The following is a 115,343-nucleotide window of genomic DNA, read 5'->3' as shown; positions in this document are numbered from 1 at the left end:
GCGCTCATCCACTCGACCAGACCGGCTTCGAACAGACCGCCCAGGCCCATCAGCATCAGGCTGACGGTGCAGTTGCCGCCGATGTAGTTCTTGGTGCCCGCGTCGAGCTGCTGGTCGATGACCTTGCGGTTGACCGGATCCAGAATGATGACCGCGTCATCGTTCATGCGCAGGCTCGAGGCCGCGTCGATCCAGTAACCCTGCCAGCCGGCTTCGCGCAGCTTCGGGAACACTTCGCTGGTGTAGTCGCCACCCTGGCAGGTCAGAATCACGTCGAGGGTCTTCAGCTCGTCAATGCTGTAAGCATCCTTGAGCGGAGCAATGTCCTTGCCCACGGACGGGCCTTGGCCACCGACGTTGGACGTGGTGAAAAACACCGGCTCGATTAGATCGAAATCCTGCTCTTCCAGCATCCGCTGCATGAGCACGGAACCGACCATCCCGCGCCAACCGATCAGACCTACACGTTTCATCGCAACTACACCTTCTTGAAAAGTGGGCCGCTGCTTTGTATTGAATTTCGCAGCGGGCCCGAGAGATTACAGATTCCGCAGCGCGGCGACTACTGCGTCGCCCATTTCCTGCGTACCGACTTTGCTACAACCGGCCGAATAGATGTCGCCGGTGCGCAGCCCTTGATCGAGCACAACGCTCACGGCTTTTTCGATGGCATCAGCCGCGTCATGCAGATTGAAGCTGTAACGCAGCATCATCGACACCGACAAAATGGTCGCCAACGGGTTGGCGATGCCTTTGCCGGCGATGTCCGGAGCGGAACCGTGGCAAGGCTCGTACATGCCCTTGTTGTTGGAATCCAGCGAGGCCGACGGCAACATGCCGATGGAACCGGTGAGCATCGACGCTTCGTCGGACAGGATGTCGCCGAACATATTGTCGGTGACGATCACGTCGAACTGCTTCGGCGCGCGCACCAGTTGCATAGCGGCGTTGTCGACGTACATGTGGCTCAGTTCGACTTCTGGATAGTCTTTGGCCACTTGCTCGACCACTTCACGCCACAGTTGGCTGGATGCCAGCACGTTGGCCTTGTCCACCGAGCAGAGCTTCTTGCCACGGACCATGGCCATGTCGAAACCGACGCGGGCGATGCGGCGGATTTCGCTTTCGCTGTACGGCAGCGTGTCGTAGGACTGACGCTCGCCGTTTTCCAGAGTACGGGTGCCGCGTGGCGCGCCGAAGTAGATGCCGCCGGTCAGCTCACGGACGATCAGGATGTCCAGGCCAGCAACGATTTCCGGCTTCAGGCTCGAAGCGTCGGCCAGTTGCGGGTACAGGATCGCCGGACGCAGATTGCCGAACAGGCCCAGTTGCGCACGGATTTTCAGCAGACCACGCTCAGGGCGGATATCACGCTCGATGGTGTCCCATTTCGGGCCGCCGACTGCGCCCAACAGTACAGCATCGGCAGCGCGAGCGCGGTCGAGGGTTTCATCGGCCAGCGGCACGCCGTGCTTGTCGATGGCGGCGCCACCGATCACGTCATGGCTCAGCTCGAAGCCCAGGCTGTACTTGTCGTTGGCCAGCTCCAGCACCTTGACCGCTTCGGCCATGATTTCCGGACCAATACCATCACCTGGGAGAATCAGAATCTGCTTGCTCATGCTTTCCTCGTGTCTTCAATCGGTGCGCCTTTGCCGGCACGCCCGGAAAAATTCTTATCGCTCGGCCATCAGTACGATCACATCGGTACTGAACGAGCCGTCGGCATCAATCTCAAAATAGTCGCGCACTTCGTTGCCCATCGACTGCTGCAACTGGCGGATCGCTGCGCGCAGCACTTCAGGCGTGCGCATGCGTTCAACCCAACTGGTGTACTCCAGACGCAGGCGCTGACGCGTGGTACTGCGCACATGCAAACCGGCCTCGCTGACCTGCCGCAACCATTCGGCGGCGGAATAATCGCGCACATGGCTGGTGTCGCGCAGCACTTCGACGCTTTGCAGGTAAGTGTCGAACAACGGACTGCCCGGTGACAACACATCAACGAACGCCGCCACACCACCCGGTTTCAGCACCCGGCGCACTTCGCGCAGGGCCACACCCAGATCGCTCCAATGGTGCGCCGAATAACGGCTGAACACGAAGTCGAACTCGCCATCGGCAAACGGCAAGCGCTCGGCGGCGCCGTTAACCGTAACAATGTTGCTCATCCCGCGATCAACGGCAGCGGCGGCGACCACGTCGAGCATCTGCTGCGACAGGTCATAGGCGACCACTTCCCTGACCAACGGTGCGACGTGGAAACTGACGTGACCGGCGCCGCAACCCAAATCCAGCACCCGGGCGTCGCCCTGCCCGCCCAGCTCAGCTTGTAGCAGAGCGAATTCGGTGCCTTGAGCGTGAACGGAGCTGCTCAGGTAGGCGGCGGCCTGCTCACCGAATTGCTTTTGTACGACCTGAGTGTGTTGGGCGGTGCTGGTCATGGGGACTTCCCTTTGGGTTGGAGTCTTGTGTTGCCTTTGCTGGCCTCATCGCGAGCAGGCTCACTCCTACATTTGGAATGCGTTCCCCTGTAGGAGTGAGTCTGCTCGCGATGGCGCCATTCGCCATACGCAAATTATGCGTCGCGGAACAACCACGGCTGGCTCACACGATGTTTGGCCTCAAACGTCGCAATTGCATCGCCGTCCTGCAAGGTCAAACCGATATCGTCCAGACCGTTCAACAGGCAGTGCTTGCGAAACGCATCGATCTCAAAGCTGTACACCTTGCCATCCGGACGGGTCACGGTCTGCGCCTGCAGATCGACCTGCAATTGATAGCCCGGCTCGGCCTCGACCTGCTTGAACAACTCATCGACTTCAGCGTCGCTCAGGATGATCGGCAGCAAGCCGTTCTTGAAGCTGTTGTTGAAGAAGATGTCGGCGTAGCTCGGCGCAATGATGCTGCGAAAACCGTATTCTTCCAGCGCCCATGGCGCGTGTTCACGGCTGGAGCCGCAACCGAAGTTCTCACGGGCCAGCAAGACGCTGGCGCCTTGATAACGCTCGGCGTTGAGGACGAAGTCCTTGTTCAGCGGACGCTTGGAGTTGTCCTGATACGGCTGGCCGACATCCAGGTAACGCCACTCATCGAACAGGTTCGGACCAAAACCGGTGCGTTTGATCGACTTCAAGAACTGCTTCGGAATGATCTGATCGGTGTCGACGTTGGCACGATCCAGAGGCGCGACAAGACCAGTGTGCTGGGTAAAAGCTTTCATGCTGCGCTCCTTTAGATCAATTCACGAACGTCGATGAAACGACCGTTCACCGCTGCCGCAGCAGCCATGGCCGGGCTGACGAGGTGGGTACGGCCACCGGCGCCCTGACGGCCTTCGAAGTTACGGTTGGAGGTCGAGGCGCAATGCTCGCCAGACTCCAAACGATCCGGGTTCATCGCCAGGCACATCGAGCAGCCCGGCTCACGCCATTCAAAACCGGCTTCGAGGAAGATCTTGTCGAGACCTTCGGCCTCCGCCTGTGCTTTGACCAGACCCGAGCCCGGCACCACGATCGCTTGCTTGATGGTCGAGGCAACCTTGCGGCCCTTGGCGATCACGGCTGCAGCGCGCAAATCTTCGATCCGCGAGTTGGTGCAGGAACCGATGAACACGCGATCCAGTTGAATGTCGGTGATCGCCTGATTGGCAGTCAAACCCATGTATTTCAAGGCGCGGACGATCGAGTCGCGCTTGACCAGATCCATCTCTTTCGCTGGATCCGGCACGTTTTGGTCAACGGCCAAAACCATTTCCGGGGAAGTGCCCCAGCTGACTTGCGGCTTGATCTGCGCAGCGTCGAGTTCAACCACGGTGTCGAACTTGGCATCAGCGTCGGAGACCAAATCTTTCCAGGCTTCGACAGCCATGTCCCACTGCTCACCTTTTGGAGCAAATGGACGGCCCTTCACGTAATCGACAGTCTTCTGATCCGCTGCCACCAGACCCACGCGGGCGCCGGCCTCGATGGACATGTTGCAGATGGTCATGCGGCCTTCGACGGACAAGTCGCGGATGGCGCTGCCGGCGAACTCGATGGCATGGCCGTTACCGCCGGCCGTGCCGATCTTGCCGATCACCGCGAGGACGATGTCCTTGGCAGTCACGCCGAACGGCAATTGCCCTTCGACGCGCACCAGCATGTTCTTCATTTTCTTCGCGACCAGGCACTGAGTGGCGAGCACATGCTCGACCTCGGAAGTGCCGATACCGTGAGCCAGTGCACCGAAGGCGCCGTGGGTCGAGGTGTGCGAGTCGCCGCAGACCACGGTCATGCCTGGCAAGGTCGCGCCCTGCTCCGGGCTGATGACGTGGACGATGCCTTGGCGGACGTCGTTCATCTTGAACTCGACGATGCCGTATTCATCACAGTTGTCATCGAGGGTCTGAACCTGCAAACGCGAGACCTGATCGGCAATAGCTGCGATGCCGCCCTTGCGCTCTGGGGTGGTCGGTACGTTGTGGTCCGGGGTCGCGATGTTGGCATCGATGCGCCAAGGCTTGCGTCCGGCCAGACGCAGGCCTTCAAAGGCTTGCGGCGAAGTCACTTCGTGGATGATGTGACGATCGATATAGATCAGCGCCGAACCATCGTCGCGCTGTTTGACCAAATGCGAATCCCAGAGCTTGTCGTAGAGCGTTTTGCCGGCCATCAGACGGTTCCTCATCAGCTTGTTTCTATGCCCTGGGCTTATCAATAACCCTTTGGCTTGTGAGGCCGATCCTATGGGGTTAGATTAAATAACTCAAATTCATATTTTTTATGCTTTGGATAACCAACTGGAATACGAACATGGATCTGGCCAACCTCAACGCTTTTATCGCGATTGCCGAGACCGGCAGCTTCTCCGGCGCCGGCGAACGCTTGCACCTGACGCAGCCGGCGATCAGCAAACGCATCGCCGGGCTGGAGCAGCAATTAAAGGTGCGCCTGTTCGATCGGCTGGGCCGTGAAGTCGGCCTGACCGAGGCCGGCCGCGCCCTGTTGCCACGGGCTTATCAGATTCTCAATGTGCTGGACGACACCCGTCGCGCCCTGACCAATCTGACCGGCGAAGTCAGCGGGCGTTTGACCCTGGCCACCAGTCACCACATCGGCTTGCACCGTTTGCCGCCGCTGTTAAGGGAATTCACCCGCCGCTACCCACAGGTGGCGCTGGATATTCAGTTCCTCGATTCGGAAGTGGCCTACGAAGAAATTCTCCACGGCCGCGCCGAACTGGCGGTCATCACCCTGGCGCCGGAGCCTCACGCACTGGTCAAAGCCACGCCGGTCTGGGACGACCCGCTGGATTTCGTGGTTGCCCCGGAGCATTCGCTGATCAGCCATGGCCCCGTCAATCTGGCGGACATTGCCGGTCATCCGGCGGTTTTCCCCGGCGGCAACACCTTCACTCATCACATTGTCCAACGCTTGTTCGAAGCCCAGGGACTGACGCCGAACATCGCCATGAGCACCAACTACCTGGAAACCATCAAGATGATGGTCTCGATCGGCCTGGCCTGGAGCGTTTTGCCGCGCACCATGCTCGATGAGCAGGTGGCGAGCATCGCATTGCCGGGCATACAGCTCAGTCGCCAGCTAGGCTATATCCTGCACACTGAACGGACGCTCTCGAATGCGGCACGGGCCTTTATGGCCTTACTGGATGCACAAATCGATCTGCCAGGGACTTGAGGCCAACTTGTGCTACTCCTATAGAGCCGCCGCCCCTGTGCCTAACGCCACCATCAGCTCAAGGCTTGTCCACGATGCCGAAATCTGTTGACCGAATTCCGCCGATGCCGCGTATTCAGGCGATTGACCCGCGACATTCCGAGCAGAGCTGGGAGAGCGCGCCGCAATTGCTGGCCGCGCTTAACGGCGCGCGGCTCGGCGCCTGGTACTGGGACATCGAGCGCGGGCAGATCAGTTGGTCACGTGGCACCCAGGCCTTGTTCGGTTTCGATCCACGCCAGCCGCTGCCGGCGGACCTTGAATACCTCGACTTACTCCCCCCGGAAGACCGCGCGAAAACCGTCCGCGCCTTTCACGCGGTGATTGCCGGCGCGCCGCTGGAACAAGCGATGCACCATCGCATCCGCTGGCCCGACGGCAGCCTGCACTGGCTGGAGATCAGCGGCAGCCTGCTGCCGGACAAGAACGGCCGCCCCCGAATGATCGGGGTGATTCGTGAAATCACCCACCAGCGCCAGCGCGAGCAGGCCCTGAGCAGCTCGGAGAAACGTTTCGCGACACTTTTTCACCTGTGCCCGAACATGGTCCTGCTGACCCGTCAGGAAGACGGCCTGATCAGCGAGGCCAACCAGTACTTTGAAAGCCTGTTCGGCTGGCCGGTGCAGAGTGCCATCGGCCGCACCACCCTGGAGCTGGGTTTATGGGTGCATCCAGAACAACGCGGCGAACTGGTGAAGAAGACCAAGGCCAAGGGCGAATTGATCAGCATGGAAGTGCAGTTTCGCGCCAGCAACGGACAGATTCACGACGGCATTCTCAGCGCACAGAAAGTCGAACTCGAAGGCCAGCCGTATCTGCTCAGCACGTTCCTCGACACCACTGAACGCAAGGCTGCCGAACACGCCTTGAAGGACAGCCAGGAGCGCCTCGATCTGGCGCTGGACTCGGCGCAGCTCGGCACCTGGGACTGGCACATCCCCAGCGGCATGCTCTATGGCTCGGCGCGCGCCGCGCAGTTGCACGGTCTGGAACCGAAACCGTTCCATGAATCGTTCGAAGAGTTTTTCGAGGGCGTGCCCGGTGAGGAACGCGACAGCATGCGCGATGCCTACCGCAGCCTGCGCGAAGGCCCGGCGGGCAACTATCAACTGACCTATCGCGTGCAATTGCCGGACGGCAGTTCGCGTTATCTGGAAAGCCGTGCCCGCCTCTACCGTGACGACAACGGCGCCCCGCTGCGCATGGCCGGCACCTTGCTCGACATCACCGACCAGGTCGAGCGCGAGCAACGGCTGGTGGCTTCGGAGGAGAAATTCGCCACGCTGTTCCAGGTCAGCCCGGACCCGATTTGCGTCACCCGCCAGGACAGTGGCGAGTTCATCGAAATCAATAACAGCTTTACCCAAACCTTCGGCTGGAGCGCCGCCGACGTCATCGGCCACACCGCCGAAGAGATCGGCCTGTGGGACGCGTCGGCGAAAAGCCTGCAACGCATTGAACGGGTGATTCGCGAACAAGGCCTGAGCAATGTCGCGATCATCGTCCAGCACAAGGACGGCCAGTCGCTGACTTGCGTGATTTCCAGCCGGCAGATCAGCGTCGGCGATCAACCCTGCATCGTCACCACGTTGCGCGATATCACCCAGCAGCAGCGCTCGGAAGCGGCGTTGAAAGCCAGTGAAGAGAAATTCGCCAAGGCGTTTCACTCCAGCCCCGACGCGATCACCATCACCGAGCGCGACACCGGGCGTTATCTGGAGGTCAACGACGGGTTCTGCCGCCTCACTGGCTATCGCGCCGAAGAGGTCGTGGGCAAAACCGTGTATCAGGTGGGCATCTGGGCCGAGGAAAAACAGCGCTCGGCGTTACTCGCTGAACTGCAGATCAAGGGCCGCGTGCACCATCAGGAAATGCTCGGGCGCAACAAGCGCGGCGAGTTGTTGACCGTGGAAGTCTCGGTCGAACCGATCACCCTCAATGAAACCGCGTGCCTGTTGCTGACCGCGCGGGACGTCAGCCTGCTGAAAAACGCCGAAGCGCAGATTCGCCATCTGGCCTATCACGACCCGCTGACCAACCTGCCCAATCGTGCCTTGCTGATGGATCGCCTGAGCCAGCAGATCGCCCTGCTCAAGCGCCACAACCTGCGCGGTGCGTTGCTGTTTCTCGATCTCGATCACTTCAAGCACATCAATGATTCCCTCGGCCACCCGGTCGGCGACACCGTGCTGAAGATCATCACCGCGCGGCTCGAAGCGAGTGTGCGCATGGAAGACACGGTCGCGCGCCTCGGTGGCGATGAGTTTGTCGTGCTGCTCAGCGGCCTCGAAGGCTCGCGCAATGAAGTCAGCGCGCAAGTGCGCAATCTCGCCGACACCTTGCGTGAATTGCTCTCGGAACCGATGTTCCTCGACGGCCAGCGCCTGCAAGTGACCCCGAGTATCGGCGTGGCGCTGATCCCCGATCACGGCTCGACGCCGACCGACCTGCTCAAACGCGCCGACATTGCCCTGTACCGGGCCAAGGATTCCGGGCGCAATACCACGCAGATGTACCACAACACCATGCAGAAAGCCGCCAGCGAACGGCTGCGCATGGAGACCGACCTGCGTCTGGCGCTGTCGCGTGGTGAATTCACCATGCACTTTCAGCCGCAGGTCGACGCCCGCGATAACCGCATCATCGGCGCCGAAGCCCTGGTACGCTGGAATCACCCGGAACTGGGCGCGCAATCCCCCACCGAATTCATCAAAGTGCTGGAGGACAGCGGCCTGATTCTCGAAGTCGGTACGTGGATTCTTGATGAGGCCTGCAATGCGTTCAAACAACTGATCACGCTGAAACTGGTCGACCCACTGAATTTCAGCCTGTGCGTGAACATCAGCCCGCGACAGTTCCGCCAGAACGATTTCGTCGAGCGCATCGAACACAGCATGAGCAGCCATGGCCTGCCCTGCTCACTGCTGAAACTGGAAATTACCGAAGGCATCGTCATCCAGAATCTGGAAGACACCATCAGCAAAATGCGCCGCCTGAAAAAGCTCGGCGTGAGCTTTGCCATGGATGATTTCGGCACCGGTTATTCGTCGCTGACTTACCTCAAGCGTCTGCCGGTGGACACGCTGAAAATCGATCAGTCGTTTATCCGCGATGCGACGACCGACCCGAACGATGCCGAGATCATCCGCGCGATCGTCGCCATGGCGCGCAGTCTGGAACTGGAGGTGATTGCCGAGGGGGTGGAGACCCCGGAGCAACTGGCGTTCCTGCAAGGGCTGGGCTGCCATTTGTATCAGGGCTATCTGCACAGTCGACCGGTTGCGCTGGAGGATCTGAAAAAGCTCCTGCCATAACCGGTGCACGTTGCAACAGAAGCGCAATTGCCACGATTTGCGCCAACCTGTAGGGTCGCGTTTTTTGCGCCGTTTCGAGATCTGTCATGCAGGATGCAACCCTCCCCCGCCCGGCTCTGCTGGGCATCGACCTTGGCACCACCAACAGCCTGATCGCCGTCTGGCAGGACGGTCAGGCCCGCTTGATTCCCAACGCTCTGGGCGATGTGCTGACGCCCTCGGTGGTCAGCCTCGATGAAGACGACACGATTCTGGTCGGCAAAGCCGCCCGCGCTCGCCTGACTACCCACCCGGATCGCACCGCCGCAGCATTCAAGCGCTTCATGGGCAGCGATAAACAGGCCCAGCTCGGTGCTCGTCAGTTCAGTCCGGAAGAGTTGTCGGCGCTGGTGCTCGGTTCACTCAAGCAGGACGCCGAAGCCTTTCTCGGTCACGCCGTTTCGGAAGCGGTGATTTCCGTCCCGGCATACTTCAGCGACGAGCAACGCAAGCGCACGCTGTTTGCCGCCGAACTGGCCGGGCTCTCGGTGACGCGCCTGATCAACGAACCGACCGCCGCAGCCATGGCTTACGGGCTGCACGAGCAGAAATTCGAACGCACGCTGATCTTCGATCTGGGCGGCGGCACGTTTGATGTCACGGTGCTGGAATACGCTTTGCCACTGATCGAAGTGCACGCCTCCACCGGTGACAACTTTCTCGGCGGCGAAGACTTCACGGCCGCGTTGTTGCAGGCCTGCCTGAAACACTGGCAGCTGACCCCGGCCATGGTCGATGCGCAAAGCATGGCCAGCCTCGGCGACGCCCTGGAGCAACTGAAATGCAAACTCGCTGAAGGTGTGCAGCCACTGAGCTGGCGCCATGGCGACAAGACGTTCGAATGGTCGCTGGACGAGGCCGCTGCGGTAAAAATCTGGGAGCCGCTACTGGCCCGTTTGCGCGCGCCGATCGAGCAAGCCCTGCGCGATGCCCGCCTCAAGCCGCGCGACCTCGACAGCCTGGTGCTGGTCGGCGGCGCCACGCGCATGCCGGCGGTGCAGCAAATGGTCGCGACGCTGTTCGGGCGCCTGCCTTACCGGCATCTTGATCCGGATACCATTGTTGCGCTGGGGGCGGCGACACAAGCGGCGTGCAAGGCGCGTGACGGGGCGGTGGAAGAGTTGATCCTGACGGATGTCTGTCCGTATACGCTGGGGATTGCGACCATGCGTGGCGAAGACATCAAAGGCGCTTTCTCACCGATCATCGAACGTAACACCATCATTCCGACGTCACGGGTGGAACGTTATTACACGACCCATCCTCAGCAAGCCCTGCTGCGCATTGCTGTCTATCAGGGCGAGCGGCCGTGGGTGTGCGACAACATTCTCATTGACGCTTTCGATGTCACCTTGACGCCCACTGCGCACACTCAGGCGCTGGATGTGCGCTTCAGTTATGACATCAACGGTTTGCTCGAGGTTGACGTCACCCTGCTCGAAACCGGCGACCGCCACAGTCACAGCATCGACCGCAGCCCCACTGGCCTGGATGAGCAAGCACGCCGAGACAGCCATAACCGGCTGTCGACGCTGAAAGTCCATCCACGCGATGCACTGCCCAACCGCACGCTGCTGGCCCGACTGGAGCGGGCATGGATGCAAAGCCTCGGCACGCAACGCGAGCAGATTGCCGAATGGTTGCACAGCTTCACCCTCGTGCTCGGCGGCCAGCAACCCTCGGCGATCGCCAGCCATCGCGCAGAGCTGAACAAGGCGCTGGATCAAATGCGCCTCTAGCCGTTGAGCCGCCGCAAAGCAGCCTGCAGGCCGCCGGACAGCATCTCGGATTCACCGCTGTCCGGCGGCACGCCATAGCGGTTGGGCAGCTTGTCACCGGGGAAACCGAATAGCAGCAACGGCAGGAATGGCAACATCGGCGTCAGCGCCATGAATATCAACAATGTCGGGATGCCCCGGCCCATGTCGTGCAGGCGACGTAAAATCGCGCCGAGCAGCAGCAAAACACCAAGCAACAGGATAAGAATGCCAGCACCCGTGGTACCGCTGATCAGCCCGGCCACCGGCGCAATCACCACGCAGGCCAAGACCTGAGCGATAAAAGCCTTGCGCCCCAACCGCGATCCCAGACGCCAGATCGCTCTCGCCGGTACTGGCTGAACATCGCTTTTCGCCAGCAGTAATCGTTCCGACCAGGACAATATCGCGCAAAGGGCCAGGCGCAACCCGACGCTGTTCTGCACATCGTCCTTGCCCTGTTGCAGTTGGCGCAGGACGCGCGTTTTCGGCACCCCGGCAGCGCCATAGCGAATCAAGCCCTTGAGTGCATCCAGCGCTTCATACGCCAGCAGTTTGTCGACACCAAAATCCGTCAGCACTTTACGCGGCGGCCACACCGGTTCGCCCTTGATCAAGCCGTCGCGAAAGCCTTCGAACCAATCGTCTTCACAACTGATCGCCGCGATCGACTGCAGCAATGCACGATGCTGCTCGGCACTCAGGCTCGGGTCGTGATAAAGCACGCCCCAGAACATCATCAACCCCAGCAAATCGTCGCCGCACGCAGCACGATCGCTTTCGAGACAAGTGTAAAGCAGGGTATTGGCAGGTAATCGCGCGCTGTCGAGTGCCTGCTGAACGCTGAACAATTGCTGCACCAACAAACCGTGCACCGGATCATGGCCTTGCAGCCATCCCAGCAAACCGTCGCAATGCCCTTGTTCACGCTGCAAGCGCCGCAACAGAGGCTGCAGGCGACTCAAAGGATGGGCCGGATTGAATGCCAGACGCTCCAGGCACTGCGCATCAATCATGTGCAACCAGCGTTCGGGTTGTTCCAGCAATGCCAGTAAAAACAAGGTCTGCGCGTGCCACTCCCACGTCGCCTCGCCCAGCCCGACCGGAGGCAACTGAATCCCGCGACGGCTCAACTGGAGCATCAAGTCGAGTTCGGACAAGTCACAGTCGTCTTTGACCGCCCCCAGCTTGAAGACTTCGGCGATTCGCTCCAGCGCAGCTTCGTTGTAGGGCCGCAAGCGGCGCAACCATAGCCGACAGACTTTGTGCGGCTCGCCTCTCGTCAGCACCTGCGGCAATGGCCGCGAGCTTGAATCTGCGTCACTGAAAACGCGCATGGCCAGTGCAATCGGTGCCCCGCTCAACCAACGCAAGTGTTGCTCAGCCTGATATTTGAATCCGCTCATCACCAGGTTTTCGAGGGCATCGATCGGCAGCGGTGCATCCAGAATCTGCTGCAGCAAAGCCGAATCACCCCGGTGCAGTGCCCAGGCGTGCCGGTACAGATGCAGCAATCGGCTGTCGGCATTTTCGCCCAGCAATTGCGCGATCAATGGCAGTTCATCACCGCTCATGCGCCAATCGACAAAACTTTGCGCGAGGCTATCAAGCGCTAATCTTCCGACACCCAGCCAACGGTTCAGCGTCTCGGGATGTTGTGACGGGCTGCCATACACCTGGCCGTCATCGCCGAGATCCTCCGACCAGTCAGAGCAGTCCTCCAGGCGATCGAATGCCTGAATCAGCAGAGGCAGAAAAGTCGGCTGTCGCTTGGCACACATTTCCAGCAGGCGACTTTCCGCCATTGGATGACGATGTTCGTTCCACAGCCGGATCCAGCAAGGCAATGCCTGATCATCCTGGCCCAGCAGACTGCTCTGACACGCCAACAGGTAAAGCCAGTCCACATCATCCGGTGCTGCAAGCTGCTGCTCGACGCAGCACTGCAAAAATATCGGCACGCCGATGCCTGCCTGAGTGAACTGCACCAACAGCCGCTTGAGGAACGCGGCATCATCCGGCAACGGCAAGCACGTGTGTCGACCGGCAAAGTCGGCGAACTCATGAAGCGGACGCTGCGCGAAGATGAAATCGAGACTACGGGCGTACCACAGCGATTCGGTCTGTGCAGCCTCTGACCATGTGCTCATCAGATCCGTATCGAACGGGTCAGCCGTTTCGATTCGCTGGAGAAAGAATTCCACCTGACGGGCGTCGTCGTACTCCAGATCCAGCAGCTGTTGATCCCACGCCATGCGTTTTGCCAACAGATTCGCACAGCGGTACGACAACGGACCGGCGTCAGCGAGCCGGTGGTACAGCCCCCAGCTGAGGTCATCGAGCACCTCCAGCGGCAGCTCATCCAGGCCCCGGACAAATGCCCGCCACGCGGCAAAATTGAAGCGGCGAGCGGGATCATCCAGCAACTCGCAGAAATCCACGAACGCCTGAGGGACTTCAACGACCTTGTGTTCTGAGGCTTCGAGCGTTTGTTCGGGCTCTTCTTCCTCTTCCTCACGCGCCAGACGCAGGGCGTTTTCGTAGGCCATGCGCAACGCCTGGAAGCCTTGCGGGTCGGTCTCCGGGTGATGCGCCGGCAAGCGTGCGCGGTAGGCATTGCGAATCAGGTTTTCGTCGGTGGTAGGCTCGATGCCCAAGCGGATCCAGCAACTCATGACCAGTCGAACTCCTTGAGCGATTCCGGACGTGGCGGCGGATCAATTTCCAGGTGCCATGGCAAATCAGCCAGAAACCGAGGAATATTCTCGGCAAGCCCGCGGGCAATCCGCACGTTGAGGGCACTGGCCCCTTGCCGATCCAGCTCGCGCGCCAGCTCATGGTCACTTGCGCTCAGGCACGACCAAAAGGTTCTGCCCACGACAAAGCCATCGAAGTAAGCCATCCAGCTACCGTAGTGAAACTGCGCTCTGAGGGCCAAACGACTGTGGAGCCAGTTGCTCTCATCCAGGTCAATCCACTGATTGCGCACCGCGCAACGCAAGAGAAAGCCCATGCGGCCGTAGTCCCAGGACAATATCCCGCCCGGCCCGCAACTGCCGAAGGTGCGGCTGGCAAACTCATGCAGGATGCGCTCACGGGCCGGCAGATTTTCCAGCAAGGCTTGCCATTCACTCGGCAGACAACGCTGCCAGGTCAGATAGGCCGCGCTGAGGTGTTTGGCATGGCCGTCGTCAGTCATCCGTTCGAGCATGTCGAACAACTGCCCACGGTCATCGATACCCCAGCTGTCTTGCAGATCGATGTAGTGATCGTCGCAGAACGCGGGATCGTCGTAGCTGGCCCCGGTATTGATCGCCGCCATTGGCGCAGACAAGGCACACAGCCAGCGCTGTTGAATATCGTCCATGAAAAAAGGCTCCAGGCCGACCGGTGAGGAATGGGGTCGGCAAAACTGCGGCGGATTGTAGAGAAACCGCCGCCAGCGGCAAAGTCGAACAGCGTTTTTCTTGCAGGCACAAAAAAGGCCCCGACGTATCGGGGCCTTCATTCAGCGGCTCATCATCCGTTCAGACGATTGTGTTGCGGCACATGACTCAGTGCTGCAACGCCGGCTTCTGCGTCCCGTTGATCGGGATGCGTTTGGCTTTCGCCTCTTCCGGGATCACGCGCAGCAGGTCGATGCTCAGCAGACCGTTGCTCAGATCCGCCGCCTTGATCTCGATGTGATCGGCCAGGCGGAAGGACAGCTTGAAAGCACGCTGGGCAATGCCCTGATGCAGGAAGGTCACGCCTTCGTTGGCATCACGCTTGCCACCACTGATGGTCAGCACACCTTTCTCGACTTGCAGTTCCAGGTCTTCTTCCTGGAAACCGGCTGCCGCTACGACGATGCGGTATTGGTCATCACCGTGTTTTTCCACGTTGTAAGGTGGATAGGTGCTGCCTGGCTCGTTGCGCAGGGCGGTTTCGAACAGGTCGTTGAAACGGTCGAAACCCACCGAGGAACGGAACAGTGGTGCGAGGGAAAATGCAGTACTCATGGTTCAAATCTCCTGAAAACAAATCAGCAAGTTTTTTTGTCTCCGCGACCCGAATTCGGCATCGCGTAACCCTTAGATAGGGACCGCTGAAATGATTTCAAGCGCTTATTTGCAGATTTTTTTCAGGCTGCTTCGGCGACCGGCAGACCGAGCAAACGCGAGACTTGATCCGGCTCCGTCTCACGGCGCAGCACGGTAAACAGCTCGGTGGCCTCGGGATAATTGCGCGTCAGCATGGCCAGCCATTGCTTCAAACGGCCCGGCGACTGACGTGCAGTCATCTGCGCTTTGGCTTGCAGCCAGAAGTCCTGAATCAGCGGCATCAGCTCGGCCCAGGTCATCTCGACCACTTCTTCACCAGCGCGGGCGGCAGCGATTTGTTTGGCCAGATCCGGGCGCGAGACCAGGCCGCGACCGAGCATGATGTCTTCTACGCCACTGATTTCGCGGCAACGGCGCCAGTCTTCGACGCTCCAGATATCGCCGTTGGCGAACACCGGGACCTTGACCACGTCCTGAACGCGCGGAATCCACTCCCAATGCGCCGGCGGTTTGTAGCCGTCCATTTTGGTTCGGGCGTGAACCACGATGTGCTCGGCGCCACCTTCGGCCAACGCCGTGGCGCAGACCAGCGAACCGTCCGGACTGTCGAAGCCCAGGCGCATTTTCGCGGTCACGGGAATATGTGCAGGCACAGCGCGCCGGACATGCTCGACGATCTGGTTGAGCAGTTCCGGCTCCTTGAGCAGGACCGCACCGCCACGGGATTTGTTGACGGTCTTGGCCGGGCAGCCGAAGTTGAGGTCGATCACCTCAGAACCGAGCTCGCAGGCCAACGCAGCGTTTTCCGCCAGGCACACAGGGTCAGAACCGAGCAATTGCACGCGCAATGGCACACCGGAGGCCGTGCGGGCACCGTTGAGCAGCTCCGGGCCGAACTTGTGGAAATAGGCCGGCGTGAGTAACTGGTCGTTGACCCGAATGAATTCGGTCACGCACCAGTCAATGCCGCCAACGCGGGTCAGCACGTCGCGGAGGATGTCGTCGACCAACCCCTCCATGGGCGCCAGAGCAATTTGCATGGGAAAACACTACTTGAAGAAAAACGTGCGGCAGTTTACTGGATATCGCAAGAAATCGCAGAAACCTTGTGGGAGCGAGCCTGCTCGCGAAAGCGGTGTGTCAGGTATGCATATATCAACTGACAGACGGCTTTCGCGAGCAGGCTCGCTCCCACATTTTAGATTTGAGCGGTGTCGGGGATTTGGATCGCCGGTCCGTAGCCCTCAATGAATTCCGCCGGCATGCGCTTCGGCTTACCGGTCGACAACTCAATGCAGACAAACGTGGTTTGCGCGCGCAACAGCGTGGCGTTGTCGCTCGGGCGCTTAAGCTGGAAATGCCGGGTCATTTTCAGGCGCTGATCCCAGTCGACGATCCAGGTCGCCAACTGCAGTTCGTCGCCTTCGTAGGCGGCGGCCAGATAATCGATCTCATGACGCACAACCGCCATCGCCCGATCCAGTCGCCGATACTCGACCAGATCCAGCCCCAGACGCTGCGAGTGACGCCAGGCGCAGCGCTCGAGCCAGGTCACGTACACCGCGTTGTTCGCGTGGCCCAGCCCGTCGATGTCCTCGGCACCTACTTGCAGATCAATGGTAAACGGCGTTGCCCGATCCCAACCCATGCCCCACTCCCGGTCAATGATTCAACCCGGGCAGTGTAACGGAGCTCAGGCCGATTGGCGCGCCTGAAGGCTACGACCAGCCAGCAGTGATAGCACGCCATCAATCACCCGAGGGTCGGCCAGCACACGCTGATGACCACCGCCTTCGAGGCGCAACAGACGACTGTCGAACCAGGCTTCGTGGATCAATTGCGACTCTTTGACCGAGACGAAGCTGTCGTCCTCGGCATGCACGATCAGGCCGGGCATATCCAGTTGATAGTGGGCAACGTCGAGCGTGGCAGCGCGCATACCGACATCTTGCTCGACCTGACGGATGAAAGCGGAACGGGCCCGGGGCGGCATGCCGACGTAGCGGGCGAAACCGCGCAGCACGCCAAGAATACGCGCGGGCGCGGCGATACTGACGAGGGTTTCGGTACGCAAGCCCAGTTGCACGGCGAGCATGGCGCTGGCGCCGCCCATGGAGTGGCCGATGACCGCTTGCAGTGGCGGCAGCTCGGCAGCGGCTTCGAGCATCGCCCGAGCGAACAACACGACGTTGGCTTCACGCCCCGGCGAACGACCGTGGGCCGGACCATCGAGCGCGACGACGGTATAACCGGCATCGACCAGTGCAGTGATCAGCGCGGCGAACTGGGTTGGCCGCCCTTCCCACCCGTGCATCAGCAGCACCGTCGGGCCTTGACCCCAGCGCAGCGCCGAGAGGCCAAAGCGCAAAGTGATGCGTTCGGAGCTGGCCAGCAGTGGCAACTCCCAATCCCGAAGAGGCAGTGAACGTGGCGTCATGAATGCCAGACGCATTTTGCTCGCCACCCGTTTCGGTGCAATCCAGCCCAAGGTGCCATTAACGCCACGAACCCACTTCAACGTGTTCATCGCTCTCTCCTCAGGCATGCGCCTTCAGGTCAACGCACCGCCGACTTGGCAGCGCGCAGCAATCGATCGGATAAATCTCCCGGACCCAGTGCCCTTGCGAGCGCCAGGCCACCCACCATCAAGGCCACGTCGGCCAAGGCTTTGTCGGTGTCCTCAGGGCTGGACGCCAACTGCGCGATCATCAATTCCACATGTTCGTTCAGCGCAACGCGGAACGACTCCGGCAAACGACCCAGTTCGCCGATCGAAGCTGGAATCGGGCATGCCGTATCGCTGGAATCACGATGTTTGCGCGACAGATAAAACGCTGCGACCAAGGCGCGACGCTCCTCGCCGGTCAGCTCGGCATCCATGTCGGCAATCAGATCGCGGCGACGGCCGAGCAGTTGCTTGAACGCCTCGAGCATCATCGCGTCCTTGCTTTCGAAGTGCGCATAGAAACCGCCGACGGTCAGGCCGGCTGCGCCCATCACTTCGCCCACGCTAGGATCGGCCGGGCCACGCTGGATCAGCGCGGCACTGGCAGCCTTGAGGATGCGTTCGCGGGTTTGAGCTTTTTTATCGTTCATCGTTGCCTCCGAATATTACGAATAGAATATTATTCTCATAATAATATTCTGCAAGTCAAGGATATGACCGCTGGTCTGAAGCACAGTGTAAGGAAAAAGGAGAATTGGCCAAACGCCAGACAAACAAAAGGGCCATTCAATAATTGAATGACCCTTATAAATCCCGCAGAGCGGGTAATCGTGGCGTCCCCTAGGGGACTCGAACCCCTGTTACCGCCGTGAAAGGGCGGTGTCCTAGGCCACTAGACGAAGGGGACACAAACCTTCTATACAACTGATCAGTGCTGAGTGCTGATCGATTCAAGGCCGGTGTGGCCAGACCTTGAACTGTAAAATTGGTGGAGCTAAGCGGGATCGAACCGCTGACCTCCTGCATGCCATGCAGGCGCTCTCCCAGCTGAGCTATAGCCCCGGATTTTTCGCCTCTCGGCGGAGTGACATTCTGCAACATCACTTCTGTAAAACTGGCGTCCCCTAGGGGACTCGAACCCCTGTTACCGCCGTGAAAGGGCGGTGTCCTAGGCCACTAGACGAAGGGGACGCAAACCCTTCTATACAACTGATCAACGCTGAGTGTTGATCGCTTCGGAGCCGGTGTGGCCAGGCTTCGAAGTGTAAATTGGTGGAGCTAGACGGGATCGAACCGTCGACCTCTTGCATGCCATGCAAGCGCTCTCCCAGCTGAGCTATAGCCCCTCATCGTTGATGTCATCGCTGAGGACGGGGCGAATCTTAAGGGCGTATCGAAAGCCTGTCAAACTTATTTTTGAAAAATTTCAAAATTTTTCGTCGGCATAACAATCACTTACCGCCCTCCCCCCGTAAATTCGGGAGAAGCGCCGAAGGCGGGATCAAAAGATCGCGACCTTCGGCTGCTCCTACGCAAAGCCGCAAGCGCTTAGGCGATAGCGCCCAGCAGCTTTTCCCACTCTTTGTTTTCTTTCTTCGACACGCCGCCCAGCAGGTCAATTGCCTGACGCAGACGATAGCGGGTCAGATCCGGGCCGAGGATTTCCATCGCATCAAGCACCGACACCGAACTCGCCTGCCCGGTGATCGCAGCAAACATCAGCGGCATCGCATCGCGCAGCTTCAACTCCAGCGATTCGACCACGGTTTGAATCGTCGCGGTGATGTTGTCCTTCTCCCACTGACGCAGGCTTTCCAGTTTCCACAGGATCAACTGCATCAACTGGCGAACCTGATCGCCCGAGAGTTTCTTCGACTCGAACAGCTTGGCATCCGGATTGACGCCGCCGGCGAAGAAGAAGCCGCCCAGCGGGGCAACCTGGCTGAAGGTTTCAACGCGGCCCTGAACGTGCGGCGCGATCTTCATCATGTATTCGGAGTTGAACGCCCACCTCTGCACGCGCGCGGCGAACTCTTCCACCGGCAGATCACGCAGCCACTGGCCGTTTAGCCACGACAGCTTCTCGATGTCGAAGATTGGCCCGCCGAGGGACACACGCTTGAGATCGAAATTGTCGACCATTTCCTGCAGCGAGAATTTCTCGCGCTCGTCCGGCATCGACCAGCCCATGCGGCCGAGGTAGTTGAGCATCGCTTCCGGCATGAAGCCCATGCGCTCATAGAACGTGACCGAAGTCGGGTTCTTGCGCTTGGACAGCTTGCTCTTGTCCGGGTTACGCAGCAGCGGCATGTAGCACAGCTCTGGCTGTTCCCAGCCGAAGTATTCATAAAGCAGGATCAGTTTTGGTGCCGATGGCAGCCATTCTTCGCCACGCAGGACGTGGGTGATGCCCATCAGGTGGTCATCGACCACGTTGGCGAGGAAGTACGTCGGCAGGCCGTCGGTCTTCATCAGCACTTGCATGTCCATGCGATCCCACGGGATCTCGACATCGCCACGGAGCATGTCCGGCACCACGCAAACGCCTTCGCTCGGCACTTTCATGCGGATCACGTGCGGTTCGCCGGCGGCCAGACGGGCCGCGACTTCTTCCTTCGACAGCAGCAGCGCGCGGCCGTCGTAACGCGGGGTTTCGCCGCGAGCCGTCTGCTCGGCACGCATCTGGTCCAGCTCTTCAGCGGTGCAGAAGCACGGGAACGCATGACCCATGTCGACCAGTTGCTGGCAATACTTTTGGTAGATATCGCCACGCTCACTCTGCCGGTAAGGGCCGTGCGGGCCACCGACGTCCGGGCCTTCGCTCCAGTCGATACCCAGCCAGCGCAAGGCGTCGAAGATCTGCTGTTCGGACTCGCGGGTCGAACGCAGCTGGTCGGTGTCTTCGATGCGCAGGATGAACTCACCGCCATGCTGCTTGGCAAAGCAGTAGTTGAACAATGCGATGTAAGCGGTACCTACGTGGGGGTCCCCGGTAGGCGATGGCGCGATGCGAGTGCGGACGGTGGTCATGGCATGTCTCGAAAAGAATGAAAAGCAAAACAATCAAGCGGCGAATGGTAACAGGCGACACCCGCCCCGCTCCAGCGGGCAGGGCATTTAAGCCAAGTTTGCCTCTGGAACGCCCGTAAGCCGCAGTGAATGGGCAAATATCAGCGGATAGCATTTACCGTTTATCGGCTGTATGCCAGATTCGCCTGCTGATAACTTTCCTTACAATTCCTCGACTACAGTTTGCCCATGCCTGCCCAACTCAAGCGTCGCCTGTTGATTTTCCTGCTGCTCGTCCTGCTGATCGCCGGGGGCTTTTTCGCCCATTGGTTTTTCAAGGGACGCTTTTATGAAAGCACCGACAACGCTTATGTCCAGGGCGAAATCACCCGTGTCTCGAGCCAACTGAGCGCGCGCATCGATGAAGTCCTGGTGCAGGACAATCAGCACGTGGAAAAAGGCCAGCTACTGATACGCCTTGAACCGAATGATTTCCGCCTGGCCGTAGACCGTGCCAACGCCGCCCTCGCCACCCGCGAGGCAGAACGCCTGCAAGCGCAAAGCAAATTGACTCAGCAAGCCAGTCTGATTGCTTCCAGCGATGCGCAAGTGGCGACCACCCAAGCCACCCTCGGCCGCTCGCAGATGGATTTGTCGCGCGCCGAAACCCTGCGCAAACCCGGTTACGTTTCCGAAGAACGCGTGACCACCCTCTCCGCTGACGCTCATATCGCCCGTTCGCAAGTGGCCAAGGCGCAGGCCGATGCGCAAGGTCAGCGTCAGCAGGTCAACGCCCTGAACGCAGAAATCAAACGCCTCGACGCACAGATTGCCAACGCCCGCGCCGATCTGGCGCAAGCCGAACTGAATCTGACCCGCAGCGAAATCCACGCGCCAATCAGCGGCCTGGTCGGCCAGCGCGCCGCCCGTAACGGCCAAGTGGTGCAGGCCGGCGCTTACCTGCTGTCGATCGTTCCGGACGAAGACATCTGGGTGCAGGCCAACTTCAAGGAAACCCAGATCGGCCGCATGCAGCCCGGGCAGAAAGCCGAGCTGACCTTCGATGCCTACAGCGACACGCCGATCGAAGCCCGGGTCGACAGCCTGTTCGCCGCGTCCGGCGCGCAATTCAGCCTGCTGCCGCCGGACAACGCCACCGGCAACTTCACCAAAGTCGTGCAACGGATTCCGGTAAAACTGACCTTCAAGGCCGACAACCCGCTGCACGGCAAGATCCGCCCGGGCATGTCCGTTACCGCCACCGTCAACATCAAAGACGCCCCGGACGATGGCCGGTGATGCGCTGATCCGCCCGGTCGGCGAACCGACCCGGCGCGATTGGATTGCAGTGATGAGCGTGATGCTCGGCGCCTTTATGGCCGTGCTCGACATTCAGATCACCAACTCGTCGCTGAAAGATATTCAAGGTGCACTGTCGGCGACGCTGGAAGAAGGCTCGTGGATTTCCACCTCGTATCTGGTCGCGGAGATCATCATGATTCCGCTGACCGCGTGGCTGGTGCAGTTGCTGTCGGCGCGACGCCTGGCGGTATGGGTGTCACTGGGTTTTCTGGTGTCTTCGCTGCTGTGCTCGATGGCCTGGAGCCTGGAAAGCATGATCGTGTTTCGCGCCATGCAGGGTTTCACCGGTGGCGCGCTGATCCCGCTGGCATTCACCCTGACCCTGATCAAACTGCCCGAACACCACCGCGCCAAAGGCATGGCGATGTTCGCCATGACCGCGACATTCGCGCCGTCAATCGGCCCGACGCTGGGCGGCTGGCTCACGGAAAACTGGGGCTGGGAGTACATTTTCTACATCAACATTCCGCCGGGCCTGATCATGATTGCCGGCCTGATGTACGGGCTGGAGAAGAAAGAAGCGCACTGGGAACTGCTGAAAAGCACCGACTACACCGGCATCCTCACGCTCGGGATCGGCCTCGGGTGCTTGCAGGTGTTTCTTGAAGAAGGCCATCGCAAGGACTGGCTGGAATCGAGCCTGATCGTGACCTTGGGCAGCATTGCACTGGTAAGTTTGATCACCTTTGTAATCGTGCAGATTTCCAAACCGAATCCACTGATCAACCTCGGCATCCTGCGTAATCGCAACTTTGGCTTGTCGAGCATTTCCAGCCTCGGCATGGGTGTCGGGTTGTACGGCTCGATCTATCTATTGCCGCTGTACCTGGCGCAGATTCAGAACTACAACGCCCAGCAGATCGGCAAAGTGATCATGTGGATGGGCGTGCCGCAGCTGTTCCTGATTCCGCTGGTGCCGAAGCTGATGAAGTTTGTTTCGCCGAAATGGCTGTGCACGATCGGCTTTGGATTGTTCGGGCTGGCGAGTTTTTCTTCGGGGGTGCTCAATCCGGACTTCGCCGGGCCGCAGTTCAATCAGATCCAGATCATTCGTGCGCTGGGACAGCCGTTGATCATGGTGACCATTTCGTTGATCGCCACGGCGTACATCCTGCCGCAGGACGCGGGGTCGGCGTCGAGTCTGTTCAACATCCTGCGCAACCTTGGCGGTGCGATCGGCATTGCCCTGCTGGCGACGCTGCTGGATGCGCGCACCAAGACTTACTTCGACTATTTGCGCGAGGCGGTGGTGCCGACCAATCCACAGGTGGCCGAGCGGCTGGCGTCGATGACGGATCGGTTTGGCAGTGATACGGCGGCGTTGGGTAAGTTGAGTGAGATCGTCCATCAGCAGGCGGCGATCATGGCGTACAACGATGCGTTTCACTTTGTCGGGATTGCGCTGGGGATCAGTATGTTGGCGATTTTGTTGACCAAGAAATTGCCAGAGGGGCTGAAGGCTGGGGAGTCTCATTAAGACCGAGTCGCCCCATTCGCGAGCAGGCTCGCTCCCACAGGGGTTTTGTGAACGACACAGATCCAAAGTGGGAGCGAGCCTGCTCGCGAAGAGGCCCGCTCAGGCAATGAAGATCAAACCGCCAAAAGCCGTTCGCGCAGTTTGGCAATCTCGTCGCGCATCTGCGCCGCCGCTTCAAACTCCAGATCCCGCGCCAACTGATACATCTTCTCTTCCAGCGCACGAATACGCTTGGTGATCTCGCTCGGCGAACGCAATTCGGCTTCGTACTTGGCGTTCTCTTCGGCCGCTTTGGCCATGCCTTTGCGCTTCTTGCTGCGCGAGCCGGGCACGGTGGCGCCTTCCATGATGTCGGCGACGTCCTTGATCACCCCGCGTGGCGTGATGCCATTTTCCAGGTTGAACGCTATCTGTTTGTCACGACGACGCTCGGTCTCGCCAATCGCGCGCTCCATCGAACCGGTCATGCGGTCAGCGTAGAGAATCGCCCGACCATTTAGGTTACGCGCGGCGCGGCCGATGGTCTGGATCAGCGAACGCTCGGAGCGCAGGAAGCCTTCCTTGTCCGCATCAAGAATCGCCACCAGCGACACTTCCGGCATGTCCAGACCTTCACGCAGCAAGTTGATCCCCACTAGCACATCGAATGTACCGAGGCGCAGGTCGCGGATGATCTCGACCCGCTCAACGGTGTCGATGTCCGAGTGCAGATAACGCACGCGCACGCCGTGGTCGGCGAGGTAATCAGTCAAATCTTCGGCCATGCGCTTGGTCAGCGTAGTCACCAGGACCCGCTCCTCGACTGCCACGCGTTTGCTGATTTCCGAGAGCAGGTCGTCGACCTGAGTCAGCGCTGGACGCACTTCAACCTGCGGATCGACCAGACCGGTCGGCCGCACCACTTGCTCGACCACCCGCCCAGCATGCTCGGCTTCGTAGTTGCCCGGTGTCGCCGAGACAAAAATGGTCTGCGGGCTGACCCCTTCCCACTCGTCAAAACGCATCGGCCGGTTGTCCAGCGCCGACGGCAGGCGGAAGCCGTATTCAACCAGGGTTTCCTTACGTGAACGGTCGCCCTTATACATCGCGCCGACCTGCGGCACGCTGACGTGTGATTCGTCGATCACCAGCAAGGCATCGGCCGGCAGGTAATCGTAGAGCGTTGGCGGCGCGGCACCGGCCGGACGCCCGGACAGGTAACGCGAGTAGTTTTCGATGCCGTTGCAGTAACCCAACTCAAGGATCATCTCCAGGTCGAATCGGGTGCGCTGCTCCAGTCGCTGGGCTTCCACCAGTTTGTTGTTGCTGCGCAGGTATTCCAGGCGCTCCTGCAATTCGACCTTGATGTGTTCGATGGCGTCGAGCAGGGTTTCTCGTGGCGTTACATAGTGGCTCTTCGGGTAGAAGGTGAAGCGCGGCATCTTGCGGATGACTTCGCCGGTCAGCGGGTCGAACGCGGAAATGCTCTCGACCTCGTCATCGAACAGCTCGATGCGGATCGCTTCCAGATCGGATTCCGCCGGGTAGATGTCGATCACATCACCACGCACACGGAAGGTCGCGCGGGCAAAGTCCATGTCGTTGCGGGTGTATTGCAAGTCGGCCAGACGCCGCAGCAGCGCACGCTGATCGAGCTTGTCGCCGCGATCGACGTGCAACACCATCTTCAAATAGGTTTCCGGGCTACCGAGGCCATAGATGCACGACACCGTGGTGACGATGATCGCGTCCTTGCGCTCCAGCAGCGCTTTGGTTGCGGACAGGCGCATCTGCTCGATGTGATCGTTGATCGACGCATCCTTCTCGATGAAGGTGTCGGACGACGGCACATAGGCTTCGGGCTGGTAGTAGTCGTAGTAGGAAACGAAGTATTCGACGGCGTTATTCGGAAAGAACGCCTTGAACTCGCCGTACAACTGCGCGGCGAGGGTCTTGTTCGGCGCCAGCACCAGGGTCGGGCGTTGTATCTGCGAGATGACATTGGCGATGCTGAAGGTCTTGCCCGAGCCGGTCACACCGAGCAGCGTCTGGTGCGCCAGCCCGGCTTCGATGCCTTCCACCAGTTGGCGAATGGCTTCTGGCTGATCGCCGGCGGGCTCGAAGCGGGTGACGAGCTGGAATTCGGACATATACACCTCTGGGAACGCGGCATTCCGAGCCAAGCGGAGCACCACGGGGACGACCGCAAACGACCGATGTCGCGCAAGAAAAAACCTGGATTGTGCTCAATGTGGTGGCGATTGCCTCACCTTTCAAGGCAAACGTCCTACATCCGGTAAAGACTCTGACACGCGCAGTCGACTAACGGTCAAGAAATAATCGGAAAAACTTACCCTAAAAGCCGAATCGCCTGTCGCCATTGTTCCGTAATGGCCTCTATACTAGCTCCCCGTTTGTGCACCGCTCTAGTGCATCCGGCTGGAGCGCGACACGTCCCTCCATTCTCCATTCAGAGCCGCCGCAATAATGAGCCTGTTCTCCGCTGTCGAAATGGCACCCCGCGATCCAATCCTGGGCCTCAACGAAGCATTCAACGCCGATACCCGGACCACCAAGGTCAACCTGGGCGTGGGTGTTTACTGCAACGAAGAGGGGCGAATTCCACTTCTGCGCGCCGTGATCGAAGCCGAAACCGTTCGCGCTGCTCAACACGCTTCGCGCGGTTACCTGCCGATCGATGGCATCGCCGCCTACGACCAGGCCGTGCAAAAGCTGCTGTTCGGCAACGACTCGCCGCTGATCAGCGCCGGTCGCGTGATCACCACTCAGGCCGTCGGCGGGACCGGCGCCCTGAAAATCGGTGCCGACTTCCTCAAGCAACTGCTGCCGAACGCCGTTGTGGCGATCAGCGACCCGAGCTGGGAAAACCACCGCGCGCTGTTCGAAACCGCCGGTTTCCCGGTGCAGAACTACCGTTATTACGACGCAGCCACCCACGACGTTAACCGTGCCGGCATGCTCGAAGACCTCAACGCCCTGCCGAACGGCTCGATCATTATCCTCCACGCTTGCTGCCACAACCCGACCGGCGTCGACCTGACCCCGGCGGACTGGAACAACGTGCTGGAAGTGGTCAAGGCCAAAGGTCACGTGCCGTTCCTCGACATGGCCTACCAGGGTTTCGGTGACGGCATCGATGAAGACGCCGCTGCCGTGCGTCTGTTCGCTGAGTCCGGTCTGACCTTCTTCGTCTCGAGCTCGTTCTCCAAATCGTTCTCGCTGTACGGTGAGCGCGTCGGCGCCCTGTCGATCATCAGCGAATCGAAAGAAGAAAGCGCGCGCGTGCTGTCGCAAGTCAAACGCGTGATCCGCACCAACTACTCCAACCCGCCGACCCACGGTGCGAGCATCGTTGCCGCTGTGTTGAACAGTCCGGAACTGCGTGCGCAGTGGGAAGCCGAGCTGGCGGAAATGCGTCTGCGCATTCGCGGCATGCGCGAGCAGATGGTTGCCCTGCTGGCAGAGAAAGCCCCGGGCCGCGACTTCAGCTTCGTCGGTCGTCAGCGCGGCATGTTCTCCTACTCGGGCCTGACCACTGAACAAGTGCATCGCCTGCGTAACGAGTTCGGCATCTACGCCCTGGACACCGGCCGCATCTGCGTGGCCGCGCTGAACCAGAGCAACATCAAGGCTGTGACAGATGCGATTGTTCAGGTCATCTGATTTCGCCGCTTGATGAAAAACGGGAAGCCTTGGGGCTTCCCGTTTTTTATTTGTCCCGATAGACGCCCCACACCCTCTAGACTGCACACAAATCAAACTGTAGGCCTTCGCCTGCTCGCGATAGCGGCGTGTCAGGTAATGACGCTTCGGCTGAAACGAGCTATCGCGAGCAGGCGAAGGCCTACAGGTTTTGTGTACACCCGAGATTTCTGAAGAGACCCTATATGAAAAACGACAACCTGCGCGCCGACCGTGACGATCTGGATGACTTCATCCCCCGCACCCCGGCCAAGCGCGAAAAGAGCCTGGTGTTGCAAGTTGCCACCGGTGTCTTCCTGGGTGGCCTGGTGCTGTGGCTGGTGCAACTCGCAGCCACTGCGGCTTACGCCAAACTGATGATGGGCACCATCACCTTCGGCAGTTAAGCCAGTTCGGCCGCACGCTGACTCGCGGCGTCGTCATAAACGACGTACAGCGATTCGGCGATCTGGCTTTTGATCGCCTTGGTGCTTTCAAGGCCCAGGACAAAACCTTCGGCCTTGCCACCGGCGCGGTTCAATTCCTCAGCGGTGCTGGCCTGGGTGATTGCATCGAAGAGTTTTTCGGCGTGGGGACCGACGCCCTTGGGCAGGCTGATTTGCGCGATGCTCATGCGAACACCTCGCTGTTGCGGGACAAATGGTTCATGACGCGGACCTTTTTCGGCGAATGGCCGGCAGCGCGTGTGACCACTTCCGGGCAGCCATGGTAGACCTCTGCTGCGTTTCTGGTAACCGCCAATCGCTGACAAGTCACCGTCCATCCAGAAGATTCAGTGTTTTTTATAACCGATGCTTGACTTCTCTTTTTGAATCAGTAACATACGCACCAATTCCGCAATAGCTCAGTTGGTAGAGCAAATGACTGTTAATCATTGGGTCCCTGGTTCGAGTCCAGGTTGTGGAGCCAAATAGCAAAGCCCCTGAATCGAAAGATTCAGGGGCTTTTTTGTGGGCGCTCGAAAAGATCAAAAGATCGCAGCCTTCGGCAGCTCCTACAAGTTCAGCGTTCATCCGCAGAATCGGCGGAGTATGAGATCTGTGGAGGAGCTGCCGAAGGCTGCGATCTTTTGATCTCGGAATGAAAAAGGGCCGATCTGTAAAAAACAGATCGGCCCTTTTCTATTCAGAGGCAGCCGTCAGACATGCTCACTGCTTTTCACCTGCACCTTCGGCGCACCGTGCCCATGATCGTGATCATCCGGCTCGATGACCGGCACTTCCTTGCCATCGCAGTCATGCAGCTTGCCGTCGCTGAAGTAATCGCCTTCACGCAGCGCCGCCAGATCGCGATAGCGCAAGGTCCGCTCTTCCGCCGCCGCAAACACCGATTGCTGATCCGAGTTACCGGCGGTGAAGTGGTTGAAGGCCAGGTTGAGCAGGATCGCCATGATCGCCGACGAGCTGATGCCCGAGTGGAAAATGGTCGCGAACCAGCTCGGGAAGTGATCGTAGAAGTTCGGTGCGGCGATCGGGATCATGCCGAAACCGATCGAGGTGGCGACGATGATCAGGTTGACGTTGTTGCGGTAATCCACCTTGGACAGCGTACGGATACCACTCGCCGCCACCGTGCCGAACAGCACGATACCGGCGCCGCCAAGCACCGAGGTCGGTACCGCCGCGATGACCCGGCCCATGAATGGCAGCAGACCGAGGACCACCAGGAAGACGCCGCCCGTCGCGACCACGTAACGGCTCTTGATCCCGGTGACCGCCACCAGACCGACGTTCTGGGCGAAGGCGCTCTGAGTGAACGAACCGAAGATTGGCGCAAACATACTCGACAGCATATCTGCCCGCAGACCATTGCCCAGACGTTTGGAATCGACTTTGGTGCCGATGATTTCACCGACCGCGAGAATGTCCGCCGAAGTCTCCACCAAGGTCACCATGACCACGATGCACATCGACAGGATCGCGGCGAAGTGGAAAGTCGGCATACCGAAGTGGAACGGCGTCGGGAAGCCGAACATCGGCCCGGTGGTGACGCTGGAAAAATCCGCCATGCCAAGGAACACCGCCAGCACCGTGCCGATCACCATGGCCAACAGGATCGACAGGCGCGAGATGGTCGAACTGCCGACCTTGCTCAGCAGCAACACCAGCACCAGCGTGACTGCCGCCAGACCGATGTTCTGCATGCTGCCGAAGTCCGGCGCATGGCTGTTACCGCCCATGGCCCAGCGTGCGGCCACCGGCATCAGCGTCAGGCCGATGGTGGTGATCACGATGCCGGTCACCAAGGGCGGGAAGAACTTGGTGATTCGCGAGAACACCGGCGTAATCAATAAGCCGATCAACGACGCCGCAATCACCGCGCCGAGCACGGATTGAAAGCCGCCCTCCCCGCCACTGCTGACGATCGCGACCATGGTCGCCACACCGGAGAACGACACGCCCTGCACCAGCGGCAACTGACAGCCAAAAAACGGCAGACCCAGGGTTTGCAGCAGTGTCGCCAGCCCCCCCGCAAACAATGAAGCAGCAATCAACAAACCAATGTCCGCCGGCGACAGGCCGGCCGCCTGGCCGATGATCAGTGGCACCGCAACGATACCGCCGTACATGGTCAGAACATGTTGCAGGCCGTAAGCCATATTCGCGCCGACCCCGAGATTTTCGTCCTCGGGCCGTTGGTGTGAAACATGGGGCGTTTTCATGGTGGGGGGTTCCCTGGTTTTTGTTATGCGCACACTGTATTCAATACTCACGACAAATGTCCATAGAGTTGTATACAACTTGTCAGTCACATAATGGATAGGTAGCCACCCAACCTTCTATCCCGCCGCTTGCATCCCCCACAAATCCGGCAACACATGCGCTTCTGTGTCTGCGCCAACGCCCACTAGGCTGAAGTGTTCATGGCGACCAGCGGCACCGTCGCACTCTTTTTTATACATATAAAGTATGCATAATGAAGTCATTCACTATTCAGTACGACAAAAGCAAGAACGCAGCCAACAAACTCAAGCACAAAGGCGTCAGCCTCGCCGAAACTGAACCGGTCTTCCACGACGAACGAGCGCTGACGATCGAGGACAACGACCATGACGAACAACGCTGGATCACTATTGGCCTCAACGGCAAAGGGCGTTTGTTGGTCGTTGCATACAGTTACCGGGACGCGAATGTCGTTCGAATCATTTCTGCACGTGCCGCCACACCGAGCGAGCGTTGCGCTTATTTTCTGGAGGCTTGACCGATGAAAGACGAATATGACTTTTCTCAGGGCAAACGCGGCGCAGTGGCGTCAAACAAAGGCAAAACCCGCATCACCATCATGCTCGACGACGCCGTCATCGAAGCGGCGCGTACGGTCGCGGAGAACGAAGGGTTCGGTTACCAAACGGTGATCAATAACACCCTGCGTCATGCGTTGCTGGATGCCGCTGCAAAACCGGAACAAGTCGAATCGAGCGGACAATTCAAGAAGGGCATCACCGCCGCCGACCTCAAGAGCCTCGAGAAAAAGCTGTCGGCAGCGGTTGGGGAAATCCGTCGAGTGCTGGAGCCCGACGCCAAACCCTAGACGGAAACAGACGCGATCACCCGCGCCAAAACCTGCCGCACGTGAGGCAGATCATGCAGGTGCAGACCAAACTCGCGCGCCAGCAATTCAATCAGCTCACCGACTTCCGCCACCTCGCGCCGCTCACTGCTGGCGCCCATGCGATGGAAAGCGAAACTGCCGTTGTTCAGCGTTTTGCGCCAACCCTCCCCGGTGCGTGCGACCATCAGACGTTGGGTAAACGGTGACTCCGGATGCGTCGAGACGTACCAGTTGCCGACCGTGTAATCGATGTCTTCCTGGCGTTGCAGATCGAACAGGTACATCGGCCGCCACTCACCCGCCACCTTGGCCTGCAGCATGTAACCGTCAGCCTGTTTTTCGATGCGATAAGGTTCGTGAGGAGTCGCTTGCTCGGCTTCAGTGTCGAGGAGCAACGGCGCGGTCGGCACCATGCCGCCGAAGCCGACATCGCTGATGTAGCGCACGTCGTCGATAGTCACCAGACTCAAACGGTGCGTGCGCGCTGTCCAGCTGCCTTCGGGCTGATTCATCACCACGCGCCCGCTGATGGCACGGGCGTCGAACCCCAGTTCCAGCAACAGGGCAAAGAACAGGTTATTCAGTTCATAGCAGTAACCGCCGCGCCCACCGAGCAAGACCTTCTCTTCAATGGACGGCAAGTCGATCAGTACCGGCGCCCCGGTGATCGTCGCCAGGTTCTCGAAAGGAAACACGCCGGTGTGGCGCAATTGCAGCAGGCGCAGGGTCGCCAGTGTCGGTTGCGGTGGCGTTTCAAAACCCAGACGTTGCAGGTACAGCTTCAGATTCGTCAGGCGTGGCTCACTCATTGCTCGATCCTTATGCATGGGGCCGCAGGTCGCTGCGTTGATGGTCGCCATGTATACGGGATCAGGCCCTGTTTTCGACAATTGATTTCGCCAATCGCCCGCTAGCGTTTCTTGCGGGAACCGATGCGAATCCACGTCGGCGCATGATCACTGGCGTGCGGTTCATTGCGCACCCAGGCGTCTACCCCGGCCTCATGCAAATACGGACTCAGCGCCGGGTTGAGCAATAGATGATCGATACGCAGACCGGAGTTGGTTTGCCAGTGCTGGCGAAAGTAATCCCAAAACGTGTAGAGACGATCCTCGGGATACAGATGCCGCAGCGAATCGGTCCAGCCTTGATCGAGCAAGCGCTGATAACACTCACGGCTCTGCGGTTGCAATAACGCATCCTTGAGCCAGGAACGAGTGTTGTAGATGTCCATGTCGGTGGGCACGACGTTGTAGTCGCCGGCCAGCACCACCGGGTGATCGCTGCTTTGCAGGTCTTTCGCGTAGCTGATCAACCGTTCGAACCATGCCAGTTTGTAATCGAATTTCGGCCCCGGCTGCGGGTTGCCGTTGGGCAAATACAGACACCCGACCAGCACGCCGTGCACCGCCGCTTCAAGATAACGGCTTTGCTTGTCATCGGGATCGCCCGGCAGACCGCGCCGGCTCTCCAGCGGCTGCGCGTCGCGGGCGAGAATCGCCACGCCGTTCCACGAAGCCTGGCCTTGCCAGAGCGCGCCGTAACCAGCGGCTTCCAGTTCTGCCGCAGGAAACGCCGTGTCGACCGATTTCAATTCTTGCAGGCAGACGATGTCCGGTTGTTCGCGCTTGAGCCAGTCCAGCAGGTTCGGCAAACGCGCGCGTAAACCGTTGACGTTGTAGGTGGCGATTCGCAGGTTTTTCATCGGCTGGGCTCCTGCACGTGGGCGGTAAAAAATCTGACCCCGAGACCCTCGCGGCGGTTGCATCGGATCGGCACACATGGTCGTGCCGTCGGCGACCGGTAATGCTCAGGCGCGATTGCGCAGCCACTGCAAAAAGCCTCTCTTGGGTGCAACCGCCGGCGCTTCCTCGGTCAGGGATTGCGCCTTGTGCAGGCGGAAATCGAGCAGCGTCTGCATCGCGTCGTGGATGTCATGACGCGCATCGAGGCACGGTTTGAGGTACGACTTCTCGATGCGATACAACGCGCAAAAGGTCTTCGCCGAAAAGTCCGCCGGCAACGCGGTATCGGACAAGATCCCTGCCTCGCCGATCACCTCGCCCGGCCCCATGCGCCCGGATTCGAACAGTGTGCCGTGGCGTTTCAACGTCACCGACACCACACCAGACTCGATAATGAACAAGTGATCGCTGACCTCCCCACCCGCCAGAATGACTTCGCCGGCACGGAAGGTTTGCAGGCTCATGTTCTGGCAGAAGGTGTCCTTCTCTTCCTGGCGCAGGGTGGAGAAAATCGCCGAGCTGTCGAGCAACGCCCGGGGCCGCGACAGGTTGCTCGGCGCAGCACTTTCATCGCTAGACAGCAGATTGACCCCGGACGCCTGCAGGTGCCGATACGCCAGGTCGAACAGCTGATTGCGCACCACCCGCTTCTCGCCCATCGAGGCAACGAACCCGCTGATCTCGTATTCCGTGCCACTGCTGCCGGAGCTTTTTAGCGCCACGCTCGGCGCCGGATTATCGAGTAACTGCCGGCAGCCCTGCATCGCCCGCTCCAGCGCATCGATCACCGAATTGGGTCGCGCGTGCGGGCTGACCTGCACGCTGACCGCGACGCCGAACATATTGCTCGGACGGCTGAAGTTGATGATCTTGGCCTTGGCCGCCAACGAGTTGGGAATCACCGCCATGCTGCCCTGGCTGGTTTGCAGGCGTGTGGCGCGCCAGTCGATATCGGTGACCCGGCCTTCGGTGCCGTCGATGGAAATCCAGTCATCCAGTTGATAAGGCTTGGTGGTGTTGAGGACGATCCCGGAGAACACATCACTGAGCGTGCTCTGCAAGGCCAGACCGACAATGATCGCCAACGCCCCGGAGGTCGCCAGCACGCCTTTGACCGGCAGATCCAGCACATAGGCCAGCGCCGCGATGATGGCTATGAGAAAAATCACCGCGCCGAGCAAGTCCTGCAACAACCGCCCGGTGTGGCCGACCCGCTGCATCATCACCGCGCCGATCAACACCGTCAGGGTGCGCGCGCCGAACAGCCACCAGCCAATTTGCAGGCCGGTCGCCGCCAGGTGCAGCGGCACATTCTCGGCCCACGGCGCCGGCTCCATCGGGTTGAGGCCTTCGTTGAACAGCAGCACGCTGAACAGGCTGAAAATCAGCACCCGCACCAGCAGTTTCCATTCGCTGCCATGGGAACTGATCAGACGCCACAGGCCCAGATCGAGGAGGATCAGGATCAACGCGCAGAACAACGGATGTTCGGTGAGCAGAGACAGCATCAAACAACTCCGACGGGGGCCAATCGCGAGAAGATCGCACAGATTGAGCAAGTGTAGGAGCAATTGATTTCAGCGGATGAACGCCCGCGCAAAAACACCACAAACCCGAATGCAGGAGCCGCCGAAGGCTGCGATCTTTTGACATTGATTTTTAAAGATCAAGATCAAATGATCGCAGCTGCGGCGGCTCTTGCAGAGATTTGTGCTAGGCATGCATCCGGCCAAAGCGTCCGGACTGGAAGTCGGCGAAAGCCTGGTGGATTTCCTGTTCAGTGTTCATCACGAACGGGCCGTGGCCGACGATCGGTTCGTCGATGGGCTCACCGCTGAGCAACAACACCACCGCGTCCTGGTTTGCTTCAAGGGTCAGTTGCTGTCCATCGCGCTCAAACAGCGCCAACTGCCCCTCACGCGCGATTTTGTCGCCGTTGATCTCTACTGTTCCCTTCAACACCACCAGCGCAGTATTGCGCCCTTCGTGCAGATCCAGCGTCAGCAACTTGTTAGCGTTCAGACGCAGATCCCACACGTCGATTGGCGTGAAGGTGCGCGACGGGCCCTTGTGGCCATCGAACTCACCGGCAATCAAACGCAAGCTGCCGGCGTTGTCCTTAAGCGCGACGCTCGGGATGTCGCCGTCGACAATCGTCTGGTAACCCGGCGCAGCCATTTTGTCCTTGGCCGGCAGATTGACCCACAGTTGAACCATTTCCAGTTTGCCACCGGTTTTGGCGAAGTTGTCCGAGTGGAACTCCTCATGAAGGATTCCCGAAGCAGCCGTCATCCATTGCACATCGCCGGGACCGATGGTGCCGCCGCTGCCAGTCGAGTCGCGGTGCTGCACCTCACCTTCATAAACAATCGTCACGGTTTCGAAACCACGGTGTGGATGCTGACCAACGCCACGGCGCTCGGTGGTGGGGGTGAACTCGGCAGGCCCCGCATGATCGAGCAGCAGGAACGGGCTGATGTGTTTGCCCAGATTGTCGTAGGAAAACAGCGTGCGAACTGGAAACCCATCGCCGACCCAATGGCCGCGCGGGCTGGTGTAAATACCGATGAGGTTTTTCATGGTTGGCTCCAATCGGATGATTAACGCAATGGATTAAGCTTAAATCCATGACGTTTAATGCACTAGACGGCAAAAATCGATCTCAGCGTTCCATATACAGAACAATCATCTTCGGGCAGGTTCTCCAAGGACACCGCAAGTCGCGAAAAAGATTCTTGATCTGAGGTCAAAGGTGCTTTGCCCCACCGACGGTTTTTCTCATCGAAGCAGACGCGAATACTGCAGCCCATTCCCACTGCAACCCTGGAGTCCTTCATGTCTGTTCCCGCGTTTGGTCTTGGTACGTTTCGTCTGCAAGGCCAGGTCGTCATCGATTCGGTGAGCACCGCCCTCGAACTCGGCTACCGGGTCATCGATACCGCGCAGATCTACGAAAACGAAGCTGACGTCGGCCAGGCCATGGCGGCCAGCGGCATCGCGCGTGACGAGCTGTTCATCACCAGCAAGATCTGGGTCGCCAACCTCGCCAGGGAGCGCTTGGTCGACAGTCTCAAAGAGAGCCTGCAAAAACTGCAAACCGACTACCTCGACCTGACGCTGATCCACTGGCCATCGCCGGACGAACAGGTACCGGTCGAAGAATTCATGGAGGCCCTTCTGGAAGCCAAGCGTCTGGGCCTGACCCGGCAGATCGGCGTCTCCAACTTCACGATCGACCTGATGAAACAGGCGATTGCGGTGGTCGGCGCTGACAACATCGCGACCCATCAGGTCGAACTTCACCCCTACCTGCAAAACCGCAAAGTGGTCGAATTCGCCCAAAGTCAGGGGATCCACATCACCTCGTACATGACCCTCGCTTACGGCGAAGTACTGAAAGATCCGCTGATCCAGCAGATCGCCGAGCGCCTGCAGGCCACCCCGGCGCAAGTCACTCTCGCCTGGGCCATGCAATCGGGTTATGCGGTGATTCCCTCATCGACCAAGCGCGCCAACCTGCTGAGCAACCTCGGCGCCACCGCACTCACGCTGAGCGATGCCGACATGATGCACATTGCCACACTGGATCGCGGCTATCGCCTGACCAGTCCAACAAGCATTGCGCCCCAGTGGGATTGAACCGTTAAGCCTCAAGACGTTGCGCGAGGCCGTGCATGGCCGCGCGCAACGTCTTGATTGCCGTGACGACGGCCAGGCCTTCGGCCGCGCGGCAGGCTTCTTCCAGATCAGCGCACGCCGACGCCACACGCGCAGCACCGACCATTTGCGCGCCCCCCTTGATGTGGTGGGCCAGTTCGCGCAATCCGCCGCAGTCATGTTCAGGGTTCAAGCCATCAAGACGCCGCAAATCGTTGTGCAGACTGCTCAGCACTTCTTCACGCAGGCGTTTGATCATCGCGTGATCATTGCCGGCCATCTGCTCCAGCGTGCTGAGATCGAGCTCCGTCAGGGCAACGTCCTCGACCGGTTGAACATCGCTTTGACAATGGCTGCCCCCCTTCAAGGCCTGCTGCAGATCGTGCAATCGAATCGGTTTGAACAAGCACTCGTCCATGCCGGCATCGAGGCAGCGAAGCTTCTCCTCGACCTGCGCATTGGCAGTAAACCCGAGGATCAGACAAGGCGCCCGCCCACTTGCCGCTTCTTCGTCACGAATGGCCTGCGCCAGTTCGTAGCCGCTGGCCCTAGGCATATTGCAATCGGTGATCACCACATCGAACGCTTGGGCCCGCCAACCCTCCAGCCCGGCATGACCGTCCTCGGTGTAGACCGTGCGATGCCCGAGCTCACTCAACTGCCAACACAGCAACAAACGATTCACCGGATGATCGTCCACCACCAGAACGCTGAGTGACTGCCCGATAGCCTCCCGTACTTGCGGGAGCGCCGGAATCTGTGGCGACGCCTGCAGCAGTGGCATCGGGAGACTGATTTCAACCCGTGTCCCGCGTCCCGGTTCACTGTCGAGCCGCAAGACGCCGCCCATCATTTCGCACAAGCTGCGACTGATCACCAGGCCCAGACCTGAACCGCTGCGCGCCGATTGAGCGTTACTGCTCGCCTGCACGAACGGACTGAACAGCCGTTGCCGGTCCTGATCGCTGATACCGATCCCACTGTCTTCGATGAGCACTTTTACCGCCAGTCGCTCGGCTGACGCAGGCGTCACAACCAGCCGCAGACTCACTTCGCCGTCTTCGGTGAACTTGATCGCGTTGCTCAGCAGATTCGACAGCACCTGCTTGAAGCGTGTGGGGTCAATCAACACGTCGACATCGCTGTGCGCATCCACTTCGATGTGCCACAGCAAACGCTTCTGCCGAGCCAGCCCCTCGAACACCCGGCACACCGAAACAACCAGCTCATGCAGGTTGGCCCGTTCGGGAGCCAGAGACAAATGCCCGGTTTCAATGCGTGCGATGTCGAGAATATCGCCGATCAGGGCCAGCAATTGTTGACCCGCGTTAGACGCGACTTGAATCGCCAGACAATCGGTCACCCCTTCCTCGGCCCGTTTCAGTGCCAGTTCGAGCATGCCGATCAAGGCGTTCATCGGTGTGCGGATTTCATGGCTCATGGTTGCCAGAAACGTGGTCTTGGCCCGGTTGGCGTCGTCCGCCGCGTCCTTGGCTTGCTGCAATTGCTGCAACCATTGCTGACGCTGGCGGATCTGCCAGCGCTGGAAACCGATCCACACCAGCGCCAGCACCAGCAAGCCTGCCGCCGCGGCAAACCCGAGGAAAATCTCACGACGATGACGCAGCCAGTAGCTGTCATCCACCACCACATCATCGCTCCAACGCTCGACCAGTTCGTCCATCTGTTGCGGGGCGATGCTCAGCAATGCCTTGTTCAGGATCGAATGCAGCGCCGAGGCTTGCGGCGCAATCGCCAGCGCGATGCGGGCCGGTTGATCCCCCACGGTGCTGACGATGCGCAGGCGTTCGGGGTAATGACGCGAGATCAGGAAACGCGCCACCAGCAACGAGCTGACCGTGGCGTCAGCCTGGCCTTTGACAATCGACTCCATACCTTCGGCAGGGCTTCTGACGTCGACGAAACGTAACCGCGATAAACGCTCTTGCAAATAACCGCGTAACGGATGGCCGCGATAAATCGCCAGGCGCTTGCCATCCAGATCGTCAAGACTGCGCACACCCTGTGCCGTGGCCGCACTGACCAGTACAAACGGGTTATTCAGGTAGGCTCGGGTAAATTGCAGCTCGTTTTCCCGCTCACTGCTGGGCGTCACCGCGGGCAACACATCCAGTTCACCAGCCTTCAGTTGCTCGATCTGCCGATCTAACGAGACCCCGCGCACAATCTCGAAATTCAACCCGCTGCGCTGGCTGATCAAACTCAGCAGTTGCGCCGTAAGCCCACTCAAACGGCCAGCGGCGTCAAAAAAAGTCAGCGGGGCAAAGTCTTCGATGCCGCCGACACGCACCACCGGGTGTTGGTCGCTCCATTGCCGCTCGACGGCACTGAGCTGCACCCGTGATTGTTCCGCCATCTCGGCCAGACCGGCGCTCCAGCGCTGCTCGATGCGCTGACGGTACTCCATGGGGATGGCTACCAACGCTTTATCGACGATGCGTTTGAGGCGCACCTGGCTACGCAACAGCGCAAAACCGAACGGATTGGCGTCGAGCCCGGCCGGTCCGGTCAACTGCAGGTCATTACGATAATTGGTGTTGATCAAGTAGTTGGCACTGATGAAGTCACCCAGGTAAACGTCAGCCGAGCCAAACGCCACGGCGCCGAGGGCATCCATCGCCGACGGATAACGCTGCACGTTCGCCTCGGGATAGAACCCCTGCACACTCGCCAAGGGCAGATAATCCTCGACCATGGCCACGCGCTTGCCCGCAAGGTCCACCGGCAAAGTGTCTTCGAGTCGGGTCACCAGCATCGGCTGATCTTCGGCGTAAGCCCTGGACAAAATGAACGCAGGGTCGGCGATCTCAAAACTGTTCGAGGTGCCGAGCAGTTCGACGTCGCCGCGTTTGACAGCGGCCATGGCGGCGTCGCGGTTGGCGTAGCGCTGGATCTGTATCCGCACGTTGAGCAATTGCGCGAGCAGGTCCGCGTAATCAGCCGTCAACCCCTCCAGCTCATGGCGGTTGCGCGTCAGCTCGAACGGTGGATAGTCAGGCCCGGAAATGCCGACGCGCAACACCGGATGATCGTGCAGCCATTGCCGGTCCTGCTCATCGAGTGGTACCTGGACATTGCCCGGGCGTGTCCGGCTCAGCACTTCCAGCATCACCGGTGCGTCGCCCGCGCAGGCCGATGTGCCGAGCGTCATCAACAACGCAAAAACGACCCGGCGCAGCTCCATGACCGCCCTCAAATCAAACCGTTACGTTTGGCGAATTCGCGCAGCAGCACGAGTGACATTATTCCCAGCTTGGTCATCAGGCGGGTCTTGTAAGTGCTGACGGTTTTGTGGCTCAGGTGCATGTCCTGGGCAATGGTCTTGTTGGCTTTGCCTTGGGCCAGTTGCAGCAAAATGGCCAGTTCTCGGTCGGACAGCTGATCGATCATCTGCTTTTCCGATAGCTGGATGGCGTTCAACATAATGGTGCTGTCCGGCAGCGCGCTGAAATAGCTGTAACCGGCCATCAGCGCCTGGATCGCCTTGTGCAACTGCTGCAAATGATTGCTTTTGGTCACATAAGCCATGGCTCCGGCGCGCAGGCAGCGCTCTTGATAGATCTCCGGTGCATGCAGGGAGAACACCAATATTCGGCAGGCCGGGAAGTTGGCTTTGATGCGGACAATTACTTCCAGGCCACTGAGCCCCGGTAAATTGAGATCCAGCACCACTAACTGTGGCGAGTGTTCACGAATCATCTCCAATACTTGCTCGCCAGTGGAGACCTCATGAATCTGTTTGAAGCTTTCGGTCTGCAACACGATTTTTACGGCGGCGCGCACCACCGGATGATCTTCGACGATCAACGCTGACTTCATGTCCACTCCCGGTGCAGAATCTGACGACGAACCATTGGTACAGGCTCACCTGGCTTCAGTGGCTGCGCAGGAACTTTTACACGGAACGGGAAGTGAATCACCTGTCAGACCTGACAGTTGTGCCCAGCGTCTTTCTATGCGAAAGCGCGACGCTGTACGGTCAGACCCTGCCTCCATTGAGGCTCATCGACCAACGCCATCAAGTGCCTGATCGTCTGCGCATTGGGTAATTCCACATGACTGATCTGCGCGTTTTCCTGAGCAAAACCTGCTGCCATCTGCAACGGCGCCGAGGGTTCGTTGTAGATCAGCGCATGACGCACCTGCGGGTTATCGAGGAAAAATCCCAGCAAATCCAGTGAGCCTTTCGCCAGATCGGTGTTGATGATCACCACATCGAACGGCTCGCAGCCGTAGTCCACCAACGTCAACAGCTCGGCGAGGTTCTGCACCGGGGCAACGCGGTAGTAGTCGAGGTCGTTGAGCAGACGCTCGATTTTCAACCGGTGAAAATGCTGCGGGTCGGCGATCAGGATACGCAGGGCCTTGTTGATCATGCTCAATCTCCTGGTGGTCAGGTTTTGGGTGCGGCAAGACTACGCAAGCGCTGAGACAGGTGATGTAGGACTTTTCCTAAAAAGCTGCTGATCCATCCGAGGACTGCCGACGACTGCGTTGTTGCAGCCAGTGCAATAAATCACTTCCGGCCATCGGTCTTGCATACCAGTAGCCCTGCCCCTGCGTGCAGCCCAAAGCTAATAACTCATGACGCTGCGCATCGGTCTCGATGCCCTCGATCACCACAGACATGCCAAGGGTTTCGCCCAGCGCCAGAGTACTGGCGATCGCCGCACGACAGCGGGGTTCGCGCTCAAGGTTGCGAATGAAATCAGCGTCGAGTTTGATCTCGTTGAACGGCAACTGACACAGGCGCTGCAGCGAAGAGAACCCGGCGCCGAAGTCGTCGATCGACAAGTGGCAGCCCATCATGCGCAGACGCACCAGGCTTTCCAGACTGGTGGCAGGCGCTTCGAGCAAACCGCTTTCGGTCAGTTCGAAGGTCAGGCCTGAGCCGGGTGCGGCATGACTGGCCAATAGTCCCCTGATGGTTGCCGTCAAATCGCTGTTGGCGAGTTGAGAGGCGTGGAGATTGAGCGCCATGTTCAATACGAAGCCTTGCGCCCTCGCGTTGCGCTGCAACGTCAACACCTCATCTACTTGGCAAAACAGCAGCTCGTCGAGCAAATCGCAGCGCTCCAGCACAGGCATGAACGCCGCTGGCGGAATAATTCCCTGCGTCGGGTGCTGCCAGCGGCAAAGTACTTCGACGCCATTGACCTCACCGGTCTGCAGATTGAATTTGGGTTGATACCAAGACTGTAACTGCCCATCAGCCAGGGCCTCCCGCACCGCGTCTTCGCTGACCAGCGTACTTGCGCCGATCGGTGAATGCTGACTGGCGGGGTTGGCGAGGGCCTTTCTCAGCAAATCGTTCAACACCTGCGCATGCAACGGTTTACCCACATCGCCCAACAACTCAAGTCCGAGCAGCGTCACCATTTGATGCACCGCTCGACGCAGATCCGCCGACAACGAGCTACTGATGATGACCGACTTGACCTGCCTCGACTTGCCCACTCGCTGCAAAAACTCGAGCCCGTCCATGCCCTCCATTTGCAAGTCGCACAGGGCGATATCCACTTGGCCGACGGCTTCCAGCACTGCCAGTGCCTGGGCGCCGTCACTGGCCTCGAACACCTCTTGGCATCCCAGTGCCTGGAGCATGCTCACCGCAACGAAACGCTGGAAAGTATGATCTTCTAGAACCAGTACACGGAGCGGCAAAGTAGGCATGGCGATCGACTCATCTCTTGAGGGGCAAGACAATTTTCAGGAATCAGAGGACTAAACACCCTAGGAAAGGTCCCAAAATGCATAGGAAATTTCCTAGGCGCTAAGCGACACCAACACGGCGTCCAGGGACTGCCGGTCGAGCGTCCGTATCAAGTTCAATTGACGTTGCTGGCTGGCATAAATCGTCTCCGCCTTCGGCTGGCCTCGACGCGCGTCATGAATCAAACCGTGGCGGATCTGCGGGTTGCTGAGGAAAAATCGCACCGGATCAATCCCCGTCGCCGCTAATAGTTCGCCGTTGATGATCATCAGTTCAAAGCCTTCGAAAGGCTCGTGCGAGTAGTGAGTCAAGCCAAGCAACTCGCGAAAAGACTGCGCGGTCGTGAGCCTGCGGCAACCCAGTTCCTTGAGAGACTTCTCGATTCTGCTACGCAGATAAGGCTGGTCTTCGGCGATCAGGATTCGCCAGCATTTATAGGGCATGAGGTTTCAACAATGGCGTGAAGGTCAGAGCATGCGGCTCGGGTCAGGTCACGCTAACCAAAAAGCTCGACGAACTATGTAAGAAAGTTCTGAAAAGCGACCCGCACACATCTGGAATCCCACAAAAAAGCAGCGTCGGGACTACCCGACGCTGCTTTGTTTCTTACCAGAGATAGCGATAACCCAGGCTCACACCGAATGGCTGCTCGATACCGTTGCCTTTGGCATACTCGGCATCCAGGGAGATCTTGCTTTTCTCCGTGACTTGCAGCACACCACCGAACCCGACTTCCACACGGCTACCCGGCAATTTGGCATCAAATTCATTGCCGTTGACGGTGACTTTGCTGCTGCCCGCATGCTCGGTAATGTACGAAGCCTTGACGTATGGCTGAGCTTTCATGCCGTTACTCAGTTCCAGACTACGACCAAAGAGCGAACCGACGCGACTTTGCAACGAGTCCAGACTATCGGTCTTGACCCGCAGACCGTTGCTGGCGGTATAGCTCGCCCCCTGGGTCTGGGTAGCCGTGAGTTCCACCTGCGGCTCAACGAACCAGCCATCTTTGAGCACAATGCGTTTACCGATCTCAATGTCGGCACCGACACCGTTAGTGCTGTAGGAACCTTTTACCGATTCGCCCAGATTGCTCGGGGTTTTGATGTCGTTGTCGAAGCGGCTGTACTTCAACACGCTGTCCACATAGACACCGTTGTCGTTCAGGTAGGTGGCATAGATGCCGAACATGCGGCTGTCGATCTCACCCGAGGCGCCCTCGCCAAAGTCCAGATCCGAACGGGCCGTGCCGACCATTGCACCGAGATAGACTTTGCCGCTGTCGACAGCAAATGCCTTGTCAGCACCTATTTCCAGACCACTGACGTCCTGGGTGTAAGCACGGCTGGAGTGTTCGCTGACATCGAAGCGTTTACCGATAGCACGCGTCCAAATACCACCGTCGTCCTGCCCCATGCGCAATTCGCCCAGACGTTTGACCAGCGCGTTCATTTGCGCACTCCAAAGACTGGCGCCAGCCGTGTGCGCGGCGATGGCGGCGTTAGTGCCCTTTGAGAGGTTTTCGGGGCGTGGGTTGACCGGAGTCGGCGGCGTCACCGGATCGAGCGGTTTAGCGGGATCGACAGGTGTCACTGGATCGACAGGTGTCACTGGATCGACAGGTGTTACTGGATCGACAGGTGTCACCGGATCGACGGGAATGCTGCCGCCACTGGCCAGCACCCAGTCATCACCCTGTTGCTGCAAGGTGTAGCGGAACGCACCGGCATCGACATGACCACCGTAAAGTCCAAATTTCGCACTGCCGCCCTGGGTGTCCACCAGCACCAGACGTCCGTCCATGGCTGCGGGCTCATGACCGGAGTCCCCGACGATCAACGTATGATCGCCGCTCGCCAGCCCAGCGCCTTGCACCACCAGCAAATCGTTTTGCTGAGTGGCGATATCGGTGTTCATCAGGATGTTGCCGCTGCCGGACAACGCATTGACGGTGAATGTCTTGAAGCTGCCATCCGTACTTGGCACAAAGGCGACACTGCCGCCGTTGAGCGTCAGGGAGTCAACGGTTTTCACGCCGTTTTCCATGACATTAACGGTACCGCCTGCCTCCGCGACCAGCCCGTTGGCCTGTGCGCCCTGGTACAGGTTGATCCGCCCGCCATTGCTCACGGTGCTGTTGTTGGCCGTGGCGGTGTCATAGACACTCTGCAAGCCTCCGTCGATGCGTGTATTGGTTGCGACTACGCCGCCGAACATGCCCCTTTGCAGACTCTGCTCGCCGCCGCTGTTGATTTGGGTATCTCGTGCCACGCCCTGATTGGTCAACACCTGCAGGCCGCCAGTATTGACGACTGTATCAGCGCCGGTCCCCCCCAAAGTGACGGTTTGCACGCCATTCTGATTGATCACTGTCCGGTTGGCTCGCCCCGTCGGGTTCTGCACGGTCTGTGCACCGCCGTTCAGAACCGTGTCATTGGCGACACTAGCGATACCCACCTTCTGTGAGCCGCCGGCGTTGACGATGCTGCGGTTGGCGATGCCACTCTGAACATCCTGGACTCCGTTGACAGTAGCGTCATTCGACACAGCGTTCTGAAAAACCGTCTGCGTCCCGGTGACTTCGATCAACGTGTTGTTGGCCGTACCGTTGGTGCCGATATTCTGTGCGCCACCCACCACGGTTTCACCATCGACTACAGCACCGTTGTTAACGTTTGGAGTGAACGCATTCGCCTGCGCCGGCAGCAACAGAAAGATGGCCAGGGCGAGGGGTGAAAGCGTCAGTACAGGATTCTGTCTGGAGTTGATCGTCTTCATGTTCAGTACCTCATGCTTACTGTCGGATCGACAGTGGAAATGCCTATGGCATAGGGGCTGAGCAACGACTGATGGAAGGCCGGCGGCTCAGTTGAGGTCTGTAATTTAGAGATCAAAGAGAACTTTCTGAGTAGGAAACTTCCCTACGTTTGTAGGAAATTTCCGAAGCAAATGAGCGGTACTACAAGCATTCGTCTAGCGAAAATGCATCGTTTGCAGCAAATCCGCTCGCCTCACGGGAGAGCGGACAGCCGGGTTTACTGGCGCAATCAGTGGCGCGCACCCACCTCCTCGGCCCCATTCGACAGGATCACTTCGACCCGCCGATTGTGCTGGCGTCCTGACGCGCTACCGTTATCGGCCACAGGGAATTCCTCGCCAAAACCCTGGGTCACGATACGCTGACGATCCACTCCCATTTGCGCCAGCGCATTGGCGACAGAAGACGCGCGGCGCTCGGACAGCACCTGATTGGCGGCTTCGTTGCCGACGTTGTCGGTGAAGCCCTCTACCCGTACCTTGCGCTCCGGGTTGCTGGCCAGGAAGTCGGCGAGTTGCTGAAACTGACGCTGGCCGCCGTACTTCAAATCAGCCTTGCCGGTGTCGAACAGTACGTCACCGAAGGTCACCACCTCCCCCCGATCGGTCTTCTTGGCTTTCAGTGCTTGCAGGGCCTTGAGCTGTTGGGTACGGACATCGAGCTGCACCTGAGTGCGTTCGGCATCGATTTTCTTCAGGCCGGCCTCCGCCTGGCGACCCACAATGGTCTGCTCGGCCAGAGCAATTTTCTGGCTGGCCAGGTAGGCCAACTGATCAACATCCGGCGCCTGACGGTCCTTGAGGGAGGCCTGATCGGCCTTGTTCAGCGCAGTGAACGCATCCTTGGTTTCGATCGCCGCGAGGGTGTTTGACTCGGCTTTTTGTTGCAGCGCGGCGAATTGCGCACGGGCTTGCAGCAATTGCGGGTTTTCCGGCGGTGTGGCGCAACCGGCAAGCATCAGGGCAAACAGGGAAACGGCTGGCAGTAGTTTGAAAGTCTGCATGGGGCTTTTCCTTATTGAGCACTGGCAGGTGGATTGAAACCGGTAACCGGGTCTTGCAGCATTTCCTGCTTGAGCACCTGGATGCCGCTGCGTGCATCCGTCAATTGCTTCTGCCACTTCACCGCCCGCGCCTTGCGTTCGGCCAGGTTGGCGTCAGCTTCGATCTGCTCGGCCAGCAGTTTGGCTTGCGGGTAATTTTTCTCGCCCAGGGCGCGCTCCATCAGGAACATCTTGTCCTGCGCCGCCTTCATCTCCAGCGGTGCGTATTGCGTCGCATCTGCCGAAACGGCGCGATTGACCGCCTCTTTGGACAGCGAAATCTGTTGCTCCGGAATCGGTGCGCTGGCACAGGCACTCAAAGCTGCCGCTACAACCACCACGCTGACTGATAGTCGCGCACGGGAAAACAGATGTTGAAGGTTCATCAACTGCTCCAAACAATAAAGAATTGGAATGACACGCAGCGCGAAGGGGTCGGCGTTGCCGAGAATCAGTGACCCTGCTCGTTGCGTGCGGCGTTTCGACAGGAGCCTTCAGCGTTGCGCTGATTGCCCTATCGATCGCCCGGTGTCTGAATCAGCCTGAGGCTGAGACCACTGCACGTTAGCGAGGGAGGGTCATTAACGAATGTAGGAAAATTCGCAAATATCGATGTTCAAACCCTAAAAGGTCCAGAGACCTGCGATCAGTGCTCCAGGTAGGTTTCCAATTGCGCAGCAAGGTGCTCCATGGCCTGCTGAAGGGCGTCCACCGCCTCGGTCAACACCGCCGAATCCAGACCTTCGCTGGCGGTTTCCAAGGCCTCACAGGCCTGAATCAGCGACTGCGCTTTGATGATCCGCGCGCCCCCCTTGACCCGGTGTGCAAGGTCAGCCAACCCGGGTAAATCATGCTGTGTGAACAAGCGCAAAAGTTTCGCCATGTCGTCGTCATTACTGGTGGCCAGATCCGCCAGCAGGCTCTTGATTGACGCCCGGTCACCTCGGGTCAGTTGCTCAAGACTGCTCACGTCAAAATCAACGCCGCCCTCCGCCATGCCGGCATCCTCAACTTCGTTTGCAGGTCGGGCGTGAGGCGTAACCGAGGCCAGACGCGCATTCAGATCCTTGAGACTGATGGGTTTGAACAGGCAATCGTCCATGCCCGCTTCCGCGCAACGCGCCATCTCTTCGGCCAGGGCATTGGCGGTGAATCCCAGTACCAGGCTGCGCGGTAACGCTCGTGCAGCTTCTTCGTCGCGTATCGCCCGCGCCAGCTCGTAGCCGTTCATGATCGGCATGTTGCAATCGGTGATAACCACATCGAAAGACTCGTTGCGCCAGGCTCGTAAGCCATGGGCACCGTCTTCCGCATCCGTGACCCGGTGCCCCAGATAAGTCAGCTGCTGGGACAACAACAAACGGTTGGCCGGATAGTCATCGATCACCAGGATATTCAGCGCCCGACTGACCGTCACCGGTTCAATCTCGGCCACCGCCACGCGTGCCTGGGGCTGGAGGGTGGATAAACTCAGACGCACCTCAATCTGCGTACCCTGCCCCAGTTCACTGTGCATCGTCAGCGTGCCGCCCATCATCTCGCACAAGGTACGGCTGATCACCAGACCCAGCCCGGAACCGCCCTGCGCAGACTGGCCATGGTTGCCAGCCTGCGTGAACGGCGTGAACAGCCGTTGCTGATCTTCGACAGATATTCCGCGACCGCTGTCTTCGACCCGCAGGCATAGCGCCAACCGATCCTGGTCAGCAGCAAGTTCTACCCGCATGCGCAACACGACGTGGCCCACCTCGGTGAACTTGATCGCATTGCTCAACAGGTTCGACAGCACTTGCTTGAAGCGCAGCGGATCGATCAATACGTCTACGTTGGCCAGCGTATCCAGATCCAGTTGCAGGCGCAGTTGCTTCTGTCGCGCCAAGCCTTCGAATATCCGCACCACCGACTCGATCAGCTCACGCAGATTGGCCCGCTCCGGCGCCAGCGACAAACGGCCGGATTCGATCCGTGCGATGTCGAGAATGTCGCCGATAAGATCGAGCAAGCCCCGCGCTGCGCCCGAGGCCACCTCAATGGCGAAACGGTCCATGACGCCCTGATCGGCTTTTTTCATGGCCAGTTCAAGCATCCCGATCACGGCATTCATCGGCGTGCGGATCTCGTGACTCATGGTCGCCAGGAACGTGGTCTTGGCGCGGTTGGCATCATCGGCGCCATCTTTGGCGATGCGCAGCTCGTGCAACAGTTGCTGGCGTTCACTGACGTCGATCCAGCCGGAAATCATGCCGCTGACTTCGCCATCACTGCCACGGTAAGGCAGCATCCAGTGATAAATAGTCAGGACACGACCGTCTGCCAGGCTGAGCTTGCGATCCTCAATCCGCGGCAAGCCTTCATCCATGATTTGCCGGTAATCGTTTGCATAGCCCTGCGCTTCGACAGTGTCACTCAGCACCCCGTCGGTCACGGTTTTGCCGATTACCGCTTCGCGTTCAACGCCAAACACTTGCAGGTAACCGCTGTTACAAGTCACCAGCCGTCCTTCGCGGTCACGCACATAGATCGGGTGTGGCGTGCCGTCGATCAACACGCGCATGAACTCCATCTGGTCGTTGAGGGCGATTTCAGCCTGGCGCCGCTTGCGCATCAGCATGCGCAGATAAGCAATCCAGCCGAACGCCACCAGCAGCAAGACGCCGGCAATGATGAACCCTTGAATGATCGTGCTGCGGTGGCGCAACCAATAGCTGTCGTCGACCACAACGTCAGTACGCCAGCGGTTGGTGAGTTCATCCATTTCTTCAGGGGAAATGCTCAACAGCGCCTTGTCGAGAATCGAGTACAACTCCAGCGCACCACGATCGGTGGCCAGCGCTATGCGCGCCTGCTGAGTGCCCACGGTGCTGGTGACTTGCAACTGGCCGCGATACTGGCGGGAGATCAAGTAGCGAGCATTGAGCAAGGAATTGATCGCGCCGTCGACTTCGCCCTGCGCAACCATGTTCATCGCGTCGGCAGCATTTCGCGCCGTCACCAGATGCACCTGAGGGAACTGCTCCACCAAGTATTCGCGCAATACGTTGCCGCGAATCAACGCTAAACGCTTGCCGGCCATTTGATCCAGGGTCTGGGGACTTGCATCGCCGCTGGCCGTGACCAATACGAACGGGTTGGTCAGGTAAGGCCGGGTGAAACGTAAAGCGCCTTCACGCTCGGTACTGGGGGTAAACGCGGCGAGCATGTCAGCCTTGCCACTGGTCACCCGATCAACGAGGTCACTGACCGACTCGGCCCGTTGCACGTCGAATTTCAGGCCGGTGCGCAGGCTGATCTTGGCCAGCACATCGGCACTGATACCACGAAAATTACCTTCACTGTCGAAGAACGTCAGCGGTAGAAAATTCTCGTTGATCGCCACTTTTATCCTGGGATGACGCTCCAGCCAACGCTGCTCACTGACACTGAAATGCAGGATCTGTCGCCCGGGCATGGTCGCGCCCCCGGCACTCCAGCGGCGCAAAATGCTCATGCGCTCACTGGTGGGAATCGTGTCCAGCGCCGTATTGAGGATACGCAACAGTCGGTCATTGCCACGACTCACGGCAAAGCCGAAAGGCTGCACTTCCATCTGCGAGAAATCACTGAGCTGGACGTTATTGAGGTAATTCTTGCTGATCAGGTAGTTGGAACTGATCGAGTCGCCCAGGTACACGTCCGCCTGGCTGAACGCCACCGCACCGATAGCGCTCAAGGTCGAGGGATACAACTGGATGATGGCCTTGGGATAAAACGCCTTCACCACTTCTGGCGGCAAATAGTGATAGAGCATTGCCACGCGTTTGCCAGCCAGATCCACCGGCAGGTTCTGGTTCTCGCCGATACGGGTCAACAACGTCGGTTGATCATCGGCGTACGGATTGGACATCGCCAGGTCGGGATCCACCGCCTCGTAACCATTGGCGGTGCCCAGCAAATCAATCTCACCGTTTTTGAGCGCAGCCAGCACCTCGGTGCGTGACTCAAACCGACGCACCTCGACCTTGATATGCAGCAACTGAGCGATCAATTGCGCGTAGTCGGCCGTCAGACCTTCGTAGTCATTGTCATTAGTGGTAATGCCAAACGGTGCGTAATCGGGAGCCGAAGCGCCCAGCAACAACGTTTTACGATGCCGCAACCAGCTCCAGTCCGCCTCGTCGAGTGAAACCGAGTATTCATCGACCGTCGAACGCCCAAGCAATTGCAATGTTTCAGGCGCAGCAGCAAAGGCATTGCCAGCCATCAGCAAGCCAGACAGCAACAGCCCCGCGAAGCACTTTTTGAAGGAAGTATTCATCTAGACAAGGTTATTGCGCTTGGCGAAATCGGCGAGGTACACCACCGATTTGACCTTGAGCTTCTCGATCAGGCGGGTCTTGTACGTGCTGACGGTTTTGTTGCTCAACAACATCGCCTCACCGATTTCCTTGTTGCTCAGGCCATTGGACAACTGTTGCAAGATCGTCAGCTCACGGTCGGACAAACTCTGGATGAGTTCCAGATCAGTAGTATCGACATCGCTGCGCCGTACCGAGCTGGTGGCCAGATTGGGAAAGAAGGTATAGCCGTCCATCACGGCCTTGATGGCTTTGATCAGCTCATCAAGGTCGTTGGTCTTGGAGATATAGCCAGCAGCTCCGGCCTTCATGCAGCGCATGGAGTAGAACAACGCCGATTGCGAAGTCAGCACCAGCACCTTGCTCGACAGCCCCAGTGCACTGATGCGCGAAATCACTTCCAGCCCATCGAGCTTGGGCATGGCGATATCCAGAATAATCAGATCCGGGGCGTGTTCACGGGCCAGTTGCACAGCGTCGGCGCCGTTGTCCGCCTCGGCCACGACCTCGAACTGTTCCTGCTTGAGCAACATCTTGACCGAAGAGCGAATGAACGGATGATCGTCCACAACTATCGCTTTAAGCATAAAAACCTCTGGAGGACACGCCGGTAACCGACATTTTCAAGGCCATGAGTGTGAGTGGTACAGCCAGCCATTCGGTGCGAATAGCAAAAATACACGAGCGCGAATGAAGTGTAGGAAAATTCTGCAAACACATCGGAGCAAACCGTGAAGCATTCACCGTGCACTCCCCAACGCTTCCAGCCATTGCAGCAAATCGTGCCCAGTCATGGGCCGGGCCAGGTGATACCCCTGGCCGGTGTCACAACCCAGTTCAAGCAGGCCCTCACGAATCCGCGAACTGCTGACGCCCTCGATCACCAGCCTCATGTCCAGCGACTGCGCCAACCCCTGAGTGCAAGTGACCATGGCGCGGTTGCGTTGACGATCCAGGCGCTGGACGAAGCGTCCATCAAGCTTGATCTGATTGAACGGTAGCTGGCATAGCAGCTTGAGCGAAGAGAAGCCCACGCCGAAATCATCGACCGACAGACCGCAGCCCAATAGTCTCAATCGCAGGAGGTTTTCATGGATGCCGGGGGCGCTGTCGAGCAAGCCGTTTTCCGCCAGTTCAAACATCAGCGTCGAGCCCTTGAAGGCATGTCGTTCAAGTGCCCGTTTGATGTGATCGATCAGTTCACCGCTGGCCAGTTGCGAGGCATGCAGGTTGAACGCCAGCGTCAGATTGACGCCTTGGCGACGCAAGATGCCCATAAGACTCAAGCCCTGCTCCAGCAAGTGTTTGAACATCTGATCAATCAAGTCATACGCCAGCACTGCCGCCAGGAACTCACTGGGCAGTAACACACCCCGTGCCGGGTGCTGCCATCGCGCAAGCGCCTCGAACCCGACTGCTGTGCCGGTCTGGAGTTCTATCTGCGGCTGAAACCAGGCACGAAACTCCCCCAACGCAAGCCCGCGGCGCACCTCTTCTTCACTGGGCAGTTCTTTGCGCAGCACGCTCGGCACCGGCACTGTCCGATCGAGACTGAAGCGGTGCAGCAAACGATGCAGTGAGCGCAGTTGAATCGGCCGACGGAGTATCCCGAGCAGTTGCAGCCCGGCCAGCGAGTGCATTTGCCCCAGCGCACGATGCAACTCTGGTTGCAATTCGCTGCACAGCACCACCGCGCGCACCATGCCGCTTTGACTGGCGCGCCGCAGAAACTCAAGGCAATCGAGCCCGCGATCGGTCAGGTCGCACAGCACGATGTCGACGCCGCCATACAGGTGCATCTGCACCATCGCATGTTCGCCATCCGTGGCTTGCACTACGTCATGCACGGCCAGGCGCTGCAGCATCTTCACCAGCACGCTGCGCGCAAAACCTTGATTTTCCAACACCAGAATACGTGGGGAGGCCATCGTCAATTCATCGCTTAATCGACCTGAGAGCAGGCATATTGGCGACAGCCGAGAGCATGCTGCGAAGGACTTATCCGACAGTCATGTAGGAAATTTCCCAGAGACAACCCATACAAAAATAACCCCGCTGGCGCCGGCAGCCTGCCTCAGTAATAGATGATCTGTACCACCATGATTGCTTCGAACGGCCCGACCTTGGGATCGCCCAACGATACGACCGAAGCACTGAACGGCAGGTCGATATGAGTCACGTCCGCCGGAAAGTTGACCAGAGGAAAGGGTTCGTTGATCGGCACCAGTTGGTTGCGTGAGTCCCGTACCTGAATGCCAAACTGGCTATCACTGGCGGGCACAAGGGTGTAATCACCCTGCTGTTGAGTGGTGACCAATGTGGCGCCCAGGTTGATCGCCGTGCTGCATCGTTTCTCCAGCGCCAGGCTGAACGGCCGGGTCGGATTGGGCGGTGAGAGGCCGGTGGCGGTTTTCTGGATGATCCCGAAATCGACGATGCCCGGCTCCGGGGTTACCGTCACATCAACACTGCAAGCCGTCCCGACAATGTTTTGCAGGCCGCTGAGTTGAAAACGGAAATTACCGAACGGGTTGCCCGGCCCGCCATTGAGTCCATACAACCCGTCGAACTGGAATACGTCGTACGTATCTTGTGAGGGCCGCTGCAGCGGTAACAGCCCGCGTTTGCGGATGACCACCTGAAACGCGATGCTCGGACTGACCAACGAACACGGCAACATCTCTGCGTCATTGGTGGCAGACGGGCAGCCCCGTGAAACAAACCCGGTATTCACCCCTTGGGTGGGGTTGGCGCTCCAGTCACCGTCCCAGGCTGTCACGCCCTTGTACACCAGACCAAACTCAATACCCCAAGGCGTCGCGTTCAATCCGGCCGGGTTGCCGTAGAAATAAATCGGGTCGTCTTCGGCAAAATGGATGTCGTGAACCTTAAAGCACTTGGCGGGCACCACATGCGTTTTCGAGCGCCAGATGATCGTACCGTCCGGCACCGTATCGGGCACCGACACCGGGCCGATGTATTCACTCAGGTAAGAGCCGTCATTCAACGATTTACACAACATCGCCCAGGACGCCTGAGAAAACATCAGCAACAGCATCGCCAGACAAAGCCTGAGCTGCGTGCGCTTCATGGCTTGACGCCCGTGCAGACATTCGCCGCGCAATTGAACAACGTATCGGTCTGCCCACCGAAATCGTTCATGTTCGATACCCGCAGCGAGGTGAACGCCGTGCTGGTCAATGGAAAACGTGCGTTGGCGTAGGGCGCGATCATGATCGTGTCGATCGGCATCCGGGTCTTTTGCTCACCGGCCAGCAGCCCGACCACGGTGATGTGAAACGGCGTCGGGTTCTCCACCAAAAGCTGTTTAGTGCCCGAATCGATTTTCAGCTTCAGGCCCAGTGCCAGATCATCGCCACGTTCGCGTTTGACCGAGGCCGGGCGATAGAACAGCTTGATCTTCGATTGAAGGGCGATCTGCATCGAGTTGACGGCCTGGGTCTTGGGTGGAATCTCCCGCACGTTGAGGTAAAACACCGATTCTCGATCTTTGGGCAACGCCAGCTCAGGCAGTTTCACGATGCGCAACACGCTACTTTCACTGGGTTCAATGCGCTGCAAGGGCGGCAGCACCATGAACGGCGTCGTGACTTTTTGACCGGCTTCGTTTTCGATCCACGACTGCACGACAAAAGGCAACTGCGCGTTCTTGTTGCTGAGCGTGACGCTGACTGACGGCGCGCTTTCCTCGAACACGATTCGCGTTCGATCCGGCACTACGGCCGCACTGGCCAAGAAAGGAACACACAGGCCTGCAATGAGGCCCAAACGATTGAACAGGCCACGGGTTGTAGCGAATGAAAGCGATTGCATGGAGGTTCTCCGCAAGGATAAGGGCCGAGTCAATTTCGGGCCCGGATTAAAGGCAGCGCACGGGTTTGGCGATGTTGGTCACGACGTCTTCTTCAGGCAGTGCGGCCAAGGCACAACGATTGACGTCGTCCCATACCGCGACCAACTCAGCCTGCGCTTTGACGCCCAGCAGATAAGTCACCCCGGCTTCACCGACGATGCCCACTTCCTTGTTGGTGTGTTTGTCCTGCACCGACGCCCCGAAAGGCACCGGTTTGCCATCAGCGCGAGTCAACGTCACATAGGCGTTATGCCCACGGGCAGTGGAAAAATTGACATAGCCAATAGCGCCCTCGGTGAGCGCCAGACGCTGCACAGGGTTGGAGACTTCTGTGTTGAGCGGCAACTTTTCCATGTTGATCCGCGCTTCATAGGCCTGGAACGATGGCAAACCGTCCATCACCGCGTATCCGGTCTGGTTGGAGCGGGTCTGACCACTGAACGCCACGTCCGGCACACCATCGGTCGACACCAGTAGCCGCGTATCGCCATTCGAACCGTTGCCGTGCGCCGACACGCCATAGCGAGTGGCGACCAGCGAACTGTCGAGCTCGCCGGTCAGCGAACGGTAGGTGCTGCCATCGGTGGTAGCAGACGCGTTGGCTCGATAGGTGGATGCGCGCTTGCCGACATAAGCGTTGACGTAGCGGTTGTCCCCGATCCCGCCATACACCTGATAATTCAGGCCATCGCCGTCATCGTGGCTATAACCGACGTTGCCCGACGACGCGTCTGCTCCCGAGCGCTGCATGTTGCTCGACAACATCGAGTTACCGCCCAGCGGAATGGAAACCCCGAGATAGATTTGCGAGTCGTTCTGCCGCGTATTGCGGGTTTGATACGCGGACAGGTTGGCATTGATGTTCTTGACGTTGCCGATGGAAAAACTGCGCGCCAGCGACAGACCGAAACGCTCGGAAGGCGCCGCATCCCAATAGGTGGAATGGTCGTAGGAAACACTCGTCGACAGCCAGGAAAAATGCTTGGCCAGCGTCACCGAATAACGCTGTTTGCCCGAGTTCAGCGAATAGGAATCCACATCGCCGACAAACTGCGAGAAGTTGGTAAACGTCTTGTCGGAAAAGCGATAACCGAGAAACCGCAGGTCTGTGCCAATGGCATCGAAACGCTTGGAATAGTTGATCCGGTACGAATTACCCACCACCGTTTCGCCGCTCCAGCGCAGCTTGGCCCGCGACGTGGTGACGTCTGCCGACAAGGCGCCGAACACCCCCAGATCCTTACCGACGCCGATGGCGTCCGAGAAGTAATCCGAGGCGGCAAGCACACCGCCATACACCGTCCAGTCCCGTGGTAAACCGTAGGCGATCTCTGAAGCAATAAACCCGGGCTCGGTGCCACCGGCGCCGTTGAGCCGCGGCTGCCCGGCCGAAACCTTGTAGCGCAACTCGCCCTCGCGGGACAGAAACGGTACCGCCGCCGTGGTGACCGTGAAGGTCTGCTCGGTGCCGTCCTCTTCGCGCACGGTGACATCCAGCGTGCCTTGGGCGCTGCTGTTCAAATCCTGAATGCTGAATGCGCCGGGAGTCACCGTGGTCGAGTACAACACCCGGCCCTGCTGCGACACGGTCACGGTCGCGTTGGTCCGCGCCAAACCACTGATCAACGGCGCATAACCGCGCAGACTGGGCGGCAGCATGCGGTCGTCACTGCTCAGCGTGGCACCACGCAGGGCAAACGTATCGAACACATCGGAGTTCAAATAATCTTCGCCCACCGACAGTTTCGAGCGAATGGCCGGCAAGGCGCGATAGGCATAGAGACGGTTCAACTGAAACGCCTTGCTGTTGATGTCGCCACTCTGGTTACCGGACTCTTGCCGAGCCTGGTAATCGGCACGAATCCGCCAGGCGTCAATGTTCAACCCGGCGGTGCCGTAACTTTGCAACGAACGGGAATCACCGGACGCCGTGGACTGGCGGCTGTTGGCGATCACCCGGTAATCGAGCAATGCGCCGTTCAGCCCCTCGCTCCAGGCAGCCGGAGGAATGTAATTGGGATCGTCATATTCAAACGTCGCCTGAGGCAGACTGATCGAGAGTCGTCCCAGACTTTTGATGTACTTGATGCTGGCGTTGTCGATCCCGCGCAGATCAACGCACTGGCCGTCAGACAGTCTTGGCAGGCTCTTCAATACGTCCGGTTTCAAACCGAACATCGCCACCAGTTCTTCTGGCAGGCAGGCATAACTTTCCTGCGGATTGTCAGCACTTTTGAATTCGATGGCACGGTTGCCGAAGTAACGCTGATTGACCGTGATATCCAGCAAGTAACTGCCGGGCACAGTGTATTGGGCGTGGGTAAACTGTCCGAGGCTGATATTGTCTTTACGATCAATATTCAGAAACTCCGAATTGAACTCCACGGCGTATGAATCGCGCGCAGCGATGATCAATACGCAAGACACGAAAAGTGTGCGGCAGTACACGGGCAATACCCTTTAAACAGTGCTCTGACAGATAAGAAAAAAGGGGCTTTCGCCCCTTTTCCTTAAAACAATCGATACGGGCGTATCAGTTGTAGGCAACAGTGAAGTTGGCAACGCTGTCCGCTTCACCGGTGGTCACGGCAGCAGCGGTGGCTTCGTACATCGCCGCGAAGGTCACGGTGTTGTTGCCGTCTTGCAGAACGACCGGCGCGACTTGCTCCTTGCCGTTATCGAGCATTTCACCAGCGCTGGCCTGCAGGCGGATGCCGACGTTCTGGGCCAGGCCAGTCGTCGCGAACAGTGCTGGAACCGATGGATCCTGCACACCGCTGAAGGTAAAGCGGGCGTTCTTCTGGGTGGTGGTGTCGCAGTCGGTCAGGACGATGTCGAACTTGACCGGGTCGGAGCGATCACCCGTAGCCTTGAAACGGTTCGACGGCACCTGACCCAGGGAAACAGTTTGATCAAGGGAGTTGGCGTCGATACCGCATGCACCGGAAACGATTTCACCGATAAAACGCACGGTGCCCGGGTTGCCGGTTGCTGGTGCAGCATTGGCGAAAGAAGCAAGGCTCATGGCAACAGCAGCGGTAGTCACAGCGAAAAACTTATTCATCGTAGGCATCTCTAGGGATAGTTATTTATCAGGCCCAGCGGCCTGGCTTCCCAAATAACTCACGAGCGGCAACTTGGTTTATCGCTGTAACAAATAAACCATGGCTTATTTCGACAACTGAAGCCCCCATACTTTTGGCCATCGCCGCCGGTACTTTCCTGGCCCAACAGTTGTGAAAAAAGTTTATGCCTCACTGATTATTCAGGACGCCGGGCATCTCTGCTCCGGGGAAAATAATGAGTGATGCCCCCTAGTGAAAATGTAAGTTCTTTCTCTGCGAGATGTAGGACATTTCCCAGTGCTAATCGGTGGTGCTCGGACTCCAGAACGCCTGCACCACCAACGTTGACGTCGAGATCCGCGCCACCAGTGCGTCGAGTTCATCACCATCGACCGAGGTGGTTGCCAGCGTCGCTTCGATCTCGATTTCATCGGCACCAAACGCGTGCACATCGACATCGCTCGCCGGGTAATTGCTGCGCTCAAGCTCGGCCTCGAGCAAAGCGAACACGGCGGTTTGCTGGGAGCGTCGGGCGATGACGTAAATGATGTTGGTGACTTCGGCCGAGACCACGTCCAGTGGCTGACGGTTGATGTTGTTGACGATCGGCCGCAGCAAGGTGTTGGCGGCGAGGATGAACAACGTGCCGAGCACCGCTTCGGCAAGCAGATCGGCACCGGCACAGGCGCCTACCGCGGCTGAGGTCCACAGGGTCGCGGCGGTGTTGAGGCCGCGCACGTTGCCCTCTTCGCGCATGATCACCCCGGCGCCGAGAAAGCCGATGCCGGAGACCACGTAGGCGACCACGCGCACCGCGCCTTCAGCGCCGGCGAGACGGTTGGCCATGTCGACGAAAATCGCTGCACCGACGGCGACCAGCACGTTGGTGCGCAGGCCGGCGGTGCGTTGCCGGTACTGGCGTTCGAAGCCGATCAGGCCACCGAGGATGAAGGCGGCGCTGAGGCTGACCAGGGTGTCGAGCAGCGAATCGAGGTTGAGGTTGTTGATGGCTTGCATAGTAATGTCCCTGAATACACACAAATCCCCCTGTAGGAGCTGCCGCAGGCTGCGATCTTTTGATTTTGTTTTTAAAAGACAAGATCAAAAGATCGCAGCCTGCGGCAGCTCCTACGGGGGAGAGCAATCCTGCGGTTATTGCCAGCCGAACCGGCGGATGTAGAAACCTTTCACCGCCTGAGTCAGCGCCATGTACGCCAGCAGAATCACCGGCAGGAACACGAAGTACAGCGACGGCAGCGCCTGCAATTTGAAGTAGTGCGCCAGCGGCCCCATCGGCAGGAAGATGCCGACCGCCATGATGATCCCGGTCATCACCAGCAGCGGCATCGCGGCGCGGCTTTGCAGGAACGGAATCTTCGGCGTGCGGATCATGTGCACGATCAGCGTCTGGGTCAGCAAGCCCACCACGAACCAGCCGGACTGGAACAGCGTCTGGTGATCCGGGGTGTTGGCGTCAAACACGTACCACATCAAGGCGAACGTGGTGATGTCGAAGATCGAACTGATCGGGCCGAAGAACAGCATGAAGCGCCCGACGTCACCCGGCTGCCAGCGTTGCGGTTTTTTCAGCATGTCCTCATCGACGTTATCGAACGGAATGGCGATCTGCGAAATATCGTAGAGCAGGTTCTGCACCAGCAGGTGCATCGGCAGCATCGGCAGGAACGGAATGAACGCACTGGCGACCAGCACCGAGAACACGTTGCCGAAGTTGGAACTGGCGGTCATCTTGATGTACTTGAGCATGTTGGCGAAGGTGCGCCGCCCTTCGAGCACGCCCTCCTCCAGCACCATCAGGCTCTTTTCCAGGAGGATGATGTCGGCCGCCTCCTTGGCGATGTCCACCGCGCTGTCCACGGAAATACCGATGTCAGCGGTACGCAGGGCAGGCGCGTCGTTGATGCCATCGCCCATGAAGCCGACCACGTGGCCGTTGCCTTTGAGGATGCGCACGATGCGTTCCTTGTGCGACGGCGTCAGTTTGGCGAAAACGTTGGTCTTCTCCACAGCCACTGCCAGTTCGGCATCGCTCATGCGCTCGACGTCGTTGCCCAGCAGCAGACCTTGTTGCGCAAGACCCACTTCGCGGCAGATCTTCGCGGTCACCAGCTCGTTGTCGCCGGTCAGCACTTTCACCGCCACGCCATGTTCGGCCAAGGCTTTGAGCGCCGGCGCGGTGCTTTCCTTCGGTGGATCGAGGAATGCCACGTAACCGATCAGCGTCAGTCCGTTTTCATCAGCCAGGCTGTACGTGTCGCGACCTTCCGGCATCGAGCGTGCAGCCACGGCTACTACGCGCAAGCCTTCAGCGTTGAATGCTGCGGTGACCTGACGAATCCGGGTCAGCAATTCATCGCTCAAGGCTTCATCGACCTCGCCGTGACGCACCCGGCTGCATACCGCCAAGACTTCTTCCACCGCACCTTTGCAGATCAACTGATGTGGCTGGCCACGTCCTTCGACCACCACCGACATACGCCGACGATTGAAGTCGAACGGGATCTCGTCAACCTTGCGAAACGTCGTGCCGACTTTCAGTTCACGGTGGATTTCCACGTGCTCGAGCACGGCGACATCGAGCAGGTTTTTCAGGCCGGTCTGGTAGTAGCTGTTCAGATAGGCCATTTCCAGCACGTCGTCGGAGTCTTCGCCCCAGACGTCGACATTGCGCGCGAGGAAGATCTTGTCCTGGGTCAGGGTGCCGGTCTTGTCAGTGCACAGCACGTCCATCGCGCCGAAGTTCTGGATCGCATCAAGGCGTTTGACGATGACTTTCTTGCGCGACAGGAACACCGCGCCTTTGGCCAGCGTCGAGGTGACAATCATCGGCAGCATTTCCGGGGTCAGGCCCACTGCAATCGACAGCGCGAACAGCAATGCTTCGGTCCAGTCGCCCTTGGTGAAACCGTTGATGAACAGCACCAGCGGCGCCATCACGAACATGAAACGGATCAACAGCCAGCTGACTTTGTTGACGCCTTGCTGGAACGAAGTGACCGCGCGATCAGTGGCGCCGACACGCTGCGCCAGTGCACCGAAATAGGTGCTATTGCCCGTGGTGAGAATCACCGCCACCGCCGTGCCGGACACGACGTTGGTGCCCATGAACAGGATGTTGTCCAGCTCCAGCGGATTGCGTGTGTCGCGATCTGCCTGACGCGGAAACTTCTCCACCGGCATCGATTCGCCGGTCATCGCCGCCTGGCTGACAAACAGATCCTTGGCGCTGAGCACCCGGCAATCAGCGGGAATCATGTCACCGGCCGAGAGCACGATCAGATCGCCCGGCACCAGTTGCTTGATCGGCAATTCGCTGCGCGGCGCGTCACGGCGCATCACCGTGGCGGTGTTGCTGACCATGGCTTTCAGCGCATCGGCGGCCTGGTTAGATTTGCTTTCCTGCCAGAAGCGCAGCAGCGTCGACAGCACCACCATGGAGAAAATCACCACGGCGGCCTTGAGGTCTTCAGTCAGCCACGAGATCACCGCCAACAGGGTCAGCAGCAAGTTGAACGGGTTTTTGTAGCAGTGCCACAGGTGCGTCCACCACGGCAGCGGCTGCTCGTGTTCGACTTCGTTGAGGCCGTATTGCGCACGCAGCGCATCGACTTCGAAATCGGTCAGGCCATCGGAATGCGTGCCGAGTGACGACAGCAATACGCCGCTGTCGCAATGCGCAGCGTCGACCAGCGTGTTGGCCAAAGTCGGCGGGACTTCACGGCTGACCGTGGTGTCGTTGATCGATTCCAGCAGCGCCAGACGACGGAAGTGCCGGGCGATGTGGCGGGTCCGCAGGAAGCCTGCGAAAAATTCCTTGAGCGTAAGTTTCATGGCTGTTGCCCCTATGGTCAGCCGGGAAACCGTCAAGCAGGTACGGCCGCGCCTCGTCCGCCGGAATAACCGGCACGGCAAGGCTTGGCGCGCCGGTCAGAAACGACAGGCGTGTCGATAGGGCTGCGATCACGACGGTGCAGTCGAAATCACGCTCTGTTCAGCGTCGATGAGAAGGAACGTCCAGACATGGCCCAGGACGGGGCATGCACGGGATGCCGCAGCTCGCTGTTACGGCGAGACAACGGCAGAGAAAGGCTGCGCGTTATCTTGCCGAGAATCTGCCGGTTACCGAGACCGGCCGACAACTGTCACTCGAACAAGTACCCACTGTGGGTCTCCGCTATTGATGAAAACGCGCGAAGCTTACGCCCCGATGATGGGAGAGTAAACCCGTGTAAGGAGGTGTGTCGGGGAATATGGGGGATGTTCAGGAAGGGTTCAGGATTGAGGATTTTTGGTGTTCCCAAGGGCCTCATCGCTAGCAGGCTAGCTCCCACAGGGGTTCTTCGGTGAACACAGATTTTGTGTCCGATGAAGATTCACTGTGGGAGCTAGCCTGCTAGCGATTGCGGTGTATCAGGCGCCGCTGATCTTAGCTGGCCGTCGCCAACAACAGATCCGCCATCGACCGATGCCCACGATGCTTGCCATGCTCATACAGGGAGCCGGCAATCTCGTCCGCACGAATCGGCAGCACCGACAGCAACGTATCGCTCAGACCATGGCTGGCCTGGCAGAAGCCCTGCATGTAGATGCCGGCCTTGCAGCGCTCGTCGGTGATCAGTTTGTAGTTGCGATCAACCTCGAAGTCGCCCAGGTATTCTTCCAGCGGCGCCAGCAGTTTGCGGTGCATCTGCCGCTCGTAACCGGTGGCCAGTACCACCGCATCGTAGTTGCGCACGCTGACTTCGCCGGTGGCGTTGTTGCGTACGGCCAGTTCGATACCGTTTTCGGTCGCGGTAGCGCTCTCAACGGTGGTCAGGGTGAGGAACGCGTGGCGGGCAACTCCGGAAACCTTCTGACGATAGAAGATGCCGTAGATGCGCTCGATCAGGTCGATGTCGACCACCGAATAGTTGGTGTTGTGGTACTCGTTGACCAGACGCTCACGCTCGGCGCTGTTCTGCTGAAACACCAGATCAGTGAACTCCGGCGAGAACACTTCGTTGACGAACGGGCTGTCGTCGGCAGGCTTCAAGGCCGAGCCGCGCAGGATCATGTCGACCTGCACCGACGGGAACGAATCGTTCAGATCGATGAACGCTTCTGCCGCGCTCTGCCCGCCACCGATGATCGCGATGCTCATCGGCTGATTGTTCACGCACGGCTGATTGGCCATTTGCGCCAGGTATTGCGAGTGGTGGAACACGCGGCTGTCGCCCTTCAGCGCTTTGAACGCCTCCGGAATACGCGGTGTGCCACCGGCGCTGACCACCACCGAACGGGTCGTGCGCACATGTTGCAGGCCCTGGCTGTCGCGGGAAATCACCCGCAGCGCCTCAACCTGGTGGTTGTGCAGCACCGGCTCGATGGTCAGCACTTCTTCGCCGTAACGGCTCTGCTCGGTGAACTGCCCGGCGACCCAGCGCAGGTAGTCGTTGTACTCCATGCGGCACGGGTAGAAGGTGCCGAGGTTGATAAAGTCGACCAGACGACCGTGATACTTGAGGTAATTGACGAACGAGTACGGGCTGGTCGGATTGCGCAGGGTCACCAGATCCTTGAGGAAGGAAATCTGCAATTCGCTCTGCGTCGACAAGGTGTTGCCGTGCCAGCTGTAGTTGGCCTGCTTGTCGAGGAACAGCACATCCAGCTCGCCCTGGGTCGGGCCGCGCTCTTGCAGAGCGATGGCCAGCGCCAGGTTCGAAGGGCCGAAACCGACGCCGATCAGGTCGTGAACGATGGGCGATGCAATTGCCTGTGTCATTTCCAGTGTCCTCTGGATGAACCCCTCAACAAGGGGCAAGGAGAGCCTAAGTGACCTGACCGGCCTTGAGCAGGACAGCAGGTCGTCTGTTGAGTAGGAACGAGGACAGTGAATTAAAATTTAACGACGATGGCTCAATGGGCATCCCATTGTTTGATGCGCAACCGGCAATGTTTCATCGCATTGACGATGTGCTTTTCCACCAGAGGCTTGGAAATGCCCAGCTGTTCAGCGATTTCCGGATGCGACAGACCTTCGATCTTGCGCAACAGAAAACTTTCCCGGCACAGCGGTTGCAGTTCCGCCAGGGCGCGCTGGAGCATGGCCAGGCGCTGCCCGTGATCAAGGGTGCCGAGAGGCGACGGGGTGAAATAGCGCTCTTCGTTGTCGAGCACTTCCAGCGGTTCGACCTGTCGCAGGGCGTTGCGCCGATGGTCGTCAATGACCAGATTCAACGCCGTGCGATAAAGAAAGGCCCGGGGTTGCTCGATCGGCGTGTCACTGGAGCGTTCCAGTACGCGCAGATAAGCGTCATGCACCACATCTTCGGCGACCTGACGGTTGCCGAGCTTGGCGTTCAGGAAACACACCAGCTCCCGATAGTAGTTTTCCAACATGACTCCCGACCGCAAAGGTGCGGTTACTATCCTTGAGCACAGCCATCCGCCAGGCACATTGGGCAGTAGCAAGATGGTGGCAATTGAGCTGCGTAATTTATAGTAATTCTCATATAGATTTAAAGTAGTGTTTGTCGTTGCCGGATAAATAGTGCTGCGCTATAGCTGTTACTTGGTGTTTCAGCGCTTAAATTCCCACGCACTTTCCTCGTTTACAGGACAGCTCCCCGTATCTGTCGCGCCCTGCGACGGCGTTCAATGCTGGTCGAATTCGTGTGCCAGCCGAACGACGGGCCGATTTCCACTGGCCGGAACCCTGCATGAAACGTCCCCGCCCCGCCCGACGCGCCCTGCTCGTAGTCCTTTGTCTGATCCCCGTTGTCGCTTACGCCGCATGGCAAATAATGCCGCCGGGCCGGGATAAATTCACCACCGTGCAAGTCACCCGTGGCGATATCGAAAGCAGCGTTACCGCGCTCGGCACGCTGCAACCGCGTCGCTACGTGGATGTCGGTGCGCAAGCTTCCGGACAGATCCAGAAAATCCATGTCGAGGTCGGCGAGGTGGTCAAGGAAGGCCAATTACTGGTGGAGATCGACCCGTCGACGCAAAGAGCCAAGCTCGACGCCGGGCGCTTTTCGATCGAAAACCTCAAGGCGCAATTGCAGGAACAACGTGCCCAGCATGAACTGGCGCAGCAGAAGTATCAGCGCCAGCAGAATCTGGCGGCCGGCGGCGCAACTCGCGAAGAAGACGTACAGACTGCACGCGCTGAATTGAAAGCCACCCAAGCGCGCATCGACATGTTCCAGGCGCAGATCCGTCAGGCCGAAGCCAGCCTGCGCAGCGATCAGGCCGAGCTCGGCTACACGCGGATCTATGCGCCAATGGCCGGCACCGTGGTCGCCCTCGATGCACGCGAAGGCCAAACCCTCAACGCCCAACAGCAGACGCCGCTGATCCTGCGCATCGCCAAGTTGTCGCCGATGACCGTTTGGGCCGAGGTTTCCGAGGCCGACATTGGCCACGTCAAACCCGGCATGACGGCTTACTTCACCACGCTCAGTGGCGGCAATCGGCGCTGGAGCAGCACGGTCCGGCAGATTCTGCCGGTACCGCCCAAGCCACTCGATCAAACCAGCCAGGGCGGCGGCAGCCCGGCCAGCACCAGCAAAAGCGGGAGTGCTCGTGTAGTGCTCTACACGGTTTTGCTTGATGTCGATAACGCCGATAACGCGTTGATGGCCGAGATGACCACCCAGGTGTTCTTTGTCGCCAACCAGGCCAAGGATGTCCTCACCGCTCCGGTGGCCGCCCTGCAAGGCAGCGCCTCCGCCAACCTGCAAACGGCCCAGGTGGTTGCTGCCAACGGCAAGATCCAGTCCCGCGAGGTACGCACCGGCATCAGCGATCGGCTCAAGGTGCAGATTCTCGAAGGTCTTGACGAAGGTGATCACCTGCTCATCGGCCCGGCTGACGGCAGTGGTGGCTGAATGCAAACGCCCCTAATCGACCTGCAGGACATCCGCAAATCCTACGGTGGCGGCGACGCGCCTGAAGTTCACGTACTGCGCGGCATCGACCTGTCGATCCACGCCGGCGAATTCGTGGCGATTGTCGGTGCCTCCGGTTCCGGCAAATCGACACTGATGAACATCCTCGGTTGCCTCGACCGACCGACGTCCGGTGAATACCGTTTCGCCGGGGAAAACGTCGCCGGCCTCGACAGCGACGAACTGGCGTGGCTGCGCCGCGAAGCCTTTGGCTTCGTGTTTCAGGGTTACCATCTGATTCCGTCCGGCTCGGCCCAGGAAAACGTCGAGATGCCGGCGATCTATGCCGGCACTCCCGCCGCCGAGCGCCATGCCCGCGCCGCCGCCCTGCTCGACCGTCTCGGCCTGGCTTCACGCACCGGCAACCGTCCGCACCAGCTCTCCGGCGGCCAGCAACAACGGGTGTCGATTGCCCGTGCCTTGATGAACGGCGGGCATATCATTCTCGCCGACGAACCGACAGGTGCCCTCGACAGCCACAGCGGCAAAGAGGTCATGGCGCTGCTTGACGAGCTGGCGAGCCAGGGCCACGTGGTGATCCTGATCACCCATGATCGCGAAGTGGCGGCGCGGGCCAAACGCATCATCGAAATTCGCGATGGCCTGATCATCAGCGACAGCGCCCGAGACGATCCGCAAGCCCAGACCAGCGCCAATCCCGGTGCCTTGCAGGCAGTCGATCTGCGCAAGCGCCTGGCCGAAGGTGCCGAAGCCACCGGCGCCTGGAAAGGCGAACTGGTGGATGCCTTGCACGCAGCGTGGCGGGTGATGTGGATCAACCGCTTCCGCACCGCGCTGACCCTGCTCGGCATCATCATCGGCGTCGCGTCGGTGGTGGTCATGCTCGCGGTTGGCGAAGGCAGCAAGCGTCAGGTCATGGCACAGATGGGTGCGTTCGGTTCGAACATCATTTACCTCGGTGGCGTTCCTCCGCACCCGCGCGCACCGCAGGGCATCATCACCCTCGACGACCTCGCGGTGCTCGCCACCCTGCCATTGATCAAGCAAATCATGCCCGTCAACGGCGCCGAAGCCGTGGTGCGTTTCGGCAATCTCGACCACAACAGCTACGTGGGCGGCAACGACACCAACTTCCCGAAGATTTTCAATTGGCCGGTGGTTGAAGGCAGCTACTTCACCGCTGCCGACGAAGCCAGTGGCGCGGCGGTCGCCGTCATCGGACACAAAGTCAGAAGCAAGCTGCTCAAGGATGTCGCCAACCCCATCGGGCAATACATTCTGATTGAAAACGTGCCCTTTCAAGTGGTCGGGGTTCTCGCGGAAAAGGGTTCCAGCTCCGGCGACTCCGACAGCGATGACCGCATCGCCATTCCCTACTCCGCCGCCAGCACCCGCCTGTTTGGCACGTACAACCCGGAATACGTCGCCATCGCCGCCGCCGATGCGCGCAAGGTCAAGGAAACCGAACAGGAAATCGAGCGCATGATGCTGCGCCTGCACAACGGCAAAAAGGATTTCGAACTGACCAACAACGCCGCCATGATCCAGGCCGAAGCGCGCACGCAAAATACCCTGTCGCTGATGCTCGGCTCGATTGCGGCGATTTCGCTGCTGGTCGGCGGTATCGGCGTGATGAACATCATGCTCATGACCGTGCGCGAACGTACCCGCGAGATCGGTATTCGCATGGCCACCGGCGCTCGCCAGAGCGACATTCTGCGCCAGTTTCTCACCGAAGCCGTGATGCTCTCGGTGGTCGGCGGGATCGCCGGGATTGCTTTGGCGTTGATCGTCGGTGGCGTGCTGATCCTCAGCGACGTCGCCGTCGCCTTCTCGTTGCTGGCAGTGCTCGGCGCTTTCGGCTGCGCCCTTTTCACCGGGGTTGTCTTCGGCTTCATGCCAGCCCGCAAAGCTGCCCGGCTCGACCCGGTCACGGCCCTTACCAGTGAATGATCGACCTATGAAACCGCGCCTCAGTTTGTTGACCGTGTGCCTGATTCTCAGTGCCTGCGCCAATCCCCTTCCGCGACCGGACAGTGGCTTGCACCCTCCTGCCGCGTGGCAGACACCCCATGCCGACAGCAGCGCCCGCAATAACCCGCAATGGTGGACACAGTTTGGCAGCCAGGAACTTGATCGCCTGATCGAACAGGCGCGCGCCGGCAGCTTCGACCTCGCCGCCGCCGTGGCCCGGGTACGTCAGGCACAGGCCGGCACCGTGATCGCCGGCGGCTCACAATTGCCTGAAGTACAGGCCACGCTCAATGCCAACCGGCAGAAACTGCTGCGCGGCAATGGTTACAGCCAACTGGACGCCGACAGCAGCAACAAGGCCGTGGATTACTTCGACGCCAGTTTGAACACCAGTTACGAAATCGACTTCTGGGGTGGCAAACAGGCGTCGCGCGACAGCGCGCAGTTCGCTTTGCAGGCCAGTGAGTTCGACCGTGCAACGGTGGAGCTGACCTTGTTCGGTAGTGTCGCCGACACCTACGCGCAAAGCTTGTCGCTTCGCGAGCAGAGCCGCATTGCCGAACTCAATCTGGCTAACGCGCAAAGCGTTTTGAAACTCGTGCAAACGCGCTTTGACTCAGGCTCGGCCACCGCCCTGGAACTGGCCCAGCAGAAAAGCCTGGTGGCGGCCCAGCAACGGCAATTGCCACTGGTGCAGCAACAAGCCCGGGACGCTACGATCAGCCTCGCTGCCCTGCTCGGCCGACCCGTTCAGGAACTTGCGCTGAATCGGGAATCGTTCGATCAACTGCAGTGGCCGGGAATCGCCGCTGGCGTGCCGAGTGATCTGCTTGATCGACGCCCGGACATCGCCCGCGCCGAAGCGCAACTGGCCGCTGCCGAAGCCGACGTCAAAGTCGCCCGCGCCGCCATGCTGCCCACTGTCAAGCTCAGTGCTGATTTCGGCTCGGGGTCCGACCAGTTCCGCGACATCCTGCGCAGCCCGTTCTACAACCTGACGGCCGGACTGATCGGGCCGGTCTTCAATAATGGTCGCCTCGGCGCTGAGCGTGACAAGGCCAGAGCCCGCCAGGAAGAACTGCTGCAGAACTATCGCGGTGCGATCATCAATGGCTTCGCCGATGTCGAAAAAGCCTTGAACAGCATTCGCGGTCTCGACGAGCAACGGCAATGGCAAAGCGAGGAACTGCGGCAGGCGCAAACCGCCTTCAACATTGCTCAGAGTCGCTATCAGGCCGGCGCCGAAGACTGGCTGACGGTACTGGAAACCCAACGCACGCTGTACGCTGCACAAGACTTGAATGTGCAGCTGAGGTTGTCGCGAATGCAGGCAAGCATTGCGTTGTACAAAGCGTTAGGCGGCGGGTGGCAGACGCTGTAATTTCTCTGCCAGTCAAACCCCATTCGCGAGCAAGCTCGCACCCACAGTGTTCAGGAGTGCTACCGCTCACTACGGGGCAGCACAAAAACCTGTGGGAGCGAGCCTGCTCGCCAAGAACGATGACGCGGCCTCAGGCCGGAGTCTGTTTGGGTTTCAGATGACGTGCATACCATGGGCGCTGCGGCACTTTGCGGAACAGCGACGACAACAATTTCTCGTCATCGCTGAAGGTGATGCGCAGCGCCAGCTTCATGGTTTCCGGATCCATCTCCACTGACTTGCCCGGTTGCAGGCCAGGCACTGTGCTGCAGCCGTGGGTGCTCGGCCCGAGCCACGGGTCGGCGACTTCCACCCAGCGGCCCGGCGCAAACCACGGCACGCCATTGACCTGCAAGCGACTGACTTCACCCGGGTGAAAGCGTTCGTGCGCGCGAAACCAGTCTTCCAGACGATCATCGATCCAGCCATGGAACGCCCAGAACACCGGGCTTACATGAGAAGAGAAAGGATCGCCGAGGAAATCGTTTTCAGCAGCGTACCAACGCGCGGAAAAATCGGCCGGATCACGCGCGAACGGTACCGGGTGCCCATTGGAGGGATCGCGTGGCACGGACGCCCAGCGCATGTGCAGCCAGTCGTGCAGCCCCAGCTCGACCTCCGAACCAAACTGCCCCAGGGTTAACCTGGCCAGGTAGCGCGGGTCACGGTAGCGCGATTCCCACACCAGGAAATTACTGTGATAAGTCTCGGCCGTCTTGATGTCGCTGACCCATTGCGAGTACTCGTCATCGTCCTCGGCCAGCCAGGTCGGCGGCAGTGAAGTGCCATCGTGGTTGTCGAAATAATCGGCAAAACCCTGGCGATCGCGGATCAGTTCCGGCTGCGGCAGCGGAAAATGCTGCCACGACGGCAGATCCTGCATCGAACGCGCCGTGCCCAGCATGTGCCGGTGCATGAAGAAAAAATCGATACCCGAGCCATTGCGGTCCTTGCGCGGGCCGCGGGCGTCGCGCTCCTTGTCACGCGGGCCGGGCTGCCAGCCGATACCGCGCAGGGCACCACGTTTTTCTTCGCTCAAGGTATGCCACTTGTCACGACTGGCGTGCCAGAGCTGATGGAACAAACGGTGCTCAGGAGAAATCAGCCAGGCCAGCAATGTCGGGTTCAACCCTGCGCGCTCACGCGCTTCGGGGAACACTCGTTTGACGGCGATAAAACGATTGTCCTGCGCCGGCAGCATCAACGGTCGATCGAGGTTGAGTACGCGACCACTGAGGCTGCCGCTGCCGGCGTTGCCGAAGCCGCCCCAGACTTCATCCAGCGCCATGCTGAATTCGTAGTCCGGTGCACCGTCGGCCGCCGACGTGCTGACCAGACGCCAACTCAACTGCGAGGCTTTGACATCGGCGAGGTCCGCGAGGATTCGATAGCGCGGCGCCTGAGACGAACGCAGGCGCTCGGCCGTGTCGAGAAAACCGATGACGCCACGCCCTTTCTGGGCAACATCGAGAAACACTTCCAGACCGTCTATGGGCAAACCAGAGATACCGGCGTCATGACCCTCGAAACGGATCTGCCAGACACCACGCAGCGCATCCGCCAGGCGTTGCCCGGCGACATCCGCGACGTCGAATGACGCCTCACCCGGGGTGATCGCCGGATCCGGCTTCGTCCATTCACGATGCCCAAAATACGCTGCAGGCACAGCGGCGCCGGTCAGTGCCAGGCCCGCCATGAACCATCGTCGAGAAATCGTCATTGCCCTACCTGTGTCAGCCATGAAGCAGGCTTTATCCAAGCTAGAACGTTTGTTGCAGAGGTAAATTTATGGCGTCCTCAAAAGATCGCGGACTTGAGCCGTTCCTGCATCGGACGGCGTTCTTTTCAGCCAGACCTAAATTACCCGGCTGCCCAGTCGTTCCACCCAGATAGCGAAGGCCCTTGTGCCTGCACCTCGACGGCGAACCTGACTGAGATGGCAATGACAAAACCACGTTCGAAAAAGGCTCTTTACATCGGCCTGCCGCTGGCCCTGGCGATCAGTACCGCCGCAGGTTTTGCGGTCTGGGAGCACTGGTTCAAGGACAATCCCGGCTACCCTGTCAAAGTCATGCAACAAGCCGACGAGTTGCAGGATCGCATCATTTCCTTCGATAGCCACATCACCGTGCCGCTGGATTTCGGCACCGCCGGCAACGAAGCCGACAAGGATGGCAGCGGCCAGTTCGACCTGGTGAAAACCGCCCGCGGGCGCTTGTCCGGTGCTGCCCTGACAATCTTCGGCTGGCCGGAAATCTGGAACGGCGCCAACGCCCCACACCGTCCGACCGCCGGGTTTATCGAAGAGGCACGCTTCGAGCAGGAAACCCGCTACAAGATCATCAGCACCCTGGTGCGCGACTTCCCCAACCAGGTCGCCATCGCCTACACCCCGGATGATTTCCGCCGCCTGCATGGCGAAGGCAAGTTTGCGATTTTCATGAGCATGCTCAATGCCTATCCACTGGGTAACGATCTCAACGCCCTGGACAAGTGGGCCGCACGCGGCATGCGCATGTTCGGTTTCAGTTACGTGGGCAACAACGCCTGGGCCGACTCTTCGCGGCCCCTGCCGTTTTTTAATGACACCCGCGATGCGCTCGGCGGTCTGTCGGACATTGGCAAACAGGCCGTGCATCGTCTTAACGATCTGGGCGTGATCATCGACGTCTCGCAGATGTCGACCAAGGCACTGGAACAGGTCGCGCAACTGAGTCGCGCACCGATCGTGGCGTCCCATTCGGCACCGCGTGCGCTGGTGGATATCCCGCGCAATATCAGCGATCAGGAAATGCAGCTGATCAAGAACAGCGGCGGCGTTGTGCAGATCGTCGGTTTTCCGACTTACTTGCGCCCATTGAGCCAGCCGACCCAGGACAAGCTCAACGCCTTGCGTGCCAGGTTTGATCTGCAGCCACTGCAGGGCCTGGAGATGGCGCTGATGCCTGGCGACCCGATCATCACCGTGTGGCCGGAACAACGCTTTGGCGAGTACGCCGGCCAGCTCTATTCAATCGTCGACGAAGAACCCAAAGCCAATCTCAAGGACTTCGGCAACGCCATTGATTACGCCGTGAAGAAAATCGGCATCGACCATGTCGGCATCAGTTCCGACTTCAACGATGGCGGCGGCCTGGACGGCTGGAAGGACGTCAGCGAAGCGCGCAACGTAACCGCCGAGTTGATCTCGCGTGGCTACAGCGAGGCCGACATCGCCAAATTGTGGGGCGGCAACTTCTTGAGGGTCTGGGAGCAGGTGCAGAAATCCTCCAAACCTATCGTCAACCGCTGACACCTCTTCGAACAAGTGATCCGACTTCATGACCAACCGTCGTTCTTTCCTCAAACAGGCCGGCATCCTTGCCGCCGGCCTGCCCTTGGGCGCTGCCGTCAACCTGCCGGCACGCGCCGCCGATGCGCAACCGGCCGCCGGGAACAAATGGGCACAACTGCGCCAGCTGTTCGATCAGGACCCGGACTACCTGCACTTTGCCAACTTCCTCGTGACCTCACATCCGCGTCCGGTGCGCGAAGCCATCGAGCGTTACCGCGCGACCCTCGACCGCAATCCCGGGCGTGCGATGGATTGGGATCTGGGCGAAACCGAAAAACGCGAGCAAGCCGTGCGCGAATGGGCCGGTCGCTACCTCAAGGCCAAGCCTGAGCAGATCGCCCTCACCGGCAGCACCACCGAAGGTCTGGCGCTGATCTACGGCGGCATTCATGTGCGCGCCGATCAGGAAATCCTCACCACCGAACACGAGCACTACGCGACCCATTACAGCTTGGCTTATCGCCAACAGAAAGATGGCGTAAAGGTGCGCAAACTGAAGCTGTTCGACAGCAGCGCCAAGGTGTCCGTCGACGAAGTGCTGAGCAATATCGACAAAGGCATTCGCCCCGAAACCCGTGTGCTGGGCATGACCTGGGTGCAATCGGGCAGCGGCGTGAAACTGCCGATCGGCGAGATCGGCAAACTGGTGGAGCAGCACAATCGCCAGCGCGAGGAAAAGGATCGCATCCTCTACGTCGTCGACGGCGTGCACGGCTTCGGTGTCGATGACCTCGACTTCCCCGACATGCATTGCGACTTCTTTATCGCCGGCACCCACAAGTGGATGTTCGGCCCCCGCGGTACCGGGATCATTTGCGCACGTTCCAGCGAACCCAAGGACGTCACTCCGACCATCCCGACATTCTCCGAAGCCACCACGTTCTCGACCATCATGACCTCCGGCGGTTATCACAGTTTCGAACACCGTTGGGCGCTGGACGAAGCGTTCAAGCTGCATTTGACGCTGGGCAAGCGCGAGGTGCAAACGCGCATTCACGAACTCAACACCTACGCCAAAAACCGCTTGCTGGAACACCGCTCGATTGAACTGGTGACACCGCGCAGCGCCGATCTGTCTGCCGGTTTCACCTTCTTCCGGATCAAGGATCGCGATTGCGATCAGGTCGCCGCCCGACTCATGCAGAACCGCGTGGTATGCGACGCAGTGGAGCGCGACGTCGGCCCGGTGATCCGCATCGCACCCGGCCTGCTGAACAGCGAAAACGACATCGAGCGTTTCATGGCCGTGCTCAACAAGCAGCTGTGACGCCTTGCTTTCCTTTAAACGAGATGACTCATGAAACGTGATCTGTTGACCCCGGCCCTCGGCGCCAGAACGCTCAAGGCACTGGCTCTCGCTACCCTCATGACCGGTCTGCTGCCGAGCGCCGCACAGGCCGCGACACCACCGGCCGCGGGCAAAGTATTCAAGGACTGCAAAGACTGCCCGGAAATGGTCGTGTTGCCGGCCGGCACCTTCACCATGGGCACGCCGGAAGATGAAGTTGGCCGTGAACCTGACGAAGGCCCGATGCATGAAGTGACCTTCGCCAAACCCTTCGCCATGAGCCGCTTTCAGATCACTGCAGGTGAATGGGACAGTTACATTCGCGAGAGCGGCGCGGTGATCGCCAACGGTGACACGCGCCCCGGTCGCGAGTGCGTCGCGAGCAAACCGCGCTATCCGCAAACCCCGCGTCAGCCGGCCGTGTGCATGGACTTCCAGGACATCAAGAACTACGTCGCCTGGTTATCGAAAAAAACCGGGCAGAAGTACAGCATGCTCAGCGAAGCCCAGCGTGAATACGGTGCCCGTGCAGGTTCCAAAGGACCGTTCCCCTTCCCGTTCGACGAAGGCAAGGGCTACAGCATCGCCAGGCACGCTAACACCTACGGCCCGGCGGACGGCTACAGTTTCAGCTCGCCGGTGGGCAGCTATCCGGCCAACGCCTTTGGCCTGTACGACATGCACGGCAATGTCTATGAGTGGGTTGAAGACTGCTACCACCCGGACTACAAAGGTGCGCCAACCGACGGCAGCGCGTGGCTTGAACCCAACTGCGACACCCTGCGCATTCGCGGCAATGACTGGGGTGAAGCGCCGGTATTCTCGCGTTCGGGCAACCGCAACGACATCGATCCGAAGACCCGCGGCGACTGGATCGGCTTCCGTGTCGTGCGCGAGTTGTAATCCGCAGTAACGCTTCTCCTCTCTCCCCGGTCGCCGCCAGTCGGCGACCTTCTAAATTAAGCACCGGATCAGACGTTCTACAGGGTATCTGCCTTTACGACCCAAGGAACTGTCCTGTCATGACCCAGCCTACGCGCGGTGCAATTCATGAATTGTTCACCCTACTCAAACCTTTTCGGCTCGTCGTCGCACTGTCGGTCATTCTGGGTATGGTCGGTGGCCTGAGTGTCACGGTCCTGCTGGCCACCATCAATAACGCGCTGCACTCCGAATCCGGTCTGACCCAAGGCGTGGTCGCGCTGTTCGGTGGCCTGTGCGTGCTGGCGCTGCTCAGCTCGATCTGCTCGGACATCGGCACCAATTATGTCGGCCAGCACATCATCGCCACTCTGCGTAAACAGCTGGGCGAAAAAGTGCTGTCGGCACCGATCGAACAGATTGAGCGCTATCGCAGCCATCGCCTGATTCCGGTGCTGACCCACGACGTCGACACTATCAGCGACTTCGCCTTCGCCTTCGCACCACTGGCCATCTCGCTGACCGTGACCCTCGGCTGTATGGGGTACCTGGCGATGCTGTCGTGGCCGATGTTTCTGATCATGGTGGTGGCGATCCTGATCGGCACCGGCATTCAGTATTTCGCCCAAGGGCGCGGGATCAAAGGTTTCTTCGCCGCCCGTGACGCTGAAGACGAACTGCAAAAGCACTACAACGCGATTGCCGAAGGTGCCAAGGAACTGCGCATTCACCGCCCGCGCCGCCAGCGCATGTTCAACAACGGCATCAAGGGCACGGCCGATTTCATCTGCAAGACCCAGATCAAATCGATCAACACGTTCGTGATTGCCAAGAGTTTCGGCTCGATGTTGTTCTTTGTGGTCATCGGTCTGGCGCTGGCCCTGCAATCGTTCTGGCCCAGCGCTGACAAAACCGTGATGAGCGGCTTCGTCCTGGTGCTGCTGTACATGAAAGGGCCGCTGGAACATCTGGTCGGCACCTTGCCGGTGGTCAGCCGCGCACAGATCGCCTTCCGCCGCATCGCTGAACTGTCGGCGCAGTTTTCCTCACCCGAGCCACATCTGTTGCTCAGCGATCAGGGCAAAAAAGCCGAGCCGGTGCAGAGCCTGGAACTCAACGATGTGCGCTACGCCTTCCCGGCCGTAGGCGAGGCCAATCCGTTCACGCTGGGGCCGGTGAACCTGAAGATCGAACAGGGCGACATCGTGTTCATCGTCGGCGAAAACGGCTGCGGCAAAACCACCCTGATCAAATTGCTGCTGGGCCTGTATCCGCCACAGCAAGGGGAAATTCGCCTAAATGGCGAATGCGTGACCGCCCTCACCCGCGACGATTACCGCCAGTTATTCACTACCGTCTTTGCCGACTACTACCTGTTCGATGACGTGGTGCAAGGCGATACGCACATTCCCGACGACGCCAACAAATACCTGCAACGCCTGGAAATCGCCCACAAGGTCAGCGTGCAGGACGGCAGCTTCACCACCACCGACCTGTCCACCGGTCAGCGCAAGCGTCTGGCGCTGGTCAATGCCTGGCTGGAGGAGCGTCCGGTGCTGGTGTTCGACGAATGGGCCGCGGATCAGGACCCGACCTTCCGGCGGATCTTCTACACCGAGCTGCTGCCCGACCTCAAACGTCTGGGCAAGACCATCATCGTGATCTCCCACGATGACCGGTATTTCGATGTCGCCGACCAGTTGGTGCGCATGGATGCCGGCAAGGTCAAAACCGCGCTCAACCCGGCCTGACACGCCGATCGCTCAGGGATGAGCTGATCTCGCCTTCACGCGATAGCAGAATTTTTCGCGGTTGGCGGGATTTTTTCCGGTTTTTACGTAGTGTTGCGTCTAATTATCATTAACTAATAAAACTGCACTCGCACTTCAGGAGCATCCCGAGCAAATGCAAGCCTTAAAGTTGTCCCGCCCCCCTCTGGCTGAAGCCATTTCCCGCCGCAACCCGCGCGGCGCCGTGCTGTCTGGTGCCCTGCTGACGCTGATGCTGTTGGGCAGCGCCCAGGCTCAAGCGACGCCGGTCGACGTCAACGTCCCTGCGCAACCCCTGTCCAGTGCACTGCAACAGCTTGGGCAACAGGCCAACCTGCAGATTCTCTACAGCCCGGAAACCCTGGCTGGCCTGAACTCGAGTGCGGTCTCCGGTCACCTGGAACCGGAACAGGCGCTGAACAACTTGCTGCTGGGGAGCGGCATGACTTATCAACTGACCGGCAACACCGTTTCGCTGGTGCCGACCACCGGTACCGGTGCGGGAAACGCACTGGAACTGGGCGCTGTATCAATTTCCGGCAAGGCACCGGGGTCGACGACTGAAGGCACCGGGCTGTACACCACCTACTCGTCCAGTAGTTCGACGCGCCTGAATCTGACACCCAAGGAAACTCCGCAGTCGCTGACCGTCATGACCCGTCAGCGCCTCGACGACCAGCGCCTGACCAACCTCAGCGACACCCTCGACGCCACACCGGGCATCATCGTGCTGCGTGACGGCCAGGGCGCAGAGTCCGACGGTTACTTCTCCCGCGGTTTCGAGATCCAGAACTTCGAAATCGACGGCGTGCCGACCGTCAAGCGCATGGACAACTACACCCAGAGCATGGCGATGTATGACCGTGTGGAAGTGGTGCGTGGCGCCACCGGCCTGATCAGCGGCCTGGGCAGCCCTTCGGCGACCATCAACCTGATCCGCAAGCGTCCGACCGCCGAAGCCCAGGCCAGCGTCACCGCTGAAGCCGGCAACTGGGATCGTTACGGCACCGGCTTCGACGTCTCCGGGCCGTTGACCGAAACCGGCAACATCCGTGGCCGTCTGGTGGGCGACTTCAAGACCGAACAGTCCTGGATCGACCGCTACAAGCAAGATTCCCAGCTGATGTATGGCATCACCGAATTCGACCTCAGCGAAGACACCCTGCTGACCATGGGCTTCAGCTACCAGCGCACCGACGTCGACTCGCCAATGCGTTCAGGCCTGCCGACCCGTTTCACCGACGGCTCGCGCGCCAACCTCAAGCGTTCGCTGAACTCGGCGCAGACCTGGTCTTACAACGACCACGAACAAACCAGCTTCTTCACCTCGATCGAACAACAGTTCGGCAATGGCTGGAGCGGCAAGGTTGAATTCACTCACTCCGAGAACAAGTTCGACGAAGTCTTCAACTACGTCAACGGCGGCCTGAACCCGGACGGTAGCGGCACCACCCAACTGCCGGTGCGTTTCTCCGGTACCCCGCGCCAGAACAACATCGACGCCTACCTGACCGGCCCGTTCGGCCTGCTGGGTCGCGAGCACGAGTTGATCGCCGGTGTGACCCTGTCCCAATACAACGAAAACGTGCCGAGCTACGGCAGCTGGAAGTACGACTACAACAGCTCCCCTGCCGGCGCCATCGACAACCTGCTGAACTGGAACGGCGACTCGGTCAAACCCGAATTCAACGTCACCGGCAAATCCACCGTCGACGAAACGCAATACGCCGCTTACCTGGCCACCCGCCTGCGCGCCACCGATGACCTGAGCATTCTGCTCGGCAGCCGCGTGGTCGACTGGCATCGCGACATCGAAGACAAACCGTACGACGGTGCAGAAACCAAGACCAAGGAATCGGAAACCGGCGTCTACATCCCGTACGCGGGTGTGGTCTATGACGTCAACGACAACTGGTCGCTGTATGCCAGCTACACCAAGATTTTCAACCCGCAATCGTCGTGGGTTCGCGACATCAACAAAAAACCTCTGGACCCGATGGAAGGCACCGGCTACGAAATCGGCGTCAAGGGCAGCCACTTCGATGGCAAGCTGAACTCCAGCTTCGCGCTGTTCAAGATCGAGCAGGACAACCTGGCGATCTGGATCGACACCCCCGGCGGCAACACCTACAAATCCGAACAAGGCACCACCACCAAGGGTGCTGAATTCACCCTCGACGGCGAACTGGCCGAAGGCTGGCAAGCGTCTGCCGGCTACGCCTATGCGGTCAGCACCGATGCCGATGACCAGCGCATCGTCACCACCCTGCCCCGTCACAGCCTCAAGACCTTCACCAGCTATCGCCTGCCGGGCATTCTGGACAAAGTCACCGTTGGCGGTGGCGTGAACTGGCAGAGCAAGACCGGTGCCGACCTGCATACCTTCCAGCAAGGCAGCTACGCCGTCACCAACCTGCTGGCACGCTACGACATCAGCAAAAACCTCAGCGCTTCGGTCAACCTGAACAACGTATTCGACCGCGAATACTTCAGCTACGCCGGCGACCACGGCATGTACGGCGCACCGCGCAACATCATGACCGGCTTCAAGTACACGTTCTGATTTAACCGCAGCAACACAAAAAGCGCCCCGGCCAAACCGGGGCGCTTTTTTTATGGGTAAAGGTTTACCGGCAATACACAGCATGCGGTTTGAAAGGTATTTCCTTTCGTTGCATAGGAAACGTCCGATTACATAAAAGAAGCATCCGCTAAAACCCTCTTTTCGCCGAAAACTCCCGCCTTATCTCCTGTCAGCGCCTACAGGCGACTCGGATATTTCCCTGAGCACTTCGTTGTAACTTTGATTGGCAGGAAGCAACTGACGGCTCACCCGTTACTTATCGAAAAACAATGCACATTCAAAAGGATATGAATATGCAAAAACCACCGCCGTTCGTATTGACCGAGGCAGTCCACACGACTGCGACAGCGCCTCCAGGCATGCGCATACACCCCTCAACCGGCACCACGATTCCCAACAGTGGCCGATTCGGCCCGCCGCGAAACACCCGTCGCTATCAGCAAGTGCTGCAACACTTCACCGGCCCGCTGGAAGCGGAATATCAAGGCAAAACCACCCACATCCCGTTGACCATCGAAGCGGATCTGGCAGCCGCCCGACAGGAGGTTTCGACCCACCCGCTCCCACCAGCGGCATCGCTGATCCGCGAGCTGGGTGTCCGCAACACCGTGATTCAGCGCAAGAGCCAGCAACTGCTGCACGAGACCCAGTTGTCCCACGGCTTTTATGGCAGCGATCCAACCGATAAAACAGTTTTCCAGTTCCTTTCCCGCGCGCAGATCGTCGACCCGATTCTCAGCCCCAACGGCCCGGGAATGAACCTGTGGAAACAGTCCTATCGCGCGGCGCTCGAAGCCAGGTTGCTGGCCCAGACCCTCTCGGTTCTGCATCAACAACAAGCCAATGTACACATCTGGCTGACCACCGTGCAGGCCAACGAACAGGCGCAAGCGGCTGCCGCCGAAGCGGCACGTCAGGCCGCTGAACGCGCCAGGATTGCTGCGGAGCAACAGCGGCAACAGGCGTTGGCAGATGCAGCACGTCGCCAACGAGAGCAGGAACAACGGGACCGCGAGCGCGAGAAAAACGCACTGGAGTCCAAGGCGCGTGAAGAAGCGCAGGCCAAGCGCCGCGCTGAGTATGAGGCCCGCTTTAAAGCAATGCGCGATTGGCTGGCATCTCTGGACGAGGCAAAAAAACAACGTCCCTATGCGGTATCGGTCTCCACAGTGGCGACCACGCCTGTGTTCACCGTGGCGTCAGGCCAGCTTGCCACCCGCACGGCCACAGCAGCGGCGGTAAGAGCGGCCCTGCAAAACGGCGTCGCCACTGTAACAACGCTGGCCGCCGCATCCGCGAGCGCAGTATTGGTCGGATTTGCCGCACTGTTATTCCCTTCCCCCTTGGCCGATGGCGAAGGTCAAACAATCCCCGACCCACTCTCGGAGTTCAAACCTGACAACGTCACTGGCTGGATGATGGAGTTCACAAGCTTCAAACCAGAACAGTCCCGCGCCTTGAGTGTGCCGCTTTCAGCCCTCCTGCCCGCTCTGCAAGACGACTTGTACGCCATCGCCCAAGCCGGTGGAGACATCGATCTGCCGGTCACGCTGGGCTCAAAAACCACTCAAAACGCCACCGAGTTTTTCGTCGCGGCAACCAACGGCACCACCATCCCGTCGAAAGCACCAGTCAGGCTTTCGACATTTGACCCAGGTATCAATGCCTACAGGGTTTACAGCCCTGATGCACCCTCCATCGGCATGACCTGGATACCCATCGTCACACCCGGCAATGCGTCCACCACACGGCCACCCGCTGGACGAAAAATTATCGTTTACGACGGCACGACGGTTGCTGCACTCGAAGGACGAATAGATACCCACCCGGAACTGGATGCCTATAGTTTCGGTGGCTTCATCACCGTATTCCCGGTCGAGTCCGGCATCCCGCCGATCTTCACGATGTTCAGGGATCGCAGGCAGGATCCGGGTGTCGCAACGGGGAATGGGCAAGTGGTATCGGGGAACTGGCTCGGGGCGGCGTCTACGCCGCAGGGGGCACCGATACCCGCGCAGGTTGCGGATAAGCTGAGGGGAAGGGAGTTTTCAAACTTCAGGACATTTCGGGAGACTTTCTGGAAACTCGTCGCTAACGACCCCGAACTGAAAAACCAGTTTATAGAAACCAACGTCGAAGAAATGAAGGGAGGCCGAGCCCCTTTTGTCCGAAAAATAGACAGACAAGGAGGCCAGGTCAAATTCGAACTTCACCACATGGAACATATTTCCAAAGGCGGTGAAGTATATGGCATTGACAACATTAGAATCGCAACACCAAGGCAACACTCCGAAATTCACAGAGGAGAAAATTAAAATGAGCAAACCAGCTTTTTCTGATTACACCGAATCAGAGTTCCTTCTTTTTGTCTCCGCCATTTGCAATGCACAACACGCAACTGAGGAAGAACAAGTAAAGGCGGTTATGTTATTTGAAGAACTCACGGAGCACCCAGATGGGTCGGACATAATTTACTACCCGAACTCGAATGATGAAGCAACTCCACAGGCTATTGTCAGCAAAGTAAAAATCTGGCGAGCCGCCAACGGAAAATCAGGTTTCAAACCGGAATAGTCACGAACGATCAGGGCTGACCACTTCGCGAGCAGGCTCACTCCCACAGGGAATGATACCCAGACCGATACAGCCCTGAACATACATGACCCCTGTGGTGAGGGAGCTTGCTCCCCCACCACAGGCTCAATACTGTCCGATATTGGTAGAGATATTTTGAAAACAACATTGAGCGCCAAATTTGAAGAATATACAGAGGCAGAATATTTGAACTTGATACATCGATTATTCAAAGGTGACTATTCATCAGAAAAACAGCTTGATGAAGTTGTAGAACTCATTGTAGTTACATCCGAGCATCCTGCAGGATCAAACGTTTTGTATTATCCCGCCGAAGGCGTTGAAGACAGTCCAGAAGGTGTTTTAAACACCATCAAAGAATGGCGAGCCGCCAACGGTAAACCAGGTTTCAAACCGGAATAGTCAGTTCCAGCATAACCCTGTGGCGAGGGAGCTTGCTCCCGCTCGGCTGCGCAGCAGTCGTAAAACCAGAGTTCAACGTGTGCCTGACACTCCGCGTATGGCGATTCAGGTCTGCTGCGCACACCAGCGGGAGCAAGCTCCCTCGCCACGGGTTCAATATTGTCCGGTATTGGTAGAGATAATTTGAAAATGGTATTGAAGGCCAAGTTTGAACACTACACAGAATCAGAATATCTCAGCCTTATAAACCGGCTATTCCAAGGAGATTACCGTTCAGAGAAAGAACACGATGACATTGTGGAAAACATCGTAAAAACTTCGGAACACCCGAATGAAATAGACATTCTGTACTGTCCCGAAGAAGGCGTTGAGGACAGCGCAGCCGGCGTACTAAAAGCCATCAAAGAATGGCGAGCCGCCAACGGTAAACCAGGTTTCAAACCAGAATAGTCAGTTCCAGCATAACCCTGTGGCGAGGGAGCTTGCTCCCGCTCGGCTGCGCAGCAGTCGCAAACCAGAGTTCAACGTGTGCCTGACACTCCGCGCGTGCCGACTCAGGTCTGCTGCGCAGACCAGCGGGAGCAAGCTCCCTCGCCACGGGTTCAATATTGTCCGGTATTGGTAGAGATAATTTGAAAATGATATTGAAGGCCAAGTTTGAGGAATACACAGAGGCAGAATATTCAGCCCTGATTAGTCGCCTGTTCGAAGGAGATTATTCATCCGAGCGCGAGCATGACGACATCATTGAAAACATCCTCCGCACGTCTCAACACCCTGATGGAACCGGCGTTCTTTATGACCCAAAAGAAGGCGTTGAAGACAGTCCAGAAGGCGTTTTAAACACCATCAAAGAATGGCGAGCCGCCAACGGCAAACCAGGTTTCAAACCGGAATAGTCAGCTCCTGAAACAAACTGTCAGGACCGGCCTCTTCGCGAGCAGGCTCGCTCCCACAGGGTCGGATGTTGATGGCCTGATGTGTGGACGCGCACATCAGGCCAGGGCGGATCAGACCGTTTCGGGATACATCACGGTGCGCAGCACGCTCACCAGTTCCTGATAAATCGCCTCCACTTCTTCGGTAACCATGCGCATGCGCAGGAAGTCATGCACGTGGCCGCTGAATTCGCGGCATTCAAGCAATCCTCCGGTGCTGGCCAAACGTTCGGCGTAGGCGCGGCCTTCGTCCACCAGCGGGTCGAAGCCTGCCAGGGCGACGTAGGCCGGTGCGGCGCCGGCGAGGTCGTTGCTCAGCAGTGGCGAGAAGCGCCAGTCGCTGCGGTCCTCGATGCTGCGGGCGTAGTGCTGGTAGAACCATTCCAGCGTTTCGCTTTCCAGCAGGTAGCCTTCGCCGAGCAAGTCCATCGATTCACGGCGCTGCGAGGCGTCGGTGACCGGGTAGCACAGCAATTGCAGGCACGGTTTCAGCGCGCCGGGTGCGCGCGCCTCAAGCGCGAGCACGGTCGCCAGCGTGGCGCCGACGCTATCGCCGCCAAACACCAGGCGCGACAGATCGAGATCGAATGTGCCGGCCTGTTCGCGCAGCCAAGCCAGCGCATCGGCACAATCGTGCAACGCCACCGGGAATTTGTGTTCCGGTGCGCGGCGGTAGCCGACCGACAACACGGCACACGGCGTGCGTGCGCAGAACTCGCGGCAAACACCGTCGTGGGAATCGAGGCTACCGACGACAAAACCACCGCCGTGCAAAAACAGCAGCACCGGCAAGACACCGCCCCTGTGCAACGGACGGTACAGCCGCAAGGTCAGCTCAGCGCCGTCGCGGGCAAGGTATCGCACCTCACTCACCTCGACATCCGGCACCGCCCAACGCATCTGTTGCGAAGACTGCTCGAACGCCTCACGGGCCTGCTCGGGTGTCCCTTGGTGAAACGCGCCGTTCTGACTGTCTTCGACCAGATCAAGAAACGCCGCTACTTCCGAATTCAATGACATGCATCACATCCCGGGCCGATGCGCACAATGCGCATTGGCCCTCTCAAAAAATTAAAGACCGGCTCAACGCGCCGACTGTTGCAGGCAATGCTCGACCAGCGCTTCCAGCTCGGCCTGATACTGCTGCATCAAGGTCTCGATGGTGCTTGGGCGGAAGCGACGGGTGCTGTACATGCAGCGCATCGACAGCTTGCCGTCGAACACTTGGCCGACAATCTCCAGCCAGTTGCCGAGATTGGCATCCAGGCTGTAGACATCGCCGATGTGCTCGTCCGCTGGCATCAACATCGCCTGCTCGTCAAAGGTCTGGTCGAACTGTCCCAGGTAGTTGAAGGTCAGTCGCGCCTGCGGCAACGCAGCCAGACGCTGTTGCACCGAGGCATCGGCCATGTAGCGCAGCGCGCCGTAGCCGACACCTTTCTGTGGCACCGCCGCCAACTGCTCGCGTACCGCCAGGATCGACGCGCCGAAATCCTGCTCTGCCACGGGCGCCAGACGCACCGGGAACATGGTGGTGAACCAGCCAAGCGTGCGGCTCAGATCCAGCCCTTCGACCAGGTCTTCACGGCCATGCCCTTCCAATTGCACCAGCACCGACTCGGCTTCGCTCCAACGACACAGCACACGACCGAGGGCGGTCAGCAGCAGATCGTTGATCTGCGTGCCGTACACCGCAGGCGCCTGCTTGAGCAGTTGCCCGGTGCGGGTGGCGTCGAGGCTCATGAATGTTTCTTCGCGAAAACGCACCAGATTCTTGCCGCGCGGGTTGTCACACGGCAGATCCTTGCCCGGCTGATCCAGCTGTGCGAGCCAGTAATCCAGCTCTTGCTCGACCAGTGCCGGCACTTGCGCCGCCAGGCCATCGGCCCAGGCGCGATAGCTGCTGGTGCGCTGCGCCAGTTGCGGCTCGCGGCCCTGACTGAATGCCTCGTAAGCGAGTTGCAGGTCTTGCAGGAATACCCGCCACGACACCGCATCGATCACCAGGTGATGCACCACCAACAGCAGGCGCACCTCACCGTCCGGCAGGTTCACCAGCAGGCCGCGCATCAGTGGCCCGTCAAGCAGGTTGAGGCTGCGCTGAGCTTGGTTGACCAGTGCGTCGAGTTGCTCGATGTCGCTGATCTCACGCTGCCACAGCAACGGGTTGTGCTCAGCGACGCGCAAGCTGTTCTGCAATGTTTGATAGTGCTGCAACCAGCGACCCTGATCCTGATAGAAGCGCAGGCGTAATGAGTCATGCTGCTCGAGCATCAACCGCAACGTCTGCTCCAGCGCCGGGGCATCCAGCGCCTGACGCGAACGCAACATCATCGCCTGATTGAAATGATGCGGTTCACTCATGCCCTCGGCGAAGAACCACTCCTGAATCGGCAACAAACCAAACGCACCGGCCTGCGCCACATGGCTGCTGTCGGCAGTCTGGCTCGAGCGGGCGACCGCTTGCTGGTCGAACAGGTTGCCAATGGTCTGGAAGCGCATCAGGTCGCGCAGCTTGATGTCCAGTTTCAGTTGCGCATGGTTCCGCGCCCGGGAAATCACTTGCAGGCTGAGAATCGAATCACCGCCCAACTCGAAGAAGTTATCGCTGATGCCGACCTGCTCCACTTGCAGCACGTCGGCCCAGATCTCTGCCAGCCAGCGCTCCTGCTCGTTGCGCGGTGCCTGATAGTGATCGGCGCAAAACTCTGGTTCCGGTAGCGCTTTGCGATCCAGTTTGCCGTTCGGCGAAATCGGCAGGCGTGCCAGGACAATGATCTGCAGCGGCACCATGTATTCCGGCAGTTGTGCGCGCAGCAACGTCCTCAGGCGGTCACCGGCGTTGTCGTCGGCGCTGACCACGTAACCGATCAACTGTTTGCCGGAGATGCCGTCACGAGCGATGACCACCGCATCGGTAACGCCGTCCTGAGCGCGCAGACAGGCTTCGATTTCACCCAGTTCGATGCGGAAACCGCGAATCTTCACTTGATGGTCGGCGCGGCCGACGTAATCGAGGATGCCATCATGGCGCAGGCGCACCAGGTCGCCGCTGCGGTACAGGCGACTGCCCGGCGCGCCGAACGGATCCGGCACAAAGCGCTCGGCGGTGATGGCCGCGCGGCCATGGTAACCCCGGGCAACCCCGTAGCCACCGATGTACAACTGGCCGGACAAATCCTGTGGCAGTGGATTGAGATCGTCGTCCAGCACCCACAGCGAGCGCTGGCCGACTACCCGTCCGATCGGCGCATAAGCGGCAGCGCAGGCTTCATCGTTCGGTGCTTTCCAGAGCATCGGCGTAACCACCGTTTCGGTCGGGCCGTAACCGTTGGTGATGAACTGCGGCCGCAGCACGCGGCGCACTTGCGCCAAGGTCTGCTCCGGCACAGCGTCACCGCCCAGACAGTAAATGCGCACTTTCGGCACGGCCATACCGCTGGCCTCGACGTATTCGGCCACCTGTTTGAGGTAGGCCGGCGGGAAGCAGGCGATGTCGATCGAACGGTTGAGCAAGGCGTGGCTGGTCTGCTCCGGTGTCCACAGTTCATGATCGCGCAGCACCAGCGTGCCGCCGAAGGCCAGGGTGGTCAGCCAGCGCTCATGCGCGCCATCGAAGGCGAACGACATGAAGTGCAATTCGCGGGTGGTCGCGTCCATTTCGTACAGCTCGCGGATCGCCTGGCAATGCATGCTCAGCGGTCCGTGCGTCACCGCGACGCCTTTGGGCAAACCGGTAGAGCCCGAGGTATAGATCAGGTACGCAAGACTGTCATCACCGGTCTGCACCCGCGGCGCGGCGTGCGAGTACTGATTGCCATCGAAAAGATCGAGATCAAGCAATGGCAAGTTCGCCGGCAGCGGCAAGCGCTGGCTGGCGGCACCACGGCTGATCATCTGGCGCATGCCGGAGTCTTCGATCATGAAGGCCAGACGATCGCTGGGGTAATCGATGTCCAGCGGCACGTAGGCAGCGCCACTTTTGAACACCGCGAGCAAAGCCACCAACATGTCGAGCGAACGTTCCAGTGCAACACCGATCAGCACTTCCGGACCGGCACCCGCCGCGATCAAATGATGCGCCAGCTGGTTGGCCCGGCGCTCAAGTTGCGCGTAGCTCAACTGTTCGTCGCCACATTCGGCGGCAATCGCCTCAGGGCGTTGCGCGGCAATCATCGCCGGCAACAGCTCACGCCGATGCACCGCCGCCGGTTCTGCGCCCCACTGCTGCAAGGCCTGCCATTGTGGCGCGGCCAGACGTTGCAGATTGCCCAGACGCTCCGTCGGCTGCTGCATCATGCTGTGCAGCAACACTTCCATGGTCTGGCGGATCTGCCCGACCGCTTCGACACTGAAACGGTCACGCAAGAACAGGTACTCGATGGAGAACTCTTCGCCCAGATGCACCGCCAGGTCCATCGGGAAGTTGGTCACGTCATGGCTGGCCGAGGTGCCGAAACGCAAGCCGCCCGGTGCCTGTTCCAGACGCTGGTCGATCGGGTAGTTCTCGAACACGATGATGCTGTCGAACAAGGCTTGCCCGCCCTGCCCCGACCAGCGCTGAATATCCGCCAGCGGTGCGTGAGCATGCTCACGCAGGTCGAGGTTATAGGCCTGCAGACTGCTCAGCCAGGCGTTCAGCGGTTGCGCCGGATCGAGGGTCTGGATCACCGGCAAGGTGTTGATGAACAGACCCAGCATGCTCCCGGCATTCGGCAACCCTTCCGGGCGCCCGGCCACGGTGGCACCAAACGCCACGCTGTGCTGACCGGTGTAGCGCTGCAACAACAGCAACCATGCACCTTGAATCAGCGTGTTGGCGGTGATGCCCTGAGCCCGGCAATGCTGCTGCAACAAGGCGGTCTGCTGCGCATCCCAACGGGTGTACAACGCCTGGTGGCCGTGCTCGGCAGACTCGTGCCGCGGGTGCATCGCCTGGCTCAACGCGGTCGGTTCGACCAGCGTCTGCAAGTGGCCGCGCCAGAACTGCTCCAGTTGCGCCGAATCCTGCTGCTGCAACCACGCGATAAAGTCGCGATAACGACCGCTCTCGCCTTCAACCTGACCGGTTGCGTAATGCTGCAGCACCTCGCCGAACAACTGCGAACTGCTCCAGCCGTCCATCAGGATGTGGTGGCTGGTCCAGATCAATTGGTACTTGTCCGCACCCAGACGAATCAGACGCGTGCGCTGCAACGGCATGCGGTCCAGCGCAAAGCCCTGAACACGCTGCTGACGGGCGAACTCGGCGAGTTGTGCCTCATCCATTGGCGTGTCCAGCGCTTGCAGGTCAACAACACCCTGACGATGCACCACCTGCACCGGCGACGCCTGACTGTCTTGCCAATGGAACGACGTCCGCAGAATTTCGTGACGCTGCACCACGCATTCCCACGCGGCACGGAAGCGCTCGATATCGAGGCCTTCCACCGACAGGTTGAGCTGGTTGACGTAGAGATCGTCGCCATCATCGGACAAGGTGTGGAACAACATACCCTGCTGCATCGGCGACAACGGATAGATATCTTCGATGTCCGCGACCGCCACTGGCAAACCGTCCAGACGCGCCTGGTCAAGCGCGGCCAGCGGGAAGTCCGACGGCGTCAGGCCGTGGTTGCCCGGGACCACGCAGTGTTCGATCAGCGCCGTCAGTTCACGCCCGTATTCATCGGCCAATGCCTGCACGGTCACGGTGTCGAACATCTGCTCGCTGAAGCTCCACGACAGGCTCAGCTCACCGCCATACACCTGGCCGTTGACTGACAACCAGTTACCCAGTGGGGCGCGGTCGCTGAGGTCACTGCCGGCGCTTTCGCCGGCCGGCAGGAACAGCGCGGCTTCGTCGAACTGGCTGTCAAACTGGCCGAGGTAATTGAAGGTGATTTTCGGCGTTGGCAGCGCTACCAGCGTCTGACGCGCGGCGGCATCGCCCAGGTAACGCAAGGCGCCAAAACCGATGCCCTTGTCGGGAATCGCGCGCAGCTGTTCTTTGACTTGCTTGATCGAATCAGCGAGTTCGCTGGCCGGTGTCAGATGCACCGGGAACACACTGGTGAACCAGCCAAGGGTGCGGCTCAGGTCAATGTCGTCGAACAGGTCTTCACGACCGTGACCTTCCAGCTGGATCAGCGCCGAGGCATGCCCGCTCCAGCGACTGATGACCCGCGCCAGTGCGGTCAGCAGCAGGTCGTTGACCTGCGTGCGATAAGCCGCCGGGGCCTGTTGCAACAGTTGTCTGGTCAGCTCAGGAGCAAGACGCGTCTGCACACTTTGCGCGTAGCGATTCTCCAGGCTGCCGTCCGGGCGCTCGCACGGCAATGTGGCAGTCGCCCCCTGCAAGTGCTCACGCCAGAAGGCCAATTCATCATCAAGGCTGGCAGTGTGCGCCTGCAGGCGTTCAGCCCAGGCTTTGAAGGCGCTGGTCTTGGCCGGCAACGCAACCCCGCGCCCGGCCTGGATCTGACTGAACGCGGTTTGCAGATCTTCCAGCAGGATCCGCCACGAGACACCGTCGACCACCAGGTGATGTACCACCAGCATCAGGCGCTGAGTGTGGTCCGGCAGATCGAGCAGCACACCTCGCAGCAGCGGCCCGTCGTGCAGATTGAGACTGCCCTGAGCCTGCTGACACGTGGCTTCGATTTCACCGGGATCCGTCAGCGTACGCTGCCAGAGCAGCGCTTGTACTGGCTCGATCGGACGGTGAATGGCTGTCCAGCCGTCAGTCGTTTCGCTGAACGAGAGGCGCAAGGCGTCGTGATGCGCAACCAGTGCCTGCAGCACCTGCGCGACCGTTTCGGCATGCAGCGTCACCGCTGGTTTGAGCAGCAACGACTGGTTCCAGTGATGCCGCTCGGGAATCTCGCTGGCGAAGAACCATTGCTGGAACGGCAGCAACGGCGTCGCGCCGCTGACCGGCCCCTGATCGATGCTCAACATAGTGCCACCCAGTTGCGCCACTGCCGCCAGTGCCTGCACGGTCTGGTGCTGGAACAGGTCCTTGGGCGTGAACTGGATACCGGCCTGCCGCGCACGGCCGACCACCTGAATCGAGATGATCGAATCACCGCCCAGCTCGAAGAAGTTATCCGTGGCGCTGACCCGCTCAAGGCGCAGCACGTCGGCCCAGATCGCGGCGATGCTTTGCTCCATGTCGTTACGCGGCGCCACGTAGCTGTTCTGCATCAGGCTGGCGTCCGGCGCCGGCAGCGCCTTGCGATCCAGTTTGCCGTTCGGGGTCACCGGCAGTTGCGCCAGCACCATCAAATGCGCCGGCACCATGTGCGTCGGCAGACTCTCCTTGAGCACGTTGCGCACGCTGTCGCGCCATTCGCCGAGATCTGAATCCGCCACCGGCTGCGTCGCGACCAGATAGGCCACCAGTTGCTTGCCGCTTGGCCCGGCATGCGCCAGCACCACGGCTTCGCGCACGCTGCTCAGTTCCAGCAGACGCGCTTCGATTTCGCCCAGCTCGATGCGGAAACCACGGATTTTCACCTGATTATCGACGCGGCCCTGGTAGTCGAACACACCATCGGCGCGCTCACGCACCAGGTCACCGCTGCGGTACAGACGACTGCCCGGCGCCCCGAACGGATCGGGTACGAAGCGTTCAGCGGTCATCGCCGGACGATCCAGATAACCGCGGGCCAGCCCGCTGCCGCCAAGGTACAACTCGCCCATCACGCCCTGCGGCAACGCATTGAGATCAGCGCTGAGCACGCAGGTGCTACGGTCGCCGATACGCGTGCCGATCGGTGCATAGGCAGCGCCGCACTCGTCATGGCGCCCGGCCTTCCAGATCAACGGAGTGACCACGGTTTCGGTCGGCCCATAACCGTTGATGATGTACTGCGGCGCCAGTGCTGCGCGAGCCCGCTCGAAACTGTCGTTGGGCACGGCATCGCCGCCGAAGCAGTAGATGCGTACAGCCGGCGGCTGGCCAACCTGCTCGGCGTGTTCGGCGAGTTGCTGCAGGTACACCGGCGGGAATGCCGCCACTGTCACGCCGTGTTGCTGCATGGCGGTGTAGGTCTGCTCCGGACTCCAGAGACTGTCGTCCCGCAACAACAGCCGCGAGCCATGGGTCAGCGGGGTCAACCAGCGCTCATGAGCGCCGTCGAAAGCGAACGACATGAAGTGCAGCTCGCAATCCTCCGGGGTCATTTCATAGCGCTGGCCGATGGCCTGGCAATGCATCGCCAGCGGGCCGTGCGCCACGCACACACCCTTGGGTTGTCCAGTGGAACCTGAGGTGTAAATCACATAGGCGAGGTTTTGCGCGTGTACCTCGACATTCGGCGCGACACTTGGCCATTCGACGGTCGGTAGCGCGTCCAGATCCAGCGCGCGCAACCCGCTGCTCAGCGGCAATCGGGGGCGTATCTGCGAATCGGTGAGCAGCAACGCGATGCCGGAATCTTCGATCAGATAAGCCAGGCGCTCGCGCGGATAACTGGCGTCCAGCGGCACGTAGGCGCCACCAGCCTTGAGCACGGCGAGCAAAGCCACCAGCATCGAAGGGCTGCGCGGCAGGGCCACGCCGACGCGCACTTCCGGCCCAACGCCTTCATTGATCAGCACATGCGCAAGACGATTGGCCTGGGTTTCAAGCTCGGCGAAGGTCAACGCCTGATCGCCACAACGCACCGCTTCTTGTTGTGCCTGCTGCGCCGCAATCACCGCGATGCGCTGATGCACCAACAATGGATCGGTGCACGGTTGCGCACGATTGCTCTCGTGCAGGCGGGTTTGCTCTTCACGGCTGAGCAGGGTTAACGCGCCAAGACGCGCACTCGCCGATTGCACAAACTGCTCCAGTAGAGACGCCAATTGCGCATGCAGACGCACAATCGCATCCCGGCTGAAATTCGCCGCGGCGAAGCTGTAATGCACCGACAGGGTTTCGCCAAGATTGACCCCGACCGTCAACGGGTAGTTGGTTTGTTCACGGGTGTCCACGTCGCCGAACTTCAGGCCCAGTGACGAGCCTTGCTCCAGGGCTTCGGAAATCGGGTAGTTCTCGAACACCAGCAGATTGTCGAACAGGCCATCGCTGCCCTGCCCCGACCAACGCTGGATATCGGCCAGTGGCGTATGTTCGAAATCACGCAAGGCGATGTTGAGTGCCTGCACGGTTTGCAGCCACTGGCTGACCGTCAGTTGCGGTTCCGGACGGGCAATCACCGGCAAGGTGTTGATGAACAGGCCGACTTGCTGCTCGACCCCCGGCAGGTTCGCCGGACGCCCCGACACGGTGGCACCGAATGCCACGGTCGGTTGCCCGGTGTAGCGCTGCAACAGCAACAGCCACGCCGCTTGCACCAGGGTGTTAAGGGTGACTTTTTGCTGACGGGCAAATTCACTCAAACGCAACGTGCCCGTGGCGTCGATCCACTGCTGATACTGTGCAGTGCCGCCATCGGCGCTTGCCGAACGATCTGCCAGGCCTTGGGCCAGGCGGGTCGGCTCGTCAAACCGAGCCAGACGTTCGAGCCAGAATCGCTCGCTGACCTGGCTGTCCTGACGCTGCAGCCAGGCGATGTAATCGCTGTAGCGGCCGATGGTCGCCGCGGGCACTTGCCCGGCATAGCGTTGCAACACTTCACCGAGCAACTGCGAGTTGCTCCAGCCGTCCATCAAAATGTGGTGGCTGGTGTAGAGCAGTTCGTGACGGTCTTCAGCGGTGTGCACGACCACCAGGCGCAACAGTGGCACCTCGCTCAAGTCGAACGGGCGGTTGCGCTCGGCCTCGGCCAGCGCATCCAGCGCCTCACTCGGCTGGCCGCGCCAGTCGTGAACGGTGAACGGCAGCGTGGCCGAGCGCTCGACGATTTGCAGCGGCTGGGCTTGCTCGCCCCCCCAGACAAACCGCGTGCGCAGAATGTCATGGGCCTCCAGCGCCGCTTGCCAGGCCTGACGGAAACGCTCGACATCGAGCCCTTCCACCGACACACGCATCTGGTTGATGTAATCGCCCGAACCTTGTTCGTACAGGGTGTGGAAAAGCATGCCCTGCTGCATCGGCGACAGTGGATAAACGTTGTCCACCGCTTGTGGATCCGTGATCAACGCATCGAGCTGCGCCTGGCTCAGGTCAGCCAACGGGAAGTCCGACGGCGTCACGCCGCGATTGTGCGCCTCACAGCAATGGGCGATCAGCGCATTGAGTTCTTGCGCATAGTCGTCAGCCAGGCGCTGGATCGTCGCCTGATTGAACATTTCATGGCTGAACGACCAGCTGAGGTTGAGCTCACCGCCATAGACCTTGCCGTTGATGTCCAGCCAGTTGGCCAGCGGTGCCAGCGAACTCTGTTCACGGCCGGTGCTCTCACTGGCGGGCACGAACAGCGCGGCCTCGTCGAACTGGCTGTCGAACTGCCCCAGGTAGTTGAAGGTAATGCGCGGTACCGGCTGCGCGGCGAGGGTCTGCCGCGCGTGCTCATCGCCCAGGTAACGCAAGGCACCAAAACCCAGGCCTTTGTTCGGCACGCCACGCAGTTGTTCCTTGACCGCTTTGAGCGAGTCGGCCAGGCCCATGGCCGGGGTCAGGCGCACCGGGAACAGACTGGTGAACCAGCCGACGGTGCGGCTCAGGTCGATGTCGTCAAACAGCTCTTCACGGCCATGACCTTCGAGTTGAATCAGGGTCGAAGCCTGACCGGTCCAGCGGCAGATCACCCGCGCCAGTGCCGTCAGCAGCACATCGTTGATCTGCGTGCGATAGGCGGCGGGCACCTGCTGCAAGAGTTGGCGGGTCTGATCGGCGTTCAGGCGGGTTTCCACGCTCACCGCGTGACGGTTTTGCAAGGTTGCCGCGGGGTTGTCACAAGGCAGATCGGCAGGCGCTTCGCCCAGTTGATCGGCCCACCACGTCAGTTCGTTGTGCAACTCGCCGGCGGCGAACGTTTGCAGGCGTTGCGCCCAGTCCTTGAACGGGCTGGTCTTGGCCGCGAGTTTAATCGCCTGGCGGCTTTGCAACTGCTCGCAAGCGCTCTGCAAATCTTCCAGCAACACGCGCCAGGACACACCGTCGACCACCAGGTGATGGATCGCCAGCAACAGACGCTGACTGCCGTCGCCGACCTCAAGTAGCACGGCGCGCAACAGCAGACCGTTTTGCAGATCAAGACTGCCTTGCGCAGCGTCGCACACCGCTTCGATTTCGTCGGCGTGCTGCACGCTCGCCCGTTGCAGCAACGGCTGGTAGTCCGGCGCACGGTGCGTGGCTGTCCAGCCATCAGCGCCTTCGCTAAAGCTCAAGCGCAAGACATCGTGATGCGCAACCAGCGCCTGCAAGGCGTGTTCGAGGACATCGGCGTCGACCGTCTGCGAAGGTTTCAGCAACAGCGACTGGTTCCAGCGCTGACGCTCGGGAATCTGCAGTTCGAAGAATCGTTGCTGGAACGGCAGCAACGGCGTGCTGCCGGTGACAGCGCCCTGCTCGATGCTGAACGCCGCCTCGCCCCGCTGGGCGACCCGGGCCAGACCTTGTACGGTCTGGTACTGGAACAGATCCTTGGGGGTGATGCGCAAACCGGCCTGACGCGCCCGGCTAACCACCTGGATGGAGATGATCGAGTCACCGCCGAGGGCAAAGAAATTGTCGGTAACGCCCACCTGCTCGAGCCCGAGTACCGCCTGCCAGATCTCGCACAACTGCCGTTCGTTGTCATTGCTCGGCGCCAGGTAGCTGTGCTGCTCCAGCGCTGCGTCAGGTTTGGGCAGTGCCTTGCGATCAAGCTTGCCGTTGGGGGTCAGCGGCAGTTGTTCAAGGAACAGCAAATGTGCCGGCACCATGTATTCCGGCAGGTGTTCACGCAGGCCGGCCTTGAGCACTTCGCGCAGACGCGCTTGCTCTTCGGCATTGCCCAGGGCAGCGCTTGGCACGATGTAGGCGACCAGTTGCTGACCGCTCGCGCCTTCCTGCGCCAGTACCGCGAGTTCGCGCACCGCGTCTTGTTGCAGCAGGCGCGCTTCGATCTCGCCCAGTTCGATGCGGAAACCGCGCACCTTGACCTGATGGTCGATACGCCCGACGTATTGCAGGTTGCCGTCAACTTGATAACGCGTCAGGTCACCGGTGCGGTAGAAACGCTCGCCCGGCGCGCCAAACGGGTTCGGCAGATACTTTTCTGCGGTCAGCGCCGGACGGGCCAGGTAACCGCGCGTGATGCCGGCACCGGCCAGATACAGTTCGGCAGCGACGCCTTGCGGTACCGGCTGCAGTTCGCCATCAAGGACATAGCTGGCGGTGTGCTTCAGCGGTCGGCCGATGCTCGGCTGGCCACCCGCCGTACGTCGGGTCCAGGTCGAATAGGTGGTGTCTTCCGACGGGCCGTACAGGTCGAAAACGTGTTCGACCGTGGGTTGCGCATACAAGGTGTCGACCAGCGATTGCTTGAGCGGCTCACCGGCCAGATTGATGATACGCACGCTCGGCGGGATCTCGCCGCTGCGTTGCAGGGCGGCAATCGCCGACGGCACGGTGTTGATCAGGCGTACCTGATCACGGGCCGGCAGCTGCGGCAACTCCAGCGCATTACGGGCGATGATCAGCGAGCCACCGTTGGCCAGGGTGACAAACAGCTCCCACACCGAGAGGTCGAAACACACCGATGTCGAGGCCAGCACGCCTTGAATATCGTCGCGGCTGTACACCGATTGCGACCAGTCGATCAGCGCCAGCACGTTGCGATGAGCAATCGCCACGCCTTTCGGTTTGCCGGTAGAACCGGAGGTGTAAATCACATACGCCAGGTTGTCGGCCGACACCCGCGTGTCCGGCGCATGCGCGGGATACCCGGCGAAATCATCGGCGGCGTTGTCCATCAGCAGCACGTCGGTGTCCGCCGTAATCGCCAGATTGGCGGCGACGTCCTGTTCGGTCAGCAGGCAAAGTGCACGGCTGTCTTCGAGCATGTAAGCGACGCGGTCGGCCGGGTAATCCGGGTCGAGTGGCACATACACACCCCCAGCCTTGAGCACGGCCAATAGCGCAACCAGCAGATTCTCCGAACGCTGCATCGCCACGCCGACCCGCACTTCCGGGCCGACGCCGCGTTCGATCAAGGCATGCGCCAACGGGTTGGCCCGCGCTTCAAGCTGCGCATAGGTCAGATCTCGCTCGGCGAAAGTCACCGCGCGGGCATCCGGGGTCTGCGCCGCCTGACGAGCGATCAACTGGTGGATGCACAGATCGCTGGCAAACGGTGCGTCCGCACGGTTCCAGTCGTGCAGCAATACCTGCCGCTCACTGGCATCGAGCAACGGCAACTCGCCAACGCGCTGTTGCGCATCGCTGACGATACCCTTGAGCAATGCCTGCAAATGTCGGCCCATGCGCTCGATCGACGCTGCTTCAAACAGGTCGGTGGCGTAGATCAGCGAGGCCCACACGCCTTCCGGCGATTCGTGGGTTTCCAGAGTCAGGTCGAATTGCGCCGTGAGGCTGTCCCAGTTCACGCTTTCAACCGCAAGCCCCGGCAATTGCATGGCCTGATTAGCCTGCCGCGCGCCGCTCTGATGGTTGAACATCACCTGGAACAACGGGCTGCGGCTCAGGCTGCGTTCCGGCGCCAGGGCTTCGACCAATTGCTCGAACGGCAGATCCTGATGCGCCTGCGCGCCCAGCGCCGATTGCCTGGCCTGGGCCAGCAAGGCGCTGAACGGCATGCTGCTGTCGATCGTCGCACGCAGTACCTGCGTGTTAACGAAGAAGCCGATCAGCCCTTCGGTTTCCGCACGATTGCGGTTGGCAATTGGCACACCGATGCGAATATCGTCCTGACCGCTGTAGCGATGCAGTAAGGTCTGGAATGCCGCCAGCAGCAACATGAACATCGTCACGCCTTCACGGCGCGCGAGGTCCTGCAAACCCTTGCTCAGCGCCGCGTCCAGTTGCAGATCCAGACGTGCACCACGATAACTTTGCACCAGCGGGCGCGGATGATCGGCCGGCAATTCCAGCACGCCCGGATCCGAGCCCAAGTGTTCGACCCAATAGCTGAGTTGCCGCTCGCGCTCACCGGCATCCATCCAGCTACGTTGCCACTGGGCGAAATCGGCGTACTGGATCGGCAACGGTGCCAGCGTGGCCGGCGCGCCCTGACTGAACCCGGCATAGAGTTCGATCAGTTCGCCGACCATCACTTGCATCGACCAGCCATCGGAAATGATGTGATGTTGCACCACCACCAGAACGTGATCGTCCGGTGCCAGCCGCAACAGGCAGACCCGCAGCAACGCATCCTGTTCAAGGTCGAACGGGCGGGCGATCTGTGCTTCGATGGCCGCGCGCAAACGCGGCTCATCGACTTCGCCTGCCAGTGGGTGAACCTCGATCTGCAAGGCATACGGCGCCTTGATCAGTTGAATGGCCTTGTCCTGATCACCTCGGGCAAACCCGGTGCGCAGACTTTCGTGACGCTCGATCAGCGTATCGAAACTGCGCTGCAGCACCGCCATGTCCAGGGCGCCGCGCAAACGCAACGCCGTGGGAATGTGGTACGCCGCGCTGTCCGGCTCCATCTGCCAGAGAAACCACTGCCGCTCCTGGGCATAAGACAACAGCAGCGGTTCACCTTCGGTGCGCCGGAAAATCGGCGCGATGCCATAAAGGTTAATGCCCTGTTTGCCCAGTAGAATCGCCAGCGCCTTGCGTTTCTCGGGAGAAAGCGCGCCTACCGATTCAATCAACTGCTGCATGCCGTGGTCCTCTCAGGAAATCAGTTTTTCAAGTTCATCTGCTGATAAACGATTGAGAGCCTCCAAGGATTTAGCCAAAACATCATGAACGGGCTGCAAATCAGGTTGCAGGGCTTGTACGGCCTCGCTGAAAGCCGCCAGATCGGCACTGGCGAACAGGCTGGCCAGCGGCACTTCGAAGCCCAACAACTCGCGCAGACGCAGAGCCACCTGGGTCGCCAGCAACGAATGGCCGCCGAGTTCGAAGAAGTTGTCCGTCAGGCCGACTCGCTCCAGCTTCAACACTTCTGCCCAGACCCCGGCGATCTGCTGCTGCAGTTGGCTTTCAGGCGCTACATAAACGTTTTGCAGCAGGCTGGCGTCCGGTTGTGGCAAAGCCTTGCGGTCAAGCTTGCCGTTGGCGGTCAGTGGCAGACTGTCGAGCAGCAACAGGTGCGCCGGCACCATGTAATCCGGCAGGTTGTGCTTGAGCGCCTGACGCAGGTGCTCACGCCACAGGCCCTGTTGATCGAGTTCGACCGACTGATCGGCCACCAGATACGCGACCAGTTGCACGCCACCGGCGCCTGGTTGATCCAGTACCACGGCTTGGCGGATTTGCGGCAACGCCAACAGTTGTGCCTCGATTTCCCCCAACTCGATACGGAAACCGCGAATCTTCACCTGATGGTCAATACGCCCGGCGTACTCAATCCGGCCATCGGCGCGATAGCGCGCCAGGTCACCGGTGCGATACAGCCGCGCACCCTCGTCACCGAACGGGTTCGGCACGAAACGCAATGCGCTGAGATCGGTACGCTTGAGATAACCGCGTGCCAGCCCGGCGCCGCTGACGTGCAATTCGCCGATGCAGCCCTTGGCCACCGGTTGCAGGTCGGCGTCAAGCACGTACCAGCCGAGGTCCGGAATCGGTTCGCCCAACGGGCTGCCGGCATCCTGTTCGAGATCAGCCAGGGTCAACGGACGGTAAGTCACGTGAACCGTGGTTTCGGTAATGCCGTACATGTTGATCAGCTGTGGCGCGGCGTCGCCGAAGCGTTCGAACCATGGACGCAGGCTGCGCACTTCCAGGGCTTCGCCGCCAAACACGACGTAACGCAGCGACAACTGCGCATCCTGTGGTGCGTCGCAGGTGACTTGCATCAGTTGCTTGAATGCCGACGGCGTCTGGTTGAGCACCGTGATGCGCTCGCGGCACAGCAGCGCATGGAACTCCTGCGGCGAGCGACTGACGCTGTGCGGCACGATCACCAGACGCCCGCCATACAGCAGCGCGCCGAAGATTTCCCAGACCGAGAAGTCGAACGCATACGAGTGGAACAGCGTCCAGCGGTCCTCGGCACCGAAGTTGAACCAATTGTCCGTTGCCTCGAACAGACGCAGCACATTGTCGTGGGCCAGCAGCGTACCTTTCGGCTTGCCGGTGGAGCCCGAGGTGTAGATCACGTAAGCGAGGCCGGCGCTGTCGGTCCAGACCTGAGGATCGGTTGCCAATTGATCCTGCCAGCAGCTGTCGTCCCCCAGCAGCAGGGTTTCGACGCTCTCGGCAACCTCCAGGTGATCAAGCACCCCCGGCTGCATCAGCAGCAAGGCAATGCCGCTGTCTTCGATCATGTATTGCAAACGTTCGGCCGGATACTGCGGATCCAGCGGCAGGTAAGCACCACCGGCCTTGAGGATGGCGACCAGGCCGACAATCATTTCGATCGAACGCTCGGCAGCCAGACCGACCAGCACATCGGCGCCGACGCCTCGTGCGATCAATGCATGGGCCAGGCGGTTGGCGCGGGCGTTGAGTTCGCCGTAGCTCAGTTGCTCCTCGCCCAGGCTCACGGCAATGGCCTCCGGTGCCCGACGCACCTGTGCTTCGATCAATTGTGGCAGGGTGCGGGTTTGCGCAAAGGTGGCCGGCGCACGGTTCCAGTCCTGCAACACCGCTTGTTGTTGCGCGGCATCGAAAAGACGGAGATCGGCCAACAGGCATCGCGCGCTCGCCCCGCTGATTTGCAGCAACAGGTGCTGCAAGTGGCCCGCGATCTGCTCGATCTGCGCAGCGCTGAAATATTCACGGGCATAGGCCAGTTGCAACGACAGGCTGTCGCTCAGGTCCACTAGCACCGTCAACGGCAGGTTGGTCTGCTCCTGGCTGCGCGCCTGGGCGAAACGCAAGCCTTGCGGCGCACCGTTGTTCAGCGCCTCCGACACCGGGTAGTTCTCGAACACCAACAAGCTGTCGAACAAGCCTTCGCCGCGTTGCCCGGACCAGCGCTGAATGTCCGCCAGTGGCGTGTATTCGAACTCGCGCATGGCCAGGTTCAGCGCCTGCACCGTTTGCAGCCACTCGCCAAGGGGTTGCTCGGCACGCGGGGTGGCGATCACCGGCAAGGTGTTGATGAACAACCCGACCTGTTGCTCGACCCCCGGCAACTGCGCCGGACGCCCGGCGACCGTAGCGCCGAACGCCACGGTCGACTGCCCGGAGTAACGCTGCAACAGCAGCAACCAGGCGGCCTGCACCACGGTGTTGAGCGTCACTTTGTGCTGACGGGCGAACGCGCCCAGACGCTGGGTCTGCACACGGTCCAGGCAACGGGTTTGCTGGTCATAACCGCTCTGCCCCGTGGTCGCCGATGTATCGAGGCAACTGCGGGCAAGGTGGGTCGGCTCATCGAGGTCGGCCAGACGCTCAGTCCAGAAGCGCTCGCTGGCCTGACTATCCTGACGCTGCAGCCATGCGATGTAATCGCTGTAACGGCCCACCGGTGCGGCCGGGGTTTCACCGGCGTAGCGCTGCATCACTTCGCCGAGCAACTGCGAGTTGCTCCAGCCGTCCATAAGGATGTGATGGCTGGTGTAGATCATCTCGTAGCGGTCATCGCCGGTGCGCACCAGCACCAGACGCAGTAGCGGCGCCTGCAACAGGTCGAAGCCTTGTTGCAGTTGCTCTTGCGCCAGCACGTCGAGCGCCGACGGCAGGTCAGCGCGGCCTCGCCAGTCCTGTAGGCTGAACGGCAGCCCGGCCTGACGCTGGACGATTTGCAGCGGCTGCTCCTGCTCGGAGATCCACACGAAGCGCGTACGCAGAATCGCATGGCGGTCGACCGCGCCCTGCCAGGCCTGACGCAGACGCTCGGGATCAAGGCCTTCGACGCTGACGCGCATCTGGTTGATGTAATCCCCAGAGCCTTGTTCGTACAGACTGTGGAACAACATGCCCTGCTGCATCGGCGATAGTGGGTAGATGTCCTCGACATCGGCACCGGCGCCCGGCAAGGCATCGAGCTGCTGCTGGTTGAGCGGCGCCAGCGGGAAGTCCGACGGCGTGATGCCGGCATTCTGCGCGGCGCAGCAATGTTCGATCAGCGCCGCCAGTTCGACTGCGTACTCATCGGCCAGACGCGCAATGGTCGCTTCATCGAACATCTCACGGCTGAAGGTCCAGCCCAGGCTCAACTCACCGCCATAGACCTGGCCGTTGAGTTCCAGCCAGTTGCTCAGCGGCGCCAACGGGCTCTGTTCGTCCCCGGCATTTTCGCTGGCCGGAGCGAACAACGCGCCGTCATCGAACTGGCTGTCGAACTGCCCGAGGTAGTTGAAGGTGATGCGCGGTATCGGCAGCGCCGCCAGCTCACGGCGGGTCGCTTCGTCGCCGAAGTAGCGCAGCACGCCAAAGCCCAGGCCCTTGTCGGGAATCGCCCGCAGCTGTTCCTTGATCTGCTTGATCGAACCGTCGAACGACGCGCTCGGGGTCAGGCGCACCGGGAACAGGCTGGTGAACCAGCCGACGCTGCGGCTCAGGTCGAAGTCGTCGAACAAGTCTTCACGACCGTGCCCTTCCAGCTGAATCAAGGTCGATGCCTGCCCCGTCCAGCGGCAGATCACTCGGGCCAGCGCGGTCATCAGCAGGTCATTGACCTGAGTGCGATACGCCGCCGGTGCCTGTTGCAACAGTTGCCGGGTCAGCGTCGAGTCAAGCCGCGTCTGCACGGTGTGTGCGTAGCGGTTTTGCAGGCTGGCCTGCGGGTTGCTGCACGGCAGATCGACAGGCGCATCCGCCAGTTGTGCGCGCCACAGTTCGAGTTCGCCAGCACGTTGCGGCGCGTGCTGTTGCAAACGTTCTGCCCAGTGCTTGAAGGCACTGGTCTTGGCCGGCAGGCGCAGCGTCTTGCCGTCGATGCGCTGTTGGTAAGCGCTTTGCAAATCTTCCAGCAGAATCCGCCAGGAAACACCGTCCACCACCAAGTGGTGCACCGCCAGCAGCAAGCGTTGCGAACCATCGGCCAGGCTCACCAGCAAGCCCCGCAACAGCGGACCTTGAGCCAGATCGAAACTGCGTTGCGCCGCAAGGCAGGCCGCCTGCAACTGTTGCTCATCGCTGACTGAAGCCTGCGTCAACAAGTTGTGTCTGACCGAATTCCCATGATGGGTCGCGGCCCAACCGCTGGCCGTCTCAGTGAAAGACAGACGCAAGGCATCGTGATGCGCGACCAGCCCTTGCAAGGCTTGCTCAAGTGCATCGGCCTCGATGCTGACGGCCGGTTTGAGCATCACCGACTGGTTCCAGTGATGCCGCTCGGCAATGTCTGCCGCGAAGAACCACTGCTGGAACGGCAGCAACGGCGTCGCACCGCTGACCGGACCTTGATCAATCTGCGCCCCGCCATCACCGAGGGTGGCGACGCCGGCCAGTGCCTGCACGGTCTGGTACTGGAACAGATCTTTGGGGGTAAAGCGGATACCGGCCTGACGCGCACGGGCCACCACTTGAATCGAAATGATCGAATCGCCACCCAGCTCAAAGAAGTTATCGCACAGCCCTACTCGCGGCACTTTCAGCACGTCAGCCCACACCGCAGCGATGCGTTGCTCCAGCTCAGTGCGCGGCGCGATGTATTCGGCCTTGCCGGCCCCCAATTCAGGTTTCGGCAGCGCCTTGCGATCCAGCTTGCCGTTGGGGCTCAATGGCATCTGCGCAAGATTCAGCCACTGGTTGGGCACCATGTACTCCGGCAGTCCGGCGTGCAGATGACGCATCAGCGTGTCGCGCCAGTCCGCGCTTTCTTCGTTCAGCACCACGTAACCGGTCAACAGTTTGCCGTCGATCACCAACACCGCGGCTTCACGGACGTTGACGTGTTCGAGCAAACGCGCTTCGATTTCGCCCAGTTCGATACGCAAGCCGCGCAGCTTGACCTGATGGTCGATTCGGCCGGCGTATTCGATCACGCCGTCGGCGCGGTAACGCGCCAGGTCACCGGTGCGGTAGATCCGCTCGCCATCGCCATAGGGGCTGACGGCAAAACGTTCGGCGGTCAGCGCCGGACGCTGGTGGTAACCCCGCGCCAGACCGACGCCCGCCAGGTACAGCTCACCGAGCACGCCGGTCGGCACCGGCTCGAGATTATCGTCGAGGATGTAGCACCCCAGGTTGGCAATCGGCTGACCGATCGGCACGCTGTCGCGGCCCTCCTCCACACAGGTCCAGTGCGTCACGTCGATGGCCGCTTCGGTCGGGCCATAAAGGTTGTACAGCCCGGCGCCTGGCAGTTTGGCGAAGACTTGTTGCTGCGCGTCCGCCGGCAGCGCTTCACCGCTGCAAACGATGCGTTGCAGGCTGGCGCATGTGCTGACCTCGGCGTCTTGCAGGAAGGCCTGCAACATCGATGGCACAAAGTGCAGCGTGGTGATGTGTTCGCGGTTGATCAAGGCCACCAGTTTTGCCGGATCGCGGTGATCGCCCGGGGCTGCGACAACCAGACGTGCGCCGGTCATCAGCGGCCAGAAGAACTCCCACACCGAAACGTCAAAGCTGAACGGGGTCTTTTGCAGCACGCTGTCGCCCGCGCCGATTCCATAGGCCTGTTGCATCCAGCACAGACGGTTGGTCAGCGCGACATGACGGTTGCCAGCGCCTTTCGGTTTGCCGGTGGAACCGGAGGTGTAGATCACATAGGCGAGGTTTTCACCCTCGACTGCCACGTCCGGATTGTGGCTGGCGAAGCCCACCAGGGATTCCTCCAGCAACAGCGTTTGCACCTGCTCGCTCAACGGCAGGGCATCGAGCAACTGCGCCTGGGTCAGCAACAGTTGAACGCCGCTGTCTTCGATCATGTAGGCGAGGCGTTCCTGCGGGTATTCCGGGTCCAGCGGCACATAAGCGCCCCCGGTTTTGAGCACGGCCAACAGACCGACGACCATTTCCATCGAACGTTCGGCGGCGATGCCGACCAGGCTTTCAGGCCCGACACCCAGCGCCATCAGCTTGTGTGCCAACTGGTTGGCGCGAGTATTGAGCTGCGCGTAGCTCAGGCATTCGTCGGCGTATTTCAGTGCCGCGGCATCCGGCGTACGCAGTACCTGCGCTTCGATCAACTGCTGCACGCTCAGGTGTAGCGGGTACTCGGTGGCAGTGGCGTTCCAGTCTTCGAGGATCTGCTGGCGCTCTTGCGCGGCGAGCATCGGCAACGCGGCGATGGACTGCTGCGGCGCAGCGACAATCGCACGCAGCAATGCTTGCCAGTGTTCGAACAGGCGCGCGATGGTCGCGGCCTCGAACAGATCGCTGGCGTAGGTCAGACTGACCATCAGCCCGGTGGCGGTTTCTGTGGTATCCAGGGTCAGGTCGAATTGTGCGGTGCCGCTGTTCCACGGCAGGCCTTCGATGCGCAAATCCGCCACTTCCGTGACCGGCGCTGCATCGCGCTGGTGGTTGAACAACACCTGGAACAACGGGCTGTGGCTCAGGCTACGCTCTGGCGCCAGCGCTTCGACCAATTGCTCGAACGGCAGATCCTGATGCGCCTGGGCGCCCATTGCCGCCTGACGAGTCTTCTGCAGCAGATCACGGAAACTCAGGTCGCCGGCAAACTGTGCGCGCATCACCTGGGTGTTGACGAAGAAGCCGATCAGACCTTCAGTTTCGGCGCGGTTACGGTTGGCAATCGGCACGCCGACACGGATGTCGTCCTGGCCGCTGTAGCGGTGCAACAGGGTCTGGAACGAGGCCAGCAAGAGCATGAACATCGTCACCCCCTCACGCCGGGCAACCTCCTGCAATTGCGCGCTCAACGCGGATTCCAGCGGCGCATCCAGCCGCGCGCCACGATAGCTCTGCACCGCCGGACGCGAATGGTCCAGCGGCAGCTCCAGCACCGGTTGTTCGCCGCCGAGTTGGGCCAGCCAATAGTCGAGTTGACGCTGACGCTCGCCGGCCTCCATCCACTGCCGCTGCCATTGCGCGAAATCGGCGTATTGCAGCGTCAGCGCTGCCAGCTCGAACGGTTGTCCGGCGCGTTCTGCGGCATACATCGCCATCAGGTCGCGCACCATCACTTGCATCGACCAGCCGTCAGACACGATGTGGTGCTGAGTAATCACCAGCACATGATCGTCTGCCGCCAACCGCAGCAGGCTGACGCGCAGCAGCGGCCCGTTCAACAGATCGAACGGTTGGCGGATCTGCGCCTGCACCCAGTCCGCTAGACCCTCTTCGGTGTTGAGGCTGTGTTGTTCAATCGTCAATTGGCCTTGCGCATGAATCACCTGCACAGTGCGCTCGTCGTCCTGACGGAACGTGGTGCGCAACGGTTCATGACGCGCCACCAGTTGATTGAAGCTGTTCTGCAACGCGGCGATGTCCAGCGCACCGCGCAAGCGCAAGGCACTTGGCACGTGGTAAGCGGCGCTGTCTGGCTCCAGTTGCCAGAGGAACCACTGACGTTCCTGGGCATAAGACAACGCCAGTGCATCTCCGCGCGGCAGCGCCAGCATCGGCAGGGTTTCGCTGTGTTGCAAGGTGGCGCAGGCGGCGGCAAAGGCTTGCAGCGTCGGCTGCTCGAACAGCGTACGCATCGGCACATCGAGCTTGAGCGTCTGGCGGACCCGGGAAATCACTTGGGTGGCCAGCAGCGAGTGGCCGCCACGTTCGAAGAAGCGGTCGTTGAGCCCCACCGCGCCGGATTCCAGAACGGTTTCCCAGATCTGCGCCAGTTGCACTTGCAGCAACGTCTGCGGCGCAACATATGCGCACAGGTCCTGGCTCAGCTCGACTTTCGGCAGCGCGGTGCGATCAAGTTTGCCGTTGTTGTTCAACGGCAACGCGTCCAGCGACAGCAGGTGCGCCGGCACCATGTAATCAGGCAGCACCTGTTGCAGCGAAGCTTTGAGCGAGTCCAGCCACTTCGCGGTCGCAGGTTCGGTGCCTGCTTCGGGCACCACATAAGCCACCAGTTGTGCGCCGCCCGGGAAATCCTGAGCGATCACCGCGGCGGCGCGCACGCCCTCCTGCGCTTGCAGACAGGCTTCGATTTCACCCATCTCGATGCGCAAGCCGCGAATCTTCACTTGATGGTCGATACGCCCGGCGTATTCAAGATCGCCGTTTTCGTTGTAGCGGGCGAGGTCGCCGCTGCGATACAGACGCCCCCCCGCCTCGGCGGCAAACGGATCCGGCAGGAAGCGTTCGGCGGTAAGGGCCGGACGATCGAAATACTGCTGCGCCAGACAGGCGCTCGCGCCGATGCACAATTCGCCGACACCACCGGCTGGCAGCAATTGCCCGGCGCTGTCGAGTACGTACAACGCGCGACCGGGAATGGCCCGGCCAATCGGAATACCGAAACTGTCGCTGGCATCGCTCAAGCGGCAGTCGTGCACGCTGGACACCACCGTCGCCTCGGTCGGCCCGTAGGTGTTGAGCAAGCGCACGTGGCTCAAACCTGCCTCGTGCCACAGGCGCAGGCCTTCGACGGACATGGCTTCACCACCGACGTGAACCTGACGCAACCGGCCCAGGCTGGCGATGTTGCCGCCAGCGCATTCACGCGCCAGCAAGAACCAGTAAGCCGCCGGCAAGTCCGCCAGGGTCACGCTTTGGCCGACGATCTCGTCTGCCAGTTGCAGGACGTCCCAGAGTTCATCGCCTCGCATGATCAGCGCCGCACCGACGCACAGCGGTGGGTAGCACTGCTCGACAAAACCGTCGAAGCTGAAGGTCGCAAATTGCAGCACGCGATCACCGGCAGTGAGCGCCGAATACTCGGCACCGGTCTGGCAGAACTCGCGCAGCGCCCCGTGAGCAATCGCCACGCCTTTTGGCTGGCCGGTGGAACCCGAGGTGTAGATCACGTAAGCCAGGTCATCGACCGTGGCGTGATTCAGCGGATCGCTGTCCGGATAACCGCCCAGCGTCTCGATGATGTCGCTCAGGCGCAGATGCTCGAGCCCCTCCGGCAGCGGCACGTCTTGCAGCAGAGCGGATTCATCGAGCAGCAGATCGACACGGCTGTCTTCGATCATGTAGGCCAGACGTTGGGGCGGGTAGTTGGCATCGAGCGGCACGTAGGCGGCGCCCGTCTTCAGCACGGCCAGCAAGCTGACGATCATTTGCGGGCCACGACGCAGCGCCAGACCGACGCGTTTGCCCGGCGCAGCACCGCTGGCCTGCAGACGGTGGGCGAGGCGATTCGCCTGGCGGTTCAGTTCGTCATAGCTCAGGCGCTGTTCACCGCACTGCACGGCCAGTGCCTGCGGTGTGGCTTTGGCCTGCGTGGCAATGCGCTCGTGCACCAAGCCTGCGTGCAGCAACTGCAGCGCCGGCGGTTGGCAGTGGGCGCGCATGGCGTGCGTGGCGGCTTCATCAAGTAGCGTCAGGTTGCCGAGGCAACCCGTGGCGTTGGTGATCAGTTGCTCGAGCAAGTGGCGCAGGTTGGCACAGAGCATGTGCACCTGAGCGGCGCTGAATCGCGCGGCGTCGTAGCTCATCTCCAGGCTCAGCGTGGCGCCGAGTTCAATGCCCAGCGTCAGCGGATAGTGAGTGCGTTCATGGTTATGCAGGTTGCCGAAGGTCAACCCGGCCGGCGCGCCCTGTTTCAGCGCCTCGGCCACCGGGAAGTTTTCGAACACCAGCAGACTGTCGAACAGCGCCGAGCCCTGATGCCCTGCCCAGCCCTGAATGTCGTACAGCGGCACGTGCTCGAAGTCACGCAGGGCCAGGTTCTGCGCCTGCAAATCAGCCAGCCACTGGCCGACGCGGTGATCCGGGCGCGGGTTGCACACCAGCGGCAAGGTGTTGATGAACAGCCCTAGTTGCTGCTCGATGCCCGGCAGCGGTGCCGAACGACCAGCCACAGTGGCGCCGAACGCTACGCAGTCCTGCCCGGTGTAGCGTTGCAGCAACAGGCTCCAGGCCGCTTGCAGCAAGGTGTTGAGGGTGACTTTCTGCTGACGGGCGAACTCGCCCAAACGCCGTGTTGCGGCTTCGTCGAGCACCTCGCGATGTTCGTCTGTGCCGTGGCCGCCCACGGGCGGACGCAGGGCATCGGCAAGCAGCGTCGGCGCCTGCAACGGAGCCAGCGCAGCATTCCAGAACGCCTTGCCAGCGCCTGCTGATTGCTGCTGCAACCAGCCCATGTAATCGCGGTAATGCCCGACCGGCGCCGGCAGTGAGCGCCCGGCGGCGTAGTGCGATATCACCTCGCCGAGCAACTGCGCATTACTCCAGCCGTCCATGAGGATGTGGTGGCTGGTGTAGATCAAATGCCAGTGATCGGCACCGGTGCGCACCAGTTTCAGGCGCAATAACGGCGCGCAGTCGAGCTCGAAACCCTGCGCCCGCTCAGCTTCGGCCAGCGCATCGGTGTCAGTGTTGTCCAGTACCTGCAGCGGCAGTTGCACCTGGCGGCTGATCACCTGATGGGCGCTGTCCAGGCCCTGCCAGTGGAAGCTGCTGCGCAGCACATCATGCCGCGCCAGCGCCGCTTGCCAGGCACTGGCAAAACGCTGCGGATCAAGGCCCTGGATGTCCAGACGCATCTGGCTGATATAGGCCTCGACCTGCGGTTCATACAGGGTGTGGAACAACATGCCCTGCTGCATCGGCGACAGCGGATAGACATCTTCGATGACCGCGGCGGCCACTGGCAACGCATCCAGTTGCGCCTGATTGATACGTGCCAACGGGAAGTCCGATGGCGTCGCTTGCGCGGTGTCGAGGGCGCAGCAGTGCTCGATCAGTGCCGTCAGTTCTGCGGCGTAGCGATCAGCCAACATTTGCACGGTGGCGCTATCGAACATCTGCGAGCTGAAACCCCAGCTCAGGCTCAATTCACCGCCATAGACCTGGCCTTCGACCGTCAGCCAGTTATCCAGCGGCGCCTGCGAATCCTGGGCGGTACCGCCGGACTCGGCGGATGGCACCAGCAGCGCCTGCTCATCGAACTGACGATCGAACTGTCCCAGATAGTTGAAGGTAATCCGCGGCGGCGGCAGTGCCGCCAGTTCTTCGCGCACCGACGGCGCTGCCAGATAACGCAGCACGCCGTAACCCAGACCTTTGTCCGGTACTGCGCGCAGTTGTTCTTTGATCGCCTTGATCGAACCGTCGAGGTCCTCGGTCGCCACCAGGTTGACGGCGAACAGGCTGGTGAACCAGCCGATGCTGCGCGTCAGGTCAATATCGTCGAACAGGTCTTCACGGCCATGGCCTTCCAGTTGAATCAGGGTGCCCGGCTGACCGCTCCAGCCACTGATGGTGCGCGCCAGTGCCGTCAGCAGCAGATCGTTGACCTGCGTGCGATACGCCGCCGGTGCCTGTTGCAGCAATTGGCGCGTGTGCTCGGCGTCCAGACGCCATTCGATCTTTTCGCCGAAACGGTTTTGCAGGCTGCCTTCCGGGCGTTCGCACGGCAGATCCTGTGCGGCGTCGTGCTGGGCTTTCCAGTAAGCCAGTTGATCGTCGAAGCGTGAAGCCTCGCTGCTCAGGCGCGCAGTCCAGCTCTGGAACGCGCTGGTCTTGGCCGGCAATTGCACGCCTCCGCCCGCTGCGAGTTGCTCGTACGCTTGCTGCACATCTTCCAGCAACACGCGCCACGACACACCGTCCACCACCAGGTGATGGAGGATCAGCGACAGGCGTTGACTGCCATCGGCCATGGTCACCAAGACCGCGCGCAGCAACGGCCCGTTGGCCAGATCAAGACTGCGTTGGGCGGCGTCGCAATGGGCGGTCAGTTGCTCGGTCGTCTCGGCCGTGCGCTGCCACAGGTCAGCGCGTTCGACCTGTGCGGCGTACGCTTGCCGCCAGCCTTCGGCGCCCTCGACAAAACGCAGGCGCAAGGCATCGTGGTGGTTGATCACATGGGTCAACGCGGCGTCGAGCCACTGAGCGTTCAGCGCCTCGCGCGGGGTTAGCAACAGGGACTGGTTCCAGTGTTCACGCAGCGGCATCGCCCGGCTGAAGAACTGCTGCTGGATCGGCCCCAACAAGGCCTCGCCCGTGGCCGGCGCCTGATCCACCGAGCTGTGGCTGTCGAGGATCGCGACCAGCGCCAGACTGCGCACAGTCTGATACTGGAACAGGTCACGCGGGCTGATACGGATCCCGGCCTGCCGCGCGCGGCTGACCACTTGAATCGAAATGATCGAATCGCCGCCCAGCTCGAAGAAGTTGTCTTCCAGACCCACGCGTTGCAAACCGAGCACGTCTTCCCAGATCGCCGCCAAGGCTTTTTGCATGGCATCCTGCGGCGCGACGAAGGCTTGCTGCGGCGCGGCATCCGGCTGCGGCAAGGCTTTGCGATCGAGCTTGCCGTTGGCGGTGACCGGCAGTCTGGCCAGCGTCATCAGGTAAGTCGGCACCATGAATTCCGGCAGGCTGCCGAGCAGCCAGGCTTTGACGTCCTGTTGCCATTGTTCGTCTGCCTGAGCAGTGTCCAGCACCAGATAGCCAACCAGATGCTTGCCGCCCTGCACCAGCACCACGGCTTCACGCACCAGCGGATGCTGCATCAGGCGGGTTTCGATTTCGCCCAGCTCGATGCGCAAGCCGCGCAACTTCACCTGATGATCGAGACGCCCGAGGTATTCGATGACACCGTCGGCACGCTGGCGCACTCGGTCACCGGTACGGTACAGGCGCGCGCCGTCATGGAACGGGCACGGCACAAAACGCTCGGCGGTCAGTGCCGGGCGCTGGTGATAACTGCGCGCCAGCCCTGCCCCGCCCAGGTACAACTCACCGGCCACGCCGCTCGGCACTGGCGACAGTTCGGCATCGAGCACATGGGTGCGCAGGTTGGCGATAGGCCGACCGATTGGCACGCTGTCGGCACCCTCGTCGACACAGGTCCAGTGAGTGACGTCGATGGCCGCTTCGGTCGGGCCGTACAAGTTGTAGAGCCCGGCGTTCGGCAGTCTGGCGAACACTTGCAACTGCGCATCGAGTGGCAATGCTTCGCCGCTGCAGACAATGCGCTTGAGCCCGACACAAGCTTCAACGCCCGGCTCATGAATAATCGCCTGCAACATCGACGGCACAAAGTGCAACGTGCTGATGCCGTAGCGATTGATGGTCTTGATCAACAGCGATGGATCGCGGTGCGCGCCTGGCGCTGCCACGACCAGGCGCGCGCCGGTCAGCAGCGGCCAGAAAAATTCCCAGACCGACACGTCAAAACTGAACGGGGTTTTCTGCAGTACCGAATCGCTGGCGTCCAGCCCGTAAGCCTCCTGCATCCAGCACAAACGGTTGACCAGCGCCGCATGACTATTACCGGCGCCTTTCGGTTTACCAGTGGAACCAGAGGTATAAATCACATACGCCAGGTTCAGCGGATCGACGACCACGTCCAGACGACTTTCACTGTAGCGATCCAGCCAGTCGGCTTCCTGATCGAGGGTAACCACCGTCACTCCGTCGGTCGGCAGCGACGATAACAACGCACTCTGGGTCAGTAACAAGGTGAGGCCGCTGTCCTCGATCATGTAGGCCAGACGCTCTTGCGGGTACTCCGGATCCAGTGGCACATAGGCGCCGCCGGCCTTGAGAATCGCCAACAGACCGATCACCATTTCCAACGAACGCTCGACGCAAATCCCCACCAGGCTGTCGGCCCGCACGCCTTGCTCACGCAACAGACGGGCCAGTTGGTTGGCCCGCGCATCCAGTTGCGCGTAACTCAGGGTTTGTTCGGCGAACACCAGCGCCGGGGCATCCGGGGTGCGCGCCACCTGGGCTTCAATCAGTTGATGGATGGCTTGCTCAGTCGGGTAAACCGCTGTTGCATCGTTCCAGGCATGCACCAGCGTGTGCTGCTCATCGGCGTCCAGCAACGGCAGCTCGCCAATGCGTTGCGCAGGATCAGCGACCATTGCCTTGAGCAGACGCAACCAGTGGCGCGCCATGCGTTCGATGGTCGGCGCGTCGAACAGGTCGCTGGCGTAAGTCAGTGCGGCGTGCAGCTTGCCGCCCTTCTCCCACGTGTCCAGCGTCAGGTCGAACTGGGTGGTTCGGCTTTGCCAGTCGAGGCTGTCGAGCACCAGGCCCGAGGCCGTGCTGAGGGCGGCGATATCGGCCACCTGCGGCTGGTGGTTGTACATCACCTGGAACAGCGGCGTGTGACTGAGGCTGCGTTCCAGTTTCAGCGCTTCGACCAGTTGCTCGAACGGCAGATCCTGATGCGCCTGGGCACCGAGCGCCGTCTCTTTGATCGCCTGCAGCAACGTATCGACGCGGGTCTGGCCATTTATCTGGGTACGCAGCACCTGGGTATTGACGAAGAAACCGATCAGGCCTTCGATCTCGGCGCGATTACGGTTGGCAATCGGCACGCCGACGCGGATGTCGGTCTGACCGGTGTAACGGTGCAGCAGCGCATTGAAGGCGCCGAGCAACAACATGAACAACGTGACTTGATGCTGTTGCGCGGTGGCGCGCAGTTGCTCGGCCAATGGGCCGTCGACGGCAAACTCATAGCGCGTGCCGCGATAGCTCGGCATGGCCGGGCGCGAATGGTCCAGCGGCAGCTCCAGCACCGGGTGCTCATCACCCAACTGCGCCTGCCAATACTCCAGTTGCCGCGCCTGCTCGCCGGCTTCCAGCCAACGGCGTTGCCACAACGCGTAATCGCTGTACTGAACCGGCAAGGCTGCCAGTGCCGGTTGCTGGCCGGCGTCAAAGGCGTCATAGCAACGGATGAACTCGTCGATCAGCACGTTCATCGACCAGCCATCGGAAACGATGTGGTGCAGGGTCAGCAGCAATACGTGCTCCTGCTCGGCGAGCTTGAGCAAGGTAACCCGCAGCAAAGGCCCGACGGCCAGATCGAACGGCAACACCGATTGCTGCTCGGCGGCACGAACGACAGCCGCCTCGCGTTCGGCGGCCGGCAGTGCGCTGAAATCTTCGTGATGGATGTTCAAGGTCGCCGTGGCCGGCACCTGCAACAGACTGTCGTCAGTCTGACGCTGGAACACCGTGCGCAAGGTTTCATGGCGCGCCACCAGTGCCGCAAACGCCTGCTCCAGTGCTGGCAGATTCAGCAGCCCGCTCAGACGTACCGCGCCTGGCAAGTTGTAGGCGCCGCTGTGCGGGTCCAGTTGCCAGAGAAACCACATCCGTTGCTGCGCGTAAGACAACGCCTGGCGATCTTCGGCCTCGATCCCGGCGGGAATCGGGAACCGGGCGAAATCCACGCCCTCCTTTTGCAGGGCCGCGAGGAACATCTGGCGCTTTTCCAGGGGCAACCCGATAAACCGGCGAGCAAGTTTCAAGGAGTCTTCAGCATTCATTTCTTAGCATCCGGATCAGTAGGCAGGAAGCACAAAGGCACGTCGTCCCTATAAAACGAATGCACACCGGAAAAATTAGCGAATGAGAAGAACTTGCAGACAAGACAAACCCCTGTAGGAGTGAGCCTGCTCGCGATAACGGCTTTTCAGTCAATGATGCAGCGACTGACAGACCGCTATCGCGAGCAGGCTCACTCCTACAGGGGGTTGGGTGAAGCCAGGAATCGCGCTACACAGCGGCCATCAAACTGTGCCGGCGATGGTGCACTTCCAGTTGATCCTTGATCACCTTCAGCACTTTGGCTTCGTGCTCATGGATGAAGAAATGACCGCCAGCGAGCATGTCCACGGAGAAACTGCCGAGGGTTTCCTTGCTCCAGCCGATCAATTGCTCGGTGGTCGCGCGGTCAGTGGTACCGCCGAGTACATGCACCGGGCATTTGAGCAGTGGGCGCTGGATCGGCTGAAAACGCCCGCACAGCAAGAAGTCGGCACGCAGCACCGGCAGGGTCAGGCTCATCAGTTCGGCGTTGGCGAGAATTTCCTCGCTGGTGCCATTCAAGGTGCGCAGTTGCTCGATCAGTTCGGCATCGCTCTTAGGCTCGGCGAAGCCACGGTCATACTCACTGCGCAGCGTTGGCGCCGCCGTGCCGGAGGCGAACAGCGCAACCGGCTCCGGCAAGCCCAAGGCACGCAAGGCATGGGCCAGCTCGCAGGCCAGCAGCGCGCCGAGGCTGTGGCCGAAAATGGCATAAGGCGCGCGCAGGGTCGTTTGCAGTTCGCTGGCCAACTGACGGGCCAGCGCCCGCATATCGGTTTGCAGCGCTTCGCCAAAACGTGCGCCGCGACCCGGTAGTTCTACCGGTTGCAGCGTCAGCCACTGCGGCAATTTGCGCCGCCAGCGGCTGTAGACCATGGCACTGGCGCCCGAATAAGGAAGGCACAGCAATGTCAGCTGAGTCACCCGGCTTACCTCGAAAAGTTGTCTGTATAAAAGAACGAAGGCGGCCCTGCAGAAATTAGCCCGCGCGCGTCTATCCAGTCATTTCAGGTGGCGGTAACTCTGTATCGCTGAGCCCAACACCACAGCCCCGGCAGCAATCGCCAGCCAGAACCCGCTGCGCGCACCAAAGGCATCGACCAGCGCCCCGGCCCCCGCTGCACCAATCGCTACGCCAATACTCAAACCGGTCGCCAGCCAGGTCAGGCCTTCAGTCAGTTTGGCCGGCGGCACAATGCGCTCAATCAACGCCATCGCCACAATCAGTGTCGGCGCGAAGAACAGCCCGGCGATAAACACCGCCACCGACAAGCCCAAGATATTGCTCGCCAGCAGTAGCGGCAATGTCGTTACCGCCGTCGCCACGCCACCGTACAAAAACAAGCGGGGCAACGGCACTTTCGAGCGCATGCCGCCGAAGGCGATACCAGCCAGGCACGAGCCGATGGCGTAAACCGACAAGACGATGCTCGCCGCCGCTGGCTGCCCTTGCTGCTGGGCAAACGCAACGCTGACCACATCAATCACGCCGACGATGATGCCCATGGCAATCATCAGCGCCAGCAGTAGCTGAATATCCGTTGACGCAATGATTGAGCCCTGATGATGCGACTCCTGTGGATGCACCGCCGGCTCAGTGCTGCGCTGGGCCACGAACGCCGTGACACCTATCGCCAGCGCCAATAACGCCGCCATCGGCCCGGCTTCGGGAAACACTGCCACGCACAACCCCACCGACAGCGGCGGACCGACAATAAAGCAGACTTCATCGAGTACCGACTCCAGCGCATACGCCGTCTGCAATTGCGGCTGGCCGCGATAGATTTCCGTCCAGCGCGCTCGCACCATCGCCGACATGCTCGGCATGCACCCGGCCAGCGCGGCGAAGATGAACAACGTCCAGGTCGGCGCCTGCAAACGCGTGCAAAGCAGCAACATCAGTAGCGCGCCACCGCCGATCAATGCCGATACCGGCAGAATGCGCCGCTGACCAAAGCGATCAACCAGCCGCGAAACCTGTGGCGCACAAAACGCCGTGGCCAAGGCAAACGTCGCCGCCACCGCACCGGCCAACGCATAGCCGCCGTACAGCTGCGAAAGCATGGTGATCACGCCGATACCGGTCATGGAGATCGGCATGCGCGCGATCATCCCGGCCAGCACAAAATTTCGTGCACCGGGGGCGTTGAACAATTCGCGGTAGGGGTTTGCCATGGACTGCAGCCTCATCAAGGGCCGCCAAGTTGCCATAGCGCCCGAAGCTGTGAAAGCGCGGAATTGTTGGTGGAATGTGAAGACGCCCTTCGCGAGCAGGCTCGCTCCCACAGGAGGATTCATGTACGACGTTGATCCAGTGTGGGAGCGAGCCTGCTCGCGAAAGCGTCAGCAAAATCACCGCAGACTTTCTGCCAAATGAACTCTCACTGTTGGCAACCGGTCAGCTATGTAAGCCCTCACTCAAGGCGCGCCATTGCATGCACATCTCCCTCACCGGACAAGTAGCCCTGATCACCGGTGCCAGCTCCGGCATCGGCCACGCGGCCGCCCAAGCCCTGGCTGCTGCCGGCGCTGCGGTGGTCATCAACTACAACCGCCAGGCCGAACCTGCCGAAGCATTGGCCCGGCAGATCATCGCTGACGGTGGTCAAGCCCTCGCCATCGGTGCCGATGTCTCGAAGGAAGATGAGGTTGAACGGCTGTTCGCCGAAACCCTCGATGCCTTCGGCTCACTGGACATTCTGGTGGCCAACTCGGGTCTGCAAAAAGACGCCGCCGCTGTGGACATGACCCTGGACGACTGGAACGCGGTGATCGGCGTTAACCTCACCGGGCAGTTCCTCTGTGCCCGCGCCGCCCTGCGGATTTTCATTCGCCAAGGCATTCGTGAAGGCGTGTCCCGCGCAGCCGGAAAGATCATCCACATGAGTTCGGTGCACCAGCGCATTCCCTGGGCCGGGCACGTCAATTACGCCGCGTCCAAGGGTGGCGTCGATCAGTTGATGCAGACCCTCGCGCAGGAAGTCAGCCAGCAGCGCATTCGCATCAACGGCATCGCGCCGGGGGCGATTCGTACGGCGATCAACAAAGACGCCACCGAAGGCGCGGCCGCTGAAAAGCTGCTCGACCTGATTCCCTACGGACGTATCGGCGATGCTGAAGACGTCGCCAACGCCGTGGTCTTTCTCGCCTCCGACGCCTCCGATTACATCGTTGGCACCACCCTGTTCATCGACGGCGGCATGAG

At 60.2% G+C, this 115,343-nt stretch carries 69 protein-coding genes and 5 tRNA genes (2 of these 74 cut by a window edge); 25 read left to right on the top strand and 49 right to left on the bottom strand.

Annotation, left to right across the window (positions count from 1 at the left end; translation table 11 throughout):
- From asd to leuC, 5 genes are all read right to left on the bottom strand, one after another.
- Positions 1-473, bottom strand: the 5' portion of a protein-coding gene (gene asd / locus BK670_RS03690; RefSeq protein WP_064363920.1) for an aspartate-semialdehyde dehydrogenase. Its footprint begins 640 nt before the window's first position; 473 of the gene's 1,113 nt are visible here — the first part of the coding sequence; it begins with the start codon at positions 471-473; its stop codon lies off the left edge, out of view.
- Positions 474-539: 66 nt separating this feature from the next.
- Complete coding sequence (gene leuB, locus BK670_RS03685; protein WP_038363640.1) at positions 540-1,622, bottom strand: 3-isopropylmalate dehydrogenase; 1,083 nt, start codon at positions 1,620-1,622, stop codon at positions 540-542.
- A 54-nt stretch (positions 1,623-1,676) separates the two neighbouring features.
- Positions 1,677-2,444 carry a class I SAM-dependent methyltransferase gene (locus tag BK670_RS03680; RefSeq protein ID WP_123448652.1) on the bottom strand — a complete coding sequence of 256 codons (768 nt, stop codon included), beginning with the start codon at positions 2,442-2,444 and terminating at the stop codon, positions 1,677-1,679.
- Between the two features lie 134 nt (positions 2,445-2,578).
- A complete protein-coding gene (gene leuD / locus BK670_RS03675; protein WP_007913445.1) occupies positions 2,579-3,223 on the bottom strand; it encodes a 3-isopropylmalate dehydratase small subunit in 645 nt (214 codons plus the stop codon).
- Positions 3,224-3,234: 11 nt separating this feature from the next.
- On the bottom strand, positions 3,235-4,653 hold the full coding sequence (leuC, locus tag BK670_RS03670) for a 3-isopropylmalate dehydratase large subunit (protein ID WP_007913443.1): 1,419 nt from the start codon (positions 4,651-4,653) through the stop codon (positions 3,235-3,237).
- 140 nt (positions 4,654-4,793) lie between these two features.
- Between leuC and BK670_RS03665 the strand changes: the two genes are divergently transcribed.
- From BK670_RS03665 to BK670_RS03655, 3 genes are all read left to right on the top strand, one after another.
- On the top strand, positions 4,794-5,678 hold the full coding sequence (locus tag BK670_RS03665; protein WP_123448651.1) for a LysR family transcriptional regulator: 885 nt from the start codon (positions 4,794-4,796) through the stop codon (positions 5,676-5,678).
- Positions 5,679-5,752: 74 nt separating this feature from the next.
- On the top strand, positions 5,753-9,031 hold the full coding sequence (locus BK670_RS03660; RefSeq protein ID WP_123448650.1) for a sensor domain-containing protein: 3,279 nt from the start codon (positions 5,753-5,755) through the stop codon (positions 9,029-9,031).
- Positions 9,032-9,117: 86 nt separating this feature from the next.
- Complete coding sequence (locus BK670_RS03655; protein WP_123448649.1) at positions 9,118-10,809, top strand: molecular chaperone HscC; 1,692 nt, start codon at positions 9,118-9,120, stop codon at positions 10,807-10,809.
- Here BK670_RS03655 and BK670_RS03650 read toward each other — a convergent pair.
- The 12 genes from BK670_RS03650 to gltX all read right to left on the bottom strand — a co-directional run bounded on the left by BK670_RS03650 (position 10,806) and on the right by gltX (position 20,346).
- The gene (locus tag BK670_RS03650) at positions 10,806-13,502 is read right to left on the bottom strand and encodes a J domain-containing protein (RefSeq protein ID WP_123448648.1); all 2,697 of its coding nucleotides are present in this window, start codon (positions 13,500-13,502) and stop codon (positions 10,806-10,808) included. The two genes, BK670_RS03655 and BK670_RS03650, sit on opposite strands and share 4 nt — an antisense overlap.
- Complete coding sequence (locus tag BK670_RS03645) at positions 13,499-14,194, bottom strand: DUF1266 domain-containing protein (protein WP_123448647.1); 696 nt, start codon at positions 14,192-14,194, stop codon at positions 13,499-13,501. Before BK670_RS03645 ends, BK670_RS03650 begins: the two co-directional genes overlap by 4 nt.
- A 187-nt stretch (positions 14,195-14,381) precedes the next feature.
- Entirely contained in the window at positions 14,382-14,828 is a 447-nt protein-coding gene (locus BK670_RS03640) for an Hsp20 family protein (RefSeq protein ID WP_123448646.1), read from the bottom strand.
- A gap of 122 nt (positions 14,829-14,950) precedes the next feature.
- The gene (locus BK670_RS03635; RefSeq protein WP_085711993.1) at positions 14,951-15,910 is read right to left on the bottom strand and encodes a tRNA dihydrouridine synthase; all 960 of its coding nucleotides are present in this window, start codon (positions 15,908-15,910) and stop codon (positions 14,951-14,953) included.
- Positions 15,911-16,068: 158 nt separating this feature from the next.
- On the bottom strand, positions 16,069-16,518 hold the full coding sequence (locus tag BK670_RS03630; protein WP_123448645.1) for an acyl-CoA thioesterase: 450 nt from the start codon (positions 16,516-16,518) through the stop codon (positions 16,069-16,071).
- 45 nt (positions 16,519-16,563) lie between these two features.
- Entirely contained in the window at positions 16,564-17,397 is an 834-nt protein-coding gene (locus BK670_RS03625) for an alpha/beta fold hydrolase (RefSeq protein ID WP_123448644.1), read from the bottom strand.
- Between the two features lie 29 nt (positions 17,398-17,426).
- Entirely contained in the window at positions 17,427-17,966 is a 540-nt protein-coding gene (locus BK670_RS03620) for a TetR/AcrR family transcriptional regulator (protein WP_123448643.1), read from the bottom strand.
- A gap of 181 nt (positions 17,967-18,147) precedes the next feature.
- A tRNA-Glu gene (locus tag BK670_RS03615) sits at positions 18,148-18,223 on the bottom strand.
- Positions 18,224-18,302: 79 nt separating this feature from the next.
- Positions 18,303-18,378, bottom strand: a tRNA-Ala gene (locus tag BK670_RS03610).
- Between the two features lie 53 nt (positions 18,379-18,431).
- A tRNA-Glu gene (locus BK670_RS03605) sits at positions 18,432-18,507 on the bottom strand.
- A 79-nt stretch (positions 18,508-18,586) separates the two neighbouring features.
- Positions 18,587-18,662: transfer RNA gene (locus BK670_RS03600), tRNA-Ala, on the bottom strand.
- A gap of 202 nt (positions 18,663-18,864) precedes the next feature.
- A complete protein-coding gene (gene gltX, locus BK670_RS03595) occupies positions 18,865-20,346 on the bottom strand; it encodes a glutamate--tRNA ligase (protein ID WP_123448642.1) in 1,482 nt (493 codons plus the stop codon).
- A gap of 228 nt (positions 20,347-20,574) precedes the next feature.
- Between gltX and BK670_RS03590 the strand changes: the two genes are divergently transcribed.
- Together BK670_RS03590 and BK670_RS03585 are read left to right on the top strand one after the other, a co-directional pair.
- Positions 20,575-21,624 (top strand): HlyD family secretion protein, encoded by a 1,050-nt coding sequence (locus BK670_RS03590; protein WP_123448641.1) that lies wholly within the window; start codon positions 20,575-20,577, stop codon positions 21,622-21,624.
- Positions 21,614-23,164, top strand: a complete 1,551-nt coding sequence (locus BK670_RS03585) for an MDR family MFS transporter (protein ID WP_123448640.1) — start codon at positions 21,614-21,616, stop codon at positions 23,162-23,164. Before BK670_RS03590 ends, BK670_RS03585 begins: the two co-directional genes overlap by 11 nt.
- Before the next feature lie 113 nt (positions 23,165-23,277).
- On the opposite strand, the gene uvrB is transcribed toward BK670_RS03585, so the two are convergent.
- Positions 23,278-25,293, bottom strand: a complete 2,016-nt coding sequence (gene uvrB, locus BK670_RS03580) for an excinuclease ABC subunit UvrB (protein WP_007913411.1) — start codon at positions 25,291-25,293, stop codon at positions 23,278-23,280.
- 337 nt (positions 25,294-25,630) lie between these two features.
- Here uvrB and BK670_RS03575 point away from each other — a divergent pair, with 337 nt between their 5' ends.
- A complete protein-coding gene (locus BK670_RS03575; protein ID WP_008083015.1) occupies positions 25,631-26,827 on the top strand; it encodes an amino acid aminotransferase in 1,197 nt (398 codons plus the stop codon).
- Positions 26,828-27,051: 224 nt separating this feature from the next.
- Positions 27,052-27,252, top strand: a complete 201-nt coding sequence (locus tag BK670_RS03570; protein ID WP_123448639.1) for a hypothetical protein — start codon at positions 27,052-27,054, stop codon at positions 27,250-27,252.
- Here the strand turns inward: BK670_RS03570 and BK670_RS03565 are convergent.
- Positions 27,249-27,479 carry a hypothetical protein gene (locus BK670_RS03565; RefSeq protein WP_123448638.1) on the bottom strand — a complete coding sequence of 77 codons (231 nt, stop codon included), beginning with the start codon at positions 27,477-27,479 and terminating at the stop codon, positions 27,249-27,251. The two genes, BK670_RS03570 and BK670_RS03565, sit on opposite strands and share 4 nt — an antisense overlap.
- A 220-nt stretch (positions 27,480-27,699) precedes the next feature.
- Between BK670_RS03565 and BK670_RS03560 the strand changes: the two genes are divergently transcribed.
- Positions 27,700-27,775: transfer RNA gene (locus BK670_RS03560), tRNA-Asn, on the top strand.
- A gap of 229 nt (positions 27,776-28,004) precedes the next feature.
- On the opposite strand, the gene BK670_RS03555 is transcribed toward BK670_RS03560, so the two are convergent.
- Positions 28,005-29,528 carry a nucleobase:cation symporter-2 family protein gene (locus BK670_RS03555; protein WP_123448637.1) on the bottom strand — a complete coding sequence of 508 codons (1,524 nt, stop codon included), beginning with the start codon at positions 29,526-29,528 and terminating at the stop codon, positions 28,005-28,007.
- Positions 29,529-29,782: 254 nt separating this feature from the next.
- On the opposite strand from BK670_RS03555, the gene BK670_RS03550 reads away from it, so the two are divergent.
- Together BK670_RS03550 and BK670_RS03545 are read left to right on the top strand one after the other, a co-directional pair.
- The gene (locus BK670_RS03550) at positions 29,783-30,067 is read left to right on the top strand and encodes a BrnT family toxin (RefSeq protein ID WP_123448636.1); all 285 of its coding nucleotides are present in this window, start codon (positions 29,783-29,785) and stop codon (positions 30,065-30,067) included.
- Between the two features lie 3 nt (positions 30,068-30,070).
- The gene (locus BK670_RS03545) at positions 30,071-30,397 is read left to right on the top strand and encodes a BrnA antitoxin family protein (protein ID WP_122609056.1); all 327 of its coding nucleotides are present in this window, start codon (positions 30,071-30,073) and stop codon (positions 30,395-30,397) included.
- On the opposite strand, the gene BK670_RS03540 is transcribed toward BK670_RS03545, so the two are convergent.
- The 4 genes from BK670_RS03540 to BK670_RS03525 all read right to left on the bottom strand — a co-directional run bounded on the left by BK670_RS03540 (position 30,394) and on the right by BK670_RS03525 (position 34,743).
- Entirely contained in the window at positions 30,394-31,227 is an 834-nt protein-coding gene (locus BK670_RS03540) for an arylamine N-acetyltransferase family protein (RefSeq protein WP_123448635.1), read from the bottom strand. The two genes, BK670_RS03545 and BK670_RS03540, sit on opposite strands and share 4 nt — an antisense overlap.
- A 101-nt stretch (positions 31,228-31,328) precedes the next feature.
- Positions 31,329-32,123: an exodeoxyribonuclease III gene (gene xth / locus BK670_RS03535; protein ID WP_123448634.1), complete on the bottom strand. Its 795-nt coding sequence runs from the start codon at positions 32,121-32,123 to the stop codon at positions 31,329-31,331.
- Positions 32,124-32,228: 105 nt separating this feature from the next.
- Positions 32,229-33,671 (bottom strand): mechanosensitive ion channel family protein, encoded by a 1,443-nt coding sequence (locus BK670_RS03530; protein WP_123448633.1) that lies wholly within the window; start codon positions 33,669-33,671, stop codon positions 32,229-32,231.
- 205 nt (positions 33,672-33,876) lie between these two features.
- Positions 33,877-34,743, bottom strand: a complete 867-nt coding sequence (locus tag BK670_RS03525) for a pirin family protein (RefSeq protein WP_123448632.1) — start codon at positions 34,741-34,743, stop codon at positions 33,877-33,879.
- Between the two features lie 255 nt (positions 34,744-34,998).
- Between BK670_RS03525 and dkgB the strand changes: the two genes are divergently transcribed.
- Entirely contained in the window at positions 34,999-35,802 is an 804-nt protein-coding gene (dkgB, locus tag BK670_RS03520) for a 2,5-didehydrogluconate reductase DkgB (protein WP_123448631.1), read from the top strand.
- Positions 35,803-35,806: 4 nt separating this feature from the next.
- Here the strand turns inward: dkgB and BK670_RS03515 are convergent, their stop codons facing one another.
- The 19 genes from BK670_RS03515 to BK670_RS03425 form a co-directional block, all read right to left on the bottom strand.
- A complete protein-coding gene (locus BK670_RS03515; RefSeq protein ID WP_123448630.1) occupies positions 35,807-39,025 on the bottom strand; it encodes an ATP-binding protein in 3,219 nt (1,072 codons plus the stop codon).
- A gap of 8 nt (positions 39,026-39,033) precedes the next feature.
- Entirely contained in the window at positions 39,034-39,660 is a 627-nt protein-coding gene (locus BK670_RS03510; protein WP_123448629.1) for a response regulator transcription factor, read from the bottom strand.
- Between the two features lie 134 nt (positions 39,661-39,794).
- A complete protein-coding gene (locus tag BK670_RS03505; protein ID WP_123448628.1) occupies positions 39,795-40,217 on the bottom strand; it encodes an ANTAR domain-containing protein in 423 nt (140 codons plus the stop codon).
- A 76-nt stretch (positions 40,218-40,293) separates the two neighbouring features.
- A complete protein-coding gene (locus BK670_RS03500; RefSeq protein WP_123448627.1) occupies positions 40,294-41,514 on the bottom strand; it encodes an EAL domain-containing response regulator in 1,221 nt (406 codons plus the stop codon).
- 93 nt (positions 41,515-41,607) lie between these two features.
- The gene (locus tag BK670_RS03495) at positions 41,608-41,997 is read right to left on the bottom strand and encodes an ANTAR domain-containing protein (RefSeq protein ID WP_123448626.1); all 390 of its coding nucleotides are present in this window, start codon (positions 41,995-41,997) and stop codon (positions 41,608-41,610) included.
- Positions 41,998-42,160: 163 nt separating this feature from the next.
- Positions 42,161-44,332 carry an autotransporter outer membrane beta-barrel domain-containing protein gene (locus tag BK670_RS03490; RefSeq protein ID WP_123448625.1) on the bottom strand — a complete coding sequence of 724 codons (2,172 nt, stop codon included), beginning with the start codon at positions 44,330-44,332 and terminating at the stop codon, positions 42,161-42,163.
- Positions 44,333-44,601: 269 nt separating this feature from the next.
- Positions 44,602-45,375 (bottom strand): OmpA family protein, encoded by a 774-nt coding sequence (locus BK670_RS03485; RefSeq protein ID WP_123448624.1) that lies wholly within the window; start codon positions 45,373-45,375, stop codon positions 44,602-44,604.
- An 11-nt stretch (positions 45,376-45,386) separates the two neighbouring features.
- Positions 45,387-45,800, bottom strand: a complete 414-nt coding sequence (locus BK670_RS03480; protein WP_123448623.1) for a DUF4398 domain-containing protein — start codon at positions 45,798-45,800, stop codon at positions 45,387-45,389.
- A 260-nt stretch (positions 45,801-46,060) separates the two neighbouring features.
- Positions 46,061-49,708, bottom strand: coding sequence for a transporter substrate-binding domain-containing protein (locus tag BK670_RS03475; RefSeq protein ID WP_123448622.1), 3,648 nt, complete (start codon positions 49,706-49,708; stop codon positions 46,061-46,063).
- Positions 49,709-50,335, bottom strand: a complete 627-nt coding sequence (locus BK670_RS03470) for a response regulator transcription factor (protein WP_123448621.1) — start codon at positions 50,333-50,335, stop codon at positions 49,709-49,711.
- A gap of 153 nt (positions 50,336-50,488) precedes the next feature.
- On the bottom strand, positions 50,489-51,676 hold the full coding sequence (locus BK670_RS03465) for an EAL domain-containing response regulator (RefSeq protein ID WP_123448620.1): 1,188 nt from the start codon (positions 51,674-51,676) through the stop codon (positions 50,489-50,491).
- Positions 51,677-51,822: 146 nt separating this feature from the next.
- Entirely contained in the window at positions 51,823-52,839 is a 1,017-nt protein-coding gene (locus BK670_RS03460) for a fimbrial protein (RefSeq protein ID WP_123448619.1), read from the bottom strand.
- Positions 52,836-53,582, bottom strand: coding sequence for a fimbrial biogenesis chaperone (locus BK670_RS03455; protein ID WP_123448618.1), 747 nt, complete (start codon positions 53,580-53,582; stop codon positions 52,836-52,838). The genes BK670_RS03460 and BK670_RS03455 overlap by 4 nt, the downstream gene beginning before the upstream one ends.
- Before the next feature lie 46 nt (positions 53,583-53,628).
- On the bottom strand, positions 53,629-56,007 hold the full coding sequence (locus BK670_RS03450) for a fimbria/pilus outer membrane usher protein (protein WP_259697520.1): 2,379 nt from the start codon (positions 56,005-56,007) through the stop codon (positions 53,629-53,631).
- A 148-nt stretch (positions 56,008-56,155) separates the two neighbouring features.
- Positions 56,156-56,686 (bottom strand): fimbrial protein, encoded by a 531-nt coding sequence (locus tag BK670_RS03445; RefSeq protein WP_123448617.1) that lies wholly within the window; start codon positions 56,684-56,686, stop codon positions 56,156-56,158.
- Positions 56,687-56,987: 301 nt separating this feature from the next.
- Positions 56,988-57,704, bottom strand: a complete 717-nt coding sequence (locus BK670_RS03440) for an MgtC/SapB family protein (RefSeq protein ID WP_123448616.1) — start codon at positions 57,702-57,704, stop codon at positions 56,988-56,990.
- A 135-nt stretch (positions 57,705-57,839) separates the two neighbouring features.
- Entirely contained in the window at positions 57,840-60,539 is a 2,700-nt protein-coding gene (gene mgtA / locus BK670_RS03435) for a magnesium-translocating P-type ATPase (RefSeq protein WP_123448615.1), read from the bottom strand.
- A 595-nt stretch (positions 60,540-61,134) separates the two neighbouring features.
- The gene (locus tag BK670_RS03430) at positions 61,135-62,469 is read right to left on the bottom strand and encodes a lysine N(6)-hydroxylase/L-ornithine N(5)-oxygenase family protein (RefSeq protein ID WP_123448614.1); all 1,335 of its coding nucleotides are present in this window, start codon (positions 62,467-62,469) and stop codon (positions 61,135-61,137) included.
- A gap of 134 nt (positions 62,470-62,603) precedes the next feature.
- Positions 62,604-63,086: a sigma-70 family RNA polymerase sigma factor gene (locus BK670_RS03425; RefSeq protein WP_123448613.1), complete on the bottom strand. Its 483-nt coding sequence runs from the start codon at positions 63,084-63,086 to the stop codon at positions 62,604-62,606.
- 320 nt (positions 63,087-63,406) lie between these two features.
- Between BK670_RS03425 and BK670_RS03420 the strand changes: the two genes are divergently transcribed.
- Genes BK670_RS03420 through BK670_RS03410 form a run of 3 tightly spaced genes read left to right on the top strand, consistent with a single transcriptional unit; the run spans position 63,407 to position 67,955 of the window.
- Positions 63,407-64,579 carry an efflux RND transporter periplasmic adaptor subunit gene (locus BK670_RS03420; RefSeq protein ID WP_123448612.1) on the top strand — a complete coding sequence of 391 codons (1,173 nt, stop codon included), beginning with the start codon at positions 63,407-63,409 and terminating at the stop codon, positions 64,577-64,579.
- On the top strand, positions 64,580-66,553 hold the full coding sequence (locus BK670_RS03415) for a MacB family efflux pump subunit (protein WP_123448611.1): 1,974 nt from the start codon (positions 64,580-64,582) through the stop codon (positions 66,551-66,553).
- 7 nt (positions 66,554-66,560) lie between these two features.
- The gene (locus BK670_RS03410) at positions 66,561-67,955 is read left to right on the top strand and encodes an efflux transporter outer membrane subunit (protein WP_123448610.1); all 1,395 of its coding nucleotides are present in this window, start codon (positions 66,561-66,563) and stop codon (positions 67,953-67,955) included.
- Between the two features lie 130 nt (positions 67,956-68,085).
- Here BK670_RS03410 and pvdP read toward each other — a convergent pair whose 3' ends face one another.
- Positions 68,086-69,714 carry a pyoverdine maturation tyrosinase PvdP gene (gene pvdP, locus BK670_RS03405; RefSeq protein WP_123448609.1) on the bottom strand — a complete coding sequence of 543 codons (1,629 nt, stop codon included), beginning with the start codon at positions 69,712-69,714 and terminating at the stop codon, positions 68,086-68,088.
- Between the two features lie 222 nt (positions 69,715-69,936).
- Here pvdP and pvdM point away from each other — a divergent pair, with 222 nt between their 5' ends.
- The 10 genes from pvdM to BK670_RS03355 all read left to right on the top strand — a co-directional run bounded on the left by pvdM (position 69,937) and on the right by BK670_RS03355 (position 81,786).
- On the top strand, positions 69,937-71,286 hold the full coding sequence (gene pvdM, locus BK670_RS03400) for a pyoverdine-tailoring dipeptidase-like protein PvdM (protein WP_123448608.1): 1,350 nt from the start codon (positions 69,937-69,939) through the stop codon (positions 71,284-71,286).
- Positions 71,287-71,314: 28 nt separating this feature from the next.
- Entirely contained in the window at positions 71,315-72,595 is a 1,281-nt protein-coding gene (gene pvdN / locus BK670_RS03395) for a pyoverdine-tailoring periplasmic protein PvdN (protein ID WP_123448607.1), read from the top strand.
- 30 nt (positions 72,596-72,625) lie between these two features.
- On the top strand, positions 72,626-73,519 hold the full coding sequence (gene pvdO, locus BK670_RS03390; RefSeq protein ID WP_123448606.1) for a dihydropyoverdine dehydrogenase: 894 nt from the start codon (positions 72,626-72,628) through the stop codon (positions 73,517-73,519).
- A gap of 119 nt (positions 73,520-73,638) precedes the next feature.
- Positions 73,639-75,288: a cyclic peptide export ABC transporter gene (locus BK670_RS03385; protein WP_123448605.1), complete on the top strand. Its 1,650-nt coding sequence runs from the start codon at positions 73,639-73,641 to the stop codon at positions 75,286-75,288.
- A gap of 154 nt (positions 75,289-75,442) precedes the next feature.
- The gene (locus BK670_RS03380) at positions 75,443-77,869 is read left to right on the top strand and encodes a TonB-dependent siderophore receptor (RefSeq protein ID WP_123448604.1); all 2,427 of its coding nucleotides are present in this window, start codon (positions 75,443-75,445) and stop codon (positions 77,867-77,869) included.
- Between the two features lie 314 nt (positions 77,870-78,183).
- The gene (locus tag BK670_RS03375) at positions 78,184-80,205 is read left to right on the top strand and encodes an S-type pyocin domain-containing protein (protein ID WP_123448603.1); all 2,022 of its coding nucleotides are present in this window, start codon (positions 78,184-78,186) and stop codon (positions 80,203-80,205) included.
- 1 nt (position 80,206) lies between these two features.
- Positions 80,207-80,464 carry a bacteriocin immunity protein gene (locus BK670_RS03370; RefSeq protein ID WP_123448602.1) on the top strand — a complete coding sequence of 86 codons (258 nt, stop codon included), beginning with the start codon at positions 80,207-80,209 and terminating at the stop codon, positions 80,462-80,464.
- 156 nt (positions 80,465-80,620) lie between these two features.
- A complete protein-coding gene (locus BK670_RS03365) occupies positions 80,621-80,887 on the top strand; it encodes a bacteriocin immunity protein (protein ID WP_123448601.1) in 267 nt (88 codons plus the stop codon).
- A 189-nt stretch (positions 80,888-81,076) separates the two neighbouring features.
- On the top strand, positions 81,077-81,337 hold the full coding sequence (locus tag BK670_RS03360; RefSeq protein ID WP_123448600.1) for a bacteriocin immunity protein: 261 nt from the start codon (positions 81,077-81,079) through the stop codon (positions 81,335-81,337).
- Positions 81,338-81,525: 188 nt separating this feature from the next.
- On the top strand, positions 81,526-81,786 hold the full coding sequence (locus tag BK670_RS03355) for a bacteriocin immunity protein (RefSeq protein ID WP_123448599.1): 261 nt from the start codon (positions 81,526-81,528) through the stop codon (positions 81,784-81,786).
- Positions 81,787-81,897: 111 nt separating this feature from the next.
- On the opposite strand, the gene BK670_RS03350 is transcribed toward BK670_RS03355, so the two are convergent.
- The 5 genes from BK670_RS03350 to BK670_RS03330 form a co-directional block, all read right to left on the bottom strand.
- Positions 81,898-82,845, bottom strand: coding sequence for an alpha/beta hydrolase (locus BK670_RS03350; protein WP_123448598.1), 948 nt, complete (start codon positions 82,843-82,845; stop codon positions 81,898-81,900).
- A 63-nt stretch (positions 82,846-82,908) separates the two neighbouring features.
- Positions 82,909-96,531: a non-ribosomal peptide synthase/polyketide synthase gene (locus BK670_RS03345; protein WP_123448597.1), complete on the bottom strand. Its 13,623-nt coding sequence runs from the start codon at positions 96,529-96,531 to the stop codon at positions 82,909-82,911.
- 12 nt (positions 96,532-96,543) lie between these two features.
- Positions 96,544-112,098, bottom strand: a complete 15,555-nt coding sequence (locus tag BK670_RS03340) for a non-ribosomal peptide synthetase (protein ID WP_123448596.1) — start codon at positions 112,096-112,098, stop codon at positions 96,544-96,546.
- Between the two features lie 229 nt (positions 112,099-112,327).
- Entirely contained in the window at positions 112,328-113,062 is a 735-nt protein-coding gene (locus BK670_RS03335) for a thioesterase II family protein (RefSeq protein WP_123448595.1), read from the bottom strand.
- 78 nt (positions 113,063-113,140) lie between these two features.
- A complete protein-coding gene (locus BK670_RS03330) occupies positions 113,141-114,313 on the bottom strand; it encodes an MFS transporter (protein WP_123448594.1) in 1,173 nt (390 codons plus the stop codon).
- Between the two features lie 260 nt (positions 114,314-114,573).
- Between BK670_RS03330 and BK670_RS03325 the strand changes: the two genes are divergently transcribed.
- A protein-coding gene (locus BK670_RS03325; protein WP_123448593.1) for a glucose 1-dehydrogenase crosses the window boundary here: on the top strand, positions 114,574-115,343 show its 5' portion. 31 nt of this gene lie beyond the right edge of the window; the window shows 770 of its 801 coding nt (coding positions 1-770); it begins with the start codon at positions 114,574-114,576; the stop codon falls past the right edge of the window.

The organism is Pseudomonas fluorescens, assembly GCF_003732425.1.
Lineage (GTDB): Bacteria > Pseudomonadota > Gammaproteobacteria > Pseudomonadales > Pseudomonadaceae > Aquipseudomonas > Aquipseudomonas fluorescens_BE.
The sequence above is the reverse complement of the archived record's forward strand: the minus strand, read 5'-3'. Positions and strand labels throughout refer to the sequence as shown.

What these genes read in the sequence shown, in the direction of transcription:
- leuB (WP_038363640.1), bottom strand. Translation starts at nt 1,622, where the DNA reads ATGAGCAAGCAGATTCTGATTCTCCCAGGTGATGGTATTGGTCCGGAA.
- BK670_RS03680 (WP_123448652.1), bottom strand. Translation starts at nt 2,444, where the DNA reads ATGACCAGCACCGCCCAACACACTCAGGTCGTACAAAAGCAATTCGGT.
- leuD (WP_007913445.1), bottom strand. Translation starts at nt 3,223, where the DNA reads ATGAAAGCTTTTACCCAGCACACTGGTCTTGTCGCGCCTCTGGATCGT.
- leuC (WP_007913443.1), bottom strand. Translation starts at nt 4,653, where the DNA reads ATGGCCGGCAAAACGCTCTACGACAAGCTCTGGGATTCGCATTTGGTC.
- BK670_RS03665 (WP_123448651.1), top strand. Translation starts at nt 4,794, where the DNA reads ATGGATCTGGCCAACCTCAACGCTTTTATCGCGATTGCCGAGACCGGC.
- BK670_RS03660 (WP_123448650.1), top strand. Translation starts at nt 5,753, where the DNA reads ATGCCGAAATCTGTTGACCGAATTCCGCCGATGCCGCGTATTCAGGCG.
- BK670_RS03655 (WP_123448649.1), top strand. Translation starts at nt 9,118, where the DNA reads ATGCAGGATGCAACCCTCCCCCGCCCGGCTCTGCTGGGCATCGACCTT.
- BK670_RS03650 (WP_123448648.1), bottom strand. Translation starts at nt 13,502, where the DNA reads ATGAGTTGCTGGATCCGCTTGGGCATCGAGCCTACCACCGACGAAAAC.
- BK670_RS03645 (WP_123448647.1), bottom strand. Translation starts at nt 14,194, where the DNA reads ATGGACGATATTCAACAGCGCTGGCTGTGTGCCTTGTCTGCGCCAATG.
- BK670_RS03640 (WP_123448646.1), bottom strand. Translation starts at nt 14,828, where the DNA reads ATGAGTACTGCATTTTCCCTCGCACCACTGTTCCGTTCCTCGGTGGGT.
- BK670_RS03635 (WP_085711993.1), bottom strand. Translation starts at nt 15,910, where the DNA reads ATGCAAATTGCTCTGGCGCCCATGGAGGGGTTGGTCGACGACATCCTC.
- BK670_RS03630 (WP_123448645.1), bottom strand. Translation starts at nt 16,518, where the DNA reads ATGGGTTGGGATCGGGCAACGCCGTTTACCATTGATCTGCAAGTAGGT.
- BK670_RS03625 (WP_123448644.1), bottom strand. Translation starts at nt 17,397, where the DNA reads ATGAACACGTTGAAGTGGGTTCGTGGCGTTAATGGCACCTTGGGCTGG.
- BK670_RS03620 (WP_123448643.1), bottom strand. Translation starts at nt 17,966, where the DNA reads ATGAACGATAAAAAAGCTCAAACCCGCGAACGCATCCTCAAGGCTGCC.
- gltX (WP_123448642.1), bottom strand. Translation starts at nt 20,346, where the DNA reads ATGACCACCGTCCGCACTCGCATCGCGCCATCGCCTACCGGGGACCCC.
- BK670_RS03590 (WP_123448641.1), top strand. Translation starts at nt 20,575, where the DNA reads ATGCCTGCCCAACTCAAGCGTCGCCTGTTGATTTTCCTGCTGCTCGTC.
- BK670_RS03585 (WP_123448640.1), top strand. Translation starts at nt 21,614, where the DNA reads ATGGCCGGTGATGCGCTGATCCGCCCGGTCGGCGAACCGACCCGGCGC.
- uvrB (WP_007913411.1), bottom strand. Translation starts at nt 25,293, where the DNA reads ATGTCCGAATTCCAGCTCGTCACCCGCTTCGAGCCCGCCGGCGATCAG.
- BK670_RS03575 (WP_008083015.1), top strand. Translation starts at nt 25,631, where the DNA reads ATGAGCCTGTTCTCCGCTGTCGAAATGGCACCCCGCGATCCAATCCTG.
- BK670_RS03570 (WP_123448639.1), top strand. Translation starts at nt 27,052, where the DNA reads ATGAAAAACGACAACCTGCGCGCCGACCGTGACGATCTGGATGACTTC.
- BK670_RS03565 (WP_123448638.1), bottom strand. Translation starts at nt 27,479, where the DNA reads ATGAGCATCGCGCAAATCAGCCTGCCCAAGGGCGTCGGTCCCCACGCC.
- BK670_RS03555 (WP_123448637.1), bottom strand. Translation starts at nt 29,528, where the DNA reads ATGAAAACGCCCCATGTTTCACACCAACGGCCCGAGGACGAAAATCTC.
- BK670_RS03550 (WP_123448636.1), top strand. Translation starts at nt 29,783, where the DNA reads ATGAAGTCATTCACTATTCAGTACGACAAAAGCAAGAACGCAGCCAAC.
- BK670_RS03545 (WP_122609056.1), top strand. Translation starts at nt 30,071, where the DNA reads ATGAAAGACGAATATGACTTTTCTCAGGGCAAACGCGGCGCAGTGGCG.
- BK670_RS03540 (WP_123448635.1), bottom strand. Translation starts at nt 31,227, where the DNA reads ATGAGTGAGCCACGCCTGACGAATCTGAAGCTGTACCTGCAACGTCTG.
- xth (WP_123448634.1), bottom strand. Translation starts at nt 32,123, where the DNA reads ATGAAAAACCTGCGAATCGCCACCTACAACGTCAACGGTTTACGCGCG.
- BK670_RS03530 (WP_123448633.1), bottom strand. Translation starts at nt 33,671, where the DNA reads ATGCTGTCTCTGCTCACCGAACATCCGTTGTTCTGCGCGTTGATCCTG.
- BK670_RS03525 (WP_123448632.1), bottom strand. Translation starts at nt 34,743, where the DNA reads ATGAAAAACCTCATCGGTATTTACACCAGCCCGCGCGGCCATTGGGTC.
- dkgB (WP_123448631.1), top strand. Translation starts at nt 34,999, where the DNA reads ATGTCTGTTCCCGCGTTTGGTCTTGGTACGTTTCGTCTGCAAGGCCAG.
- BK670_RS03515 (WP_123448630.1), bottom strand. Translation starts at nt 39,025, where the DNA reads ATGGAGCTGCGCCGGGTCGTTTTTGCGTTGTTGATGACGCTCGGCACA.
- BK670_RS03510 (WP_123448629.1), bottom strand. Translation starts at nt 39,660, where the DNA reads ATGAAGTCAGCGTTGATCGTCGAAGATCATCCGGTGGTGCGCGCCGCC.
- BK670_RS03505 (WP_123448628.1), bottom strand. Translation starts at nt 40,217, where the DNA reads ATGATCAACAAGGCCCTGCGTATCCTGATCGCCGACCCGCAGCATTTT.
- BK670_RS03500 (WP_123448627.1), bottom strand. Translation starts at nt 41,514, where the DNA reads ATGCCTACTTTGCCGCTCCGTGTACTGGTTCTAGAAGATCATACTTTC.
- BK670_RS03495 (WP_123448626.1), bottom strand. Translation starts at nt 41,997, where the DNA reads ATGCCCTATAAATGCTGGCGAATCCTGATCGCCGAAGACCAGCCTTAT.
- BK670_RS03490 (WP_123448625.1), bottom strand. Translation starts at nt 44,332, where the DNA reads ATGAAGACGATCAACTCCAGACAGAATCCTGTACTGACGCTTTCACCC.
- BK670_RS03485 (WP_123448624.1), bottom strand. Translation starts at nt 45,375, where the DNA reads ATGCAGACTTTCAAACTACTGCCAGCCGTTTCCCTGTTTGCCCTGATG.
- BK670_RS03480 (WP_123448623.1), bottom strand. Translation starts at nt 45,800, where the DNA reads ATGAACCTTCAACATCTGTTTTCCCGTGCGCGACTATCAGTCAGCGTG.
- BK670_RS03475 (WP_123448622.1), bottom strand. Translation starts at nt 49,708, where the DNA reads ATGAATACTTCCTTCAAAAAGTGCTTCGCGGGGCTGTTGCTGTCTGGC.
- BK670_RS03470 (WP_123448621.1), bottom strand. Translation starts at nt 50,335, where the DNA reads ATGCTTAAAGCGATAGTTGTGGACGATCATCCGTTCATTCGCTCTTCG.
- BK670_RS03465 (WP_123448620.1), bottom strand. Translation starts at nt 51,676, where the DNA reads ATGGCCTCCCCACGTATTCTGGTGTTGGAAAATCAAGGTTTTGCGCGC.
- BK670_RS03460 (WP_123448619.1), bottom strand. Translation starts at nt 52,839, where the DNA reads ATGAAGCGCACGCAGCTCAGGCTTTGTCTGGCGATGCTGTTGCTGATG.
- BK670_RS03455 (WP_123448618.1), bottom strand. Translation starts at nt 53,582, where the DNA reads ATGCAATCGCTTTCATTCGCTACAACCCGTGGCCTGTTCAATCGTTTG.
- BK670_RS03445 (WP_123448617.1), bottom strand. Translation starts at nt 56,686, where the DNA reads ATGAATAAGTTTTTCGCTGTGACTACCGCTGCTGTTGCCATGAGCCTT.
- BK670_RS03440 (WP_123448616.1), bottom strand. Translation starts at nt 57,704, where the DNA reads ATGCAAGCCATCAACAACCTCAACCTCGATTCGCTGCTCGACACCCTG.
- mgtA (WP_123448615.1), bottom strand. Translation starts at nt 60,539, where the DNA reads ATGAAACTTACGCTCAAGGAATTTTTCGCAGGCTTCCTGCGGACCCGC.
- BK670_RS03430 (WP_123448614.1), bottom strand. Translation starts at nt 62,469, where the DNA reads ATGACACAGGCAATTGCATCGCCCATCGTTCACGACCTGATCGGCGTC.
- BK670_RS03425 (WP_123448613.1), bottom strand. Translation starts at nt 63,086, where the DNA reads ATGTTGGAAAACTACTATCGGGAGCTGGTGTGTTTCCTGAACGCCAAG.
- BK670_RS03420 (WP_123448612.1), top strand. Translation starts at nt 63,407, where the DNA reads ATGAAACGTCCCCGCCCCGCCCGACGCGCCCTGCTCGTAGTCCTTTGT.
- BK670_RS03415 (WP_123448611.1), top strand. Translation starts at nt 64,580, where the DNA reads ATGCAAACGCCCCTAATCGACCTGCAGGACATCCGCAAATCCTACGGT.
- BK670_RS03410 (WP_123448610.1), top strand. Translation starts at nt 66,561, where the DNA reads ATGAAACCGCGCCTCAGTTTGTTGACCGTGTGCCTGATTCTCAGTGCC.
- pvdP (WP_123448609.1), bottom strand. Translation starts at nt 69,714, where the DNA reads ATGACGATTTCTCGACGATGGTTCATGGCGGGCCTGGCACTGACCGGC.
- pvdM (WP_123448608.1), top strand. Translation starts at nt 69,937, where the DNA reads ATGACAAAACCACGTTCGAAAAAGGCTCTTTACATCGGCCTGCCGCTG.
- pvdN (WP_123448607.1), top strand. Translation starts at nt 71,315, where the DNA reads ATGACCAACCGTCGTTCTTTCCTCAAACAGGCCGGCATCCTTGCCGCC.
- pvdO (WP_123448606.1), top strand. Translation starts at nt 72,626, where the DNA reads ATGAAACGTGATCTGTTGACCCCGGCCCTCGGCGCCAGAACGCTCAAG.
- BK670_RS03385 (WP_123448605.1), top strand. Translation starts at nt 73,639, where the DNA reads ATGACCCAGCCTACGCGCGGTGCAATTCATGAATTGTTCACCCTACTC.
- BK670_RS03380 (WP_123448604.1), top strand. Translation starts at nt 75,443, where the DNA reads ATGCAAGCCTTAAAGTTGTCCCGCCCCCCTCTGGCTGAAGCCATTTCC.
- BK670_RS03375 (WP_123448603.1), top strand. Translation starts at nt 78,184, where the DNA reads ATGCAAAAACCACCGCCGTTCGTATTGACCGAGGCAGTCCACACGACT.
- BK670_RS03370 (WP_123448602.1), top strand. Translation starts at nt 80,207, where the DNA reads ATGAGCAAACCAGCTTTTTCTGATTACACCGAATCAGAGTTCCTTCTT.
- BK670_RS03360 (WP_123448600.1), top strand. Translation starts at nt 81,077, where the DNA reads ATGGTATTGAAGGCCAAGTTTGAACACTACACAGAATCAGAATATCTC.
- BK670_RS03355 (WP_123448599.1), top strand. Translation starts at nt 81,526, where the DNA reads ATGATATTGAAGGCCAAGTTTGAGGAATACACAGAGGCAGAATATTCA.
- BK670_RS03350 (WP_123448598.1), bottom strand. Translation starts at nt 82,845, where the DNA reads ATGTCATTGAATTCGGAAGTAGCGGCGTTTCTTGATCTGGTCGAAGAC.
- BK670_RS03345 (WP_123448597.1), bottom strand. Translation starts at nt 96,531, where the DNA reads ATGCAGCAGTTGATTGAATCGGTAGGCGCGCTTTCTCCCGAGAAACGC.
- BK670_RS03340 (WP_123448596.1), bottom strand. Translation starts at nt 112,098, where the DNA reads ATGAATGCTGAAGACTCCTTGAAACTTGCTCGCCGGTTTATCGGGTTG.
- BK670_RS03330 (WP_123448594.1), bottom strand. Translation starts at nt 114,313, where the DNA reads ATGGCAAACCCCTACCGCGAATTGTTCAACGCCCCCGGTGCACGAAAT.